This window comes from Hafnia alvei (genome assembly GCF_900095695.1).
In the GTDB taxonomy this organism is placed as follows: domain Bacteria; phylum Pseudomonadota; class Gammaproteobacteria; order Enterobacterales; family Enterobacteriaceae; genus Hafnia; species Hafnia alvei_B.
In genome coordinates this window covers 1-113,424 of record NZ_FMIQ01000014.1, presented here as the reverse complement: position 1 = coordinate 113,424, position 113,424 = coordinate 1, and the positions used below count along the sequence as shown (strand labels likewise).

Sequence of the window (113,424 nt, the reverse complement as noted above, 5' to 3'; positions counted from 1 at the left end):
CTTGTTCGATTTTACCTAATTGGCTGATTGCGCCGTCGGCAGGTAAAACCAGTCCGTCGGCGTGATCGGCAACCGGACGCACACCGCTGCGCAGTGGACGAACAAAGAATTCATTAAACGTTTTGTAGTGCTCAGGGTTTGGATAGAGCGCTTCTTTCATATTTACTTTGTAATAGCCAACGAAAGCTTTGATAACCGCTTGGGTCAGCCAGCCAGCCTTTTTGTTCGCGCCCCAACCAGCAAGACGAGTCAGGCCTTGTTTAGGCAGTAAATATTGAAGTTTAATTTTAATGCTATCGAGCACGTTAGCCTCTTCCAATGGGTCAGTTTCCGAGGGACGCTGGAATAAAAATTTGCGCCGTCGGAATAAATTCTCAATAAATTGGTCTGCTTTTTAACACTTCGCATGCTGATTTTCCACCATCCAAGGAGTGGTGAATAACACGCCACTAAAGCAAAACCGTGATGCTTTTGCGGTGACCTAGGTCACATTGAGGCCGCACCAGATAGGCACGCCCGTTTATATTCTTAATATTTGAGGCCGCATCACGAGAGACACGCTAACGTGATGCGGACACAATTATTCTATAACTCAATCAATAATCAGAAAATTCTAATCTTCGTTAAAGAAGTTTTTACGCGTTTTTACCTGCGACATACTTTCTAAAATGCGGTGATAGTTATCATAGCGCTCTTCGGCAATCTCGCCGTTTTCTGCGGCTTCACGCAGCGCGCAACCGGGATCGTTGTCGTGCTTACAGTCGCGGAATTTGCAGCTACCGAGGTATTTGCGGAATTCAATGAAGCCCAACGTAACCTGTTCTGGATCGAGATGCCATAGGCCAAACTCGCGGATCCCTGGGGAGTCGATAATATCCCCGCCCTGTGGGAAGTGGTAAAGACGCGCCGCCGTGGTGGTGTGCTGGCCTAAACCTGAGTTATCAGAAACGGCGCCCACCAAGATAGGGTTGAGTTCTGGCAGTAAGGCATTCAGCAGGCTGGATTTCCCCACGCCGGACTGGCCCGCAAAAATGCTGATGCGATCGGTGAGGGCATTCTGTAGTTCAGAGATACCTTCCTGCGTGTGGCTTGATACCATGAGTACGCGATAGCCAATATGGCGATAGATATCCATCGCTTCTTCGACAAATTTACGCCCTTCGTCATCAAGCAAATCGATTTTATTGAGCACAATCAATGGCTCAATTTCTAAGGTTTCACAGGCGACCAGATAACGATCGATAATATTCAGCGACAGTTCGGGCAAGATGGCCGACACAATAACGATTTGGTCGATGTTGGCGGCAATCGGTTTTAGACCGTCGTAGAAATCGGGACGAGTTAGCATTGAGGTGCGTTCATGCACGGCTTCCACAATGCCTTTTACGCCCGGCTGTGCGCCAGAACGCCACACCACGCGATCGCCGGTAACCAGTGAACGAATGGTTCGACGGATATTACAGCGGTGCTGAGTGCCATCGGCGGCTTCAACGTCGGCATGTTTGCCGAAACGGCTGACAACAATCCCTTCTTGTGGCTCGCCAAACAGGGAGTCATCCAGTTCTGGTCTATTATCAGTTTTGGTCAGGCGACGCTGATGGTTTGCCTGCACACGGCGTTGTTGGCCTTTCGATAGTTTGATCTTACTCACTGCGCCTCACTCATTTGTTTGAACGAACTCGACGTTAGTTTGATGCAGCGCCACGTTCGGCGGGCATGCAAACCCATATCAAAAACGAATCTGAAATTGACGACCATCGCTCGTTGTCGCCAAAAAGACTATGATACACGCTATTGATGAAGAAGAAGAGCCGAGGCCGCAATGAGTGAAAGTGAAACAAATTTAATCTGGATCGATTTAGAAATGACGGGGCTTGATCCCGAAGTCGATCGCATCATTGAGATTGCGACGTTGGTGACCGATGCCAATTTGAATATTCTGGCAGAAGGGCCGGTGATTGCGGTACATCAATCGGATGAACAGTTGGCGCTGATGGATGAGTGGAACGTGCGCACGCATACCGGTAGTGGCTTGGTTGATCGCGTTAAAGCCAGCACTATTGATGACGCAACCGCCGCACAGAAAACCATTGAGTTTCTACAGCAGTGGGTGCCTGCGGGCGTTTCTCCTATCTGTGGTAACAGCGTAGGGCAAGATCGCCGTTTCCTGTTCCGTTATATGCCTGAGTTGGAAAAGTATTTCCACTATCGCTATCTGGACGTGAGTACGCTGAAAGAATTGGCACGTCGCTGGAAGCCCGAGATTTTGCCAGGTTTCAAAAAGCAGGGGACGCATCAAGCGTTGGATGACATCCGCGAATCTGTGGCAGAGCTCGCCTATTACCGTGAAAACTTTATCAAGCTTTAAACGCTAGCACTTTGAAGCGCTAACGCGCCGCGATGAAGATTTTTAGCGGATATTCATCGCGGTATTTACGCTGCGAACCACCGATATTTAACGCAATAGTTGTTTTTTATCCGGATGTTGTCGATAATTCGCGCTTGTTGCCGTTTTTATCGGCAAACGAACGAAATTTAAAAAATTTTCTTGTTAGGGGCTTGCAGGGGAAAGAAATTCTCGTATAATGCGCTCCCCGTACCGACACGGAATTACGAGTTCTTCGGATATCGTTTTAATCAGTGTTTGATACGAAATTGCACGACAATGCGGGAATAGCTCAGTTGGTAGAGCACGACCTTGCCAAGGTCGGGGTCGCGAGTTCGAGTCTCGTTTCCCGCTCCAATTTCTAACGCCGTTATTACTGACCCAGTAGTAAGGTGTCGATGCTAAAGCGTCAAATGCGGGAATAGCTCAGTTGGTAGAGCACGACCTTGCCAAGGTCGGGGTCGCGAGTTCGAGTCTCGTTTCCCGCTCCAATTTTCTTCTTAAAATTCTTCTAAATTTAGTGATGCCTCATGTGGGCAGTTTCTCTATTTGTCATAATCAGTATGATTTTCATGAACAGAGTTATCCACAGGCTAGCCAGCATATCTTTCTCATACCTTCCTAGAACCAGCACAAGACCATTAAATTAACTATTTGATTTAACTTAATTAATTTAATGTTAAAAATGGCATATGGATCACTTGCACTTTGTCTTGCTGTTGAATCACAAACTAAATTTATTTTTATGCACAGGCAAAGGGCAACAAAATTTAACGCTGATAAACATGATATTCCCAGTGGGTCATGCGTCTCTCGGCAGGCCTTTCTCAATGGCTCTAATAAGCCGCTTCTGTTGACTGGTCTGAATTTCTATTGCGTTTTCACTGCGTTTTTCTTGCTGTTGTTTAACCGCCCATTCGATATGTTCATCTAAAACTTCAGACAATCCCATTCTTGATTGCAGCAGAGGAATAATCTGTGCGTCGTAGGGAGCATTACCCAAAGCGACGCTAATATTGCGCAGCCAGCGCAGATGTCCAATGCGACGAATGGCTGAACCCTCGGTGATTTTTAGGAAGGTCTTTTCATCCCACTGAAACAGCGCGATCAACTCTGGCGTGTGCAGATTTTGGCGCGGGCTAAAATCGCCTTCTTCCGTTAGCTGAGAAAAGCGATTCCACGGACAGATCATCTGGCAATCATCACATCCATAGATTCTATTACCCATCAGCGGCCGGTACTCTTCCGGTATGGCGCTTTCTAGCTCGATGGTGAGATAGGAAATGCAGCGGCGGGCATCCACGACATAAGGCTCAACAATTGCGCCGGTTGGGCACGTGGTGATGCAGGCCACGCAGCGGCCACATTGCTCTTCTTGAGGCTTATCAACTGGGAGTGGGAGATCGAGTAATAGCTCACCTAAAAAGAACCAGGACCCCGCCTCTTTGTTCAAAATTAGTGAGTGTTTACCAACCCAGCCAATTCCGGCTTTAGCGGCTAAAGGACGTTCCAAAATAGGGGCGGAATCCACGAATGGGCGAGAGTTAACGTCGATACCAATGCAATACTCTTGGATCATATCGCCTAAACGTTTAAGCCGATTACGTAGCAGCTTGTGATAATCCCGCCCAAGGGCGTAGCGGCTCACATAGCCTAGTTGTGGATTTTTGAGTGTTTTAGCGAAAGACGCGTTGGCTGGAAGATAGTTCATACGCACGCTGATAACCCGCAACGTGCCGAGATGTAATTCGTGCGGTCTGGCTCGCATCATGCCGTGGCGCGCCATCCACGCCATCTCACCGTGATACTGCTTATCGAGCCATGCCTGCAGGCGCGGCTCTTCAACCGATAGGTCGGTATCACATATTCCAACCTGCTGGAATCCTAGCGATTGCCCCCATTGCTTGATATGTTGGGCTAACTGATTGAGATCGAGGGGGTGTGTCATGACGGGCCATTATCAGAAACATTTCAACTCCAGTTTACCATATTCTGTTTATCCTGCGGATAACGTGCGTGAGCTTGAGCAGCGAGCGGTATCTGAGCTGGGGTTATCTTTGTATCAGCTAATGGAACGTGCAGGACAGGCTGCTTTTCATCGCGCGCGACAATTTTATCCCACCACTCGCCGCTGGTTGGTGTTGTGCGGTCATGGCAATAACGGCGGTGATGGCTATGTCGTGGCGCGTTTAGCGCGGCAATTAGGCATTCTGGTCACGTTGGTTGCGGTTGAGCATAATGGGCCGTTACCGCCGGAGGCGCAGCAGGCTCAGGATGCTTGGATCCGCGCCGGTGGCGAGATTCAGGGCGTTAGCACGGAATTTGCTGGTGATATTGAACTGATTATTGATGGGCTGTTCGGCATTGGTTTACGTGCGGCACCGCGTGAGCCGTATGCGTCATTGATTCAAGCGGCAAATCAGCATCCTGCCCCGATACTCTCTCTTGATATTCCCTCTGGTCTGAATGCCGATACCGGCCATGCAGATGGCGCTGTTATTCAGGCTCAGCACACTCAAACGTTTATTGCCTGCAAACCTGGGCAACTCACCGGATATGCCCGCGATGTGGTCGGCACATTACATTGTGACGAGCTGGGCTTATCTCACTGGCTCAAAAAGCAGAATGCGCCGATTGCGCGGCTTGATGCCAGCCTGCTGAATACGTGGCTGCATCCTCGACGTCCGTGTTCGCATAAAGGCGATAATGGTCGTCTCGTGCTGATCGGTGGCGATCACGGTATGGCTGGCGCTATTCGCATGGCGGGTGAGGCCGCGCTGCGTAGCGGTGCTGGATTAGTGCGAGTACTTACTCACATTGAGCATATTTCGCCATTGCTAACGTCTTGCCCTGAGATGATGGTGCAGGCGTTAACCAAAGCTTCGCTTGAAGCCGCGCTTGATTGGGCTGACGTGATTGTGATTGGCCCCGGTTTAGGTCAAACAGAGTGGGCTCGCCAAGCCGTGCAGCAACTTCAACGTTTCGAAAAACCGATGCTGTGGGACGCCGATGCGCTGAATTTATTGGCACAGTCACCGAGTGTGAATCAGCAACGTATTTTGACACCGCATCCTGGTGAGGCTGCAAGGCTACTAAATTGCAGTGTGGCTGACATTGAACTAGATAGAATGAAGGCGGTAAAAAAACTTCAGCAAAAATATGGCGGCGTGGTGGTGCTAAAAGGTGCTGGAACGCTAATTGCCAGCGAAAAAAACGTGTCCGTTGCGGATGTGGGAAACCCTGGGATGGGAACCGGCGGGATGGGGGACGTTTTGTCTGGTATTATCGGCGGTTTGCTGGCACAAAAGCTTCCGCTGTATGATGCTGCCTGTTCTGGATGCGTGGTACACGGTGCGGCGGCCGATGAAATTGCTGAAAAGTTTGGTGAGCGCGGCATGTTAGCGACAGATCTTTTTGCCGCTATTCGCCATTATGTGAACCCTAAGACGGCTTAAGAGTCTGACGTATTGCCATAGCAAACTGTTATCGAACACGCTGATCCTAAAGAAAAACCTTAATAAAGAACCAGTAAGAAATAACTATTATGAAAAACATCGTACTTTCTTTGCCGGATGAAACGGCAACCATCGCATTGGGTACTTCACTGGCGAACGCCTGTGATAGTGCGACCGTTATTTACTTATATGGTGACTTAGGTGCGGGCAAAACCACCTTTAGCCGTGGTTTTTTACAGGCGTTAGGCCACAAGGGAAACGTTAAGAGTCCAACCTATACCTTGGTTGAACCCTATGCGTTAACGCCTATGAACGTTTATCACTTCGATTTATATCGTTTGGCCGATCCTGAAGAACTCGAGTTTATGGGGATCCGCGACTATTTTGATGAGAATGCCATCTGTTTGGTGGAGTGGCCGCAGCAGGGCGAAGGCTTTTTACCAAATCCAGATCTGAGCCTGCATATGGCTTATCAGGGCGAGGGCCGAGAAGCGTCGATTGACGCTCATACGCCACATGGCCAGTCGATTTTGGCACGATTGAACGGGCAACAAGGGTAGTCGATGATGCGCATGTGGAAGCGAATCTGTACGGTAACGTGGTTAGGATTGTTAGGACTGCTGTTCTCTGGCGCGATTAGTGCGGCGCAGCTGACCAATATTCAGGTTTCAAACGGCAAAAACGAAGCGCGCGTGACGCTGAGTTTCAACGGAGCACCCACCTATACTTTTTCTTCCCAGCCGAGTTCAAATCGGGTGCTGGTTAATATTTCTGAAACTAAAAAAATCACCAGTGGCCTGCCGATGACGTTCAGCGGCGAGAATATGCTGAGCCGAATTCGGGCGGGTAGTATTGCGGGCGATAATAACGTTCAACTGATTTTTGATGTGACGCGCAAAGCCAAGGTGAGTGCCTCTAATCAAGGGCAGATGGTTGTTTTTACGTTGAAATATGACGCCCCTGTGGCCGCGCCAAAACCGGTGTTTAATCAACCGCGTACGACTTCTCATGGTTCGGCGCGCAGCGTAGCGCCAGCCACTGCGCCATCAAACGGCGGAAATCCATTTAATCCAACCAAGCCAACGGTTGTCACCACCACTGAAACACCTGCTGTTCCCGTTTCGCGCCGTAGCTCGCGATCTGATGGTTCGCAGGTGGTCGTTGCTATCGATGCCGGACACGGTGGGCAAGATCCCGGCGCGATTGGCGGCAATGGCCTGCGTGAGAAGAACGTAACGTTAGCGATTGCCAAGCGTTTACAGAATTTGATGGATGACGACCCGATGTTTAAGCCGGTATTAACCCGCACCGGTGACTACTTTATTTCTGTCATGGGGCGTTCCGATGTGGCGCGTAAGCAACAGGCCAATCTGTTGATTTCAATTCATGCGGATGCGGCACCAAATCGCAGTGCGACCGGTTCGTCTGTATGGGTGTTGTCAAACCGTCGTGCTAACAGTGAGATGGCGGGATGGCTGGAACAACACGAGAAACAGTCAGAATTGCTGGGTGGCGCGGGTGATGTATTAGCCAATAGCGGAGACGATAAGTACCTTAGCCAAGCGGTTCTCGATTTGCAGTTCGGCCATTCCCAGCGCGTTGGCTATGACGTCGCGGTGCAGGTGATTCGTCAAATGCAGTCCATTGGCAATCTGCATAAACGTCGCCCTGAACACGCAAGCTTAGGCGTTCTACGCTCGCCGGATATTCCGTCTCTGCTGGTAGAAACGGGCTTTATTAGTAATGCTGGCGAAGAACGCTTGTTGGGCAGCGCTGCCTATCAAGAGAAAATCGCGCAGGCTATTTATAAGGGGGTGCGGAGCTATTTCCTTTCGCATCCGTTGCAAAATGGCCCAAAGGTCGAAAACCGGCCGCAGAGCTTAGTGTCGGCCGGTAGCTCTAGCAAAACACCAACTGCAAGCCGTATTGTGAGTGAGAGCACGAGCAGCGTGAGTTCTGGTGCAACGCAGATTCACGTTGTGAAGCGCGGTGAAACCTTGCTGGGCATCGCCAATCGCTACGGCACGACCATGACCAAGCTGATGCAGCAAAATAGCCTGAAGAAAGAAGGCGTTTGGGTTGGGCAAAGGCTGAAAGTTCCTGCTGGGAATCGCGTAGCGGCTGCTGCGGTATCTGCAACTGCTAGCAAAACAGCCGCGAGCAAAACCGTAAGCACCAAAGCCAAGCGTGTGACTCATACGGTAAAACGTGGTGATACGTTGACAAAAATCGCCGCCAGCTATGGTGTGAGCATGAGCAAAATTCAGCAGGCTAATAAGATGAAATCAGGTGAAGTCCAGATTGGACAAACGCTGGTGATCCCACAGGCTTAATTTTTGATTCCACTCTTTGTTATTTAAGGTTCTCTAACCAAGGAAAACATATGCCGATTCAGGTTTTACCTCCGCAGCTTGCCAACCAAATCGCCGCGGGCGAAGTGGTGGAGCGCCCTGCATCGGTGGTTAAAGAGCTGGTGGAGAACAGTTTAGATGCTGGAGCCACGCGGATCGATATCGAGATCGAGCGCGGCGGTGCCAAGCTGATCCGTATTCGAGATAACGGCTGCGGGATTAACAAAGACGAATTGGCCTTGGCGTTAGCGCGCCATGCCACCAGCAAAATCACGTCACTTGACGATCTTGAGGCCATCATGAGCCTCGGGTTTCGTGGAGAAGCGCTGGCGAGCGTCAGTTCGGTCTCGCGCTTAACCATGACGTCGCGTACTGCCGAGCAAAGCGAAGCATGGCAGGCCTACGCGGAAGGGCGTGACATGGCGGTAACCGTGAAGCCTGCCGCTCACCCGATAGGCACAACCGTTGAAGTCTTGGATTTGTTCTACAACACGCCAGCTCGGCGCAAATTCATGCGTACCGAGAAGACGGAGTTTGGCCATATTGATGAAGTGGTGCGGCGCATTGCTTTGGCTCGATTTGACGTGACGATCCAACTGCATCACAACGGTAAAATGATGCGCCAATACCGTGCAGTCAAAGAGGACGGGCAAAAAGAGCGCCGTTTAGGATCGATCTGCGGTACCGCATTTATTCAGCATGCGCTGGAAATAAAATGGGAGCACGGGGATTTAGCCATTCATGGCTGGGTTGCCGATCCGGTAGGCTCACGTCAGTTGACCGAAATGCAGTACAGCTATGTCAATGGCCGTATGATGCGCGATAAATTGATTACCCATGCTATCCGCCAAGCCTACCAAGATCAGCTGAAAGACGACCAGCAGCCAGCCTACGTTCTCTATTTGACCGTTGATCCGCATCAGGTTGATGTCAACGTGCATCCGGCCAAGCATGAGGTGCGTTTTCATCAGGCGCGTTTAGTGCATGATTTTATCTATCAGGCGGTGATTTCGGTCCTGCAACAGGCTGTACAGCCTTCGTTGCCCGAGGTGGTGGCTGAAACAGAAGAAGCGCCACGTTGGGAGCCGGAAAACCGCATCGCGGCAGGCGTTAACCAGTTCAGTAAAACCCCGATGCGTGAACCCTCACCGGCATACGGTAAATCAACTTCGCACGGTTCTGCTTCCGAGAAACGGGCGCCAAGTGAAAACCGTCATTTTTCCGCAGGTGACGGCTATCAAAAACAGGAAGGGCAGCTATACCAGCGTTTGATGCAGGTTCCCGAAAAACGGATGCCTCAGCCGCAGGTGGTGCAACATCAAGACGCTCTTTCTGCGGAAAATAGCCGTAAGACAGAGATGTTCCCGCAGCCTGCTTCAGCGCCGTTGCAACACGGTGAGAATAGTTTTGGACGCGTTCTGACGATCTGTGAGCGCCATTACGTGCTGCTAGAACGCCAGCACGGCGTAGCCTTATTAAATTTAGACGTCGCTGAAATCGAACTGCGTCAGGTGCAGTTATTACCCGGCGCAGAAGGTTTACGCCCACAGCCGCTGTTGATTCCGGTTAAGCTCACGCTGAATGCAGAAGAAATCAAAGGTGCGCAAAGCGGAGCGGAAACGCTAAAGAATCTAGGCATTGATCTTATCTTGGAGCGCCAGCGAGCCACGCTACGGGCCGTGCCGCTGCCGTTACGCCATCAGAACCTACCGCAGCTTATCCCTGCGTTGCTTGCCTTCTTAGCGGCAACGCCAGAAGCGGAATCGGGGGTGATAAGCAAATGGTTAGCCAGTCAATTAGCGACCGAGCGTGAGCAGTGGAGCGTTTCCCAAGCCATCCAATTGTTAGCCGAGGTTGAACGGCTTTGCCCTGTGCTGGTAAAGTCGCCGCCTTCTGCACTGTTGCACCCCGTAGATTTAACGCCAGCGCTGGTTTCGTTACAGTCCCATTGATTAAGAGCTGAATAAAATATTTTATGATTAACGCCAATAATTCTCTTCCTCCCGCCATTTTTATTATGGGGCCGACGGCGTCTGGGAAAACGGCCCTAGCTATGTCGCTGCGTGAGCGCTTTCCCGTTGAACTTATTAGCGTTGATTCTGCTCTAATCTACCGTGGAATGGATATTGGCACCGCAAAGCCAACGGCTGAGGAGCTTGCCCAAGCACCACATCGCCTGATTGATATCCGTGATCCTGCGGAAAGTTACTCTGCTGCGGATTTTCGTGCCGATGCATTGCGTGAAATGGCGAGCATTACCGCTGAAGGGAAAATTCCCGTCCTAGTCGGTGGAACCATGCTTTACTTTAAAGCATTGCTAGAAGGGCTTTCACCGTTACCAGCCGCGGATCAAGAGGTTAGAGCCCAGATCGAGAAACAGGCACAAGAACTGGGTTGGGAGGCGTTACATCATCAGTTACAGCAGGTTGATCCTGTCTCTGCGGCTAGGATTCATCCAAATGATCCACAGAGACTGAGTCGCGCACTGGAAGTTTTTCTTATTTCGGGTAAAACTTTAACTGAACTGACTAAAATTTCAGGCGAAACGCTACCCTACAATGTGCAACAGTTTGCGATTGCACCTGCAACGCGTGAGCAGTTACACCAGCGAATTGCCCTGCGTTTTGAGCAGATGATGGCCGCTGGCTTTGAAGCTGAAGCCCGAGCCTTGTTCGAACGTGGTGATTTGCACACAGACTTACCTTCTGTGCGCTGCGTGGGCTACCGCCAGATGTGGTCATATCTGGCGGGAGAAATAGACTACGATGAAATGGTTTACCGTGGAATTTGTGCAACACGCCAGTTGGCAAAACGTCAGATGACTTGGTTGCGCGGTTGGGAGTCTGTGCATTGGTTAGATAGTGATGAACCGTTGCAGGCTCTGGAAAGTGTGGCACAGGTTGTTCGTGCATCGCTTGATTGATTGTGTACAATTGAGGTGATTGGGCCGTAATTAGGCCGATGGGTACTTGAATCAGGGAGATTCATGCACCATATACTCATTATGTTTCACGTTGCAGGCGCGTTGTCGGTGTTTGTTCCTCGCAATCACATAGTTACCTATCTATCACAGGGGTATCTATGTTTCTGGGGACTCACGAATTTACGGCCTGTAGTGGGGATTATTGTGAGTTAAGTACTCAGTGCGCAAATTTTTACGCAGTTTATTTTGATTGGAGTCGTTGGACTCTTAGTAACATACAACAAACAACTAGCAAATAAGGAAAAGATAGAATGGCTAAGGGGCAATCTTTACAAGACCCGTTCCTGAACGCACTGCGTCGCGAACGAGTCCCAGTTTCGATCTATTTGGTGAATGGTATTAAGCTGCAAGGCCAGATTGAGTCTTTCGATCAGTTTGTCATTTTGTTGAAAAACACAGTTAGCCAGATGGTTTATAAGCACGCAATTTCTACCGTTGTTCCGTCTCGTCCGGTTTCTCATCATAGCAATAATCCGGGAACTGGTGGCAGCAGCAACTACCACGGTAGCAATCAGGCGTCTTCACCGTCGTCTCAGGACAGCGATGACGCTGAATAAGCCGCATCGTTCGTTATCTCAGTCGGAGGGTGTTAATGATCGTTTGTCATTGATGCTCTCCGTTCTCATCGGTCCTATCCGCTTGAGAGGTTTCACGTTTGTTTGACCGTTACGAAGCCGGCGAGCAGGCCGTATTGGTTCACGTCTATTTCTCCCAAGAAAGAGATATTGAAGATCTCAGAGAGTTTGAGTCCTTAGTCTCCTCAGCGGGCGTAGAAGCATTACGCGTTGTTACCGGCAGCCGCAAGGCCCCGCATCCAAAGTATTTTGTTGGCGAAGGTAAAGCCGAAGAAATCGCTCAGGCGGTTCAAGAAACCGGTGCCTCCGTCGTTCTTTTTGATCACGCATTATCCGCAGCTCAAGAACGCAATCTGGAAAAGTTATGCCAGTGCCGCGTGATTGATCGTACGGGTCTGATCCTCGACATTTTTGCGCAACGTGCACGTACCCATGAAGGTAAGTTGCAGGTTGAACTTGCTCAGCTACGCCATTTGGCTACGCGCTTGGTGCGTGGCTGGACTCACCTTGAGCGCCAAAAAGGTGGGATAGGTTTACGTGGTCCGGGCGAAACCCAGCTTGAAACAGACCGTCGTTTGCTGCGCGATCGCATCAGCCTGATTTTGTCTCGTCTTGAGCGCGTTGAAAAACAGCGCGACCAAGGTCGCCGTGCGCGTAGCCGTGCGGATGTTCCAACGGTGTCACTGGTGGGTTATACCAACGCCGGAAAATCAACGCTGTTTAACCATATAACCAAAGCAGATGTGTATGCTGCTGATCAACTGTTTGCTACGCTTGATCCGACGCTCCGTCGTATTGACGTCGTTGATGTTGGCACCACCGTTCTCGCCGATACGGTTGGGTTTATTCGCCATTTGCCCCACGATTTGGTGGCTGCGTTTAAGGCAACGCTGCAAGAAACCCGTCAGGCATCACTTTTATTGCACATAATTGATGCATCTGATGCCCGTGTTGATGAGAATATTGATGCAGTGAATACTGTATTAGCAGAAATTGAAGCAGATGAAATTCCTGTACTGCTTGTAATGAACAAAATTGATATGCTGGATGAGTTCGAACCGCGTATCGATAGGAACGATGAGAATTTACCTATTCGGGTTTGGGTTTCTGCGCAAACCGGAGTGGGAATTGATTTATTGTTCCAAGCGTTAACTGAGCGCTTGAGCGGAGAAATTGCAAGCTACGAGTTGCGATTGCCGCCTGAGGCAGGACGTTTACGTAGCCGTTTTTACCAGCTTCAGGCAATAGAGAAAGAGTGGACTGAAGAAGATGGCAGTATCGGGTTACAGATCCGGCTCCCAATTGTGGAGTGGCATCGACTTTGTAAACGTGAACAAGAATTACTAAAGTATATTATTTAGTAACACTTGGTTAATATCACCTACTCAAATGAGTCTGAAGAACACCAATCATTGAAGAATGGAGCGAAACATGGCGTGGAATCAGCCCGGTAATAACGGACAGGACCGCGACCCGTGGGGAGGCAGCAAGAATGATGGCGGCAACTCCGGCGGAAACAACAATAATGGTAACAACAATAATAGAGGTGGTCGCGATCAGGGACCTCCGGATCTGGATGATATCTTCCGTAAACTGAGCAAAAAGCTGGGTGGACTGGGCGGTAAAGGCACGGGTTCTAGCAATTCAGGCAATCCACGCGCACCTATGGGTGGCAAAGTGGTGGGTCTTGCCGTTGCAGCTGTGGTTGTCATCTGGGCAGCAAGTGGTTTCTATACCATTAAAGAAGCTGAACGTGGCGTCGTGACACGTTTTGGCAAATTCAGTCATCTGGTACAGCCAGGTTTGAACTGGAAACCGACTTTTGTTGATGAAGTGACTCCGGTGAACGTGGAATCTGTGCGTGAACTGGCAGCGTCCGGCGTGATGCTGACTTCGGATGAGAACGTGGTACGCGTTGAGATGAACGTACAGTACCGTGTAACCAATCCAGAAGAGTACTTGTTCAACGTGACCAATGCGGATGATAGTCTGCGTCAGGCGACTGACAGCGCGCTGCGTGCGGTTATTGGTAAATACTCAATGGATAAAATCCTCACCGAAGGCCGTACCATTATTCGTACGGATACTCAGAAAGTGCTGGAAGAAACCATTAAGCCTTACAAAATGGGGATTACCTTGCTGGACGTAAACTTCCAGACAGCGCGTCCGCCAGAAGAAGTTAAAGCGGCATTTGATGATGCGATTGCTGCACGTGAAAACGAACAGCAATACATTCGTGAAGCTGAAGCTTACGCCAACGAAGTTCAGCCTCGTGCGAACGGTCAGGCACAGCGTATTCTTGAAGATGCACGTGCTTACAAAGATCGTACCGTTTTGGAAGCTCAGGGTGAAGTCGGCCGTTTCGCTCGCTTGTTGCCTGAATACAAAGCGTCTCCGCAAATTACGCGTGAACGTATGTATCTGGAAACCATGGAACGCGTATTGGGTAGCACCCGTAAAGTGTTGGTTGATGATAAGAGCAATAACCTGATGGTTCTGCCTTTGGATCAGCTGATGCGCGGTGGCAAAACTGACGCGGCGGCGAAATCTGGCAGTCAGGATACCAGCCTGATTCGTTTAGACCCAACGCCTGCGGCGACCAAGTCATCTAGTAATGCAGATTCAAGTAGCAGCAGCGTGATGGACCAGCGTCGAGCTAATGCTCAGCGTAACGATACCAATCGTCAGGGAGAGAATAACTAATGCGTAAGTCTCTATTACTCGTTCTCATTGTTATCCTGGTGGTATTGTACGCATCACTGTTTGTGGTGACTGAAGGCCAGCGTGGCATCGTACTGCGTTTTGGTAAGGTTTTGCGTGATGATGAGAATAAGCCTTTGGTGTACGCACCAGGCCTGCATCTCAAAATACCGTTTATCGAATCTGTCAAAATGCTGGATGCACGTATCCAAACTATGGATAACCAAGCTGACCGTTTCGTCACCAAAGAGAAGAAAGACCTGATTGTTGACTCTTATATCAAGTGGCGCATCAGCGATTTCAGTCGTTACTACTTGGCAACCGGCGGTGGCGATGTTTCTCAAGCAGAAGTGCTGTTGAAACGTAAATTCAGTGACCGTCTGCGTTCTGAAATCGGTCGTCTGGATATCAAAGATATCGTAACGGATTCCCGCGGTAAGCTGATGGAAGACGTGCGTGATGCATTGAACACCGGTACGGTAGACGATGCCGCCGCAAGCGATGCAGATGATGCCATTGCCAGCGCAGCAGCACGTGTTGAGCGTGAAACTAGCGGTAAACAACCAGCGGTAAACCCGAACAGTATGGCTGCTCTGGGTATCGAAGTTGTTGACGTTCGTATCAAGCAAATCAACCTGCCAGCCGAAGTGTCTGACGCTATCTACAAGCGTATGCGTGCAGAGCGTGAAGCCGTAGCTCGTCGTCACCGTTCACAGGGTCAGGAAGAAGCTGAGAAGCTGCGTGCGACCGCGGACTATGAAGTGACACGTACACTGGCTGAAGCTGAGCGTCAGGGACGTATTACTCGCGGTGAAGGTGATGCGGTAACTGCTAAGCTGTTTGCCGATGCATTTAGCCAAGATCCTGACTTCTTCGCCTTCATTCGTAGCCTGAAAGCGTACGAAAATAGCTTCAAAGATGGCCAAGATGTGATGGTTCTGCGTCCAGACAGTGATTTCTTCAAATACATGAAATCACCAAACGGTAATGCAGCAGCTAAATAATCTTTGCTAGAGAAAACGTTCTGAATAAAGCGCGTTTTTGACACTCGATTAGAAAAGGCCCGTTTAGTCGCGGGCCTTTTTTTGTTTGTTTTTTGATTTTGTCGACAGCCAGAGGGAAATATGAACTCTACAATTTGGATGGCATTAGGGTTGGTTTTGATCGTCGAAGGACTCGGACCAATGCTTTTTCCACGAGTTTGGCGGCGCATGATTGCAACGATGGCTCAATTACCTGACGGAGTTTTACGTCGTTATGGCGGCGGTCTAGTGGTTGCTGGGTTAGTTATCTACTACATGTTGCGTAGCCGTATGGGGGGCTAAACATCTTCGGATTTTTTGCGCAATCGTGTGCTGAAAAGTGCTGAAAGCTCCGAAATGTGATGGTAGAATCCATTTTTAACAACGTGGTGATAGTGAAATGGGTAAGAATGTCGTCGTACTAGGCACCCAATGGGGTGACGAAGGTAAGGGCAAGGTCGTAGACCTATTAACCGAAAGGGCCAAGTATGTTGTGCGCTACCAGGGCGGTCACAATGCAGGTCATACACTAGTCATTAACGGTGAAAAAACCGTTCTTCATTTGATTCCGTCAGGAATTCTGCGCGAAAACGTAACCAGCATTATTGCAAACGGTGTGGTATTAGCACCTGACGCTCTGATGCGTGAAATGACCGAACTGGAAGCCCGTGGCATTCCTGTTCGCGAACGTCTGTTACTCTCCGAAGCTTGTCCTCTGATCCTGCCATATCACGTGGCATTGGATAACGCGCGCGAAAAAGCACGCGGTGCGAAGGCTATCGGTACAACAGGCCGTGGTATCGGTCCTGCGTATGAAGATAAAGTCGCTCGTCGCGGTCTGCGCGTTGGCGATCTGTTCAATAAAGAAACCTTTGCAGTTAAGCTGAAAGAAATTATGGAATACCATAATTTCCAACTGGTTAATTACTACAAAGTTGAAGCAGTTGACTACCAAACCGTGCTGGATGAAGTGATGGCTGTTGCCGATATCATCACTGCAATGGTGGTTGACGTTGCCGATCTGCTGAACAAAGCTCACAAGAAAGGCGAGTTTGTGATGTTTGAAGGCGCACAGGGTACGTTGCTGGACATTGACCACGGCACCTATCCGTATGTGACTTCTTCTAACACCACTGCAGGTGGCGTTGCGACCGGTTCTGGCGTGGGTCCACGCTGTGTAGACTACGTTCTGGGTATTGTGAAAGCTTACTCTACTCGCGTAGGTGCAGGTCCATTCCCAACTGAGCTGTTTGATGACGTGGGTGAGTTCCTGTGTACTAAAGGCAACGAATTCGGTGCAACTACCGGTCGTCGTCGTCGTACTGGCTGGTTGGACGCTGTTGCCGTTCGCCGCGCCGTAGAGCTGAACTCTCTGTCTGGCTTCTGCATGACCAAACTGGACGTGCTGGATGGCTTAGACGAAGTGAAGATCTGTGTAGGTTATCGTATGCCGGATGGTCGTGAAATTGACACCACTCCGCTGGCCGCAGAAGGCTGGGAAGGCATTGAGCCAATCTACGAAGTTATGCCAGGTTGGAAAGAAACCACCTTCGGCGTTAAAGATCACAGCAAATTGCCACAGGCTGCACTGAACTACATCAAGCGTGTAGAAGAAGTGACAGGTGTTCCAGTTGATATCATTTCTACTGGCCCTGACCGTGAAGAGACTATGATCCTGCGCGACCCGTTTGACGCGTAATAGTTTGCATTATGTTGTCTCTTGATGAACCGGGCTCTGCCCGGTTTATTACTTTAGGGCGCTACCTTCGCGCTTGAAATCCACGAGCATAAACACCAAATATCCCCGATAAACGTACTCTTCTTGCTAAATAGCTAGTGGCTTTTGCCGTGGCTGGTTTATTATCCAAATAGATAGATCTATTTTTGGGATGAATTCCCAGTATTGATATCTCGTTTTATATTCTATTTTTATACTCAGTTATCGCGAGATAACGCCAAGCTAGACTTAGAGGTAGCCGTGCAGTTAACAAGTTTTACTGATTTTGGGTTACGGGCGCTGATTTACATGGCATCCCTGCCTGCCGATCAGATGACCAATATCACGCAGGTAACTGATGTCTATGGCGTCTCTCGTAACCACATGGTTAAAATTATTAATCAGTTGAGCCGTGCTGGCTTTGTCACTGCTGTTCGAGGTAAGAACGGCGGCATTCGCTTGGGACGACCAGCGAAAGATATTCGTATTGGTGACGTGGTAAGAGAGCTTGAGCCTTTGACGCTAGTTAACTGCTCTCACGAGTTTTGCCATATCACGACAGCCTGCCGCTTGAAGCAAGTTTTGCAAAGAGCCACGCAGGCTTTTCTGGCCGAGTTGGATCAATGCACTTTGGCCGATTTAATTGAAGAAAACTCACCGCTTTATAAGTTGTTGCTGGTTGAATAATCAATCCAGCGGCAATTGCTGATGACTACGGAGGAACCGCAATGTCACAAGATCCTTTCCAGGAACGCGAAGCAGAGAAATACGCCTCACCGATCCCAAGCCGCGAGTTTATCCTGACGCATCTGTCGCAGCACACCACGCCCGTTAGCCGTGAGGAGATCGCGCGTGAACTAAATCTGACGAGTGAAGAAGATTTAGAAGCGCTGCGACGCCGCCTGAGAGCGATGGAACGCGACGGACAGCTCATCTTCACCCGACGCCAATGCTATGCGCTGCCAGAGCGTCTCGATTTGAAGAAGGGAACCGTGATTGGCCATCGTGACGGCTACGGTTTCATTCGCATTGAAGGGAGTAAAGACCGCGACGATCTTTACCTCTCTTCGGAACAGATGAAGCTGTGTATTCACGGCGACGTGGTGCTGGCTCAGGTTGTTGGCACCGATCGTAAAGGGCGTCGTGAAGCGCGCATCGTTCGTGTTCTTGAACCTAAACAGAGCCAAATCGTGGGCCGCTACTTTACCGACGCAGGCGTTGGTTTTGTGGTGCCAGACGACAGCCGTTTAAGTTTTGATATTTTGATCCCACCAGAATCTATTGCCGGTGCCCGTATGGGATACGTGGTTGTGGTTGAGTTAACTCAACGTCCAACGCGTCGCACCAAGGCCGTGGGGAAAATTGTCGAAGTCTTGGGTGATAACATGGGCACCAGCATGGCGGTGGATATCGCTCTGCGTACGCATGAAATCCCGCATACTTGGCCTGAGCAGGTTGAAAAGCAGGTTGCTGATTTAAGCGAGCAAGTGCCAGAAGCGGCTAAAAAAGGTCGTGTTGACCTGCGTGATTTGCCGCTGGTTACCATTGATGGCGAAGACGCACGTGACTTTGATGATGCGGTCTATTGTGAGAAAAAACGCGGCGGTGGCTGGCGTTTGTGGGTGGCAATTGCCGACGTAAGTTACTACGTTCGCCCAAATACTGCGCTGGATCACGAAGCGCGTAGCCGTGGTAACTCGGTGTACTTCCCATCACAGGTCGTTCCTATGCTGCCGGAAGTGCTCTCTAACGGGCTTTGTTCGCTGAACCCACAGGTTGATCGCCTGTGTATGGTGTGCGAAATGACCGTTTCTGCAACGGGTCGCCTGACATCCTTCAAATTCTACGAAGCGGTGATGAGCTCCCACGCACGTTTAACCTACACCAAAGTAGCCCATATTTTGGCCGGTGACGAAGAGCTGCGTGAACACTATCGTCCGTTGGTTAAGCCTTTGGAAGAGCTGCATAGCCTCTACAAAGTGTTGGATCATGCGCGTGAAGTGCGTGGCGGTATTGCATTTGAGACCGAAGAAGCCAAATTCATCTTCAACGCTGAGCGCCGTATCGAACGCATTGAGCCAACGGTTCGTAACGATGCGCACAAGCTGATCGAAGAATGTATGATTCTGGCCAACATCGCGGCAGCGCGTTTTGTTGAGAAGAATGAAGAGCCTGCGCTGTACCGAATTCATGATCGTCCAAGCGATGACCACCTGACCTCCCTGCGCAGCGTGCTGGGTGAATTAGGTTTAACGCTGGGCGGCGGTATGAAACCTGAACCGAAAGATTACGCCGATCTCATGGATGAAATCGCGGATCGTCCTGATCATGAAATGCTGCAAACGATGCTGCTGCGCTCCATGAAACAGGCGGTCTACGATCCAGAAAATCGCGGTCACTTCGGTTTGGCGTTATCAGCCTATGCACACTTTACGTCTCCGATTCGCCGTTACCCTGACCTGAGCCTGCATCGTGCGATCAAGTACCTGCTGGCGAAAGAGCACGGCGGCGACCATGCGGGTTGGACGAAAACCGGTGGTTGGCACTATAACGAAGAGCAGATGTTGCAGCTGGGCGAGCATTGCTCCATGACCGAGCGCCGCGCAGATGAAGCCACGCGCAACGTTGCAGACTGGCTGAAATGCGACTTTATGCAGGATCACGTGGGTGAAACCTTTACCGGGATTATCTCTAGCGTGACCGGCTTTGGTTTCTTCGTGCGCTTAGACGATCTGTTTATTGACGGCTTGGTGCATGTTTCTGCGTTGGACAACGATTATTACCGCTTCGATAACGTGGGTCAGCGTCTGATTGGTGAGTCTTCCGGCCAAACTTATCGCTTAGGCGACAAAGTTGAGATCCGCGTAGACGCGGTGCATATGGACGAGCGCAAGATTGATTTTGTTCTTCTTTCTAGCACTCGTACCCCGCGTGGCGCAGGCAAAACTGAGAAAGAGCGCACTAAGCGTACCCTCAGAGAAGATAAAGCACCTTCTCGTGGGCAGCGTCGTGGTGGTAAGATGCCGGCCAATTTCGAACCGGATAGTGCATTCCGTAAAGATAAAAATGGCAAGCCAGTGCGAGCGGGCAAAGCCGGTGCAGGTAAAAAAGAGAAATCAGTGAAAATTGATAAATCTGGCAAGCCTGTAAAACCAGCTAAAAATGCCAAAGATCACGATCAGACAAGCGTTAAGCCAAAAGCTAAAAAAGTTTCGGCGAAGACTAAGAAAATCGCTACGGCCACCAAGGCCAAACGTGCCGGTAAAAAAGCCGCCGAGTGATAGTCTAAGATTGTTCACTTAAGCGTGATTTTAGGGGAAGTACACCGATGGGGTCGTAGCAGCTTTAGCTGCCGGAGCGCCCCGCGGTGTGCTAGCCCCGTGTATCTCGATCGTTTAAACGAACGGCATTACAAAGTTATAGTCTGATTTAAATAACAGGCAGCGCGAGCATCAGCTGCCTTTGATTTCATTCCCGCCTGGGCCTGTGCGAAAGCGAAGACTCAGGCGGCTGACGTTATAGCGTTATAAAAATATGAGCGAAATGATTTACGGTATTCACGCGGTTCAGGCATTGCTTGAACGCGATCCACAGCGTTTTCTTGAAGTCTTCGTGATGAAAGGTCGTGAAGACCGTCGTCTGATGCCGCTGATTGCTGAACTTGAGCAGATGGGCATTGTGATTCAAGTCGCAAATCGTCAGTGGCTGGATGAGAAGGTTGAAGGCGCGGTGCATCAGGGGATTATTGCCCGCGTGCGCGAAGGACGTCAGTATCAGGAAAATGATTTGCCTGCGCTGCTGGAAAATCTGGAACAGCCTCCTTTCCTATTGATTCTCGACGGCGTAACCGATCCGCACAACCTTGGTGCTTGCTTACGTAGCGCCGATGCGGCTGGTGTTCATGCCGTAATCGTCCCGCGCGATCGTTCTGCTCAGTTGAATGCCACGGCGAAAAAAGTGGCCTGTGGCGCAGCGGAAACTGTACCGTTGATCCGCGTTACAAATCTTGCGCGTACCATGCGTTTCCTGCAAGAGCAAAATGTATGGATCGTCGGTACGGCGGGCGAAGCTGACCACAATCTTTATCAAAGCAAAATGACTGGCCCGATGGCGCTGGTGATGGGCGCAGAAGGCGACGGTATGCGTCGTTTGACCCGCGAACATTGCGATGAGCTGATCAGCATTCCGATGGCGGGCAGCGTTTCTTCTCTGAACGTTTCCGTTGCGACCGGTATTTGCCTGTTCGAGGCTGTGCGCCAGCGTTCATAGGCCTGCGTAATATTGCCTAACTGAACATACAGCGTTACAAAGGGTGGCTCAGGCCGCCCTTTCTCTTTTGTGAACTGCCCTCCAGCAAAATCAGCCTAAACGATCATACTTAGTGACTTAACCCGGTTAACGGGGGCCGCAAGGGACACTGGATATGACGTGGCAAACACATACGGTTTTTAATCAACCGCACCCCCTAAGTAACAGCAATCTCTACCTTTCTGATATTCCGCTCCAAGAGGCCGTTGAACGAGAGCTGGCAGGCTGGGATTCTGCATTGCTAAGCGCAGTCGGCTTACAGCTAGGTTCGGCAGAATCGCTTGAACTTGGCCGAATGGCAAACGCCAATCCTCCTGAGCTGTTGCGCTACGATGCGGCTGGACGGCGTATCGACGATGTACGGTTTCATCCCGCTTGGCACATGTTGATGCAGGGATTAACTGAAAATCGGGTGCATAATTTGCCGTGGCAAACAGATGCACCGGCAGGAGCGTTCGCGGCACGCGCCGCTCGTTTTCTGCTGCATAGCCAAGTTGAGGGCGGTACACTTTGCCCAATCACCATGACCCTTGGCGCGATTCCGGTACTGCAAAAAACGTTGCCTACCACAATGAGCGGATGGCTAACGAGGTTGCTGTCTGACCGCTATGATCCGCACGCGCTGCCCATAGAACAGAAAAAAGGGCTGCTCATCGGCATGGGAATGACGGAAAAACAGGGCGGCTCGGATGTGCTTACCAATACGACGCAGGCAACGCCGTTAGAAGGCAGTGGCAATGGTCAGCCTTACCGGCTGGTGGGACACAAATGGTTTTTCTCGGTTCCACAAAGCGATGCGCACCTGATTTTGGCGCAGGCCAGCGGCGGACTCTCCTGCTTTTTTGTTCCTCGTATTCTGCCGGATAGCACGCGCAACGCGATTCGCATCGAAAGGCTGAAAGAGAAACTGGGTAATCGTTCAAATGCGAGCGCAGAAGTTGAGTTTCAGGATGCGACGGGATGGCTGCTCGGTGATGAAGGAGAGGGAGTTCGCCTGATATTGCAGATGGGAAGCTCAACTCGCTTTGATTGCGCATTGGGCAGCCATGGGTTGATGAGAAGGGCGTTCACCGTGGCGTTTTATCATGCGTTGCAGAGACAGGCATTTGGTAAACCTCTAGCCGAGCAGCCGCTGATGCGTCAGGTACTCGCCAAAATGGCGCTGCGGCTTGAAGGACAAACGTCGTTGCTGTTTCGTCTTTGTCGATCTTGGGAAATGCCGCATGTGCAGGGTGAGAAACTGTTTGGTCGCCTAATGACGCCGGTAGCTAAGTATTCAATTTGTAAACAGGGTATTCCCTTTATCGCTGAGGCTATGGAAGCGTTAGGAGGAATTGGCTATTGCGAAGAGAGCGAACTGCCGCGTTTATATCGAGAAGCACCGGTAAACAGTATCTGGGAAGGCTCTGGCAATATCATGTGTTTAGACGTATTGCGGGTATGGCGCCAAAATCCGCATATGGAAGAGATGCTTAATCTAGAGCTAGCTGACGTGAAAGGGCAAAGTGCGTTATTTGATAAGGCGTGGCGGAATTTGTCGAAACGTTTACAGAAACCCAATGAGGCTGAAGCGAGGATCATTTGCGACGAGTTGTTTAATCTGAGTGCCGCGGCTCAGCTTTTACGTTTTGCTCCGGCTGATATTGCTCAAGCGTGGTGCCAACAATATTTTTCCTATGACGGGGTTAGTGTCATCAATAACGAAACTCAGGAGATCCTGTTACAGCGGGCGATGGGGTTAGCGAGCTAGCTCAGCTATACAACGCCGCAGTAACGTGCCACGTGTGCTGCGGCGTGTTTTCATCCATGGTCAGAATTCGGTAGTAGCTAGCACCTTGCTCATCGGCCTTTAGCGCAATAATGCGTTCTACATCGTGGGGCTCTCCCACAATATCGTGTACTGAAATAATACCGACCTGATTAAGTCCAGTGGTGAGATCGGCATTAACGTTTTCTGCTGATTGGGCGGATGCGCTAATTAAACCAATTGAAAGCAACAATGTGTTGAGCACAGGGGATCTGTTCATCGGCGAACTCCTTACGCATATTTCATCGTCCAGACGAAATTGTTGAGTTGTATTAACGTATTCATAACAGCGTGATAATAAAAAAAAGTCCACGAGCTTTGCCTGATAATGAGACAGAGCGCGTAGACTTTTACCGGGCGTATAGGATTTGTTAAATAAAGCCCACAAACCTACTTATATAAAATGGCCTGAGCATACCACTGGCCCGGTACACCGGTTTCATCGACCATAATGACGTAGTAGTAGGTTGCACCTGCCTCATCAGCTTGTTTCTGAATAACTTCCTGAGCATTCATCGGGCTACCATAAACCTGTGCGCTGATGGTTCTCATACGATCTAATCCGCTTGTTTGGTCGCGGCGAACCTCTTGAGCATGTGCTCCCGGTGCAGGTGGTGGCACTGGCTTGCTGTTCATGACGCCGCAGGCGGTCAAAAACAGCGTCATTGCGAGTACAAAAGAAAGCTTTATATTTTTCATGGGATGGCCTGTTAAGGGGAGGCAAGTTGTTTAATTGTATCCTGCATGGTGCGGAATTGACCAGCAGGTGGAACGTAATTCCTTACTGCGTCATAAGATAGAACCAGAAGTGATTGTTTCTCTTTGAGCGACGACTCATTATTTACCCTCGATGCGTAGCCTGAGGAGTGATAAGAAAATGGTTGAGATGTTTGATGAAGTGATTGGGGGGATCCCCGTGTTACATGCGGCTCCGGCAGGAAAGCAGGGGCAGCCGTTACCCACAATCTTTTTCTATCATGGCTTTACCTCATCGAAAGAGGTTTATTCCTACTTTGGTTATGCGTTTGCTAAAGCGGGTTTTCGTACCATCTCGCCTGAGGCTAATTTGCATGGCGCGCGTTTTAACGGCGATAGCGCGTACCGTTTAACCCATTTCTGGGATATTTTAAAATCTAATATCGATGAGCTTCCGGTTATTTATCAGCATTATCAACAAGAAGGCCTGATTTCAGACAATCGTGTTGGCGTGTGTGGTGCATCATTGGGGGGAATGACTACGCTGGGAGCTAAGGTGCGCTATCCGTGGATCCAAGCAGCCGCGTCGTTTATGGGCTCGGGCTATTATCTTTCTCTTGCACCAACGCTTTTCCCTCCTTTTGATGCTCAAACCCCAGAGGCTCGCCAGCAACTGACTGCGGATTTAGCTTTCTTGGCAGAATATCAAGTCGTCGACCGGCTGGAGAAACTGGCCGATAAGCCGTTGCTGATTTGGCATGGATTGGCTGATGATTTAGTTCCTGCCGAAGAGAGTCGGCGTTTAATTCGTGATTTGGGTGAGCAGAATTTGCTGGCGCAGGTTCGTTTCGAAACTGAGCCGGCGATTGGTCATAAAATCACGGTGTCGGCATTAGATGTGGGTGTTCAGTTCTTTTCTCGCCATCTTTAAGCGAAAAAAAGCCCCGTATGATGGGTGTCATACAGGGCAACGTAGCGATATATCTCTTTGTTATTGTTTGGTCTTTGGCAGGATTGTCTCAACCTTTTATTGAACTATCTTAGGTTGTTGCGTTGCTCTCTGGTGTTGCATCGGTTTTTAGTGGAACAGGGCTGCACTAACGTGCATTTGTCCATTGCTTTCAGGTTCATGCATCACAATCACCTGATAATATTTTGCACCTTGTGCCGCAGCTTCTTGTTGCAGCTGGGGCAAGGCTTCCTGCACGTTCTGGACGTCATGGTTTACGCTAATCACTGCATATTCATTGGCGATCAGGCTATTGGCCTGACGACCGGTGATTTCAGTGGCTGCGAGTGCATTGGTGGCGGCAAACAGGGTTAATGTCGTCACGAGGGCGATGATTGATTTCATCGGATTCTCCTCAATGTTGTTGATTTAGGTTGAATAACTTCTAGATTGGCGATTTATTGGGTAAACAGCATTATCCGTTGCCGATATGAATAGTTTAGTCCTCATTCATTCAATTGATAGCTACATTTTTTGCTGTTTAGAGTCAAAAAAACTGAATGTCTTTGACAATAAATGCTTACGCCTTGCTGGCGGCCTTCGAGAGGCAAACAACGGCATTATTCTCTTACCGATCTTCCCCCCGATAATAATTTCGCCAATTACCTTGAGTTTCCTACCCTGCGCAAGTATGATTACGCGTCATTTTTCAGCCGCACACAAACACGTTCCTTGCCTCCATGGGCCGCGGCTGACCCTATCAGGAGGCTGAATAATCCGTAAGGAGCAATTCGATGCGTCATTACGAAATCGTTTTTATGGTCCATCCTGACCAGAGCGAACAGGTTCCGGGCATGATCGAGCGTTACAGTGCAACCATCACTAACGCTGCTGGTCAGATTCACCGTCTGGAAGACTGGGGCCGCCGTCAGCTGGCTTACCCGATCAACAAACTGCACAAAGCCCACTACGTTCTGCTGAACGTTGAAGCTCCGCAGGAAGCGATCGATGAGCTGGAAACTAACTTCCGCTTCAACGACGCCGTTATCCGTAGCATGGTTATGCGTACTAAAAACGCGGTAACTGAAGCTTCACCAATGGTTAAAGCGAAAGACGAACGTCGTGGCGATCGCCGCGAAGACTTCGCTAACGAAACCGCTGATGATGCTGATGCTGGGGATTCTGAAGAGTAATTGCTGCAATGACCTCAAATCGTCTGGTTCTGACTGGCACAGTGTGCAAAGTTCCCATTCGAAAGGTCAGTCCTTCTGGAATCCCGCACTGTCAGTTTGTGCTTGAGCACAGATCGATACAGCAGGAAGCCGGACTTAGCAGACAAGCATGGTGCAGAATGCCCGTGATTGTCAGCGGACAAGCATTTCAAGCAACTACCCACAGATTAACGGTCGGCAGTATGCTAACGGTTCAAGGTTTCATTAGTAGCCATCAAGGCCGCAATGGTTTGACCAAGTTAGTGTTACATGCCGAGCAGATTGAATTGATAGATTCTGGAGACTAGCCATATGGCACGTTATTTCCGTCGTCGCAAGTTCTGCCGTTTCACCGCGGAAGGCGTTCAAGAGATTGACTATAAAGACATCGCTACGCTGAAAAACTACATCACCGAAAGCGGTAAGATTGTACCTAGCCGTATCACCGGTACCCGTGCGAAGTACCAGCGTCAGCTGGCTCGTGCTATCAAGCGCGCACGTTACCTTTCTCTGCTGCCATATACTGATCGTCATCAGTAATCGGCTGCTGTCCATTAACGACTTTAAGAGGATAAGGTAATGCAAGTTATTCTGCTTGATAAAGTAGCAAACCTGGGTAGCCTGGGTGATCAGGTTAACGTTAAAGCAGGTTACGCACGTAACTTCTTGGTTCCACAGGGCAAAGCTGTTCCTGCAACTAAGAAAAACATCGAGTTCTTCGAAGCACGCCGTGCTGAACTGGAAGCCAAACTGGCTGACGTTCTGGCAGTTGCTGAAGCTCGTGCTGCTAAGATCAACGAACTGGGTGCTGTAACTCTCGCTTCTAAAGCGGGTGACGAAGGCAAACTGTTTGGTTCAATCGGTACTCGCGACATCGCTGATGCAGTTACTGCAGCCGGTGTTCAGGTAGCGAAAAGCGAAGTTCGCCTGCCGAATGGCGTTCTGCGTACTGTGGGTGATCACGAAGTTCACTTCCAGGTACACAGCGACGTATTCGCACAGCTGAATGTCGTTGTAGTTGCTGAGTAATAGCTGAAAAGCTATTAACGATGTAACTCGTCAAAGCGCCGGCCTTGTGCCGGCGTTTTGCATTCTATTCTCGCCAAAATCTCGGGTTATCGTGAAATACGGCGTAAACTAGCATAAGTTTTGTCGAGGAGACTCTTATGCCTGCTACTATCCACATCGCCCGCGTTTACGACGTCCATGCCCCGTTTCCTGCTAGTACTTTCCTCACCGACCGCCTATGGCCGCGTGGTATCTCCAAAGTCCGCCTAGAAGGCGTGCAGTGGCTTAAGGCCGTTGCGCCAAGCAATGAGCTACGCCATGCTTTTCATGAGCAACGCGTGTCTTGGCAAGAGTTTGGCGAGCTTTACCGTGCAGAACTGCATGCTAACCAAGCCTGTGAAGAATTAGTTGGGCTGTTAAAGCGCGATGAGCCATTGATGCTGCTCTATGGCAGCCGAGATGAGCAGCACAATCAGGCGATTGTACTGCGTGAATATCTGTTAGAGCAGGTTAGCGGTTAGCGAACTCGGCGAAAGCTGCCGTCAGATTCGCGGCGGAATTCAATTTGTTCGTTCGTGATGGTTTCAATTTTGAGTGCAATAACCTGACCCTGCGCGTTGTGTTGGATCTCAACTTCTTGCCCAGCTTTCAGATTACTGAGGGGCTTATCGTTGCCCTCAACCTGTGCCATGGCAAAGACATCGTTCACATCCAGTTGGTTATCGCGAAATAACTGCGCTAGGGTTTGGCCCGCTTGAATATGGTATTCCTGCCAGCCATTTGCGGCGGTTTGATTCGTCGGCGCTACGCGCGGCGGCGGTGGGGCATCGTTGTTTTGCATTCCGGCCTGTAAGGGCGCTTCGTTTTCCTGAGTTTGTTCAGGCGTATAGCGAGCATCTTGTGGGTCAGAGTAAGGCCAGAGAAGAGACAGCAAAAGTACCACTGTAGCGACAATCACCCAGCGGCGGTGGAAAGCAGGTAGCGGCTCCATCCAATCGAAACGATCGGGCATATGCCACACATTGTAGAGGTGCTGTTTAACCACTTTCAGCTTATCCAGCAGCTTGGCAGACGTACTAGCAGACATAGGATGCTCCGTTTCCTGATCCTGCGGCTCCGGTGAGATCCGCTGACGTAGGTTGAGCCATGTACGCAAAACGGGCTGATATACCCGCCTGCTTCTTCTTCTCCTGGGCGTGATTCTGCCCATGATGACCTCTCTTGATGGTGCCTTAGTCGTAAGCGTAGAGAAAATCGACGCTAGATGACAGGTTAATACTCTGAAAAATGGTATCTATTACCTAGGAGCAATAACCTATCTTTATCTTACCAAGTAAATGAAGTGTTATTGTTTCTTTTTCCTAGATAAAAGTCATCCTTCTGGACGCAAGATTTTACCCTAGGCTCCTGCGCTGCTATGCTTCGTCTTCTACATTTTAAAGATTAAAGGAAACACCATGTCGACCCCTTCTTTTGACAGTATAGAAGCGCAAGCAAGTTATGGTATTGGTCTGCAAGTTGGCCAGCAGCTGAATGAGTCTGGTCTGGAAGGTTTGCAGCCTGAAGCGCTGTTGGCAGGCCTGCGCGATGCGATGGAAGGGAATGCTCCGGCGGTTCCTGTAGAAGCCGTTCATCGTGCGCTGCGTGAAATTCACGAACGTGCAGATGCCGTGCGTCGCGAACAGCAAAAAGGCTTGGCTGAAGCGGGTCAGAAATTCTTGGAAGAAAACGCTAAGAATGATGATGTGACCGTAACCGAATCTGGCCTGCAGTTCAAAGTGCTGGAAAAAGGTGAAGGGACTATTCCAGCTCGTCAGGATCAGGTTCGCGTCCACTATACCGGCCGTCTGGTTGATGGCACCGTATTTGATAGCTCCGTTGAACGTGGTCAGCCAGCAGAATTCCCAGTGAACGGCGTGATCCCAGGTTGGATCGAAGCATTGACCATGATGCCAGTTGGCTCGAAATGGCAGCTGTATATTCCTCATAACTTAGCTTATGGCGAACGTGGCGCGGGTGCTTCTATCCCTCCATACAGCGCATTGGTATTTGACGTTGAACTGCTAGAAATCCTGTAATTTGGGTTAGCGTTAACGTTAATCAATGCGAAAGCCGGCGTTTGCCGGCTTTTTTGCGTTCTAGAGTGACAGATTTCTTATTCACCGCGCAGCGCGCGTGGGAAGAGTAAGTTATTTTCTAAACTGATGTGATCCATCAAGTCATTGATGAATTCGTTGATTCCAGCATACAGAGCTTGCCAAGTATTACAGGCACCTTCAGGTGGAACGACGTTGTTGGTCAAGAACTTGATGACTTCAAGCTGTTCACCGGCGTCGTCATGCTCGCTTTCCATCACTGAAATCGGACCGCCAGCCTGTGCGCCCATCCCTTGTTCAATCAGCGGGAACAGAATACGTTCTTCTTTCATCATGTGCTGGCTGAGGTCTTGATAGATTAAGTTCAGCTGCTTACCCAGACCTTTTGGGCAGGTTGGTTTGTCGCCGTGTACGCGCTCTACTTTTTCCGCCATGAGGATCAGCTCAGGCAATTGTTCACGATGGCGATCGTGATAGCGTTTAACAATAAACGGCGTGATCTCAGCCAGCGGCGTTGTGCGCCAGTCATGCGCGGTGGCGTTGTTTGGTTCGCTTTTGAGGGCTTCCAATTGCGCTTCTAGCTCATCAACATTCAGATTTTTTTTGGTGGCTACGCGCAATAAAGTTTGTTTGCCCCCACAGCAGAAGTCCATATCATGCTGACGGAAAAGACGCGTTGCACGTGGGATAGTGATTGCCAGCTCACCTAATGATAGATCGCGTAATGCCATAGTTATGTTCCTCAGGATACCTATATTTTATAAAGTGCATTTTAAATGCAATTTATAACTTAAGCCATAACTCTTTGGGGGTTGTTTATTCATTTGCGATAATTAAACAAATAAAAAGCGAGGAAAGATGATGTTTTCCGACTGGTTAACGCGGTGGAATTTACAGGCCGATGGGGCAGTGATAGAGACTCATAGCAGCCAGCTATTGCCAGTTTTATGCGATGGCATTCCATTAATGCTGAAACTTGCTCTGGTTGAAGAGGAGCGCTGTGGTGCCGATTTAATGCAATGGTGGAATGGGAATGGTGCTGCGAAGGTTGTTGCTCATCATAACGAAGCCTTGCTGATGGAGCGCGCGTGCGGAGCCAAAAATTTGCTGCATATGGCTAAACATAGCCAAGACGATGAAGCGAGCCAGATTATGTGCCGTGTCGTTACTCAGTTGCATGCTTGCCGTGAAGAAACGGCACCTCCGTTGGAGGCACTGCATCAGCGTTTTACGGCATTACGGAAGGCTGCATCGTTGCCTCACGATCCGCTGCTATCAGTGTGTTGTAGGGTTGCCGAAACGCTGTTGTCTAGTCCACAAGACGAAGTGGTATTACACGGTGATATACACCATGGAAATATTTTAGATTTTGGCGAACGTGGATGGTTGGCAATTGACCCCAAAGGCTTATTCGGTGAGCGTGGTTATGATTATGCCAACTTATTTTGTAATCCAGAGCTTGTAACGTGCACGCAGCGCGAGCGTTTTTTGCGCCAACTCACCGTGGTTACGCAGGCCGCAAACTTAGATAGGCAGAGATTGCTGATGTGGATTATGGCCTATGCGGGTTTATCGGCGGCTTGGTTTCTAGAAGATAATGAGTTGGATTATGTCGTGAGCCGAATGAGCATCGCGAGATTTGCCGCTGACGCATTGGGGATCTGACCGGTCTATACCGAGCATCCCCCCACTGCGAATCAGCGGGGGGATTAGTATTACTTTTGTAGATCAATCTGATACAGCGCAAAACCTAAATTATCTTGGCCTTTGCTGATCAGCGGATACTGAGCATGTTCAGAAATGAATTTGCTGGCTTTTTCACTTGGTGAAGTTTCAAAGCGAATATCCAGCGGCGTTTTGCTGTGAATTGGCGCGAGTCGCCAGTTGTTATCCACCTGCGGAGTGACTGCGCCATGCTTTTTGGTCTCGGTGCGAATGTAGTCGGCAAGTACGGCACGGTTTTCATCAGGCGAAGCAAACGCAATATGCTTATCGCCGGTTCCTGCAAACTTGCCGCCGTAGGCGCGGTAGTTGTTGGTCGCAATCAGGAATTGGGCTTTAGGATCAATCGGCTTACCGTTGAATGTTAGACCCTTAATGCGTTCGGATTTAGGGTTTATCAGGGTACATTCGCCGTCGTAGCGCGCTGGCTGGCTAACATCAACCTGATAATTGACGCCGTCAATGATGTCAAAATTGTAGGTACGGAAGCCATCCCAGTTAATCAATTCCTGAGGCTTGCTGCTGTTTACATCAATTTGGTTGTACTGCCCAGCAGAGCACTCCAGCCACTCTTTCACATCGGCGCCGCTGGCTTTGACCACCACCAACGTATTTGGATACAGGTAAAGATCGGCGGCGTTGCGGAAGGTGAGCTGGCCTTTTTCGACTTCCACATAGCTGGCCGGATCGTTTTTACGCCCGCCAACTTTAAACGGCGCTGCGGCAGAGAGCACGGGAATATCGGCCAGATCCGGATCGCCTTGAATATAGTGTTCAACGTAGGCGCGCTGGGCGTTATTCACGATCTGTACCGTTGGATCGTCTTGGATTAGCGCCAGATAGCTGTACATATTATCGTTGGATTTGCCGATCGGCTGGCTGACGAAATCGCGGGTACCTTTGTGATCGTCTTTCAGCACGTTAACTAAAGCCGCGTCTTCTGCCGCCAATGATTTTTTATTAGCGAGATCGTAAATTGGACGCGCCTGCGCAGTAGCCTCTTCGACTTTCCAACGGCCTTGGTCGTTGTTTATCACCAGATCGACCAGACCTAAATGATCTCCCCATTGCCCAGGCATTACGGCAGGGATACCGTTCAACGTGCCTTTATCAATATTAACGCCTTTGATATCGGCAAAATCTTTGCTCGGGAAAACCGCGTGTGAATGACCGAACATAATGGCGTTGATATCGGGCACTTGGCTCAGATAGTAAACCGAGTTTTCAGCCATCACCTGATAAGGAAGGCTGGATAGGCCAGAGTGTGGGATGGCAACAATCAGATCGGCGCCTTCTTTTTTCATCTGCGGTACATATCGACGGGCCGTTTCAGTGATGTCATTCACCTTCACTTTGCCAGCCAAATTGGATTTATCCCATGTCATGATTTGTGGTGGCACAAAACCAATGTAGCCGATGCGCAGCGTATGCATTTTTCCATCTCGGTCTTTGACCTGCTTTTCGGCGATTAGGTAAGGCTTCCAAATCGGCTCGCCGGTTTTGGCATCGACCACGTTGGCATTGATATAAGGGAATTTCGCGCCAGCCTGCGCTTTCTTCAGATAATCCAATCCATAGTTAAACTCATGGTTACCGATGTTGCCTACCGTGTAATCCAGCGTGTTCATCGCTTTATAAACTGGATGTATTTCGCCGTCTTTCAATCCCTTAGCTGCCATGTAATCGCCCAATGGACTACCTTGGATCAGATCGCCGTTATCGACTAAAACGCTGTTGGTAGCTTCATGGCGAGCATCGTTGATGAGGCTTGCGGTGCGCACTAGGCCAAATTTTTCAGTGGGTTTATCTTTGTAATAGTCGAAATCCATCATATTGCTGTGCAGGTCGCTGGTTTCAAGTATGCGTAAATCGACGGTTGCAGCCTGCGCAGAACCGGCAATGAGCAGGGCCAACAGAGAGTAAGAAAGGGGGCGAGCGGACATGGTGATCTCCATGAGTGTATTTATGACAAGCATCGCAATTAAACGTGTAACTACGATGAAGGTATTTCCAGAAGTGTGAACACTGCCAGATAAAGGCGCAGGTGTCCGTGGGGGAGTTCACAGATGGGGGAGGGGGGCTCAACCGTCACCGAGTATTTGCGATCCTCATGTTAGCCCGATGAAGGGTTTCGTCCGCCCGTGAGCAACTGCGTTTCTGTGAGGCTGCTGGCGTAGGCGTTTGAGTAAGGCGGTTCAAACGCTGCCTTGCATCTAGAATATTTTATGCTGGAACGGTGAAAGATTTCGTACGCCTGTGAGCAACTGCGTTTCTATGAAGCCGTTGGCGTAGGCGTCCGACGAAAGGTTGCCAGCGCGCAACCTCTCGACTCTCGCGCTTTTTACCGAGCCGTTTGTCCGACCGGTCTCGGAGCGTACATCCTGTACGCCCTCAACCTGCCACCAGCATCCCTGCTGGCGGCTCTAAAATGCATTCTTTCAACATGAAAAGATAAAAGGCAAAAGGCAAAAGGCATTTTTGTCTTTTTAACTGTTTAAGTTTTGGTAGAGAGAGCCACCGGTACAGGGATGTACCGGTGGAGTTTGGGGCGCCCGGGATGGGCGATACCAAACCGGAGCGGAGATGGCGTCTCGGATAAAGGCGCGCGGGTGTTGGGTGCGCGCGCTGGCGCACCCGACTCGGACGCCTTCACTTAGTTTGTATGTGAATACCGTTGCTGAAAGGCGGTCGAAACCTTACACCATTACCCCATAAAAGATAGGCGAACGAAACACGCCGTTATGCCCACCAAAAGATGGCTATTCAACCCAAAAAAAACTAGTCTTCTAAACGACATCATTGTTTAAAGAGGTAGGTATGTTAGAACAAATTTCCCGACTGGCGCGTGAAGCCGGAGAGGCAATAATGGTCGTCTATCAAGACGATAAACCTCTTAACGTAGAGCATAAATCTGACGACTCGCCGGTCACTGCGGCAGATCTGGCGGCGCATGAAGTGATCCGCGACGGCTTGGCGAAACTGACGCCTGAGATCCCTTTGCTGTCTGAAGAAGATCCGCCATCGTGGGCGATCCGCCAACATTGGCAACGCTATTGGTTGGTGGATCCTTTAGATGGCACCAAGGAGTTTATTAGCCGCAATGGTGAGTTCACGGTAAATATCGCCCTGATCGAAAACGGTGTCCCTGTGATGGGCGTGGTTTATGCGCCGGTTAACGATGTTTTGTATTGCGCGGAGCGCGGCAAGGCTTGGAAAGAAGAGCAAGGCGTGCGTGAGCAAATCCACGTCAGCAATGCTAATCCACCCTTGGTGGTGGTGAGTCGTTCCCATGCTGATGAAGAGTTAAGAGATTATTTGGCTCAGTTGGGTGAGCATCAAACGGTTGCCGTAGGCTCTTCGCTGAAATTCTGTTTAGTGGCAGAGGGGAAAGCTCAACTTTATCCGCGCTTCGGGCCAACTAACGTTTGGGATACGGCAGCGGGGCATGCGGTTGCACTTGCTGCGGGGGCGCAGATCCACGATTGGCAGGGGAAAACGCTGGATTATACCCCGGCAGAATCCTTCCTGAATCCGGGGTTCCGTGTTTCTCTCTTTTAGGCTTTTAAGAACCTAACAGCTGATGCAGCAGGCCGATAACCTGCTGTACTTCCTGTGGCGTCAGCGCACCATCTTTCGCAAATTTTACGTTGCCTTGTTTATCCAGAACGACGATCGCCGATCCTTTTGGCTGTAAGTCCCATGCTTTTTTTGCCGCCCCCGTATCATCGACGATAAATTGCGACCACGGGAACTCCTTCTTGCTGCTTTCAATACTGCTACGTACGAATGGCCCTGTACCAATAATCGCGTCATCGGTATTGACGATGGTGGTGGTTTGGTATTTGTCGTGCGGTAAACTGGCTTTCTTGATAGCTTCAATCAGCGGATCGTTCATGTCTTTGGCAGATGTACGCCCAGCAATATGCTGAATCACTCGCACTTTTCCTCCCAACTGGGCACTGTTCCAGTTTTTATAGCTAAACTCATTATTCTGATAGTTCAGTTCCCCACGGTCGCTGATGCCCACGGGCGCGACGCGCTGCTCTTGCTGAAAATTGTGTGCTGAAACTGACATCGATAGCAGCAGCAACGGAAGTAGGTAGTGTTTTTGTAGTTTCATGCAGGCTCCCTAAATAAACAGTCAGAACGATCGTGTCAAAAGCATAGATTGTGATCGGAGGTCTGTCCTGTTTTGAAGTGTGATAGAAAGTTTTATTCTGTAAGGCTAAAACCCCATTTTTTGCGCGATTATTTCATGTTCGGTATGACTTTTTGCATACCATTCTGTCAGCTGAGGTAAATATAGTGAAAAATGCCGCTTTATGGGAACCCAAAGTTGTGAAAGCAGTCTATTTTATACTCCATTACGCGGATAGGGGCCGTGCAGCCGTTTTGGCTGATTGAATTTTTATACCCTGCCGCATGTCATTACCGGGAGGTAAACACAACAATGAAAATCTTCCAACGCTACAATCCGCTTCTTGTTGCCAAGTATGTAAAAACCCTGTTTCGTGGACGGTTATATATCAAGGATGTCGGCGCTTTCGAGTTCGACATGGGGAAGGTTCTTCCCCCGAAAGTGCGAGACAAACGCCACCTCAGCGCCATGTCTGAGATTAACCGTCAAGTCACACGACTGCAGGCCGAAATGGCATAGGCAGATTGGGAAGAGCTCCCTGCTGTGTTGTTAATAAGCTAGAGCTAATAGGCTAGAAAGTAGGAAAATGATAACGGCCCTTGCGGGCCGTTTGTGTTTCTATAATGCATGCGGTTTAAAGCGCTGAACTTAGGTATTTGCTTCTTTCGCTTTTTCTAAATCACCAGCCGCATCGGGAATGATCGGCGCAGGGCGTTCGGCCAAGCGAGTCACCAGCAACTGGTCGATTTTGTAGCTGTCGATATCAACAACTTCAAACTTATAGCCCGCATATTTGACGTAGTCGGTGCGTTTTGGAATTTTACGCAGCATATACATCATGAAGCCGCCGATGGTTTCATAATTGCTGTTCTGCGGAAACTCTTCGATATCCAACACGCGCATCACATCATCAATTGGCGTAACGCCTTCAACCAGCCACGAGTTTTCATCGCGAGCGATGATCTGTTCTTCTTGGCCTTGGCCAACCAGGTCGCCCATCAGCGTGGTCATCACGTCGTTAAGCGTGATGATACCCACCACTAACGCATATTCGTTCAGAATAATGGCGAAGTCTTCACCAGCGGTTTTAAAACTCTCTAATCCTTCAGACAACGTCAGCGTGTCGGGAATGATTAACACGTTACGAATTTGCACGCCGCTGCTCAGCACGAGGCTTTGATTGCCCAATACGCGGTTGAGCAAATCTTTGGAGTCAACGTAGCCCACCACGTGATCGATTGCCCCATCACAAACTAAAAACTTAGAGTGCGGATGAGTAGAGACTTTTTCTTTGATGCTTTCTTCGCTTTCGCTCAAATCGAAGTAGATGATGCTTTCACGCGGCGTCATAGAAGAAGGAACCGTACGAGATTCCAACTCAAAGACGTTCTCGATGATTTCGTGCTCTTGCTTACGCAGTACGCCCGCTAATGCACCCGCTTCAACGACGGCGTAGATATCATCAGAAGTAATATCGTCTTTACGTACCATTGGCAGCTTAAATAAGCGGAAGATCATGTTGGCAAGGCCGTTAAAGAACCATACCAAAGGTCTGAATACCAACAGGCAGAAGCGCATCGGGTTGACGATCCGAACGGCGACCGTTTCAGGGGCGATCATACCGATGCGTTTCGGTGTGAGGTCGGCAAACAAAATAAAGCAGCTGGTGACCAACACGAAGGAACAGATAAAGCTGACCTGCTCGGAGATTTCTGGTGCCATAAAGCGGTCAAACAGAATCCGGAAGGTTGGGGAGAATGCAGCATCACCGACGATACCACCGAGGATAGCGACGGCATTTAGCCCAATTTGTACCACGGTAAAGAAGTAACCAGGCTGTTCTTGGAGCGCAATGACACGAGAAGCGTTGATATCGCCTTCATCTGCCATTGTTTTCAATTTCATTTTGCGAGAGGCAGCCAGTGAAATTTCCGAGATGGAAAAAAAGGCGCTTATCGCGATTAATACTAGGATCAGTAAAATACTGTTTAACATAATTTATCCGCTTCGACCGGAGTGTTCCGGGGAATAGTGAAGGGCAGTGATTAATGGGAGTTTAACAAAAAACGGCTAGTTTTTGCGCGCTATGCCGTGTACTAACTACTATTAACGAGGCCTCATTTCTGTGACCCGCGTCTAGTATAGCAGTAGCCATGAGAAACCAGCTAGCGATTAAAAGGTGCTCACTTCCTCATAACCTATTGCTATTAGCCAATTTTAATCGCGAAGCGGGTTCTCGACAATCTTAAAGCTGTGGTGGCAGACAGACCCCAATACCACCCAGACCGCAGTAGCCATGCGGGTTTTTATACAGATATTGCTGGTGCTCATCTTCTGCATAGTAGAACGGTTTGGCCGCGCTAATTTCGGTGGTGATTTCACGCAAGTCGTTGGCCTCCTTCATTGCTTTCTGAAAGCGAGCTTCGCTGGTCAGTGCCTCAGCCTGCTGCTGTGGGGTAAGCACGTAGATCGCAGAACGGTATTGGCTGCCAATGTCATTTCCCTGACGATCGCCCTGAGCGGGATCGTGATTTTCCCAAAACAGCTCAAGCAGTTTTGCATAGCTGATGATTTTTGGATCAAACACAATGCGAACGGCTTCTGCCTGGCCGGTTTGGCCAGAACACACTTCGCGGTAGGTTGGATTGGGGGTGAACCCGCCGCTGTATCCCGCCGCCGTACTGTAAATTCCCGGCTGTTGCCAGAACAGACGTTCTACGCCCCAGAAGCATCCCATAGCAAAAATGGCGGTTTCCATGCCTTCTGGAACATTGGTCATAGAATTTCCGCTCACCGCATGTATTTTAGCAATAGGCATCGGGGTGTTGCGGCCAGGAAGGGCGTGCTCTGCCGTAAGTGGTTGAATGTCATGATTTGCGTTAGCCACAGGAGGCTCCTGTCTTAGATTTATGTATCACTCAGCTACTATATACATAACTTTAGTGATTACTTTATTTAGATCAATTCGGTCATTAGTTGTATCTCATACTTACTTTGCGCACAATATGCCTAATTATTGCAACCATGTTACTAATGGCATTGCAAACTGGTGCACATGCACATTTTTGAATTCCGTCGGATAGCAGTTCCCCCTGACAGGCGGAATGTTTTACAGGTAGGGTAAACTTCAGGAGTTCGCGTGCCACGATTTCGTCTCTTTGGCTTTATATGCCTCTTTTTGGCATCCCCCTTGGCCAATGCAGCGCAAGTTCGCTTAAAAGTTGAAGGTTTAAGCGGGTCGCTCGAACAGAACGTACGAGCCAGTCTTTCCACCATCGAAAATGATGAAGTCAGCAACGATGGCCGTTTTCGCGCCCGAGTTGATGAATCCATTCGACGGGGGCTGAAAGCGCTCGGCTATTATCAGCCAACTATTGAATTTGATTATCAAGATAAAAAACCGCCTGAAAGACCTTTGCTGATTGCGAAAGTGAAGGCCGGTGAACCCGTGCTGATTGCGGGCGTGGACGTGAAGATTTTAGGGCAGGCTAAAGATGACTCTGCCTATAAAGAACTGCTGAAAACCGGTGAGCCCAAAATTGGCACCGTGCTCAATCATGGCACGTACGATAGTTTCAAGAATTCCCTGACTTCTATTGCGGTGCGTAGAGGCTACTTCGATGCCACGATGCCGGTGCATCAACTTGGCGTTATCGAGGATGAGCGCAAAGCATTTTGGGATATCGATTTCGATAGCGGCAAACGCTATCGCTTTGGCGACGTTTCTTTTGAAGGTTCGCAGATCCGAGAAGAGTATTTGCAGCACTTGGTTCCTTTCGAAAAGGGTGAATATTACACCTCTGAGCAATTGGCCGAGTTTAGCCGCCGTTTGTCTGCCACCAACTGGTTCAACTCGGTGGTGGTATCGCCTGATTTTAAACAGGCAACCGCAGATAAAGAGCTGCCATTAGACGCGGTGGTTTCTCCTAAAGTGCGTAATACCGTTGAGCTCGGCGGCGGCTATGCCACCGACGTGGGGCCGCGCGTGCAGGCTACCTGGAAGCGCCCTTGGGTTAACTCGTACGGGCATAGTTTCGAAACCTCGCTCAACCTTTCAGCGCCAGAACAAACTGCAGATTTCAGCTATAAAATTCCGCTGCTAAAGAACCCGATTGAGCAATATTACCTATTGCAGGGCGGTTTCAAGCGTACCGATCTCAATGATACCGAAGAAGATACCACCACGCTGAACGTGGCGAGATATTGGGATCTGTCGAGTGGCTGGCAGCGTTCAGTTAACCTGCGTTGGAGCCTTAACCACTTTACGCAGGGCGAAGTGTCGAACGATACCATGCTGTTGTATCCGGGAATTATGCTAAACCGCACCCGCTCTCGCGGGGGGCTAATGCCGGTATGGGGCGACAGCCAGCGCTATTCATTTGATGTATCCGACACTACATGGGGCTCTGACGTCGACTTTGCTGTCGTGCAGGCGCAGCAGGTGTGGATCCGCACGTTAGCCGAAAAACATCGCTTTGTGGTACGCGGTAACGTGGGGTGGATTGAAACGAATGACTTCGAAAAAGTGCCGCCAAACCTGCGCTTCTTCGCCGGTGGTGACCGCAGTATTCGTGGATATAAATACAAATCTATTTCACCGGAAGATAGCTCAGGTAAGTTAACCGGTGCTTCCAAGCTCGCTACGGGATCATTGGAATATCAATATAACGTCACTGGAAAATGGTGGGGTGCCACCTTTGTTGACTCTGGTGAAGCGGTGAACGATATCAAACGCAGTAATTTTTATACCGGCGCGGGTGTTGGCGTGCGCTGGGAATCACCGGTTGGGCCAATCAAGCTCGATTTTGCGGTGCCGGTTGGTGATAAAGATAACCATGATTTGCAGTTTTACATCGGATTGGGGCCTGAACTATGAGACGCGTAATCAAATTCAGCCTGATCTTTTTGCTGGTGCTCGTATTGCTGGTGGTTGGCCTGATTGGCACCGTGATCAGCACGCCGGGTCTTCATTTTGTTATCAACAGCGCGGCGCGCTGGGTGCCGGGGCTAGATATCGCAGGTGTGACCGGCGGGTGGCGTAATCTAACGTTAACCGGCGTTTCCTACCAAATGCCCGGCGTGAAAGTGAAAGCCGGTGAGTTTCATCTGGCGGTTGATATCGGCTGCTTGAAAAAAAGCGAGCTGTGCCTGAATGCCTTAACGGCAAATCAGATTGATGTTGCTATCAATACGCAAGAGTTAGCACCTTCCGAGCCTGCGCCAGAGACCACCAGTGAACCGCTAAGCGAACTGAAAGCGCCTTATCCCGTAGCGATCCGTTTGCTGCGCATCAATAACGTTCACGTCACGGTTGATGACACCGCCATTTCTTTGGACGAGTTTCGCACCGGCGCCGAATGGCGAGATCGCGGTTTAACGCTGTTGCCAACCAACATTAAGTCTCTGCTGGTGGCATTGCCGAAAACGCCTGCAACGCCGGTTCAGGATCAGGTGGTTGCGGTTGCGGTTAAAGATAAGCCGGTGACTCAGGCTGCCATGGATGCCGCCGCCGATAGCGCCAAACAGGCCGCCTCTGATGCCGCAGAGCATGTTGTTAAACATGTTGCCAAGCCTGAACAGGCAAAGGCCGAAGCTCAGAAAGACGCACAGGCTGAGGCGGAAAAAACAGCCGTTGAGAAGCCACTGGGTGAAGTGCTGGCTGAGCTGTTTGCTAAACCATTACTGCCTGATTTGCCAGAACTGCGTTTGCCGTTGGATCTGACCGTGAAGCGGATTTCTGGTGAGCAATTACGTATCACCGGTGATAGCGATATCGTGGTGAATTCTTTGCTGGTGAGAGCGGTTACCAAAGATAGCGCGCTGCGTTTGCATACGCTGGAGGTTCGCTCGCCGCAGGGTAATGTGTCCATGCATGGTCAGGCGACATTGGGCGATCGGTGGCCGATGGATTTCCGCTTAAACGCAGATTTGAATGTCGATCCGGTTAAAGGCGAAAAACTGAAGCTGGGTATTAAAGGCGATCTGCGTGATGTATTAACGCTGGATGCTAATTTATCTGGCCCGTTAAAAGCCACGCTAGCGGCAGAAACGCAGTTAGCCACGGCGGGCTTACCGTTGGCTGTGACGCTGGAGAGTCCTGGTGTGCAGTGGCCTTTGGTGGGGACGCCAGAGTATCAGGCGAAAAATATTCGCTTGCGTTTAAACGGCAGTGGTAAAGCCTATGCGCTGTCTTTGCGAACCGATGTTAGTGGTAATGAAATTCCAGCGGCCAAAATTACCCTTGATGGTAAAGGGACCGATCAGCAATTTAATTTAAGTCGTCTGCGTGTCGCTGCTTTGCAGGGGAATACCGATCTTTCAGCCTTGGTAGATTGGAGCAAAGCCATCAGTTGGAAGAGTAAGCTGACGCTTGATGGTATCAATACGGCGAAACAGTGGCCTGAATGGCCGGCTAAACTGAACGGTAATATTGAAACGCAGGGCAGTTTATACGGTGGAAACTGGCAGCTACGCGTTCCAGTGCTTCAGCTTGACGGTAACGTGAAGCAAAACCAGGTCGATGTTCGTGGGAATTTGACCGGAAATCAGGCTGGCCAGTGGAAAATTCCTCAGATGCACATTGGCCTAGGCCGCAACAAGATTGATATCACCGGCGAGCTGTCTGATAAGTGGGCACTGGATGCTGTTATTGATGCTCCTCGCCTCGATGGTAATTTGCCGGGTTTAGCGGGCACGGCGAAAGGTACGCTGAAACTGCGTGGTAATCTCAAAGCGCCGCAGGTGCTGGCCGATCTCACCGCGTCTGGTTTGCAGTGGCAGACATTAACCATCAATCGAGTGAAGCTAGACGGTGATATTCGTTCCGGCGAACAGATTGAAGGCAATTTAAATGCGCGCGTTGAGCAACTGAAACAGGATGATTTTCTGATTAGCCTGTTAACGCTAGATGCCAAAGGCAGTGAGAAACAGCATCAGCTACAGTTGAAAATCAATGGCGATCCACTTTCTGGTCAGTTGGCACTGAAAGGCAGTTTTGATCGAACCACTGAGCGCTGGCAGGGAACCTTAAACGATACACGCTTTGATACTCCGGTTGGCGAGTGGCGCTTAACGCGGCCAATTGCGCTCGATTATCTTAACCAGCAGCAGAAGATTAGCGTTGGTCCACATTGCTGGTTAAACCCGAATGCTGAGGTTTGTGTTCCTAAAACGATTGAAGCTGGCGCGAGCGGTAATGCTAGCGTGGTATTGAACCGTTTCGATTTAGCTATGATTAAACCGTTCTTAGGACCAGATACCGCACTGAATGGGGTATTTACCGGTCGAGCGGATGTGAGCTGGAAGGAAGGTCAGGCTCTGCCAGAGGCGAAAGTTTCGCTTATTGGTAAAGGCGTTAAGGTGCAACAGGCCGTTCAGGGAAACCAACTGCCTATTGCCTTTGACACGTTGAACCTGAACGCGGCGCTTAATCATGGCCGTGCTCAGCTTGATTGGTTGATACGAATTGCGGGTAATGGTCAGCTTGATGGAAACGTTCAGATTGCCGATCCTCAAGGTCGTAGAAATCTGTCGGGTAACGTGAATATCAAAAGCATCTCGCTGGCGATGTTGAACCCTGCGCTGATGTCTGGAGAAAAAGCGCAAGGGATGCTGAACGCGGCATTACGCTTAGGTGGTAACGCCCAGCAGCCACAGATCTTCGGGCGTATGGCGTTGGATAAAGTCGATATCGATGGGCAGTTTATGCCGTTTGATATCACGGAAGGCAATCTGGCGGTTAACTTTGCAGGGATGAGTTCGGCGCTGCAAGGAGTGATCAAAACCTCGCGCGGGCAGCTTAACCTGACGGGTAATGCGGATTGGCGTGTGATTGATGCATGGCGTGCGCAGATTGCAGTGAAAGGAGATCGCGTTCGCGTAACTGTTCCGCCGATGGTGCGTTTGGATGTGTCACCGGATATTGTGTTTGAAGCGACGCCGAAGATGTTTGCTTTAAACGGTTCTGTGGGTATTCCTTGGGCGCGAATTACGGTTCAGGAGCTGCCTGAAAGCGCGGTGTCGGTATCGTCGGATGAGGTGATGCTGAATAATCAACGCCAGCCGATAGCGCCAGCGTCGGCGTCGATTCCGATTAACAGCAATTTGAATATTCATATTGGCCCCAATGTTCGCTTAGATGCTTTCGGTCTGAAAGCGAAATTGCAGGGCGATCTGAAGATGGTTCAGGATGAACATGGTCTTGGCTTGAATGGTCAGGTGAATATTCCAGAAGGCCGTTTTGCCGCATATGGACAAGATTTACTGATCCGTAAAGGTGAACTGATCTTCTCTGGACCACCAGAGCAGCCATTGCTGAATATTGAAGCAATTCGTAACCCCGATGCAACGGAAGACGATGTTACTGCCGGGGTACGTGTAACAGGACTTGCTGATCAGCCGAAACTAGAAGTATTCTCGGATCCTGCCATGTCACAGCAGATGGCGCTGTCTTATTTGCTGCGTGGGCAGGGATTAGAAAGTTCGGGAACGGACAGCAATGCCATGACATCGATGCTGATCGGCATGGGGGTAGCGCAAAGTGGTAAGCTGGTGGGTAAAATCGGTGAGACATTTGGCGTGAGCAATTTATCTCTAGACGCTCAAGGCGTTGGAGACAGCTCGCAGGTAGTTGTGAGTGGTTATGTACTACCAGGATTACAGGTAAAATATGGTGTTGGGATATTTGATTCGTTGGCGACGCTGACGTTACGTTATCGCCTGATGCCAAAATTATATCTGGAAGCGGTGTCTGGACTCGATCAGGCACTCGATTTGCTCTATCAGTTTGAGTTTGAGTGATGCGAATTATTGTATATGGAAGTCTACGTCGTAAGCAGGGTAATAGTCATTGGATGACTAACGCCATGTTGCTGGGTGAATGTGAGCTCGAAGGGTACGAGATGTACGATCTCGGCCATTTTCCGGCGGTAGTTCCGGGCGAGGGAAAGGTATTTTGCGAAGTCTATCGCATTAACTCTTCCATTTTAGCCGAGCTGGATGAGCTGAAAAGCAACAGCAAGGATTATCGTAGAGAGCTGATTCAAACGCCATTCGGCAGTGCGTGGATATATATCTATCTGTACTCGGTAGACAGTTTGCCACGTATCAAATGTGGTGACTGGTTGAAACGCGATCAGGAATGTAGCGAATAACACGCTGCTTATCTGACAGTAAAACATAAAAAAACACCGCCAATGGCGGTGTTTTTTTTCGTGCACGTGAAAACAATTATTTGTTTTTAGCGCGCTCGAAAGAGGCAACGATTTCAGCTTTAGCGGCTTCAGCGTTATCCCAACCTTCAACTTTAACCCATTTGCCTTTTTCCAGATCTTTGTAGTGTTCAAAGAAGTGGGAGATTTGGGCACGCAGCAGTTCAGGCAGATCGTTCACATCTTTGATGTGATCGTATTCTTTGGTCATTTTGCTGTGTGGAACAGCTACCAGCTTCGCATCTTCACCGGCTTCGTCAGTCATTTTCAGCACGCCAACTGGGCGGCAACGAATGACTGAGCCTGGCTGCAGTGGATATGGAGTTGGGACCAGAACGTCAACCGGATCGCCGTCCAGAGACAGAGTGTGGTTGATGTAACCATAGTTGCATGGGTAGAACATTGCGGTAGACATGAAACGGTCTACAAACAGGCAACCTGTTTCTTTGTCTACTTCATATTTGATTGGATCAGCGTTAGCTGGAATTTCGATAACTACGTAGATGTCTTCTGGCATATCTTTGCCAGCAGGGACGTTAATCAAGCTCATGTCGGTTTCCTTTAATCAAACCAGAAATGGAGTGACGGCTATTATAGCGGTCACTCCACAAATGAACAGTCTACCCGACATCTTTCAAGCGTTCGGCTTATGGCGTCGCGCTTGAAGTTTACCGGGGGCAGGATTATGCGTCGGGGAAATCGCTCATGAAGCGTTCAGCGTCTTCTACCATAGAACTGGTGCCGACGAAGAACGGTGCTCGCTGGTGCAGTTTTTCCGGTGCGATATCCAGAATACGACGGAAGCCGTCGGTGGCTTTACCGCCTGCTTGCTCCGCTAAGAATGCCATAGGGTTGCATTCATACAGCAAACGCAGCTTGCCAGAAGGATGGCTTGCGGTGCTTGGGTAGATGTAGATACCACCCTTGAGCAGGTTACGATGGAAATCGGCAACCAAAGAACCAATATAGCGTGAGGTATAAGGGCGATGAGTTGCTTCGTCTTGCTCTTGGCAATACTTAATGTATTTCTTCACGCCGAGAGGGAATTTGATGTAGTTCCCTTCGTTGATAGAGTACATGTTGCCTTTTTCAGGGAAACGTACGCGTTCATGTGACAGGCAGAATACGCCCAGCGATGGGTCATAGGTAAAGGCGTGAACCCCGTTGCCAGTGGTGTATACCAGCATGGTTGAAGAGCCATAAACGACATAACCAGCGGCAACCTGACAATTTCCCGGCTGCAGGAAGTCTTCTTCGGTAACCGGCTGCCCAATTGGCGTAATGCGGCGATAGATAGAGAAAATCGTACCGACTGACACGTTAACGTCGATGTTGGAAGAACCGTCTAATGGATCCATCAAAACGACATATTTACCGTTGTTGGCGCGATCGCCCTCAAAGATAACAATATCGTCTTCTTCTTCCGATGCGATACCCGCCACCTCTCCACGCGCTTTTAAGGCGGCTTTGAGTTTTTCATTGGCATAGAGATCCAGTTTCATCTGAACCTCACCCTGCACGTTTTCCGCACCACTTGCGCCGAGAATATCCACCAGACCCGCTTTGTTGATATCGCGGTGGATAATTTTGGCACCCAGTTTAATTGCGGAGAGGAGAGCGGTTAGTTCGCCAGTAGCGTGTGGAAAATCTTGCTGCTTTTCGACGATAAACTCGCCTAAAGTTTTCATGACACATTCCCTGATTCTGCGAAGGAGTAGCGATTTTTTTACAAACCGCCAACGTTTTCGCAGCTATTCTAGCCAATGTATAAAGTGATTCCTAGGTAATTCCATTTCGCCTAAGCCGCTCACAGCGTTAGAATGTGAGCTGACTCGATGTAATCAACTGGAAACGATATGCGCATTCATATTCTTGGAATCTGCGGCACATTTATGGGCGGCCTTGCTTTGCTGGCTCGGACGTTAGGACATGAAGTGACGGGTTCTGATGCCAATGTTTATCCGCCGATGAGCACGCTGCTTGAAAAAGAAGGGATCACATTGATGGAGGGTTATGATCCTTCCCATCTAGATCCTGCACCTGATTTGGTGATCATTGGTAACGCAATGACGCGTGGCAACCCTTGCGTGGAAGTTATTCTGGAGCAGGGGATCCCATACGTTTCTGGTCCACAGTGGTTGCATGATGAAGTTCTGCGCCATCGTTGGGTGATTGCGGTTGCAGGTACCCACGGCAAAACCACAACGGCAGGAATGGTCACCTGGATCTTGGAAGAGTGCGGCTATGAGCCGGGCTTTGTGATTGGTGGCGTTCCTGGGAACTTTGATGTTTCCGCCCGTATGGGCAACAGCCCATTCTTTGTGATCGAAGCCGATGAGTACGATTGTGCCTTCTTTGATAAACGATCCAAGTTTGTGCACTACTGTCCGCGTACGTTGATCCTCAATAATCTTGAGTTTGATCATGCGGATATTTTCGACGATCTAAAAGCGATCCAGAAACAGTTCCATCATCTAGTGCGTTTGGTTCCGGGCAAAGGCCGAATTATTTTGCCGGGTAACGATGCCAATCTGAAACAGGTTATGGGGATGGGCTGCTGGAGCGAGCAAGAGCTTAGCGGTGAAGAGGGAACGTGGAACGCGCGTAAACTCAATCCAGATGCCAGCCATTATGAAGTCCTACTGGATGGCGAAGTCGTGGGAGAGGTTAACTGGGGCTTAGTCGGTGAACACAATATGCATAACGGCTTGATGGCGATTGCCGCTGCTCGTCATGTTGGCGTATTGCCTGCCGATGCGTGCCGTGCCTTGGGTAGCTTTATCAATGCCCGTCGTCGTTTAGAGCTTCGTGGCGAAGCCTTCGGCGTGAAGGTTTATGATGACTTTGCTCATCATCCTACGGCTATTTTGGCAACGCTGGCGGCTTTACGCAGCAAAGTTGGTGGAACCGCTCGCATTCTTGCTGTGTTAGAACCGCGCTCTAATACCATGAAAATGGGCGTATCTAAGAATGATCTAGCCCCTGCGCTTGGCCGAGCAGATGAAGTTTTCTTATTCCAGCCACATCACATTCCGTGGTTGGTCACTGAAGTGGCAGAGGCCTGTGTTCAACCGGCCCACTGGAGCGCAGATGTTGATGTTCTGGTGGATATGATCGCTAAAACGGCCCAACCGGGCGATTATATTTTGGTGATGAGCAACGGTGGCTTTGAAGGGATCCACAGCAAGCTGTTGAAAGCGCTTGAGCATAAGCAAGAGATTACTGAGCAGCAGTAAGTTGCTGGATTAATGAATCAGCCGTGGCTTAGTCCACGGCTTTTTTATACCTGACATTTGATAAAAAAAGCCTCCGCAAGCGGAGGCAATGGGGTTCGTCGGGTTAGACGAGAGTGTTAGCTGGCTGAATCGGGTTAGACACAGGAAGCGCCAGCCTTATGATGAAACGTTTTACAATTAACGGTAAATCTCAGCGGTGGCGTGGTAGTTGCCATCCAAATGAGCTTCAACGATATGGAATGCGGTAGCGCCTTTGGCATCAGCTTTATCGGACAGCTGTGCTTTGATATCTGAAGGCGAACCATCGATACCGCTGATGGTTATGGTACCAATGGATTTCATTGATGATGCTTGCTGTGCGCTGATGGACTGTGCAGCAAAAGCGCCGAAAGAAACCATAGAGAGAAGACTTAAAGCAGCAACGGTAGTTTTGATTTTCATGATTATTTTCCTATTTTTCATTCTGCCGCAGTACTTCGATCTTAGATTCAATGACGATATTCTTTCGGTCACTGCGGTTTAACTTTAGCGATTCATTCACGGAGTTTGTGCTCCGTTGAGCAGGTGAATCCGTATTTTATTTATAGATTTCAGCAGTTGCGTGGAATGAGCCTTCGTTACGGGCTTCTACTACGCGGTATGCTGTTGCGCCTTGTGCATCGGCTTTAGCAGACAGAGCTGCTCTGATATCAGAAGGGGCTGCGCTTACGCCGCTAACGCTAATGGTGCCAACTGGCTGCATTTTTGATGCCTGTGCATTGTCAACCAACTGAGCTGCGAACGCGCCGAAAGAAAGAGAAGAGAGAACGGCTAGAGTTGCAATAGTAGTTTTAATTTTCATGATGTATCCCTCAGATATTGTTTTATTTAGTTTTGAACTGTGATTTAAATCACGAAAACAAGTGTACACCTAGTAACTCGAAAAATTAATAGCGAGCTAATGGTTTGTTGGGTTTATTTGTTTGGTATTGTTTTGATGAATAGATCGAAATGGAATAAAAACAGCGCAAAAAATACACTTTTAAGACTAAATTTTAATTAAATCAATAAAGTAACATCATGTTGCAAAATGTGCGGTCTATAGTGTTTGTGACCGATAGAAGTAAGGATGTAGGGTTGATAGACCGTTAATGCTATTTGAAGTAGCGAATCATGCTGTGTGAGTTGTGTAATTAAGCGGAAAAGAGTACGGCGAATTTAAGATGAGAGCAGAGAAAAAATCATAGGCCTGATGGATATCAGGCCCGAGAACAGGATTACAGCTCTTGATCAAATAGCGACAAAATAGCGTCGTGCAGTTGCTCAACAGAGAACCCTTTCGCTGGCGTGGTGAAAATCGTGTCGTCACCTGCAATAGTTCCCAGAATCCCTTCTGACTTACCTAATGAGTCCAATAGGCGTGCAATCAATTGTGCTGCGCCTGGACTGGTATGGATTACCACAACGGATTCGTTGTAATCAACATCTAAAACCAGATTCTTCAATGGGCTGCTAGTGGTTGGGACGCCAAGTTCTGCTGGCAGACAATACACCATCTCCATTTTGGCATTTCGTGTGCGGACGGCACCAAATTTGGTCAGCATACGAGATACTTTGGATTGGTTGATATTCTCAAAGCCTTCATCTTGCAGAGCCTGCACGATCTCACCCTGAGAACTGAATTTCTCTTCTTTGAGCAGCGCCTTGAATGCCTTGATCAAGTCTTCTTGTTTTGTTGGAGTTCGCATTCTTCACCGTAGGAATAGAAATAGAGAACATTATTATGCGTAATAATGAATTTTTATGCAATTTAAGTGCAAGAAACGTTAAGTCGGTCACTATAGCGTTCAAACCGGCAAGGGGATGATTTTACCACCTTGCCCATAAAATGAATATGTTAGCGGGGACTTTGGCTATGTCATCGGTATTCGTAAATGGAATGTTATTAAAATGATGTTGTTGTGATGTAAAATAAGGGTGTAATGTAATGGCCGGGTAATGAGCTGTGATAAGCGCGCAACGAATTCCTACTCTGTGGCCCTATATCTTTCATGCATAAGCTATTTTTTATTATAAACCTTGCAGTAGGACATGGAATTAGTGCTTCATATCCCAATCTTTGTGTTAACAGATTGTTTTTTAAGACATGATGGACTAAGGTGCGCGGTAATGCATTCACGGCACTCTTAAATTAAAGATAAATCAAGGAGTATAGAATGAAAGTTGCAGTTCTCGGCGCAGCCGGCGGTATTGGTCAGGCTTTAGCCCTTCTTCTCAAAACTCAGCTTCCTTCCGGTTCAGAACTCTCCCTTTATGACATTGCGCCGGTCACCCCAGGTGTCGCCGTCGATCTCAGCCACATCCCAACAGCCGTTAAAATCAAAGGTTTCAGCGGTGAAGATGCGCGTCCAGCTTTGGAAGGTGCGGATATCGTATTGATTTCTGCGGGTGTTGCTCGTAAACCTGGAATGGATCGCTCCGACCTGTTTAATGTGAACGCCGGTATCGTACGTAATCTGATTGAGCAGGTTGCTAGCACCTGTCCTAAAGCTTGTGTAGGTATTATTACTAACCCAGTGAACACCACTGTAGCTATCGCGGCAGAAGTGTTGAAGAAAGCTGGCGTTTATAACAAAGATAAACTGTTCGGTATTTCTACGCTGGACGTTATCCGTTCAAATACTTTTGTTGGTGAATTGAAAGGTAAAAACCCGGCAGAAGTTGAAGTGCCTGTTATTGGTGGCCACTCTGGCGTAACTATTTTGCCACTGCTGTCTCAGATCCCAGGTGTGAGCTTCACCGAGCAGGAAGTTGCCGATCTGACCAAACGTATCCAAAACGCGGGTACAGAGGTCGTTGAAGCTAAAGCCGGTGGCGGGTCAGCAACGCTGTCTATGGGCCAAGCTGCTGCACGCTTCGGTTTGTCTCTGGTTCGCGCTATGCAAGGCGAAAGCAACGTTGTGGAATGTGCATACGTTGAAGGTGATGGCAAATATGCTCGCTTCTTCGCACAGCCATTGCTGCTGGGTAAAGAAGGGATTGTTGAACGTAAATCTATTGGTACTTTGAGCGCTTTTGAACAAAAAGCGCTGGAAGGTATGTTAGATGTTCTGCATAAAGATATCGAACTGGGCGAAACCTTCGTTAACAAATAATTGTTGATGAAATACGGGTGGTCAATACACCCGTTTGCCTGTTCTATCTGAATTTAACCGCCGGGCTTTATTGCTGGCGGTTTTATTTTTTTTGGCTTTCGTTGACGCATGAGTTGTTGTCTATCAATAAGCTGATGCGTTCTGATATCAAAATAGCGACTCGGCCATATTTCAGAAGGGTGTATCCCTAAGGCGTGAGCAATAATTAATTCGCCTTTTGGCCAAGGGCGAGTCAATGCGTTCGATAACGTAGTACTTGAGAGCCCTGAGGCTCTTGATAACCCACTGAGCGTAATATTTCTTTTATGTAATGCAGCAATAATATCTGCATGATGCCAATCTTCTAGGCATTGACTCTCTGCCATAATTCATTCCTTTGCAATGACACATAAACAGGGGGAGAGAAATAAGGTTTGCGTGTATTGCTACTATCTAAAAACACTCTATAAATTTCAATTAATTTCCAATTATTTCAATAATAAGAAACTCGTTATATTTATTCTATTTTTATGTTTTATAAGGTTTTTCAATAAAAAAAAAGAGCCTTTCGGCTCTTCTTTTGTTTCTAAAAAAAGAAAATTAGAATTTTCGATCTACTGCCATATTAGCGAGCCCAATCAGCGCATTCTTGTAGCTTGATTCTGGTAATGCTTGTAGCGCTAAGATCGCTTTATCAGCTTCTTCTTCGGCACGTTGGCGGGTATAGGTGAGTGAACCCACTTCATGCATTGTTTCAAGCACTGGCTCAAGCAAATGGCGCCCATTGCCTTCTTCGATGGCTTTACGGATCATCGCAGAACGCTCAGGTGAGCCATGCTTCATCGCATGCAGCAGAGGCAATGTTGGCTTTCCTTCGTTGAGGTCATCACCGGTATTTTTACCCAGTGTTTTCCCATCTGCATCGTAATCCAAGAGATCGTCGATCAATTGGAATGCGGTGCCAAGATAGCGACCATAGTCTTGTAAGGCGATTTCCTGCTCGTGCGTGGCTCCAGCAAGGATCGCCGAAGATTGCGCTGCTGCTTCAAACAAACGAGCCGTTTTGCTGTAGATAACGCGCATGTAGTTTTCTTCAGTGATGTTCGGATCGTTAACGTTCATCAACTGTAAAACTTCACCTTCAGCAATAACGTTAGTTGCTTCGGACATCAGCTCCAAAACGCGCAAAGACTGTAGGCTTGTCATCATCTGGAACGAACGGGTATAGATAAAATCACCGACCAAAACGCTGGCGGCGTTGCCGAAAGCCGCATTTGCCGTGGCTTTGCCACGTCGCATATCGGATTCATCGACCACATCGTCGTGCAGCAGCGTTGCGGTATGAATAAATTCAATTAACGCCGCGACGGTGATGTGTTTATCCCCTTCGTAATTTAATGCTCTAGCCGACAATACTGCGATCATCGGGCGAATCCGTTTACCTCCACCGCTGATAATGTAGTAGCCTAACTGGTTGATTAGACTAACTTCAGAGTTTAGTTGCTGAAGAATTGTTGCGTTTACATCCGCCATGTCCTGCGCGGTTAACTCAGTAATTTGTTCTAGGTTCATTGTATTAATTCAACTGTGTTTCCATTTTCCGCCAGGCGAAAGCCCGCATGTAGGCTGTCACAAGCCACCAACTATAGTATGATTGTACTTGAAAAACGTATTAGATAAACGGCGCGAAGAGAACTGTGTTTTTTTTCTTCTTTTCTCCTGATTCTACCCTTGTCTTCTGAATGATTTTTGCGTAGAATTCGCGCCCTATTGTGAATATTTATAGCGCGTATTGGGCAACGAACCATGCGTGCGGAAATGCGGAGTTTATATGTACGCGGTTTTCCAAAGTGGTGGTAAACAACACCGAGTAAGCGAAGGTCAGACTATTCGCCTGGAAAAGCTGGACATCGCAACTGGTGAAACTGTTGAGTTTGACCAGATCCTGATGGTCGCCAATGGCGAAGACATCAAGATTGGCGTTCCATTTGTTTCTGGTGGCAAAGTTAAGGCTGAAATCGTTGCTCACGGTCGTGGCGAGAAAGTAACTATCGTTAAGTTCCGTCGTCGTAAGCATCATCGTAAGCAGCAGGGTCACCGTCAGTGGTTCACTGATGTTAAGATCACTGGTATCAGCGCTTAATTCTAGGAGAGCAGATTAATGGCACATAAAAAGGCTGGCGGCTCGACTCGTAACGGTCGCGATTCAGAAGCTAAACGTCTGGGCGTAAAACGCTTTGGCGGCGAAGCAGTATTGGCAGGTAGCATCATCGTTCGTCAACGTGGTACTAAATTCCACGCTGGTAACAACGTAGGTTGCGGCCGTGACCACACTCTGTTTGCTTTGGCTGACGGTAAAGTCAAGTTCGAAGTTAAAGGCCCGAAAAACCGTAAGTTCATCAGCATCGTTGCTGAATAAGTTTTTCGCGTCTAAATAGATGTAAGGCCCCGCAATAATCTTGCGGGGCTTTTTTACGTTTAGGGCCACATCAGGCCAAGGATGCTGAGTATGGAAAGCAATCAGAACGTCAAGGTGGGCATATGTCTTGCTCTCACTACGGCGGTTTTCTGGGGCGCATTGCCAATCGCGATGAAGCAGGTTTTACAGGTGATGGAGCCTTACACCATTGTCTGGTATCGCTTTTTGATTGCTTCAGTTGGATTGTTTTTCATTCTTTACTCACGTAAGCAACTGCCGCCGATGCGTGTTTTTAAGCATCGACGCTGGCTGGTTCTGCTCATTATTGCGACCTGCGGCTTACTGGGTAACTTCGTTCTGTTCAGCAGTTCGTTGCAGTATTTAAGTCCTACGGCATCTCAGGTCATAGGTCAGCTATCTCCCGTTGGGATGATGTTTGCCAGTGTTCTGATTTTGAAAGAGAAGATGCGCATCACGCAGGTGATCGGCGCATGTATGTTGATTAGCGGGCTGCTGTTGTTTTTTAACGTCAGCTTGAAAGAAATCTTTACCCAACTCACGGCTTATACGCTTGGCGTTATTCTCGGCGTCGGTGCTGCGATCGTTTGGGTAAGCTATGGTGTCGCTCAGAAAGTGCTGTTACGGCGATTAGCTTCACAACAGATCATTTGGCTGTTGTACACTTTATGTGCGATATGTTTATTTCCGTTGGCGAAGCCAGCGGTTATTTTTCAGCTGGATGGCTGGCAGTTAGCCTGCCTCATATTTTGTGGTGCCAACACGTTGATTGGTTATGGCGCGCTAGCAGAAGCTATGGCGCGCTGGCAGGCAGCTCAGGTCAGTGCGGTGGTGACGTTAACCCCGCTGTTTACCCTGATGTTCTCTGACTTGTTAGCTTTGGTATGGCCAGATATGTTCCTTCCTCCTTTGTTAAATACGGTGGGGTACATCGGAGCATTTGTGGTGGTAGCCGGAGCAATGTTTTCCGCGGTGGGTCACCGTTGGTGGCCGCGTCGGGCCGAACAAAACTAGCTAACAGCTTACACAGCTAGGTTGCTCAGCTTAAGCAGCCCGGTAAATGATTTACGGAGACAGTAAATGAAATTTGTAGATGAAGCAGCGATTCACATCGAAGCCGGTGATGGCGGCAATGGCTGCGTCAGCTTCCGTCGTGAAAAATATATTCCGCGTGGCGGCCCAGACGGCGGCGATGGCGGTGACGGCGGCGATGTTTATCTGCTGGCCGATGAAAACCTGAATACCCTGATTGACTATCGTTTTGAGAAGTCTTTCCGTGCAGAACGCGGTCAGAACGGCCAAAGCCGTGACTGTACCGGTAAGCGCGGTAATGATATTACCGTTAAAGTTCCAGTCGGAACGCGCGTTGTCGATTTAGATACCGGCGAAGTTCTGGGCGATATGACTCGTCACGGCCAGAAGTTGATGGTCGGTAAAGGCGGCTGGCATGGATTGGGTAACACCCGTTTCAAATCATCCGTAAACCGCGCACCCCGTCAAAAGACGATGGGGACCAAAGGTGACAAGCGCGATCTGAAATTAGAACTGCTGTTGTTGGCCGATGTGGGCATGCTGGGTCTGCCGAATGCGGGTAAATCCACGTTCATTCGCGCCGTTTCTGCTGCAAAACCAAAAGTCGCTGACTATCCATTTACCACGCTGGTGCCAAGCCTTGGCGTTGTGCGTATGGACCACGAAAAAAGTTTTGTGGTTGCGGATATCCCAGGTCTGATTGAAGGGGCCTCTGAAGGCGCTGGTTTGGGGATCCGATTCCTCAAGCATTTGGAGCGTTGCCGCGTGCTGTTGCACCTGATTGACTTAGCGCCTATTGATGAAAGCGATCCTATCGAGAACGCGAAAGTGATCATCAACGAGCTGGGCCAATACAGCGAAAAACTGTCTCAGAAGCCACGCTGGTTAGTTTTCAACAAGATCGACATCCTTGATCCTGAAGAAGCTAAACAACGCGCACAGGCGATTGCAGACGCTCTGGGCTGGGAAGACAAGCACTATCTGATTTCTGCGGCTAACCGCGAAGGCGTTAACGCGCTGTGCTGGGACGTTATGCACTTCCTAGACACACAGCCACGCGACGCTGAAGTGGAAGAAGAGAAAGAAAAAGCCAAGAAAGCAGAATTCATGTGGGATGACTATCATCGCGAACAGTTGGAACAGGCTGAAGCCGAGGCCGACGAAGACTGGGATGATGATTGGGATGAAGATGACGACGAAGGCGTCGAAATCATTTATCAGAAGTAATCCTGCTTCGTCTGCTTGTTAAGCAAAAGGCTGCCAATGGCAGCCTTTTTCATGTATTAAACCTAAATACTAGCGGGCAAGAATGTCATGAGGTAGCCAGCAGTTAGCGATAAGCCCTGTGCCGGTTTCAACATTTTTGAGCGTCAGTTTCCCTTGATGCAACTGAACGATTCTAATCACAATGTTTAAGCCTAACCCACTGCCGCCGTAGCGTTGATCCATACGACGAAATGCCTGTGTCAGTTCGCCAGCTTTAGATTCATCAATCCCACATCCCTGATCGATAACCTTGAGTTCAACGCCTTTCTCATTGCTGACCGTTTTGATTCGAATCGTTGAATGTTCAGGGCTATAGCGATGGGCGTTCTCAACGAGGTTGCGTAGCATCAATCGTATTAGAACCGCATCGCCAAGAACCTGTGCAGGCTCTGGCGCGTCGATTTCTAAGGTCTGATGCCTCAATGCCAGCATTTCGGTGATTTCGCTCTTGAGCGGTGGAATCACATCCTGTGTTAGATCTATGGTTTGATAATGACCGCTAGCAAAATTTTGCCCCGCGCGCGACAGCATCAGTAACTGCTCAACGGTGTGTATTAGCTGGTCAATGCGAGTCACTAAAGCGCGTGCTTCAGGCACACCGCCTTGCTCTAGCAGCTCTAAGTGCAAACGAATACCGGCTAAAGGCGTGCGTAGTTCATGCGCCGCATCAGCGGTAAATAACCGCTCTTGCTGAATAGTGTGACTAAGACGGGCAAATAACTGATTCAACGTGCCGGTAACCGCGGCAATCTCTTGCATATTACTATCAATAATAATCGGTGTGAGATTGTCTGCGGAGCGTTTGTCGAGCCTCCGTTGCAGCTTATTGAGGGGGCGAATTATCCAACTGATGGCAATAGCAGATAGAATTAACGTGAAAGACATCATGACCAGTGAGGGAACCAGCAGCGAAGCGATTGCTTCTCTGATCTCTTTTTCTACATGTGCATCACGTGCTTTTGCACTTAGCGTTTCATTGACCAGAAAACCGATTTGCTCGCGGCTTTCGTGCCAAAGCCAGAGTGCGCTTGCGAGCTGGGTTACCAGTAAAATCAGCGCCAGCATAATTAACAGACTGCGCCGCATGCTAATCATAATTGACTTTCCAGCCGATAGCCTACGCTGCGAACTGTTTTAATCCGTTCTTTACCCAGTTTACGGCGAAGATTATGGATATGGACTTCTAGCGTGTTTGAACTTAAATCGTCCTGCCAAGAATAAAGATCCTGCTGTAAGATCTCACGGTTCACCGTTTGGCCTGCACGCATCATGAGGCGTGATAACAGGGCGAACTCTTTAGGTGTGAGCTCAATTTGCTGACCTTCGAAAGTTACCTGCTGTGTTGAGAGGTTAAGAATAATGTTCTCAACCTGCAGTAGGTTATCGCTATGTCCTTGAAAGCGACGAATTAATGCGCGGACGCGGGCTTGAAGCTCCACTAGAGCGAAAGGTTTTACCAGATAGTCATCAGCTCCGGCGTCTAATCCGTCAACACGATCTTCAATAGCATCGCGTGCGGTGAGTATCAGAACCGGTACGTCTACACCGCTGCGTCGCCATTGGCGGAGCAGGGATGCACCGTCTTGATCGGGCAATCCAAGATCAAGAATGATTAAGCTATATTGTCCAACTTGCACCAGGCTTTTTGCTTGAGCCGCCGTAGCGGCACAATCACAGGCGTAACTTTCGTTAGCGAGGGCTTTTGCAAGCCCCTGCTGGATGAGTTCGTCATCTTCAACAATCAGTATTTTCATAGCACTTAGCTTCAAATAGCCTGTTATTTAGATTTCACTAATTGTTTTGGTATATATCTCGATAAAGCCGACTTTCAAAGCGAACCAGCGGTGCGCGGCGGATTTTTTGATCCTGTGGTGGAACAGCATAACCCGAAAGATATTGTACAAATGCCATTCGCTGACCGCTTGCCGTAGTAATAAAGCCGGCTAAATTATATACCCCTTGCAGAGAGCCTGTTTTCGCTGAGACTTTCCCATCGACCCCTGCCTCATGAAGACCGCCACGGTATTGTAAGGTTCCGTCATGACCAGCCAAAGGCAGCATTGAGATAATGTTTAGTTGCTGATCGTTTTGCGCAATGTATTGCAGAACTTGCATCATGGTCGCAGGTGAAATCAGATTGTGGCGAGACAAACCAGAGCCATCGACCAAAATCGTGTTGCCTAAATTGATCCCCGCTTTTTGGCGCAGGATCTGCCGTACGGAGTCGGCGCCTGCACGCCATGTGCCTGGAACCCCTAAGCGTTCATGGCCTATAGTGCGGAATACGGTATCGGCAATCATGTTGTCAGACTTTTTCAGCATCGTATGCAGCAAGCTGCTCAGCGGGGCCGATTGAGTCTGAGCCAAAATAGTCGCAGCAGCGTTAGGCGTTGTTTGGCGGCGCAGGTTGCCATCAATTTGGATTTCAGACTGACGGAGCTCATCTTTCACAATAGCACCGGCGTAGCTTGCGCCATCTTGGACCGCAAATGCCAGCGGTAGGGGCTCAGAACGCTGAGTCAGGCAGCCGGTAACGGTAAAGCGGTTTAGCTCTCCCGGCACAACGTCTAACTCGCAGTATTGCGCGTCAGGTGAGCCCTTGGCTAAGGTGCGTACTTCGCTAAACATATGGACCGGATAATACGACGCGACTCGGATAAATGCGGTATCGCCTGCCTTCGGCGCACTATAAAGTGAAATCGAGAAACAGTTGCGATCGACAATGGCCGCCGCAGGCGGTGCGCTAAAGCACTGGGTCATATCATTCCATGGCCATCCGGGGGCTTTGTCATGGCTGGCGAATACGGAGGTATCGATCAAAATATCTCCCGTAATTTCATTGATGCCCTGCTTTTTCAGCGCTGTCACCATATTGCGAATATGCTGGCGTCGCAGCGTTGGATCGCCACCAAAACGGACGATCAAATCGCCTTTCAGTTTCCCGTCGCTAATTGAACCACGGGTTTCCATGGTGGTTGAAAAACGATAGTCAGGCCCGAGCTGAAGCATTGCAGCCAGCGCCGTGATCACTTTTTGCGTACTAGCAGGCAGCGCCATTTGCTGCCCATGAAAATCAATGGCAGGGGTCGGAGAACCTATTTTTTGCACTAAAAGGGCTAAGTTGGCCCCGTCTGGCAAATATTGGGTGTAATCTTGGACGGACGCAGCTTGAGTACTAAAAGCTAAGGCACAAGCCAATCCACTGATAATTCGTGAAAATTGCATAATCCCGGGATAACTACAGAGTAACGTGCCTGTCATACTACGGTGCATCTAGGGTTAAAGTAAACGATGATACTTGCTGAACTCTACGTTAAAATAGCCGTCAAAATGCAAAATCGATTTTAACTTGGGTTTTTTGGCCCCGAGTTAATATTTTTTTATTCAACGCCAAGGTCTGAGGGGACATTTTCGAACCTTCAGCCGATCGCTTCCGGCCATCCATCGATGGCGTCAGGATGAGGGCGACTTAAGCAGAATAGATTTTAAGGTGACTAAATTATGAACCAGATTCCTATGACGTTGCGTGGCGCAGAGAAGCTGCGTGAAGAGCTAGAGTATTTGAAAGGTACTCGCCGTCCGCAAATCATTGCCGACATCGCCGATGCGCGCGAGCATGGCGACTTGAAAGAGAATGCCGAATACCACGCAGCTCGTGAACAGCAGGGTTTCTGTGAGGGCCGTATTCAGGAAATCGAAGCGAAGCTTTCAAACGCTAACGTGATTGATGTTACCAAAATCCCAAACACTGGCCGCGTGATTTTTGGTTGTACGGTAAGCGTTGAGAATCTCGACACCGAAGATAAGGTGGCTTATTCGATTGTTGGCGATGATGAGGCTGATTTTAAACATAACCGCATCTCTGTGAACTCACCGATTGCACGTGGCCTCATCGGTAAAGAGCAAGGCGATATTGTGGTGATCAAAACTCCTGGCGGCGAAGTTGAATTCGAAATTTTGAAAGTCGAATACATCTGATTTTTTTGAATATTGCTGAGAGTTTGTACAATCGGCAATAAGTTTTGTAAAGATAAGAAAAAGGCCGCAATGCGGCCTTTCTATTAGGGTGAGAAAGCATCTCAGTTTGTGCTATATCTTTTCTTTATACGAAAAGGTATTAACGCGGTAAACTGATCTTGCGTTCTTGGCTTGGGCGGTAAATGACTAATACGTTACCGATCAGCTGCACTTGACACGCACCAGTTTCTCGGACGATGGCGTCAGCAATCAAGGTTTTGGTATCGCGCTCTTCAGCGGCAATTTTCACCTTGATGAGTTCATGATGCGTTAGCGCCTGTTCAATTTCAGCGAGAACACCTTCAGTCAAACCATTGTTGCCTAATTGCACAACAGGTTTGAGCGGATGGGCCAAGCTTTTTAGGTGCTGTTTTTGCTTGTTATTCAGATTCATCGTCTTTTTTGCTTAGGTTGGGATTGAAAACGGTACATTCTACCGCCATCTCCAGTGTATCACCAAATCGGTCTTACATGGTCATGGACACTCCGAAGCAACTGAGTGGATGAAACTGTTGTTTAGAGAGTTAATATCAGATGGGTAAAAAACGTTCCGCCAGCTCAAACCGCTGGATGCACGAACACTTTAGTGACAAATACGTAATTCAGGCACAGAAAAAGGGACTTCGCTCTCGTGCTTGGTTTAAACTTGATGAAATACAAAGCACTGACAAACTATTTAAACCAGGGATGACCGTTGTCGACTTGGGTGCCGCGCCGGGAGGGTGGTCACAGTATGTGGTCACACAAATCGGAAACAGCGGGCGAGTGATTGCCTGCGATATTCTGCCTATGGATCCTATCGTTGGTGTCGATTTCCTTCAGGGCGATTTTCGTGATGAATTAGTTCTCAAAGCGCTGACCGAACGCGTGGGTGAGGATAAAGTACAGGTTGTGATGTCAGATATGGCTCCCAACATGAGTGGTACGCCGTCGGTAGATATTCCGCGTTCAATGTATCTGGTTGAATTAGCGCTGGAAATGGCCAAGGATGTTTTAGCTCCTGGCGGTAGTTTTTTGGTGAAAGTGTTCCAGGGAGAGGGCTTTGATGAGTACCTTACGCAGATCCGCTCCCTGTTTACGAAGGTTAAGATTCGTAAGCCTGATGCATCCCGAGCACGTTCGCGGGAAGTATACATCGTAGCGACAGGGCGGAAACTATAGTACCCTGATGCTTATTGTTAACACAGTTGTAATATGAGGTTAATCCCTTGAGTGACATGGCGAAAAACCTAATCCTCTGGCTGGTCATCGCAGTAGTGCTGATGTCTGTGTTCCAGAGCTTTGGGCCCAGCGAATCGAACAGCCGTAGGGTGGATTACTCTACGTTCCTAACTGAGGTTAATCAGGATCAGGTACGTGAGGTCCGTATTAATGGACGTGAAATTAACGTAATCAAGAAAGACAGCGGTAAATACACCACCTACATTCCTGTTAACGATCCTAAGCTGCTGGATTCTCTGTTAACGAAGAATGTAAAAGTGGTTGGTGAACCGCCGGAAGAGCCAAGCTTGCTGGCTTCTATCTTTATCTCTTGGTTCCCAATGCTATTGCTTATTGGGGTTTGGATCTTCTTTATGCGTCAGATGCAGGGCGGCGGTGGCAAAGGTGCCATGTCGTTTGGTAAGAGCAAGGCTCGCATGCTGACCGAAGATCAGATCAAAACCACTTTTGCAGACGTCGCCGGTTGTGACGAAGCAAAAGAAGAAGTTGCCGAATTAGTGGAATACCTGCGTGACCCAAGCCGCTTCCAGAAACTGGGCGGTAAGATCCCGAAAGGTATCTTGATGGTTGGTCCCCCAGGTACCGGTAAAACCTTGCTGGCTAAAGCCATCGCGGGTGAAGCTAAGGTTCCGTTCTTTACTATTTCCGGTTCTGACTTTGTTGAAATGTTTGTCGGTGTGGGTGCATCCCGTGTCCGTGACATGTTTGAACAGGCGAAGAAAGCAGCCCCATGTATCATCTTCATCGATGAAATTGACGCCGTAGGCCGTCAACGTGGTGCGGGTTTGGGCGGTGGTCACGATGAACGTGAACAAACCCTGAACCAGATGCTGGTTGAGATGGATGGTTTTGAAGGTAACGAAGGTATCATCGTTATTGCCGCAACTAACCGCCCAGACGTACTGGACCCAGCGTTACTGCGTCCAGGTCGTTTCGACCGTCAGGTTGTGGTTGGTTTGCCAGACGTACGTGGCCGTGAGCAGATCCTGAAAGTTCATATGCGTCGTGTGCCACTGTCAACAGACATTGATGCATCCGTTATTGCACGTGGTACCCCGGGCTTCTCCGGTGCTGATTTGGCTAACTTAGTCAACGAAGCTGCCTTGTTTGCTGCCCGTACTAACAAACGTGTTGTATCGATGGTTGAGTTTGAAAAAGCCAAAGATAAGATCATGATGGGCGCAGAGCGCCGTTCTATGGTCATGACCGAAGAGCAGAAAGAATCTACCGCGTATCATGAAGCAGGCCATGCGATCATCGGTCGTCTGGTTCCTGAACATGACCCGGTACACAAAGTCACTATTATTCCGCGCGGTCGTGCGTTAGGTGTGACCTTCTTCCTGCCACAGGGCGATGCCATCAGCTACAGTCGTCAGAAGCTGGAAAGTATGATTTCCGTTGCCTACGGTGGTCGTTTGGCTGAAGAACTGATTTACGGCGTTGAAAATGTTTCTACTGGCGCATCACAGGACATCAAACAGGCGACCACAATCGCTCGTAACATGGTGACCCAATGGGGCTTCTCAGAAAAACTGGGTCCATTGCTGTATGCGGAAGAAGAAGGTGAAGTGTTCTTGGGTCGTTCGGTTTCTAAGACAAAACACATGTCTGACGAAACTGCACGCATCATCGACCAAGAAGTGAAAGCATTGATTGAACGTAACTACGCACGTACGCGCCAGTTGCTGGAAGACAATATGGATATCATGCACGCGATGAAAGATGCATTGATGAAATATGAAACTATTGATGCTCCACAGGTTGATGATTTGATGGCTCGCCGCGAAGTTCGTCCACCGGCTGGTTGGGAAGAAGAGCAAAATAACCGTTCAGACAACGGTGGCGCTCCCCAAGCTCCAGTGAACAAGCCTGCGGAAGAGCAGCTGAATACGCCATCTTCTGATGACAACATCACAACTGGCAACACCGGCGAGAAGTAATCGCGCTGGCTGATGTGGCCAATATGGTGTGCTGACAGACAAACCCCGACTTGCTCGGGGTTTTTTTTTGCGTTCAAATACCCACCTCAAAAATAAAAATGAAATATGGAGACTGCATGCAGCTGAAAGCGCAAGGGTTAACTCTGGACCTGACTTACCCTCAAGTGATGGGGATTCTGAATGTCACGCCAGATTCTTTTTCCGACGGCGGTAAACATAATGGATTGGATGCCGCTTTACGCCATGCGGAAGCGATGATCAGCGCAGGCGCAACCATCATTGACGTTGGTGGTGAATCGACTCGCCCGGGTGCCGCAGAAGTGAGCACCGAAGAAGAACTTGAACGTGTGGTGCCTATCGTTGAACTGATTGCTCGCTATTTCGATGTATGGATTTCAGTAGATACGTCAAAAGCCGACGTGATTACCGCCAGCGCACAGGCGGGAGCTACATTGATTAATGACATCCGCTCTCTGAGTGAGCCCGGTGCGCTGGAGGCGGCAGCGCAATCTGGTTTACCGGTGTGTCTGATGCATATGCAGGGCGATCCAAAAACCATGCAGCACAAACCTGTCTATACCGATGTGGTTGCCGAGGTAGATAGCTATCTCACTTCACAAATTGAGCGCTGCACCGTGGCAGGCATTGATAAAAGCCGCTTATTGATTGATCCCGGTTTTGGTTTTGGCAAGAATCTGGAGCATAATTACCAACTTCTGGCTCACCTAGCGCATTTCCATCATTTTGGCTTACCGCTTCTTGTTGGTATGTCTCGTAAATCAATGATTGGTCAGCTTCTTAAAGTTGGTCCGACACAACGCGTGACGGGAAGTGTGGCATGTGCAGTGATTGCCGCAATGCAAGGAGCCCATATTATTCGGGTTCATGATGTTAAAGAGACAGTTGAGGCGATGCGTGTCGTCGAAGCTACACTTTCAGCGAAGGGATAAAGATTTATGAGCGAGCGCAAATATTTTGGTACGGACGGGATTCGCGGAAAAGTGGGTGACTGCCCGATTACTCCTGATTTTGTGTTAAAGCTCGGCTGGGCTGCGGGTAAGGTTTTGGCGCGTCACGGTTCGCGTAAAATTATCATCGGTAAAGATACCCGTATTTCTGGCTATATGCTGGAGTCTGCTTTAGAAGCAGGTCTGGCAGCGGCGGGCCTATCGGCTTCTTTCACGGGGCCAATGCCAACGCCTGCTGTTGCTTATCTCACGCGTACTTTCCGTGCCGAAGCGGGCATTGTTATTTCTGCGTCACATAACCCTTATTACGATAACGGGATTAAGTTTTTCTCAATCGACGGCACTAAATTGCCAGATGAAGTCGAAGAAGCGATTGAAGCCGAAATGGACAAGCCACTGACCTGCGTGGAATCGGCTGAGCTGGGCAAAGCAAACCGTATTGTTGACGCTGCTGGTCGCTATATCGAATTCTGTAAAAGTACTTTCCCAACTGAATTAAGCCTTAGCGGGCTTAAAATTGTTGTCGACTGTGCTAACGGTGCGACTTATCACATTGCGCCTAGCGTGCTACGTGAGCTCGGTGCAACGGTAATTGCGATCGGTTGCGATCCTGATGGCATGAATATCAACAAAGAGTGTGGCGCAACTGACGTACGCCAACTGCAGGCGCGTGTTTTAGCCGAGAAAGCAGATGTCGGTTTGGCATTTGATGGCGATGGTGACCGCGTCATGATGGTTGACCATTTAGGCCATAAAGTTGACGGTGACCAGATCCTTTATCTTACCGCCCGTGAAAACCTGCGTCAGGGTAACCTGCGTGGCGGTGCGGTAGGAACGCTGATGAGCAATATGGGCTTAGAACTGGCACTGAAACAGCTGGGTATTCCATTTGCCCGCGCGAAAGTCGGCGACCGTTACGTGCTGGAAATGATGGCCGCTAAAGGCTGGCGTTTAGGTGCGGAAAACTCCGGCCATGTGATTATTCTCGACAAAACAACTACCGGTGACGGTATTGTGGCCGGTCTGCAAGTATTGGCTGCGATCGTACGTAACCACATGACCTTGCACGATCTGTGCAGCGGCATGAAGTTATTGCCACAGGTTCTGGTCAACGTGCGCTTTGCAGGGAACCATGATCCACTGCAAACGGATAGCGTAAAAGCCGTGACGGCAGAAGTCGAAGCACAGCTTAACGGCCGTGGCCGCGTGCTGTTACGTAAATCAGGTACCGAGCCACTGATCCGTGTGATGGTGGAAGGCGAAGATGATGCGCAAGTAACAGAAATGGCTAACCGCATCGCTGACGCCGTGAAAGCAGCAGGTTAACTAACTGCCGAGCAATTTTGTCAGCATGTTGGTCAGTGTAGTTATGGGTAGTTATGTGATGAAAAACCAGTGAATCTTGATGTTTTGCTGGTTTTTTCTGCAATCGCGCGACACATCATAAATTGCTCTTGCACGGCTTGGCGGCATTGGGTAGTATTCACACCCGCTTCAGTAGACTTATTTTCGTCTGCTTTAATGGTTGAAGCTTTTGGCTGCGGAAATCCCGCAAGGAAACAGGTACGACTATGTATGAAGCTCTTTTAGTAATTTTCCTGCTGGTATCAATTGGCTTAGTTGCCATGGTTATGCTGCAGCAAGGTAAAGGTGCTGATATGGGCGCTTCATTCGGCGCTGGCGCATCTGCAACTTTGTTCGGTTCCAACGGCTCTGGTAACTTCATGACCCGTACAACAGCTGTCCTCGCGACGTTGTTCTTCGTACTGAGTCTGGTTCTGGGTAACCTGAGCGGTCAGCAAGGCAAGAAAGGCAGTGAGTGGGAAAATCTGGGTGCGCCAGTGAAAACTGAGCAACCTGCTGCACCAGCAGCTCCGGTAACCCCAAGTAGCGATATTCCTCACTAATCGCACTAGCTTGAAGCCAGCAGTAACCAAGAAGTACTGAATTTAGCAGTAAAGTTTTTAAAAGCTACCTTTTAGAGACTGAAGTAAAAGGTGATAAGTTTTGAATACGGCTTATCACTTTCGTAATGCCGAGGTGGTGGAATTGGTAGACACGCTACCTTGAGGTGGTAGTGCCCAATAGGGCTTACGGGTTCAAGTCCCGTCCTCGGTACCAATCCTTGATAACTTGTTTTTTCAACGTTATTAGAGTAGTATTCGCCACGATTCGGACGCGGGGTGGAGCAGCCTGGTAGCTCGTCGGGCTCATAACCCGAAGGTCGTCGGTTCAAATCCGGCCCCCGCAACCACTTTCCTAAAGTATCTTTTTTCAAATATACTGTTTACGTTCAGCCAACGACTCAAACGGGTGTTTTGAAAAAAATATTGTCAGAAAGCGGCACTGAATTCGTTCGGCAGTATATAGGGTCCAGTTGCATAAAGCCCCGATTTTTCGGGGTTTTTTGTTATCTGACAACAGAATCACTGGGCTATTTAGCCCTTTTTTTATGTCTTGGGGGTGGGCTTGTCCACATTAGAGCAAAAATTGACAGAGATGATTTCGGCGCCGGTTGAGGCATTAGGCTTCGAATTGGTTGGTATTGAGTTTATCCGCAGTCACCATTCAACGCTACGCATCTATATTGATAGTGACGAAGGGATCAATGTTGATGATTGTGCTGATGTCAGCCACCAGGTCAGTGCCGTTCTTGACGTCGAAGATCCAATTACGGTTGCATATAACCTGGAAGTTTCGTCTCCTGGCCTTGATCGTCCGATGTTTACCGCTGAACACTACGTCCGTTTTATGGGCGAAGAAGTTTCTTTGGTATTGCGTATGGCGGTGCAGAATCGTCGCAAATGGCAGGGTATTATTAAAGCTGTCGAAGGCGAGATGATCACGGTTACTGTAGATGGAAAAGACGAAGTGTTCGCGCTGAGCAACATCCAGAAAGCGAACCTGGTACCCCACTTTTAAAGTTTGGATGAGGCCACTAGGATGAACAAAGAAATTCTGGCTGTTGTTGAGGCAGTTTCCAACGAAAAATCGCTTCCTCGCGAAAAAATTTTTGAAGCACTGGAAACTGCACTGGCGACTGCCACCAAGAAAAAATACGAACAAGAAATCGACGTTCGTGTTTGCATCGATCGCAAAACTGGCGATTTCGATACTTTCCGTCGCTGGGTTATCGTTGATGAAGTTACTCAACCAACCCGCGAAATTACTCTTGATGCGGCTCAGTTTGAAGATCCAGCACTACAGCTGGGTGAGTATGTAGAAGACCAGATTGAATCTGTAACCTTCGACCGTATTACGACTCAAACCGCAAAACAGGTTATCGTACAAAAAGTACGTGAAGCTGAACGCGCGATGGTGGTTGATGCATTCCGTCAGCACCAAGGTGAGATCGTCACCGGCGTGGTTAAAAAAGTAAATCGCGACAACATCTCATTAGATCTGGGCAGCAATGCCGAAGCCGTTATTGGCCGTGAAGACATGCTTCCGCGTGAAAACTTCCGTCCAGGCGACCGTATCCGCGGTGTGCTGTATGACGTGCGTCCAGAAGCACGTGGCGCTCAGCTGTTTGTGAGCCGTTCACGTCCAGAAATGCTGATCGAGCTGTTCCGCATTGAAGTGCCGGAAATCGGCGAAGAAGTCATCGAAATTAAAGCCGCAGCCCGCGATCCGGGTTCTCGTGCGAAAATTGCGGTGAAAACCAACGATAAACGTATTGACCCGGTAGGGGCGTGTGTGGGTATGCGCGGTGCGCGTGTTCAGGCCGTTTCTAGCGAACTGGGTGGCGAACGTATCGACATCGTATTGTGGGATGACAATCCAGCACAGTTCGTTATCAATGCTATGGCGCCAGCCGACGTGGCTTCTATTGTTGTGGATGAAGATAAACACACAATGGACATCGCGGTTGAAGCAAGCAATCTGGCTCAGGCAATTGGGCGTAATGGCCAAAACGTTCGTCTGGCAGCTCAACTGAGCGGCTGGGAACTGAACGTAATGACCGTTGATGATCTTCAGGCCAAACATCAGGCCGAAGCTCACGCAGCTATCGATACATTCACCAAATATCTCGATATTGATGAAGACTTCGCAACCCTGCTGGTTGAAGAAGGCTTCTCTACTCTGGAAGAACTGGCTTACGTTCCTGAACAGGAACTGTTGGCCATTGACGGTCTGGATGAAGATACGGTAGACGCTTTGCGCGAGCGCGCAAAAAATGCGTTAACCACTCTGGCTTTGGCTCAGGAAGAAAGCCTGGGTGATCAAAAGCCAGCCGACGACCTGTTGGGTCTGGAAGGTTTAGACCGTGGTATCGCCTTTAAAATGGCCGCTCGTGGGGTTTGTACGCTGGAAGATCTTGCCGAGCAGGGCATCGACGATCTAGCCGATATTGAAGGCCTGAATAGTGAAAAGGCTGGCGAGCTGATTATGGCTGCGCGCAATATTTGCTGGTTTGGCGATAGTGAATAATGAACTGTAGCGGGAAGGAACAGCATGACAGAAGTAACCGTAAAATCACTGGCAGCAGAGATACAGACTTCCGTTGATCGCCTGGTACAGCAGTTAGCTGATGCAGGGATTAAGAAGTCAGAAAATGATTCTGTGAGCCCACAGGAAAGAGAAACATTATTAGCTCATTTAAATCGTGAGCATGGCAGCGCATCAGGTAAACTGACGCTGCAGCGTAAAACACGCAGCACATTGAATGTTCCAAGCACCGGCGGAAAAAGCAAAGCCGTGCAAATTGAGGTCCGCAAAAAGCGCACTTATGTAAAAGGCGATGCTGCAGCTGAACAGGCTGAAGCAGAAGCACAGGCACAGCGTGAAGCGGAAGAGCAGGCTCGTCGTGAGACTGAAGAGAAAGCAAAACGTGAAGCAGAAGAAAAAGCGAAGCGTATTGCTGAAGATCAGGCGAAACGTAACCTGGAAGAGCAAGCCAAACGTGAGGCCGCTGATAAAGCTAAGCGTGGCGCAGCGGAAAGTGAAAAAGTGACGAATCAAAATACCGACGAAAAAACCAAAGCTGCGCATGCTGAGAAAGCGCGCCGTGAAGCCGAAGCTGCTGTACTGAAACGCAAAGCTGAAGAAGAAGCACTGCGTAAGCTTGAAGAAGACGCTAAGCGTGTTTCTGAAGAAGCTCGCAAAATGGCTGAAGCTAACGAAGGCAAAGCGCCAGAAGCAGAGACCGCAGAAGATACTTCTGACTACCACGTAACCACTTCTCATCATGCTCGTGAAGCAGAAGATGAAAATGACCGTCAGGTTGAAGCTGGTCGCGCTCGTGCACGTACCGCAACCAAAGCGACTAAGCAGAAGAAAGGCAATAAACTGTCTGAATCTAAAGCCGATCGTGAAGAAGCGCGTGCTCAGACTCGTGGTGGTAAAGGCAAACGTAAACCAAGCACTCTGCAGCAAGGCTTCAACAAGCCTGCTCAAGCGGTTAACCGTGACGTCATCATTGGCGAAACCATTACCGTTGCAGAACTGGCTAACAAAATGGCTGTTAAAGGCTCCCAAGTCATCAAAGCAATGATGAAGATGGGCGCTATGGCTACCATCAATCAGGTCATCGATCAGGAAACTGCTCAGATGGTTGCTGAAGAAATGGGCCATAAAGTTATCCTGCGTCGTGAAAACGAGCTGGAAGAAGCAGTAATGAGCGACCGTGATACCGGTGCAGCCGCTGAGCCACGTGCTCCAGTTGTAACCATCATGGGCCACGTTGACCACGGTAAAACTTCCCTGCTGGACTACATCCGCTCCACGAAAGTGGCATCGGGCGAAGCAGGTGGTATTACTCAGCACATCGGTGCTTACCACGTAGAAACCGACAATGGTATGATCACCTTCCTGGATACCCCAGGTCACGCCGCATTTACTTCTATGCGTGCTCGTGGTGCTCAGGCTACAGACATCGTTGTTCTGGTTGTTGCTGCCGACGATGGCGTAATGCCACAGACTATCGAAGCAATCCAGCATGCTAAAGCGGCAAAAGTGCCGGTTGTTGTTGCTGTGAACAAAATCGATAAGCCTGAAGCGGATATGGATCGCGTTAAAAACGAACTGTCCCAGTACGGCGTAATGCCAGAAGAGTGGGGCGGCGAGTCTCAGTTCATCCCAGTATCGGCTAAAGCGGGTACCGGTATTGATGATCTGCTGGATGCTATCCTGCTGCAGGCAGAAGTTCTGGAATTGAAAGCAGTTCGCAGCGGTATGGCGAGCGGCGTTGTTATCGAATCCTTCCTGGATAAAGGTCGCGGTCCGGTTGCAACTGTTCTGGTTCAAGAAGGTACGCTGAACAAAGGCGATATCGTTCTGTGTGGCTTCGAGTATGGCCGTGTGCGTGCGATGCGCGACGAAATGGGCCGCGAAGTGACCTCTGCGGGTCCTTCTATCCCTGTAGAAATTCTGGGTCTGTCCAGCGTTCCTGCTGCCGGTGACGAAGCGACCGTTGTTCGTGACGAGAAAAAAGCCCGTGAAGTTGCTCTGTATCGTCAGGGTAAATTCCGCGAAGTTAAACTGGCTCGTCAGCAGAAATCTAAACTGGAAAACATGTTTGCGAACATGAGCGAAGGTGAAGTTTCTGAACTGAACATCGTACTGAAATCTGACGTACAGGGTTCTTGCGAAGCGATTTCCGATGCATTGTTAGGTCTGTCTACCGATGAAGTGAAAGTGAAAATTGTTGGCTCCGGCGTGGGCGGCATCACTGAAACTGACGCGACTCTGGCCGCTGCATCTAACGCTATCATCCTTGGCTTCAACGTTCGTGCCGACGCTTCTGCGCGCCGCGTGATTGAAACTGAAAGCCTGGATCTGCGTTACTACTCCGTCATCTATAACCTGATTGACGAAGTTAAGCAGGCGATGAGCGGTATGTTAGCGCCTGAATATCGTCAAGAAATCATCGGCTTGGCCGAAGTTCGTGACGTATTCAAATCACCTAAGTTTGGTGCTATCGCAGGCTGTATGGTTACTGAAGGCGTCGTTAAACGTCACAACCCAATCCGCGTTCTGCGTGACAACGTGGTTATCTATGAAGGCGAGCTGGAATCTCTGCGCCGCTTCAAAGATGACGTTAACGAAGTCCGTAACGGTATGGAATGTGGTATCGGTGTTAAGAACTACAACGACGTTCGCACTGGCGATATGATCGAAGTATTCGAAATCATCGAAGTTAAGCGTACCATTGAGTAATTAGGTAAGCGCTCAGCTTATAATATCTTTGGGGGGCTTAATGCCCCCCGATTCGTCTGGGAGGAATCCATAATGGCAAAAGAATTCAGCCGTACTCAGCGTGTATCTCAAGAGATGCAGAAAGAGATTGCGATCATTTTGCAACGTGAAGTTAAAGATCCCCGCATCGGCATGGTGACGGTATCTGGCGTTGAAGTATCCCGCGATTTGGCTTATGCCAAAGTGTTTGTCACTTTCTTGAATGATAGCGATCCAAACGCTGTTCGAGTCGGCCTTAAAGCGCTGCATGAAGCCTCTGGCTTTATCCGCATGCTGATTGGTAAAGCAATGCGTCTGCGTGTTGTACCTGAGCTGACTTTCGCATACGACAACTCTTTAGTTGAAGGTATGCGTATGTCTAACTTGGTGACTAGCGTTGTGAAAAATGACGAAGAGCGTCGCTCTGCGTCAGGTGATACTTCAGGTAACGCTGAGGAGGAATAATGTCACGACCTCGCCGTCGCGGCCGTGATATTAACGGCGTTCTGTTATTAGACAAACACCAAGGTCTATCCTCAAATGACGTTTTGCAGAAAGTAAAACGCATCTATAACGCCAATAAAGCAGGCCATACCGGTGCACTAGATCCTTTAGCAACCGGTATGCTGCCTATTTGTTTAGGCGAATCGACCAAATTTTCTCAGTTCTTGCTGGATGCCGATAAACGCTACCGCGTGATTGCGCGTTTAGGGCAAAGAACGAATACCTCGGATGCTGATGGCGAAGTGGTTCAGGAACGTCCTGTGGAGTTTACTCAGGAACAACTGGATGCGGCGCTGGAGCAGTTCCGTGGTGATAGCCAACAAATTCCATCGATGTACTCTGCGCTTAAACACCAAGGTAAGCCGCTGTATGAGTATGCGCGTCAGGGCATTGATGTCCCACGTGAAGCTCGCGACATTACGGTGTATGAGTTGCAGTTTATCCGCTGGGAAGGCGATGAGTTAGAGTTAGAAATCCACTGCTCGAAAGGTACTTATATCCGAACCATCATTGATGATTTGGGTGAGGTTTTAGGTTGTGGTGCACACGTCATCTATTTGCGTCGTGTACAGGTTTCTAATTATCCGTCGGAGCGCATGGTTTCTCTGGAGCAATTGCAGCAAATGGTCGCCGCTGCCGAAGAGGCTGGCATTGAACCTAGAACGGTTCTCGATCCGCTGCTGTTGCCGATGGATACCGCTGCGTCTCATTTGCCGGAAATTAATCTAACCGATGTGGTTGCCGCCTATGTTCTTCAAGGACAGCCAGTGCAGGTGCAAGGTTTGCCTGCTGAAGGTATGGTGCGCATCAATGTGGGTGAGAAACGTCGATTTATCGGCGTTGGCGAAGTGGATGACCAAGGACGCTTGGCACCACGTCGCCTAGTAGTAGAAGAACGCGTTCCTGAAGAGTAAGGTGCTCTGAAGACGATAAGGTGCTTTGTTGCGATCTTATTGCGCTCAGAGTAGAATAGCGCGGCTTATGTATTGGGCAGCTGAATTAGAGATCGGCGCCCGCCTTTTTAATCGTTTTATGAATTTGGAGTTCTATAATGTCTCTAAGTGTTGAAGCTAAAGCTCAAATCGTTGCTGACTTCGGTCGTGACGCTAACGACAGCGGTTCCACCGAAGTTCAGGTTGCTCTGTTAACTGCACAGATCAACCACCTGCAAGGTCACTTCGCTGAACACAAAAAAGATCACCACAGCCGTCGTGGTCTGCTGCGTATGGTTTCTCAGCGTCGTAAGCTGCTGGATTACCTCAAGCGTAAAGATGTAGCTCGCTACACCAGCCTGATCGAACGTCTGGGTCTGCGTCGCTAGTCCAAACGATTTTCTGAAGTAAAGGGGCCTAGATTGGCCCCTTTCTTCTAGGAAGCAATTGCGAATCAGGTTAATGTATTGTAGTTAACTCAAATTCGGTTGTTAAAATCGTTGCTGTTAAAGAAATAAGCGTTAAAACTTGAGTCGGTTAGACTGTTGCTGATAACGCATGCCGAGTGACGATCCTTTTTGCAGATGTTCGCGCGGCTAATGCAAGTCTCTGGATGACCAGTGATTTCCATTAGTCGCGAGAATGCAACAAAGTGATCGAAGGCAAAAGCGTGATGGTGCTTTGATGGCGCCATTAAACTTATAAAGATAAGGAAAATACTTTGCTGAATCCTATCGTTCGCAAATTCCAATACGGTCAGAATACCGTAACGCTGGAAACTGGCATGATGGCTCGCCAAGCCACTGCTGCTGTAATGGTTACCATGGATGATACCGCGGTATTCGTTACCGTTGTTGGTGCTAAAAAAGCTAAAGAAGGCCAGAGCTTCTTCCCTCTGACCGTTAACTATCAGGAGCGTACTTACGCTGCTGGTCGTTTTCCGGGTGGTTTCTTCCGTCGTGAAGGCCGTCCTGGTGAAGGCGAAACTCTGATTGCGCGTCTGATTGACCGCCCAGTTCGCCCACTGTTCCCAGAAGGCTTCCTGAACGAAGTTCAGGTAGTTGCTACCGTTGTTTCTGTAAACCCGCAGGTTAGCCCAGACATCGTTGCGATGATCGGTGCTTCTGCTGCCCTGAGCCTGTCTGGTATTCCATTCAATGGCCCAATCGGTGCAGCCCGCGTTGGTTACATCAACGACCAGTATGTGCTGAACCCAACAACAGATGAGCTGCAAGAAAGCAAGCTGGATCTGGTTGTTGCAGGTACCGAAGGCGCAGTGCTGATGGTTGAATCTGAAGCTCAACTGCTGAGCGAAGACCAGATGCTGGGTGCCGTTGTATTCGGTCACGATCAGCAGCAGGTTGTTATTGAAAACATCAAGGCGTTGGTTGCTGAAGCTGGCAAGCCACGTTGGGAATGGGCTGCTCCAGCTGTTAACGAAGCGCTGCACGCGCGCGTTGTTGCTCTGGCTGAAACCCGTATCGGCGATGCATACCACATCACTGAAAAACAGGCTCGTTACGCTCAGGTTGATCAGATCAAAGCTGACGTTATCGCTGCTCTGCAGGCTGAAGACGAATCTCTGAGCGCTGGCGAAATTGCTGATGTTCTGGGTTCACTGGAGAAAAATGTCGTACGTAGCCGTGTGCTGCGTGGCGAGCCACGTATCGATGGCCGTGAAAAAGACATGATCCGTGGTTTGGACGTTCGCACTGGCGTACTGCCTCGCACCCATGGTTCTGCACTGTTCACTCGTGGTGAAACTCAGGCTCTGGTTACCGCAACTCTGGGTACAGAACGTGATGCTCAGAACATTGATGGCCTGACCGGCGAGCAGACTGACCGCTTCCTGCTACACTATAACTTCCCTCCGTACTCCGTAGGGGAAACTGGCATGATGGGCTCACCTAAGCGTCGTGAAATTGGTCACGGTCGTTTGGCGAAGCGCGGCGTGCTCGCAGTAATGCCTAAGCAAGACGAATTCCCGTACACCGTTCGTGTGGTTTCAGAAATCACCGAATCTAACGGTTCTTCTTCTATGGCCTCTGTTTGTGGTGCTTCACTGGCACTGATGGACGCAGGCGTACCGATCAAAGCGGCCGTTGCTGGTATCGCTATGGGTCTGGTTAAAGAAGACGAAAACTTCGTTGTTCTGTCTGATATTCTGGGTGACGAAGATCATCTGGGCGACATGGACTTCAAAGTTGCAGGTAGCCGCGAAGGTATCACTGCACTGCAGATGGATATTAAAATCGAAGGCATCACCCGCGAAATCATGCAGGTGGCTCTGAATCAGGCTAAAGGTGCACGTCTGCACATTCTGGGTGTAATGGAACAGGCGATTAATGCGCCGCGTGGCGATATTTCTGAATTCGCTCCACGTATCCATACCATCAAGATCAATCCTGAGAAGATCAAAGATGTCATCGGTAAAGGTGGTTCTGTGATTCGTGCACTGACTGACGAAACTGGAACAACTATCGAAATCGAAGATGATGGTACGATTAAAATTGCAGCAACCGACAACGAAAAAGCGAAACATGCTATTCGTCGCATCGAAGAAATTACTGCTGAAATCGAAGTTGGCCGCATCTATCAGGGTAAAGTAACCCGTATCGTTGATTTCGGTGCATTTGTTGCTATCGGTGGCGGTAAAGAAGGTCTGGTTCATATTTCTCAGATCGCTGACAAGCGTGTTGAGAAAGTGACTGACTATCTGCAGATGGGTCAAGATGTTCCGGTTAAGGTATTGGAAGTTGACCGTCAGGGTCGCGTCCGCCTGAGCATCAAAGAAGCAAGCGCGCCAGAACAGGCTGCTGCTCCAGCTGCTGAATAACAAGCCGTTCAGTATTACGGCTTCCTACATAGGTGGGAAGCCGTTTGTTACGCAAATACAGGATGTATTTGCTTATATGGATGATAGGAAATCAATCCGATGTTGGTCTTCGGGAGTTGGGAAATGAAGCCTATCTTGCGCTGGTGTTACGTTGCGACAGCAATTCTGCTGGCAGGATGCAGCAACCTTGATTGGCGTAAAGACGAAGTACTAGCAATTCCGTTACAGCCTTCGCTGCAACAGGAAGTCATGCTGGCGCGCATGGAACAAATCCTTGCCAGCCGTGCATTGACAGATGATGAACGCGCACAGCTTTTATATGAGCGCGGAGTACTGTATGATAGTCTCGGACTGAGGGCTTTAGCGCGTAACGATTTTTCGCAAGCGCTGGCTATTCGTCCTGATATGCCAGAAGTTTTTAACTATCTGGGGATTTACTTAACGCAGGCTGGCAATTTTGATGCCGCCTATGAAGCGTTTGATTCTGTACTAGAGCTTGATCCAACTTATAACTACGCGCGTTTAAACCGAGGCATCGCACTGTATTATGGTGGTCGATACCCGTTAGCGCAGGATGATCTGCAGGCGTTTTATCAAGACGATCCCAATGATCCATTCCGTTCGTTATGGCTTTACCTTGTGGAACGTGAAATCGATCCAAAGAAAGCCACTGCCTCGCTGGAACAGCGATATAACAAGGCGAACAGGAATCAATGGGGATGGAATATTGTCGAATTCTACCTGGGCACCATCAATCAGAAAACATTGATGACACGCTTACAGGAAGATGCAACGGATAACACTTCGCTCGCTGAGCATCTCAGTGAAACTGACTTCTATTTAGGTAAATATTACCTGAGTCTGGGGGACAAGAGCAGTGCCTCTGCGCTGTTCAAACTGACGGTTGCCAACAACGTACATAACTTTGTTGAGCACCGCTATGCACTGTTGGAATTGGCGCTTTTGGGCCAAGAGCAAGACGACCTATCAGAATCGGACCAGCAATAGCTGACGAACAACTACGCCTATACTTTTTAATTGCTTTATCACCTCCTTGAGGTGAGGGCTTTTTGTTCGTTATTTAATCTAATTTGAGCCGGTTCACACTTTTCAATGAAAATCATTGTCCATTTTCTAGACGAGTTATGTAGACTGGCCGCCATCAATGAGGCACGTGTACATGGCTGAGTTCGAAACTTCTTTTGCTGACCTAGGGTTAGCTGCACCAATTATCCAAGCCCTGACAGATCTGGGCTACGAAAAACCGTCTCCTATCCAGGCGGAATGTATTCCTCACCTTTTAAATGGCCGTGACGTTCTGGGTATGGCTCAGACTGGTTCCGGTAAAACAGCGGCGTTCTCTTTACCGCTGCTGCACAATATTGATCCAAGCTTGAAAGCACCACAGGTGCTGGTTCTGGCTCCAACTCGTGAGCTGGCAGTTCAGGTTTCTGAAGCGATGGCTGACTTCGCTAAACACATGAACGGCGTAAACGTTGTTGCTCTGTACGGTGGCCAACGCTACGACGTACAGCTGCGCGCTCTGCGTCAGGGACCACAAATTGTTGTGGGTACTCCTGGTCGTCTGCTTGACCACCTGAAACGTGGCACCCTGAACCTGTCTAACCTGAGCGGTTTGGTTCTGGATGAAGCTGATGAAATGCTGCGTATGGGCTTCATCGAAGACGTTGAAACCATCATGGCGCAGATCCCAGCACAGCACCAAACGGCGCTGTTCTCGGCAACCATGCCAGAAGCTATTCGTCGTATTACCCGTCGCTTCATGAAAGAGCCACAGGAAGTACGCATTCAGTCAAGCATCACTACACGTCCAGACATCAGCCAGAGCTACTGGACTGTGTTCGGTATGCGTAAAAACGAAGCGCTGGTTCGCTTCCTTGAAGCTGAAGATTTTGATGCTGCAATCATCTTCGTACGTACCAAAAATGCCACTCTGGAAGTTGCAGAAGCGTTGGAACGTAGCGGTTACAGCAGCGCTGCATTGAACGGCGATATGAATCAGGCTCTGCGTGAGCAGACTCTGGAGCGTCTGAAAGACGGTCGTTTGGATATCCTGATTGCAACTGACGTTGCTGCACGTGGTCTGGATGTTGACCGTATCAGTCTGGTTGTTAACTATGACATCCCGATGGACTCAGAGTCTTACGTTCACCGTATCGGCCGTACCGGTCGTGCTGGCCGTGCTGGTCGCGCATTGCTGTTCGTTGAGAACCGCGAACGTCGTCTGCTGCGCAACATTGAACGCATCATGAAGCTGACTATTCCAGAAGTTGAAATCCCGAATGCTGAATTGCTGGGTCAACGTCGTCTGGCTAAGTTTGCCGCTAAAGTTCAGCAGCAGCTGGAAAGCAGCGATCTGGACAAATACCGCGATCTGCTGACTAAACTGCAGCCGGAAGATGAGCTGGATATGGAAACTCTGGCCGCAGCATTGCTGAAAATGGCACAGGGCGAACGTCCACTGATCCTGCCACCAGATCCAGTTATGGAACGTCGTCCACGTCGCGAATTCCGTGACCGTGACGATCGCAACGAACGCGGCGGTGATCGTTTCGCTCGTCGTGGCGACCGTGAGCCACGTGAACCACGTGAAGCCCGCGAAGGCGCAGCCCCACGTCGTGAACGTCGTGAAGCTGGTGATATGGAACTGTACCGTATTGAAGTTGGCCGTGATGATGGTGTTGAAGTTCGTCATATCGTTGGCGCTATCGCTAACGAAGGTGATATCAGCAGCCGTTACATTGGTAACATCAAGCTGTTTGCTTCCCACTCAACTATCGAGCTGCCTAAAGGTATGCCTGGTGATCTGCTGTCTCATTTCACCCGTACCCGTATCCTCAACAAGCCGCTGAACATGCAGCTGATGGGTGATGCTCCGGCACGCGAACCACGTCGTGAGCGCCCTGCAGGCGATCGCGGTGGCCGCAACTTCGGTGGTGGTCGTGAAGGTGGTGAGCGTCGTAACTTCGGCGGACGTGATGGTGCACCTCGTCGTGATGACCGTCGCGGTAGCAGCGATCGTAGCGCAGCACCACGCGGCCCACGTCGTGATGATGCAGCACAGCCGCCACGCCGTCGTACTCCTAGCAACGACGCGTAATCGCGCTGTTCTAAACTAGAACATATCAAGCCAACCCTCGGGTTGGCTTTTTTTTTGCTTTTTACTTATCGGCTTTTCTCTATCTGGCTGCTTTCTGTGTAGTTATTCCCATAAGTTTATTTCTTGCCTTTGAAATACGTTTTATCGGCGTATCATGCTTGGCGATTGAGGGTGACAACCTCAAGACAGTTCCCCGGTCGGGGGCTGCTATAACAAGGGGATACTTCATGTCTTGGCTAAACTTCAAACAGCAATACCTCATAAAATTTTGGGCACCGCTCCCTGCGGTTATTGCCGCAGGCGTTTTATCGACTTACTACTTTGGTATCACCGGTACGTTCTGGGCTGTGACGGGGGAGTTTACCCGCTGGGGCGGTCACGTATTACAGCTATTCGGTGCTCATCCCGAGCAATGGGGCTATTTTAAAGTGATTGGGCTTGATGGCTCACCGCTGGATCGCATTGATGGCATGATGGTTATCGGCATGTTCGGTGGCTGTTTCGCAGCCGCGCTGTGGGCTAATAACGTGAAACTACGTATGCCGCAGCATCGCATCCGTATCTTTCAGGCCGTACTCGGTGGAATGATTGCCGGTTTTGGCGCTCGTTTGGCAATGGGCTGTAACCTTGCGGCGTTCTTTACTGGAATTCCTCAGTTCTCTCTTCATGCATGGTTCTTTGCATTAGCAACGGCGGTGGGTTCCTATTTCGGTGCTCGTTTCACTTTGCTGCCGATGTTCCGTATTCCGGTTAAGCTGCAGAAAGTCAGTGCGGCGTCTCCGTTAACACAGAAACCAGCTCAGGCTAAGCGTCGTTTTCGTTTGGGCATGATCATTTTCTTTGCTGTGATCCTATGGGGCGGTTTAACCGCAATGAATGCGCCTAAGCTAGGTTTAGCCATGCTATTTGGCGTAGGCTTTGGCTTGTTGATTGAGCGTGCCCAAATCTGTTTTACCTCAGCATTCCGTGACTTGTGGATCACTGGCCGCACTCACATGGCCAAGGCCATCATCATTGGTATGGCGGTGAGCGCTATCGGTATTTTTAGCTATGTACAAATGGGTCTACCACCAAAAATTATGTGGGCAGGGCCAAATGCGGTACTGGGTGGCCTGCTGTTTGGCTTCGGTATTGTACTGGCTGGCGGCTGCGAAACCGGCTGGATGTATCGCGCCGTTGAAGGGCAAGTCCATTTCTGGTGGGTTGGTTTTGGTAACATTCTGGGCGCGACCATTTTGGCTTATTACTGGGACGATTTGGCGCCATCTTTAGCAACGTCATACGACAAAGTAAATCTGCTGCAAACCTTTGGCCCGCTGGGTGGATTGCTGGTGACTTACCTTATGCTGCTGGCGGCATTTTTGTTGGTTGTAGCGTGGGAAAAACGTTTCTTCCGCACTAAAACTCAGGTGAACAGCGTTGTTAAGGAGATCGCATGAAACACGCAGAGATTATTCCAGACTACCGTTTAGATATGGTCGGTGAACCGTGCCCGTACCCTGCGGTCGCTACATTGGAAGCGATGCCCAATCTTAAACCGGGCGAGATTTTAGAAGTGGTGAGCGATTGCCCTCAGTCTATTAATAATATCCCGCTGGATGCCAAGAATCACGGTTACACCGTGCTCGACATCCAACAAGATGGTCCAACTATTCGCTATCTCATTCAGCGATAAACCTGCGCTGGCTAAGGCGCACTAGGTGCCTTAGCAAATCAGTTCAGGAATGCTCAGATGAGGTTTTATGTCGGCAACAATCTCAAAAGATCTCAGCCGCGCCTGATGATCAAAAATCTGCCCGTTAACCATAATTTCATCCGCCTGAGTTTCTCTTAGTAACGCTTCCAAACCGCTCTTCACTTGGGCGGGGTCGCCCACCACAGACATTCTAAGCGCCTGTTCAACGCCGTATTGTTCGCCGCCGCTCCAATAGTCGGAAATGTTTAGTACTGGGGCTGGTAAAGGCCCCGGTTTGCCACGACGAAGATTAATAAACTGCTGCTGCATTGAGGTAAACAGGAAGCGTGCGTCGCGTTCGCTATCGGCGGCGACCACGTTGATGCAAACAATCGCGTATGGCTTAGCCAAAGCCGCCGATGGTTGGAACTGGCTACGGTAAAGCGCCAGTGCCTGATGCAGCATATCGGGAGCGAAATGTGATGCAAAGGCAAAAGGTAATCCGAGCTTAGCGGCGAGCTGTGCACTGTAAAGGCTTGAGCCCAATAGCCAGATAGGGATATGCAAACCTTGCCCAGGCACGGCTTGTACATGCTGATCCTCGGTGACTTCGGCAAAGTAGCGCTGTAGTTCGAGCACGTCTTGAGGGAAATCGTCAATTTCTCCGTGTAGGCTACGACGTAGAGCCATCATGGTTCTCTGGTCGGAACCGGGCGCACGGCCTAGCCCCAAATCAATGCGTCCCGGATAGAGTGACTCAAGCGTGCCAAACTGTTCGGCAATCACCAATGGGGCATGGTTGGGTAGCATCACGCCCCCAGAGCCGACGCGAATAGTTTTGGTTCCACCAGCGATGTACCCAATCAGCACCGACGTGGCGGCGCTCGCTATGCCGGTCATGTTGTGATGTTCAGCCAACCAGTAGCGATGAAAACCCCAATTCTCAGCATGCTGGGCCAGACTCAGCGAGCGATGAAATGCATCACGGGCCGTTGCTCCCGTGGGGATTGGAGACAGGTCGAGAACTGAAAAAGGTACGGAACGAGAAGTCATAACATTATTCCTATAAATAGACCAATCGGTCTGGTTTTAGGTTGATGTTAATCATATGTAATAATTAATCAATAGCTGGCTGTGGATTAGCGTACTATTCCAATGGATGAGTTTGAGCCAAAATCGAAGCCTGAACCGCTTATGCAGAAAATCTAGTTTAATATTCCAACTGTTTTCATTTATTCAACAAACTACAGAGTAAATGGCTGATGCGAGAGTTCTTATCGTTTATTGTGTGATACCCATCATGTTAGTAAGGCTTTGTTCTTTGATTTTCTACTCACATCAACTTGCTGCATATCACAAAAATTTCCTATGCCGTTAAGACGTTACATCTTGAGTTAAGACGCATAAAATAAAATTTCATTATTATTCATATGATTAGGGGTTTTCGTATTTGCACTTAGGTCAGTGCTTGTATAAAACTGGATTTTTAGAGTTAAATTTTTAGTTTTATTCTCTTTTTGGAGAATGTTTTTCTCATGAATCGCCATTATGAGGGACATAGTTGAAAAAATATTCTCCATTTACCGGCGTATCATTTCTGCATAATAAAAAGCCTGCATATTACGTCTGTACATTAAAAAGAAAATAAAACCTACACATAAAAATACCCAAAATAATTAGAACTGCGTTGAGACTGCAGTGAACTACCGCACTTAGCAGTAATGCAGTTTGAAGTATGGCGGGAATATGGCGAGCGAGAATTATTATGGAAACAGCATCAGAGAATAGCAGTATCGTTGTGAACGATCTTTCTGCCAATAGTCGTGGAGGCATGTCCGAAAGCGAATGGCGTGAGGCTATTAAGTTTGATAGTACGGATGCCGGCTGGATCATTATGAGTATCGGCATGGCAATTGGTGCCGGCATTGTCTTTTTACCGGTTCAGGTTGGGCTAATGGGGCTATGGGTTTTCTTACTCTCTTCCATTATCGGTTACCCTGCGATGTATTTATTCCAGCGTCTATTTATTAATACGCTGGCTGAATCTCCAGAGTGTAAAGATTATCCGAGTGTAATCAGCGGATACTTGGGTAAAAACTGGGGTATTTTGTTAGGTGCATTATATTTCGTTATGTTAGTTATTTGGATGTTCGTTTATTCAACGGCGATTACTAATGATAGTGCATCCTATTTACATACTTTTGGCGTAACGGACGGGCTTCTTTCTGAGAATCCGTTTTATGGTTTGGTGCTGATTTGTATTTTGGTTGCCATTTCATCTCGTGGTGAAAAACTATTATTTAAGCTCTCCAGCTTTATGGTTCTTACAAAGCTTTTAGTAGTAGCCGCATTAGGCGTCTCGATGGTGGGTATGTGGCATCTGCACAATTCAGGGGCGCTACCGCCGATGGGGCTGCTGATTAAAAATGCCATCATTACGTTGCCGTTTACTCTAACGTCTATTCTGTTTATTCAAACTCTTAGCCCGATGGTGATTTCTTACCGCTCTAAAGAAAAATCACGCGAGGTTGCTCGCCATAAAGCGCTGCGAGCAATGAACATTGCCTTTGGCGTTTTATTCGTCACGGTATTCTTCTATGCGGTCTCTTTCACCTTGGCGATGGGGCACGATGAAGCGGTTAAAGCCTACGAGCAAAATATCTCGGCTCTCGCTATTGCTGCGCAATTCTTCCCTGGCAGCTGGGCAACGGTAGTCAGCGTTATCCTGAATATCTTTGCGGTAATGACCGCCTTCTTTGGCGTTTATTTAGGCTTCCGTGAGGCAACGCAGGGTATTGTGATGAACATTCTACGTCGTCGTATGCCTGCGGAGAAGATCAATGAAAAATGGGTTCAGAACGGAATTATGCTGTTCGCCATTCTACTGGCTTGGAGTGCCATCATTCTTAACGCACCAGTTTTAAGCTTTACCTCCATCTGTAGCCCGATATTTGGGATGGTTGGCTGCTTAATTCCCGCTTATTTGGTCTACAAGGTGCCTGCATTGCATAAATATAAAGGAACTTCGTTGACCATTATTATCATTACCGGGTTGCTGTTATGTGTTTCTCCATTCCTAGCCTTCTCCTAATAAATTAAAAACTGAATATTTTTTGTAGTCTTGTTATTAAGGTCTGAATTATGAGCAAGTATGAAAGCGAAAATCTGTTGTGTACCGAATCACGTGATGAATTGTGGAGTGAGTTTATCCGTGCGGTACAGCAAGAAGTTAAGCCCGCAGTAGGCTGCACAGAGCCAGTTTCTTTGGCGTTGGCTGCTGCCGTTGCCGCTTCATATCTTCCAGAATCCGTTGAACGTATCGAAGCACGTGTTTCGCCTAACCTAATGAAAAATGGTATGGGAGTCACCGTGCCCGGTACGGGGATGGTTGGGTTGCCGATCGCCGCGGCCGTGGGGGCGATGGGTGGCGATGCCAGCGCAGGGTTGGAAGTGCTCAAGCATGCAACGCCAGAGTCGATAGCGGCAGGGAAGTCGCTTCTGGCGAGTGGGGCCGTCACCGTGGGTATCCAACAACCGTGTGAGCACATTTTATTCTCTCAAGTTACTGTGTTTGGCCCAACGGAGTCAGTCTGTGTCACGATTGCCGATGGTCATACCAACGTCATCAAAATCGTCAAAAACGGTGATGTACTGTTTGATGCTTGCCATAACGCAGATAACAGCGGCGAAGAGACTTGCCAAGAAGGTTATTGCCTGAAAAAAGCGTCGCTAAAACAGGTATTTGATTTTGCGGTTAACGTGCCGTTGGCGCGGATCCATTTTATTCTAGAAGCCGCCACGTTGAACAAGGCGCTGTCGTTAGAAGGTCTCAGCCACCAATATGGTTTGCATATCGGTGCGACGCTTCAGCGCCAGCGCGAACGTGGGTTATTGGCGCGTGATTTACTCACCGATATCATGATCCGCACTTCTTCAGCCTCTGATGCACGTATGGGCGGCGCGGTAATGCCGGCTATGAGTAATTCAGGCTCGGGGAATCAGGGCATTGCAGCTACCATGCCAGTGGTGGTGGTGGCTGAGTACCTCGGTGCCAGCGAAGAGCAGCTAACCCGTGCGTTAATGTTGTCACATCTCACGGCAATCTATATCCATAGCCAGCTGCCAACGCTTTCGGCGCTCTGTGCCGCGACAACGGCGTCAATGGGGGCGGCGGCAGGGATCGCATGGTTGATTGAAGGGCGCTATGAAACGGTAGCCATGGCAATCAGCAGCATGATTGGTGATGTGAGCGGTATGATTTGCGATGGCGCATCGAATAGCTGTGCGATGAAAGTATCAACCAGCGTGTCAGCCGCCTATAAAGCCGTGCTGATGGCGCTGGACAATAGCTGTGTAACGGGTAACGAAGGCATTGTGACCGACGATGTCGATCGCTCGATCGCTAATCTCTGCGCGTTAGCCTGCCACTCGATGCAGCAAACGGATACGCAGATTATTGAGATTATGGCTAAGAAAGCATCGTAATAACGAGTGAGAATGGCCAGTATGAAAATGGGAGCCTTGGCTCCCATTTTTTTATAAACAGAGGGTTACTGAACTAATTCGAGCCCGGCAACGCGCTGCCAATAGCCGTTGCAGTCGGCGCGATTTTCCAAGGTTAATGGCTGAGCACCTTGTTCATTAGCGCGGAACTGACTCAGCACGCTGAGCGTATCCATACTTTCTGGCGATAGACGAACGATGTCGACTAATCCCTGCATTTCCAGTTGGTTATTGCCAAGGTTATAGCAATATCCACTCTGCGTCTGAATACCATTCAGCACGAATACCTGCTGATTTTCCTGCGATAACACGCGGCGACCTTGAGGGTATTTGATACAGCAAGTTTCGCACTGATCTTTAGGCAAATCTTCCGAACGTGCGGTAAAGCAGCGGGCAGAATAGGCCAGAGGGAGATGACCATAGCTCAGCACTTCCACTTCAAACTTATTGCGGATACCCAGATCTTCGCACTGCGTCATCACGTTTTTAAGCCAGTCATGAGAAAGCTCAACCGGCATACACCAACGCATCATGCCCTGTTTGTGCAACAAGCGCAGCGTGACGGCGTTGTAGCAGTTCAACGCATGCCCTGCCACAAACGGTAATTTGCGCTCGGCGGCCATGTTTACCGTGCCCAAATCGTTGGCCTCAATCAGGAAATCACCGTTTTCAACATAGCGCTTTAGCTCATTAAGCTCGGAGGGCGCCTGCAGCAGTGCAAGCGTAGAGATAACAACCTGTTTGCCCGACTGTGCCACCTGTTTGGCAACGTCCAGCCAATCTGCCACTTTCATTTCACGGCGCTTAGAACAAACGGTTTCACCGAGGTAGATAATATCGGCTTCGCTTTGCGTCGCGGCTTGGTAAAAACGTTCAATTTCGGCTTTTGGCCAGTAATAGAGCACGGCTCCTAGAGAATATTTCATGCTTTCAGCTCCTTACTGCCATTTCCGGTGATAGGCACCCAACGTGGTTTGAGTTCCTTCTGCCATTGCGCCAAGGCTATCCATCCAGCTTTGTTCTGCTTTATAGCCTTCCGGATCTTTTTGGCAGCGATCGATAGCCTGACGCCATACTTTCGCCACTTGGCTCACATAGGCAGGGCTACGTTGGCGGCCTTCAATTTTCACCGAGGCGATATTTGCCCCGAGCAAATCAGGCAGAAGCTCAAGGGTATTTAGGCTGGTAGGTTCTTCAAGCGCATGATATTTCTCGCCGTCCACCATATAGCGACCCTTACACAGCGTTGGATAACCGGCGTTCTCGCCATCTTCATAGCGATCGATAAGCACGTCATTCAGGCGTGATTCCATGCCTTGAGGAGTTTGCTGCCAGCGAACATAGCGAGCCGGAGAGCAGGCCCCAACGGTGTTTGGTGACTCACCTGTGAGGTAAGAGGACAGATAACAGCGCCCTTCAGCCATAATGCACAGGCTGCCAAACGCAAAGACTTCCAGTGGAACTTCGCTGGTGCGGGCCAGCTGTTTCACCTGATGAATCGACAGCACGCGCGGTAGCACCACACGAGCTACGTCAAAGTGCTGTTTATAGAAACGGATAGCTTCGTCATTGGTTGCCGATGCCTGAACGGACACGTGACGTTCCACGTGGGGATAGCGCTCGGCGGCATATTCGAGCATGGCAAGATCGGCTAAAATGAGCGCGTCGGCTCCCAGCTGCGCCGCCATATCGACAGCACGCTCCCAGCGGGCATAGCCGTCAGGATGGGCAAAAGTATTAATCGCGATGTGCAATTTGCGGTTGTGGCGGTGCACATAGCTAACAGCTTCCTGAAGTTTTTTCTCGGTGAAGTTCAAGCCAGCGAAATGCCGTGCATTGGTATCATCTTTTAAACCGATATAAACGGCGTCTGCGCCGTTATCGATCGCTGCCTTCAGGGCAGGTAAGTTTCCGGCGGGGCAAAGCAACTCCATATATCATTCCTGAACAAGCCACGTTAGCGATGAGTGGCAATTAATGACAACAGGTGATCGATTGAACCCTGAGTGATAATTTTAATGGCGATCATTCTAGATAACCCATTCATCAGCCGTTTTGATTTGAGGCAGTTTCTCGCGTGTTGACAGCAGCAACATGGCGGTTATTCTTTACCCAAATTATTTTCGCTCTCTATGTGTGCCAAACTAATAAGGGTTCGTTTTGTTGATATAGCGCGCTGTCTTACGCTGTTAATGTGGCAAAATACCCGCACCCCGTGTCAAAAGGAGTCACTCCAGTGTTGGAAAAATTACGAGCACGTTTAGTGCGTCAAGGCCCGGCGTTTTTAAGCGTCCCGTTAAAATTCACGCCGTTTGCTTTGCAACGACAAGTGCTGGAACAACTGCTGGGCTGGCAATTTCGTCAGGCGCTTGAGGATGATGAGCTTGAGTTTCTGGAAGATCGTTGGCTGAAGGTTGAGGTACGCGATCTTGGCTTAAAGTGGTTTGTCACCGTTAACCAAGGCAAATTGCAGGTCAGCCAGCATCAAGAGGCCGACGTAAGCTTCAGCGCGGATGCCAACGATTTGATTCTGATTGCAGCCCGCAAAGAAGATCCTGATACGCTGTTTTTCCAACGCCGCTTACGTATTGAAGGTGATACTGAGCTTGGCTTATATGTCAAAAATTTGATGGATGCGATAGATTTAGATGCTATGCCTAAGCCGCTGCGTTTTGGTCTGTTACAGTTGGCTGAATTCGTTGATGCAGGCATGAAAGAAGCATCACCGCCCGCTACCCAAGAGGTTTCACCATGCTAATTCGCGTTGAAATTCCTGTTGATGCTGCTGGTATCGATCAGCTGCTACGCAACGCGTTCCCAACCAGTGAAGAAGCGGAGCTTGTACAGCGTCTGCGTGAGGATGGCCTGTTAACGCTAGGCGTTGTTGCCACCGATGAAGAGGGCGGCGTGGTTGGATACGCGGCTTTCAGCCCGGTTTATGTTGATGGTGAAGACCGCCAATGCGTAGGTCTGGCGCCGGTGGTGGTGGATGAAGCCCACCGCCGTCAGGGGCTGGCAGAAAAAATCATTTATGAAGGTTTAGACTCCCTGAATGAATTTGGTTATTCCGCCGTTGTTGTGCTCGGTGAACCGGCCTATTTCAGTCTTTTTGGTTTTCAGAATGCCGCAGAACATGGCCTGCGTAGCCGTCTTCCGGGCACAGAAGCGTCGTTTCAGGTTTACCCATTAGCCGATGGTGAAATGGAAAACTGCAAAGGGGTAGTTGAGTATTCTGCCCCGTTTGGACGCGGCTGAGTTTGAAACCTATGGATACTCCCCATTTTCAGGGAGTATCCAGAGTTTATGAGGCAAAACTAGGCGGTTTCTGTCTCAACAGGCTTTTGATTGCGATTGACGGCGATTTTAAACAGCCAATATATCAAGCTGGCGGCAAGCAACGAATTGATCGTTGGAATGCCCCATTCGGTGACCAGCCCGACAATACTCCCGACAATGCTGGCGATAATGGCAGCCCAACCAATAACCGGTGTTTGGGTGTCATCTGGCAGTTTTCCCTCTGCGCGAGTCTTATCCAAAATGTTACGATGCGAGCGCAGGATAAAATAATCCACCAGCATAATGCCGATAATCGGTGGGAAAACTACGCCCAGCACGGTCAGAAAATCCACAAACCGATCCAAAATACCCAGCACCGAAAGCGTGGTCCCCAATACGCCAATCACCAGCGTGGTAGAGATGTATTTCAGCCTCTTGCCGGTGAGCCCTTCGACCGCATTCACGATACCGAGTGAAGACGAATAGAGGTTGAGATCGTTAACTCTTAGCGTTGAGAACACGACGACCAGCAAACCTGCACCACCGGCAGCTTGAGCCATGATCGTCACGACGTCCGCGGTGCCTAAGGTCTTGGCTATCAGAATCGCCAAACCATTGATAATAAACTCCCCGGCCACGATGGTGGCGATAGTGACGCCCAACACATGTTTTTTGTTTTTAGAGTAACGCGTTAAATCAGGCGTCATCAGACTGGCAACAATCGCGCCACCAACGACGATCGTAATACCGGCGCTGATAGATAGCGGTTCGCCATGCGGAGCCAATTGCATAATTTCAGGCAAATTATGGCCAGATAAAACATTAATGGAAATATAGGCGACCAGCAGAATAAACATCGGTACGGCGATTCTGGCTGCAATGCGCAATGCCTTGAAACCAAATGCGACCAAGATGGTGAGGAAACTGCCGGATAAGGCCGCAGCCCAGCCAAAGCCCAGCTTGTGGCCGAGTGCAAAGTCCAAGGATTTAGCAAAAATGGCGTTTTGGATCCCAAACCAGCCGAGCAAACTGACGGCGACCACCACGCCGATCAGCACCGAACCCAAACGGCCAAAACCACACCAGCGCGCCAGCAGGCTGCCGGATATTCCTTCGCGCATCCCCGCCAAGCCGAGACCGTAGGTGACAACGCCAAATATGACGCTGCCGATCAGGATTGCCGTAAATGCATCAGTTAGCGACATGGAATTACCCAATACCGCGCCAAGCATGAACTGATCTAGCGCGGTCAACATACCCATATGAACCATAGCAACGCTTAAAAATGAAACCCTTTTATCCTGAGGCACTCTGCTCAATGGATAATCTTCAATTTTGATCACGATAAGGTATACCCTTGTTATTTAGATAAACTGAATCCCTTTTGCCACTAGCCGGTCGGGAATATAATTATCCAAATGCGCAACTTTGCAAAATTCCTCAAATTGTTGCTGCGTATGGACATCAGATTTTTGGTAAATGGTATATATTCTGTTTTCTATTGTTTTGGTACTAATGTTATATATTTTTGCGATTTCTTTAACCGAGCGCCGTTGCAACATTAAAAATATGACGTCTAATTCAGAACGAGTGAACGTCGTATTAATAATTTCAGTGGTGAGAACACTGGGCTTCTGCTGATTTATATATTTGAAAGGAGACAAGCTATTAAGCGGTTTGGCATTCCACATCACGCCAATTAGTTCTTTTTTTTCATTGAAAATAGGCAGCTTTTCACTGATATAAGGCATGAGGAATTCTTTCCCGTACCAGTAATGTGTTTCTATTACTGTGACGCGATCCTGAGATTCTTCAGTTCTTTTATCGTGCTCTATAAATTCAGGAGAGAGCTCGGCCCAATGGGCGGGGAATTCATCGTCCCTTTTACCTTCGATATCGAAATCAAGGGGGGTATTGGTATAGAGATAAGCTGCCTGATTCATATAGACATGGCGGGAGTGCAGATCTTTGATGCCCCACGGTTCACTCAAGTGTTCCATCATGGCAATCAGGCCCTTGAAATAAATTTCATTATTTTTATCGGGCAAATCCATGACCACCTCTTCGCTCAAGAATGTATCAGATTTCTTTCGCCAGATAGTGCCGAGTAAATCTATGGGCATATCCGCCTAAATCACCATATACACGATAGCCTAATTTCTCATAGAAACCTCTGGCCTGAAAATCGAAGGTATCGACATAAGCCATATGGCAGCCGCGCTTCAGCGCTTCTTTTTCAGCATTTTCCATCAGTTGGCGGCCATACCCACTTTTACGGTATTCGTCGCTGACCCACAGATATTGAACCTCGAGACCTCCCCACCAAGTTCTTGCAACCAAACCCGCAACGATTTTTCCCTTGTCGTCAGTAACGGTCAAAAATAACGGATGAATATCGACGGCTTCGGTTTTGCTATTGTGGGCCCAGAGACTGTCAATGACAAACTCTTCATCCTGTGGGTTTGGCTCATCCGTAATATTGATGTTCATTGTGAAAGATACCTTTGCATGTAAATAATTAGGGGTGTAATTAAAGAAATTGGGCTAAACCACTTTTAGTATCACTTTTATTAAAGTGTTACAAGGGTGGTTTTCACCCGTTCCCGGACTGATGCGTAATGTTTATATTGAACGTGACAGAGCTAAACAAATAACAACGTGCCTCGTAAACATTCGCTGTTTGTTGCGCTCTGTCTGAAGATGCTGATTTCGCCTCACCAGGGCACTATATAGAAAAACCAGCCGTTCTTTACGGCTCCACCGATAGAGCAACAATAAATTGCCAAAGGGGAGCCGCATATTTTTTCAACATTAATAAACTTCGTTGTTCAATTACACTTTTTCAAACCATTCCTCTAGCATTTCTGGGTTTTCCGTCACCAATTTCTCTTTCTGTGCTTTATTTAGCTGCTTGATACGATACTCCAACCGCAAAGCTTGCCCTCTCTCGCCCACGATGCACGAAAATGCCAGCTGTAATGGCCCCTTACCGCGCAATGCCTTCGCACCTGTTCCGCGCTGATGCTGCTGGTAGCGGCGTTCTACATCGGTAGTTACACCGGTATAAAGTGCGCCTGATGCGGTGCGTATGAGGTAAAGATGCCAGTGAGTTTCATGAGGTTCGGTGGTCATTAGGATTTAATCAGTTAGCCGTTTCATGACATTATACCCTCATCTACCATGGCCTGTGAGACCAACCCATGACGACTGATAAAGAGCATATTTGCCGCTTTCTGCGCGCCCAGCATGTGTTAACACTCGGAACCTGTTGGGAAGGGGAAATGTGGTGCGCCAACTGTTTCTATGTCTTTGATGAAGATCGTATGGCGCTCAATTTCATGACGGAAACGCGTACCCGCCACGGTGGGATGCTGCTCAAAAATCCTCAGGTCGCAGGAACAATAGCGCATCAAACCAAAACCATTGCGCTGATCCGTGGGCTGCAATTTTCTGGCGAGGCCATGATATTAGAAGGTGAAAACGATCGTCTGGCGCGTAGCCGCTATTATCAACACTTCCCCGCGGCTCGTTTAATGTCAGCGCCTATCTGGCAGCTTGTGCTCAACCAGATAAAAATGACGGACAATAAATTAGGCTTTGCGAAGAAAATTCGCTGGGAGCGAACTTCTGAGCAGGAATAACGGCAACATGATCATGACTACAATAGAGAAGTTAGATATATATCACTGAAACTAATTGCTTGAAGTCCTTACCTGTCGCTTTTCTCGCGTTATACTCAAAACAGGGAGGAAAACGGATGAAAATTTTATTGTTAGGCGCGACGGGTTTAGTTGGAAGTGAATTACTCAAACTTCTAGAACAGGATCCGGGCATCAGCAAAATCTATGCCCCAACGCGTAAGCCCTTACCGCCGTCAGAAAAACTGGTGAATCCGGTCGCAGACGATCTGTGCGCGACGATGGCAACATGGACGACCCCTATTGATATCGCATTTTGTTGCTTGGGTACCACGCGCAAAGATGCCGGCAGCGATGCCGCATTTCGCTATGTAGACTACACGCTGGTGGTTGAGTGTGGGTCGGTGGCGCTAAAAAATGGCTGCCAGCACTATTCAGTGGTGAGTGCGCTTGGCGCGAATCCACAGTCTTCATTCCTCTACAGCCGGACCAAAGGGGAAATGGAGAAAGCGTTAGAGCTGCAAGCATGGCCGCATCTCACAATAGTGCGGCCATCAATGCTACAAGGCGACCGGCCAAAACCACGATTGCTAGAGCAAATTTCAGAACCTATCTTTAAGCTGCTGCCTGAGAAATGGAAAGCCGTCGAAGCTTCAGCTGTGGCGATGGCGATGCTGAAATCTGCACGTCACCCAGCACCGTATCGTTTGCAGATCATCGAATCAGAACAGATTCAAAAATATTCTCAATAGAGCTTAAGCCCGATTTTAGGGGGAGCATGCCGATGGGGTCGTAGCGGCGTAAGCCGCCGACAACTTTGCCTGGAGCAAAGTTGAACAACGCTTCAGCGTTGCCCTTTAGGGAGGAACACATGGATGTGTTCCGTAACCGCCCCGCGGTATGCTAGACCCGTGTATCTCGGTCTTCTAAACGATCGACATTACAATCATAGTCACTCTCATCTGCGGTCAGCGTTAATCCATCTCTGGCCGCTTCAATACCTTCGGGGAGTGAATTCTCTCGCATCCACAGGTCAAACTGATGGCTAATGTGGGTCAGCCAAATTTTCTCGCAGCCTATCCGCTGTTTTAACGCTATCACCGTATTGAGATCGCTGTGGTTTTTCGGCGTGCTTGGGCGTGGCTCATGGCTACAGTCGATAATCATGATTTCAGGCGGCTGCTGGCACAAAAAATCTGCGGTAGCTTCTGGCAAACCTGCGGTATCCGTCAGATAGGCGATTCGATGATGGGGCGTTGTGAATAGATAGCCAAAAGTGAGTTTCGAATGATTAAGCGGAAGCGGTGTGATGCTCAGTCCTTGCAGCCAGATGGTTTCAAACGCCGTGAGCGTATGGTTGAAATCGAGTATGCCGGGGTGCTTAAACAGATCGTCACAGCCCATTTCATCCGGCGGCCCATAGACGGGAATGGACTCACCCACGCCCCAGCGCAGCGGAAATAATCCCTGAACGTGGTCCATATGGTAATGCGTCAGCAGAAACTGGCTAATTTGCTCAGGTGTAAACTGTTCGGTTAGGTCGTGCAAACCTGCGTCAATCAGCGTTCGGCTGCCGTGATATTCCAGCATGGCGCTACAGGGTTTTCGCCGATACTGCGGCTGTTCTCTGGCTCGCTGGCAAACAACACACTGGCAGCCAAAAGCGGGCACCTGCTGTGCTCCGCCGGTGCCTAAAAATGTGAAAGTAAGCGTAGACATCATTACTGATCCGACAGTGGCTTGACGAAGCGAAAATGCGTGTGAAGATAGCCTTCACGCTGATAAAAACGATGTGCGTCATAACGCGTTGCACGCGTGGACAGCTCGGTCTGCTCCGCCCCTAATTCACGCGCCGTATCTTCCGCCCAACGCAACAGCCGCTTACCCACGCCAGCCCCACGTGCCTGCGGCGTAATAATCAGCTCCTGAATTTCGGCAATCCAGTTGACGTGATGCAGATGATATTGCAGATGAAGGCTAATAAATCCCAGCACCTCGGCGTCTTGGGTGGCTAACGCATAGTGCATATTCGGATTGGCCAAATTGAGCGCATAGCCTTTGGCGAAAGCGAGGCGGTCGAACTTACATTGCTCAAGCTCACACATCAGGTGATACACCGTGCCTTCATCCAGCGCGGTGGCGGGGCGTAATAGGATATTGGGAGAAGTTGTCTCTGGCATACAGAACCTCTGTGCGATGGCTAAACAAAAAAACGAAAATTAAACGGAAACAGCAATAGTGCGCTCTACGAGGCGCAAAAACTCCCGCAGCGTATGCTGCAACTCATCATTATTATTCAGATAATCACAGCGCACGCTTTCCGGTAATTGGTACTCCTGCGCACGTTGTAAACGTTGCTCTATTTGCAGCGGTGTTTCGCGTCCACGCGCCAATAATCGCTGGCGTAAGGCGGCTTGAGAAACCTGTAAACACACAGCCTGCATTCGATCGCCGTAGCGCTCGCGGGCGGTGGGCAGATGGGCGCGAGAACCGTTGACCACCACGTTTATCCCCTGAGCCAACCACTGATCTATTTCTATACCTAACCCATAATGATGCTGATTAGCCTGCCAGTGCAGCGCAAAAAGTCCTTGGCTGCGCCGCTGCATAAATTCGTTCTCACTGAGCTCGATGTGATTTTCCGAGCCTGCATGACAGGCCCGAGTAATATAGCGATGGGCGACGAGCAGCGGAGCGGTTTGCTGTTCGCGTAACGCCTGAAGCAAGCTGTCTTTACCTGAGCCCGACGCACCAACCAGATAAATTAATTTTGCCATTAGAACACCCGCATCCCTTCACGCCAGACGTGATTCACATGAATATGTTCGCCGTGGCGTTGAGCTAATACCAAATCCGCTCTTTTGCCTTCCGCAAGCACGCCGCGATCGGACAGCCCCAGCGCTTTTGCCGGATTGCGCGTCACTAATGACATCGCCTGAGGCAGCGTAAACGTATTGTTCTCGCTGGCGGCGACGCAAAACGCGGCGTCCAGCAGGCTAGCGGGATAATAGTCGGATGACAGAATGTCCAATACGCCAAGTGACGCCAATTCATGAGCCGCAACGTTACCGGAATGCGAGCCGCCCCGCACAATATTGGGTGCGCCCATCATGACCTGCAGGCCGCGTTGATGTGACGCGTGCGCCGCCTCTACCGTGGTGGGGAATTCGGCAATCACGCTGCCCAACTGATGTGATTCATCGGCATGTGCTTCGGTGGCATCGTCATGGCTGGCGAGCGCAATACCGCGCGTGCGGCAGAGTTCAGCGATGGCATGGCGATTGGGCTGTGACCAGCGTTCGGCATTCTCCAACTGTTCACGTTCATAGGCATCCATCTGCTCATCGCTGAGATGGTATTTTCCCTGAAAGTATTCGCGATATTTCTGCGGGTTGACGAACTGGCGCTGCCCAGGTGAATGATCCATCAATGAAACCAGAGACACGCCGCGTTTCTCCACCAGCTGTTGAAACAGCGGAAGCGTGCTGTGATGGGGCAATTCACAGCGTAGGTGCAGACGATGCTCGGCACGATTCACGCCGCGCTGCTGGCTGTCGATCACCGCATTAATCATTTTTTCCAAGTTATCCAAGCGATCGCCGCCGTCGCGCACGTCACCCAACGCTACGGCATCAAGCACCGTGGTGATCCCACTGGCAATCATCAGCGCATCGTGGCTGCTCATGGCTGAATGGGCAGGCCAACTAACCTTGGGACGCGGAGTGAAAAACTTGTCCAAATTATCGGTGTGTAGCTCAATCAAACCGGGCAGTAGCCAGCCGCCGTTGCCATCTATGGCTTCTGGTAAGCGGCTCTCGCTGTCGGCAAAGGCGCGGATCACGCCGTCTTGAACTTCAAGCGAACCTGCCACCACTTCATTTTCCAGCACCAGTTTTACATTGTTCACGATCATGGTTTTGCTCCGCTATTCAGTCATCACATGCAGACGATCTGCAACATGGTCGCGTACGGCTTCATCATGGAAGATCCCGACGATAGCGGCACCACGTGCTTTGGCTTGATCGATTAAACTCACTACCGCAGCGCTGTTGGCGGTATCGAGCGACGCCGTAGGTTCATCGAGCAACAAAATCGGATAGTCGACCACGAATCCACGAGCGATATTTACGCGCTGCTGCTCGCCGCCGGAAAAGGTGGAAGGTGCCAAATGCCAGAGACGTTCGGGAACGTTGAGATGGGTTAATAACGCCGCCGCTTTTTGTTCGCAGGCCTGACGTTCGTAGCCCAGCTCAAGCATCGGCTGCATTACCACGTCTAATGCGCTAATGCGTGGGATCACGCGCAGAAACTGACTGACCCAGCCAATAGTTCTGCGGCGTACCGCGAGGATCTGCCTTGCGGGAGCCTGCACCATATCCAGCCATTCACCCTGATGCTGTACCCAGATACTGCCTTCATCGGGCAGATAGTTAGCATAAAGCGACCGCAACAGCGTTGATTTCCCGCTGCCCGAGTGACCGTGTAAAACCACGCATTCACCGGCGCTAACCTCCAATGACGCGCCTGAAAGTACCGGCAGATGAATACTGTTTTGATGATGCAGCACAAAGGTTTTGCTCAGATTCTCTACGCGTAAGCGTGTTGTTATGGTCATGATTTTCACTCAGTTTTGTAAAACAGAAGAAACCAGCAACTGGGTATACGGATGATGAGGATCGTCCAATACGCGATCCGTCAGCCCGCTTTCAACCACTTTGCCTTGCTTCATCACCAGCAAACGATGCGCCAGCAGGCGAGCAACGCCGAGATCGTGAGTCACGATCACCACGGCTAATTGAAGCTCGACCACCAGCGTACGCAGTAGATCGAGCAGGCGCGCCTGCACTGAAACATCGAGCCCGCCGGTGGGTTCATCCATAAACACGACGCGTGGATGAGTCACCAGATTGCGGGCGATTTGCAGTCGCTGCTGCATGCCGCCTGAAAACGTGGTGGGTAGATCGTCGATGCGCGTCGCTGGGATCTCCACGTCCTCCAGCCAACGCATGGCTTCGGCGCGAATATTGCCGTAATGACGCTGGCCTATGGCCATTAAGCGCTCGCCGATATTGCCACCGGCCGAAACGTGCGGGCGCAGCCCGTCGAGCGGATGCTGATGCACCACGCCCCATTCGGTGCGCAGCAGGCGGCGGCGGTCGCTTTCGCTCATGGCGTATAAATCCTGAATGCCTTGGGCGCTTAAATAGCGAATTTCTCCCTGCTGCGGGGTGAGGCGCGCAGAGATGGATTTCAGCAACGTTGTTTTACCGGATCCCGACTCACCAACGATCCCCAACACTTCTCCTGGATAGAGATCGAAAGAGACATTGCTAAAGCCTTTGCCCGGCGCATACAGGTGGGTCAGATTGTTCACGGAAAGCAGCGGCAGATCGGCGGCTGGCGCTGAGAAGATCGAGTCTGTGGCGTTCATTGCGCGTTGGCCTCGCTATGCTGGCGGCAAAAGTCAGTGTCGGAGCAGACGAACATTCTGGAGCCTTGATCGTCGAGTACCACTTCATCCAAATAGCTGTGCGGCGATCCGCAAATCGCGCAGGGCTGATCCCATTGCTGCACGCTGAACGGATGATCGTCAAAGTCGAGGCTTTCCACTTTGGTGAACGGGGGCACGGCGTAGATCCTTTTTTCGCGTCCGGCACCAAACAGCTGTAGCGCGGGCATCATGTTCATCTTGGGATTATCAAATTTTGGGATGGGGGAGGGAGCCATCACATAGCGATGATTCACCTTCACGGGGTAATCATAGGTGGTCGCGATGTGGCCAAAACGCGCGATGTCCTCATACAGTTTTACCTGCATAACGCCATACTCCTCCAGCGCATGCATTTTTCGCGTTTCGGTTTCACGTGGTTCTATAAAACGCAGCGGCTCAGGCATCGGAACCTGATAGATGATGATTTGATCTTGGCGCAGCGGCGTTTCAGGTATGCGGTGGCGAGTTTGAATCAGCGTGGCGTCGGCGGTCACTTCTGTGGTGTTAACACCGGTAACTCGCTGGAAGAAACGGCGAATCGATACCGCATTGGTGGTGTCGTCTGCGCCCTGATCGATCACTTTTAAGGTATCTGCTTCACCAATCACACTGGCGGTGAGCTGAATTCCGCCGGTTCCCCAGCCATAGGGCATCGGCATTTCGCGTCCGCCAAAGGGCACTTGGTAACCGGGGATTGCCACGGCTTTGAGGATCGCTCGGCGGATCATACGTTTGGTCTGCTCATCGAGATAGCCGTAGTTATAGCCCGCTAAGCTGTAACCGGTTAGCACGTTAGTCATGTGCATTCTCCTGACGGTCATTGAATTCCTGTTGTAAACGGTGGAGTAATTCCAGCTCGGCTTGAAAATCAACGTAGTGCGGTAATTTAAGGTGGGAGACAAAACCAGCGGCTTCTACGCTATCGGCATGCGCCAGCACGAACTCTTCGTCCTGAGCGGGGCCGTTGATCTGCTCTTGGTAATCGGGTGCCTGAAGGGCGCGATCGACCAGCGCCATCGCCATCGCTTTACGTTCGCTCATGCCAAACACTAAGCCGTAGCCGCGAGTGAAATGCGGGGCATCATCTGGCTGGGCAACAAACCCGTTGACCATTTCGCATTCGGTCAGCAGCAGCTCGCCAATATCAACGGAAAAGCCCAGCTCTTCAGGCGTAATGCTCAGGCTGACATAGCCGCTGCGAATTTCTCCCGCAAACGGATGGTTACGCCCATAGCCGCGCTGGGTGGAGTAGCCCAGCGCCAGCAGATAGCCCTCATCGCCACGCACCAACTGCTGTAAACGCGCAGAGCGAGAGCAGGGATAAACCGGCGGCGTGCGGGTGATATCGTCTGGCTCGGCGCCGCTGTCGTGTTCCGCGCGTGCCAAGCCTTGCTGCGCCAACATGCTGAAGACGTGTGGGCTATGCGATTCGTTCATAGCCTCATCGCGGTTGATTTCTGGCGTTTCGCCGTTGGCTAACAGCGTGAAATCTAACAGCCGATGGGTGTAGTCGTAGGTGGGGCCGAGCACTTGGCCACCGGGCAGGTCTTTATACACCGCCGAAATGCGGCGCTCTAAACGCATATCCTGCGTGTTCAAGGCATCGCTGACGGCCAGGCGCGGTAATGTGGTGCGATAAGCGCGCAGTAAAAAGATGGCTTCAACCAGATCGCCGCTGGCCTGTTTGATCGCCAGCGCGGCAAGCTGCCTATCGTAGATCCCGCCTTCGGTCATCACGCGATCGACGGCTAACGCGAGCTGCTGATCGATTTGATCAACGCTGAGTTCATTGAACTGAGGCGATCCGCGACGCTTCTGTTCTTGCAAACGGTGGGCGGCGGCAATGGCTTTTTCGCCTCCTTTAACGGCTACGTACATCGAACACCTCCACGAGCGTGGTGCGCGGTATGGCAAGCAGACGTTCGCCGCAGGTAAAGACGAAATCGCAGCCCAGCGGGAAGCTGTGCGAACGTTCGGTTAAAGCGTTGAGCACGACGTCTGAAATTTGGGGCGCAATCATGCGCTCTTCTAAAATACCGGGGCCGGTGAGGCGCAACATATGGCCACCGCTGAGGCTTTTTACCTGCACAATCACCGTGGCGCTGGTTTCCGGTGAGACATCTTCACCTTGTGCAAAATCAATCAGCTGTTCAGCGGTAATCTGTTCATTCACGACCGCAAAGGCTGCCCGTGAAGGTTCGATGGCCAGTGGCGCGCCGGTATGAAAGCGCAGATTTTGCTGCGCGGTTTCCGAGCTTAGCTCGGGCGTGAGCCATACTGGCGTATCTTGGTCACTCAGGGTTAACAGCACGCTGGTGGTGGCGCTGTTGAGCGGTAGCCAGCCTTCTGGCGTGTTATTCAAATTCACGATCACGCCGGGTTCGCTCATGGCTTTCAGCAGGCGGCGAAAATGGTTTTGTGCATCATGCACGGGCAATGTAAAAGCGGTCATTAACGTCATTAGTTATCTCCGCGAACCAGAGTGAAGAAGTCCACTCGGCTAGCTGCAATTTCTTGGGCGCGCTGCTGGTGTCGTTCTTGTTGCAGCGCGGCGAGTGGGTTAATCAGGTTTTCCAGCAAAGTCATGTTGTGCTCGCGTTCTTGCAGCAGGGCATCGATTAACGCGCAGCGCTCGGCGTGAGATTTGTCGCGGCCAAGCTGATAGCTGTAGCCATAGGTGCCGCTGCTGAGCTGAACGACTGCGCGGGTGAGCGTGGCGTCGCCGAGGAAAAAGCGCTGGCCGCTTCCGCCGGTACGCGCCTGTATTTGGGTGAGGCCGGTTTCTGCTGGGCGGATGTTTTTCCACTCCAGCACGTTGAGATGTAGGGCATTCCACAGCGGATTAAGGTCGTCGGGCTGGCTGTGCGCCAGCGTTGCCATCCAGCGCTGGCGCTCAGCGATTGAAAAATGTGAGTGAGACGGTATGGCGTCCATTTAGTGCTCCATGGTCAGTTCGATCATGTCGGCACGCGTCAGGCTAACGGAATACTCCGCAGGCTGTGGCTGGCCTTCACAGTGATTTAAGGTACGAACACACATCAGCGGTGCATGAGTGGCGATTTCTAACAGTCGGCTCTCTTTGGCCTGTGCGCGGCGTGCGCTGATGCGGGTTTGAGTGCGGCTGAGCTCACGGCCAAGATGCTGCTGGATATAGCCGTGCAGCGAACCGCTGGTGAAGTTTTGCAACGTGCCCCACCAGCTGAGATCCGGTAGGAAATGGTCGATAACGCATACCGGAACGCCGTTTACACGGCGCAGAGTGCGCAGATGAATAACCTGCTGGCCTTCTTCCATTCCTAGCGCATCGGCAATATGGCTAACGGTAGGGCGAAGCACCGAGATCAACCGCTCGCTGGTGGGATGGCTGCCCTGTTCCAATAGATTCTGGCTAAAGCGAGCCTGTGAGTGCAGCGGATAATCAAACGGACGCATCAACACTAAAACGCCCACACCTTGACGACGTTGTACCCAGCCTCGAACCACTAATTCATCAATGGCGCGGCGCAGAGTGTGGCGATTTACCTCATAACGTTCAGCGAGCTGATGCTCTGCGGGAAGATAGTCCCCGCACTGATAATGCTGACGAAGGTCTTGTTCCAATAACGCCGCAATTTCTTGATAGCGGGTTGGAAAACTGGTCGGATGTCTAGATAAGTGCATAACAAACAAAGCCTCTTTAATCAGATGAAGTGCTTGCGTAGACGCTGAGACATGAAATCCAGCAGGCTGACCGTGACGATGATGAACACCATCAGTGCACAGGTTTGCTGGAACTGAAATCCGCGGATGGCTTCCCACAGGGTGACGCCGATACCACCGGCACCCACCATGCCCACCACGGTGGCGGAGCGAACGTTGGATTCAAAACGGTAGAGTGAATAAGAGATCCACAGCGGCATAACCTGAGGAAGAACGCCGTAGATGATCTCTTCCAGTTTGTTGGCACCAGTGGCTTTAACGCCTTCAATTGGGCCCGGCTCGATGGCTTCGACGGCTTCAGAAAACAGCTTCGCCAAAACGCCGGTGGTGTGAATAAATAACGCCAGCACGCCAGCAAAGGGGCCAAGACCGACAGCCACCACAAACAGCATGGCGAATACCATTTCGTTAATCGCGCGGCAGGCGTCCATCAGTCGGCGAGTCGGTTGGTAGATCCACCAAGGCACAAGGTTTTCAGCGCTCATTAGCCCCAGAGGAATGGAAAGCACGATAGAAAGCGCGGTTCCCCAAACGGCTATCTGGAGCGTTACCAGCATTTCGCCAAGATATTGCTGCCATTGGCTAAAATCGGGCGGGAAGAAATCAGCGGCAAAGGTCGCCATATTGCCAGCATCACGAAACAGCGTGAGCGGGGCCATTTCCGCGCCGTGCCAAGACCAAGCGAGAACCGCAAGTAGAATGGCGCCGGTGAAAAGGCTAAACCAGCTACGCTTTTGCTCGGGCACTAAGGCTGCGGTGGATTGAGTGGTTTGCATCTGTATCTCCAATTTGGCGTCGCTTTTCTCCTAGCTCAGCTTTTCTGTATGCAGAGCTAGGAGGCGACGGCCAAATTACTGAGTGGCTGTTTTCAAACTGTTCATGGCGTTTAGCGCCGAGCTCAGACGATCGATATCGTCCATTTGAGCCTGTAGCGCCGCGGTTTTTGTGGCTTTGTCGGTTGGGCTTAAGCCTTCGTTGGCTTTGATCGTCTGAGTTTGTTTAAACAGGGAGAGCTGGCGGATAGGGACTAGTTGAAGATCGCTGGATGGGCGGAACGGTGCCCAGCTCAAGCCTTTGAGTACCTGTTGTTCTTCCGGCGTTTTGCCGTAATTCATAAAGAAGCCGTAGATCTTTTGTTTGGCATCTTCTGACAGGTTTTTACGCCACACGATCGGGTCGCCAGGGATCAACGGTGATTTCCAGATCACTTTCAGATCTTTGAATTTCTCCGGTGCCGTGATCTTCAGACGATCGAGGTTTTCGGTATTGTTGGTCGCCACATCCACCTGCTTGTTCGCTACGGCGAGCGCATTGGTTTCGTGGTTGGCGTTAACGGTGCGTTTAAAGTCGCTGGCGGCGGTATTGTTCTTGGCAAAAACGTAATAACCAGGGACTAAATAACCGGAGGTAGAGTTGGGATCGCCGTTGCCGAAGGTAAGATCTTTCTTCTTGGCCAGCATGTCTTGAACGTTATTGATCGGGCTGTCTTTATTCACGATCAGTACGCTCCAGTAGCCTGGTGAACCATCTGCGGCCACGGTTTGTGCAAAGACTTGCCCGTTGGCACGATCGACGGCTTCCATTGCTGAGAGGTTGCCGTACCACGCGATATCGACTTTGTTAAAGCGCATTCCTTGGATGATGCCCGCATAGTCTGGGGCGAAGAAGGCATTCACCTTCATGCCCAGTTTTTTCTCCATATCCTTGAGGAATGGGTCCCACTGCGGTTTTAGGTTTTGTTGGGATTCCGTCGAAATAATGCCGAAGTTGAGCGCCGGAGCCTGTTCTTCAGCGTGTGCTGTGCCAAGCAGGGTACAGACGCTGAACATGCTGGTGAAAGCCAGCGCGGCTACCGTTTTGTAAGTCATGTGATGACTCCCTATGAGCATGTTGAAGGTTCGAATTAAGCCGCAACGGCTTCGGTTTCAGGGCTAGAAACATTGACGCGGTTTACGCCGCGATAGAGATGTTCAATTTGCTCGCGTGCTAAGTGCGCGCTTTCACCGTCGTAGAAAACATGCCCCTGACGCAGCGCGATGACGCGCTGGCAATAGCGCAGGGCGTAATCCACCTGATGCAGAGTGACCACCACGGTGATGCCGTCCTTTTGATTAATATCGAGCAGGGTTTCCATCACGATGCGGGCGGATTCAGGATCCAGTGACGCAATGGGTTCATCGGCGAGAATCACTTTGGCTTTTTGCATCAGCGCACGCGCAATGGCAACGCGCTGCTGCTGGCCACCGGAAAGCGTGGATACCCGCTGGTGGGCGAAGGAGGCCATGCTCACGCGAGTGAGAGCCTGCATGGCCTGCTGTTTTTGTTCTTGAGTGAACCAACCGCAACAGGTGCGCCAAAATGGCGTTGCGCCTAGCGCGCCAATCAGCACGTTTTCGAGAACCGTCAGGCGATTGACTAAATTGAACTGCTGAAAGATATAGCCAATATCGCTGCGGCTACGGCGAATATCTGCCGCGAGACGCCCCTGCTTTTGAATGGTGCGGCCTAATAATTCGATGTGGGAATCATTATGACGGTCGCCGGTGATAAGCCCGCTTAGATGGCGAAGCAGCGTAGATTTGCCTGAGCCAGAAGGGCCGAGCAAAGCCACCATCTGCCCTTGTTGAATCTCCATGCCAACGCTGTGCAGCGCCTGCTGACCGGCGAATGTTTTACTGAGGTTCTTAACTCGAATAATCGACATGGCGTAACCCTCTTTAGTGAGGTGGTCAAAATTAAGTTGCGCTCATGGTGCCGATTGAAAATGACAAAATGGTTATTTATATGTTGCAGAAATATGAATAGTTGAAGGCGTTAGGATGACAGCCGTAAAAAGGAGGGATGCGAAGCAGATTGCACAAAGCGTGTAATTGAGCCGTGTCCTACAGCGCATTCTGGACAGCGTAATACAGTTTTGGCAACGCATTGAAAACTCATGAAGACATGCGTTGAGCATTTTTATATAACACGATGCGTGGTTGTTATTTGCACGATAGGATTGTCGACTGTGGGTCATAGGTCTATATTAAGCATAGACGTATGGCTAAGTGGCAGGAGGCAAGTATGCGTATGTTCACACCAACTCAGCAGCGGGATGAAAGCACACTTTGGCGCGTAGTGAGTTTTCCACCAGAAGGTAGTATTCAGTTGCTTGAGTTGCTTAAACAGGGATTACCTACTGACGTGATTGAAAATATTCACCAATGGACGGGGATTAATAAGGCCGATATCGTCCAGATCGCGGGGATCAGCGGTCGTCAGGTTTCTCGTAGAAAGAATGGGCCTAAAACGTTATCGCCCGAGCAGAGTGAAAGCATTGCTCGTTTGGTGCGGGTGATGAACGCGGCGATTGCACTTTTTGAGGATGATAAAGAGCAGGCAATCCACTGGCTAACACATCCTGTGCGTGCTTTGGGGCAGACTGCCCCCGCGAGTCTTATCAGCACGGAGAGTGGAGCTATTGCGGTATTGAACCTGATTGGGCGCTTGGAGCACGGTGTATTCTCATGATGGGCTATCGCATTGTTAAAACCAAATTTGCCAACAGCGCATTTACGGGGCAGGGCGCAAAACAGTTTGGCGGGCGCTGGAACCGCATGGGTAGCCCAATGGTGTATCTGGCCAGTTCTATCTCGCTTGCAATGCTGGAATGTTTGGTTCACCTCGAAAGCGCGCGGCTAACCGAGTTTTACTCGCTTTTTTCGATAGAAATTGATGACCGCGATATTAGCTCGCTGGACGTCAGCGTATTGCCTGCTCACTGGCGTCAGGATGAGATCTCGCCGGTAACCGCCGATATGGGTTCACAGTGGATAGCATCGAAGGTATCCGTAGGACTACGGGTGCCTTCGGTGATTGTGCCACAGGAAAATAATCTGCTGTTGAATCCGCAGCATCCAAAATTTGAACGCTATCTAAGCGCGGTGGCTGAAGTCCCGCATGCTTTTGATGAGCGGCTGAAATGACGCGATCAGCGCAGCTTGTGAATAACCTGATTCGCACTGCCGCGCCAGATGAGCATCGGATCCTTGAGGTCTTGTACAAATTTTCCGTCGATGAGTACGTTGATCAAATCCACCACTTGACGCTGTGCATCAGTGAGTTCGTCTAGCTTATAGCCTGTCCAAACCCAGATATCTTTGCCTTCACATTCCGCACGCACGCGTTGCACTAGCTTTAGAATAAACGGCACATTTTGCGGATGCAGCGGATCGCCACCGGAAAGGGATAAACCCTGACGCGGAATGCGTGTGTCATTCAGATCGGCAATAATCTGATCTTCCATTTCTTGCGTAAACGGCATGCCTGAATTGAGTCGCCATGTGCTTTTGTTATAGCAACCGGGGCATTCATGCACACAACCGGCAACGAATAACGTGCAGCGTGTACCCGGCCCGTTGACGACGTCTACGGGGTAATATTGATGGAAATTCATTGAAAGCTTGCCCATTAGGCTATTTTACTTGCCACTTTGGATACGGGCAGTGCTCAGAATCCTCACGTACTACGTGTACGCTCCGGTTCTTCCGCGCTGGCCGTATCCAAATTGGCTGCGACAATAACGCCTACTGAACAAGCTTAAAGTGCAACCTGTTCAGTAAGTTAACGATATTAACCAATCTGCCCGTTGTTCAAATGCTTAACGCGGCGTTTCACTTCTTCTTGCTTACCGGCGTTGAACGGACGTGCATCAGGGCTACCCAGATAGCCACATACGCGGCGGATTACGGAGACCTTAGCCGAATCGTGATTACCACATTTCGGGCAGGTAAAGCCTTTACTCGTACACTCAAACTCACCGGTGAAGCCGCACTCGTAACACTCATCAATCGGCGTATTGGTTCCGTAGTATGGGACACGGCTATAGCTATAATCCCAGACGTCTTCGAGCGCTTTCAAGTTGTGCTGTAGGTTTGGATATTCGCCGTAGCAAATAAAGCCACCGCTCGCCAATGGTGGGTATGGCGCTTCAAAATCCAGCTTGTCGTACGGGTTAACTTTTTTCTCAACGTCCAAGTGGAAACTGTTGGTGTAATAACCTTTATCGGTTACGCCCGGTACAACGCCAAATTCAGCGGTATCCAAACGGCAGAAACGGTCACACAGGTTTTCACTTGGTGTACTGTACAGGCTGAAGCCGTAGCCGGTTTCTTCTTTCCAGCTGTCGGTTGCCTGCTGTAAACGTGCAACAATCGCCACGGCTTTCGCACGCAGGGTTTCATCGTCGAAGACGTGAGTTTGGTTGCCGAACAGCGCATTCATCGTTTCATGAATACCGATGTAGCCCAGTGAAATTGACGCACGTCCATTTTTGAAAATATCAGCAATATTGTCGTCGGCTTTCAAGCGAACACCACAGGCACCTTCCATATAGAGGATTGGTGCAACGCGTGCTTTGATGCCTTCCAGACGAGCAATACGTGTCATCAGCGCTTTCTTAGAAAGCTCTAAACGTTCATCCAGCAATTTCCAAAATGCGGCTTCGTCACCTTTGGCTTCTAAAGCGATACGCGGCAGGTTTAGGCTAATGACGCCGAGGTTGTTACGCCCTTCATGGATCATCTCGCCATTTTCTTCATACACACCCAAGAAGCTGCGGCAGCCCATTGGTGTTTTGAACGAGCCGGTAACCTTAACCACTTGATCATAGTTCAGAATATCTGGGTACATACGCTTGCTGGCACACTCTAGCGCCAACTGTTTGATATCGTAGTTAGCGTCGCCGAATTTGTGGTTTAAACCATCGCGAATGGCGAAGACCAGTTTAGGGAATACGGCGGTTTTACGGTTTTTGCCCAAGCCTGCGATGCGGTTTTTCAGGATAGATTGCTGGATAAGACGGGATTCCCAGCTGGTTCCTAAGCCAAAACCAAAGGTTACAAACGGGGTTTGACCGTTAGCGGTATGCAGCGTGTTGACTTCATATTCCAAAGATTGGAATGCGTCGTAGCACTCTTTTTCGGTGCGGGTTTTTGCGTAGCCTTCTGCGTCTGGAATGTTCCATTCGTCAGCGGTCTTACGATGTTTTTCGAAGCTTGAGGTAACAAACGGCGCCAGAACTTCATCTATACGGTTAATCGTGGTGCCGCCATAAATATGGCTAGCAACCTGAGCGATAATTTGTGCGGTTACGGCTGTTGCGGTCGAGATGGATTTAGGACGCTCTATTTCTGCGTTACCCATCTTGAAGCCGTTAGTCAGCATGCCTTTAAGGTCGATCAGCATGCAGTTAAACATTGGGAAGAACGGAGAGTAATCCAGATCGTGGTAGTGAATTTCACCACGTTCGTGCGCTAGCACCACGTCACGCGGCAGAATGTGCTGTGTCGCGTAGTGTTTTGCCACGATACCCGCCAACAGATCGCGCTGGGTTGGGATGACTTTACTGTCTTTGTTAGCGTTTTCGTTCAGCAAAGCGGCATTGCTTTGCTCAACCAGGCCACGGATTTCCTGATTAAGACGGCCACGTTGTTCACGAGATACGTCACGGTCGTGACGATACTCAATGTATGCACGCGCAAGCTGCTTATAGTTGCCTGCCATCAGCTGGTTTTCTACTGCGTTTTGAATCAAATGGATATCAACACGCTCGAGATCGGCCATCTGCATAGCGACTACGCGGGCTACGGTTGCACAATAATCAGTATCATCAACGCCTGCCGCTCGGGCAGCACGCACCACAGCTTCCTTGATTCGCTGTTCGTCAAATGGTACCTGACAACCGTCCCGTTTAATCACTATTGGTTTCACCGCGTCGCTCCTTTTCCCCTTTTGCATGTTATCCACAGCCACAATCCGCGTGCCATAAGGCTTGACGCAGTCTTGTGGATGTTTTGTGGATAACTACTACATATGGGTATGTTCTAAAGTGGGACACACTATATATGGTATTTGATTTAAGTTAAAGCGCAGTAGTTTGACATAGCGCAAAGATTTTTATTTTCGGTAGAAACGTTATACAAACCGAGAGCGAGGTCATTTTTCTTAATGCAACAAGCGTTGTTTGCAGGCGGTAAGAGGATGGTTAATGGAGTGTAGTCAGGGAGGAGAATGCTTGATCAATCTCTACATAAATGGCACTCGCAGTGCGGAAACTGTAGTGGTTATTTGAAAATAAATTGGTAATCAACAATATAACTGCCCACGTGATTAACTCGCGCCGTGACCCACACGGCATCCATGCCTTGTTGTCGTTTATTACCGATTTTCAGTTCTTCTTTTGAAGTACAAAGTTCAATCCAGCGTGAAGTATGAATGTCTTTCAACCGCAGACCAGCCTCGCAACGATACCTCCCCCGGTAAGGACCGGGAATAGAAACATCATACTCGCTGATATAATAAATTGTTTTATCTGGAAATAGATAAACGTAAGCATCAAACGCATTCAGCGATAAGGTTAGCCCGACCAACCCGCCAGCGATAAACATACTTGAGATAAAAATACAGTCATTTCTGGTACGAGGTGCAGACGTCAGTCTTGCGGCGCCGATTGTTGCTGCTGTAGCCATAATGCCGATGACAATTAAAGACAGTTTAGCTTCAGAATCTGATTTTATAAGAATGGTATTGTTTGAAATTCTGGATGCCCACGATATATAAAAAATAAATAAAATGAAGAAAGTAATTAAAATAATAATTTCGTAGTCTTTCTTGATGTGTCTGTTTTTATTTGTTTTTATCTTATTCATATCAGTGTCCTTTTGATAAACTGTTTCCATTGTTCAATATTAGATATTAGCAATAAGTGTTGGCATATTATTCAGATAACCATCGGAATAACCAGAGACTGTAATAACATGAATTATTAAGTTTCCTTAACTGCTCATTATATTGATTTGTACTTAATACATCAGCGACGATGAGATACTCATTGATGGAGCAGCAGAATTAATATGCATTTTTTTAGACTGCTAGAACAATTTGATGCGGCGCAAATGTTCTGTTACTAAATGAGCTAACTTAGTTGCTTTCTATTTAATTTATTATTAAGTGGAATGTGCCTTGATTTTTAGTGAATATTGGTTTTTCTGTTTGGAGCTGCGTATGGCATTCGAGGATAAATTTCGTTATGAATATAGCTATCTAAAAGAACTAGGTCGCTTGATTGCAAAAAATAGACCAGCCCTTGAGCCATTTCTTTCAGAAAATGCTATTGATCAAGATGTTGAAAAGTTGCTGGAAGGTGCGGCTTTTTTGTTTGCTGGTCTAGAGTCTAAGATTAGTGACTCCTTTCCCGAAATGACACGTGATCTACTCGATAGTGTTTGGCCAGAATCGTTATACCCATTCCCTTCTACAACACTTATTCAATTTTCAGCACCAAAAGGCCTTGAAGGCATTTCAATTCCGGCTGATGTGGAGGTCTATGGTGATATAAATGGTGAAGAATGTACATTTAGAACGCTATCACCACTGGTATTGACTCCACTTACGTTGGAACAAGTAGGCCAGAGTGATGAGCAAGAGGGGTCTGTGCTAGCGCTTAAGTTTAATTGGAGTGGTAATGTAAAAAAGAAAAACCTCCATTTATCTAGATTACCTGTGTTTATAGATGAATCTATTGCATGTTGTGATCAATTACGTTTTTATCTGGAACAGCATGTCAAACGTATTGAGTTAATTACCTCAGAGTATGACAGTATAAAAATACTCCCTTTAAATTGTGTTACAACTGGAGCTAATACTGCTACAGTTTGTGCTACTGGAAGTTCATCTAAAGAGCCTCTTCAGCAGGCTATAGAATATTTTACTTTAACTAAAATAAATAATTTCTTTTTTCTGAATGAAATAGATATTACCGTAGGTAAAGATATTTTTTTCAATATAAACATTATATTTGATTCTATACTTCCTGTGAAGTTACAATCAAAAAGTTTGCTTCTTCATTGCTCTCCAGCAGTAAATATTTTTTACAGAACGAACGAGCCTATATTATGTGAGGTTGGAAAGAAATATTATATAAATTCTGAGGGTAAAAACAATGTGATACATTCAGTACTTGGAATAACATCAAAACTATCTCCATCTAAGATAGAAGGTAAAGTTAAATCTCAGTATATAAAATATAACAATATAAAATCAAAATATAATTATTCTGTTGTAGATAGAACAGTAAGAACTATTTTTTGGAAAATAGAAGTTGAACATCATAGTTTTGCAATGAAAAATCACCAGGTAATATTTTATAATTCATTTGGTGAAAAGGTGTGTATTTGGGGCGATAAGTATTTTCAGCTTCATTTGAAGTGCATGAATACCAAAGAAATATTAGATAGTGTCGATATCGGATGCCTTGTTTATAAAAGTGAACATATACCCGGTGAAGTGGTATGCCGAAATGTAGTACTGCCATCACCATCTTATTACCCACTAGAAAATGACAGCTTATATTTAGAGCTTATATCTCTACTCTCATTTTCTTTTTTTCATTTGAAATCAAATGATGAATTTAAAAAAATATTAAAAATACTCTCTTTTTACTCAAGTAATGATTTTAATTTGCGCTCTGATGCTCTGAGGAAAATATCTGGGATAACTAAAATAGAAACTTATAGCTCAGATCGTTTGTATCTAGGACATTCTCGACGTGGATCTTGTGCAAAAATAACCTTAGATAACAGTTTGTATCTCTCAATGGGTGAAATGTATATTTTTTCATTAATGATTAATAGGTTAATTTCATACAGTGTAACCGCCGCAAGTTTTACACAGTTAGATATTTATATAACAGGTAATGATTCTTGCTTATGGTCATTTCCGATAAGCATTGGTTGTCACGAAGAATTTTAATGAATAATGGATGTTCATATGATTAAAAATGGGATGTTCTTTACTTTTAATATTCAAGGATTGGCATCAGACTCACTGAGGGTTGTTGATTTTACTTTCGATGAGGCCGTCTCTGAACTATTTGATTTGCAAATACAGCTTGTTTCATTTGAGCAAAACATAGATCTGAATTCACAATTATTAAGATCGGCAACGTTAAAAATCTGGAATAGTGGTGTTTTACAGAGAAAGATAACGGGTATCATCATTCATTTTGAACGAGGTCAAACAGGTGTTAGGCGAACTTATTGGCGCGCACGCATTAAACCTGAAGCATGGGTGCTGACTCTTACCCAAGATAGCCGTATTTTTCATCAGCTGTCGTTTGTGCAAATTCTATCTATTTTATTAAAACAAGATAATGTTCGCAGTCAGCTACAGTTTTTTACATCCCACCCAACTCATGAATATGTCACACAGAAACGAGAAACTAACTGGGAATTCTTCAACCGATTAGCCTCTCAGGAAGGTATTATTTATTGGTTTGATGAGAACGAATCGTCTGGAGCAAGCCTTGTATGTGCTGATAGCTATCAAGCCTGCCTGCAAGGTCCTGATTTAGTTTATAACCCTGAGCCTATTTTTCCGTACAAAGAAAGTGTCATTAGCGATATATCTATAAGAGCAATGAGTACCTCAAGCAAAGTTATACAGAAAGATCGTAATTGGCTAAATCCTGAATATCGCTTACGGCATGAAGACTCACAATCTGGCGCAGGGAAAAGATCCGGATTTAATATTTTTGAAAGCTATGGTCGTTTTCAATACGATGCTTCTGGAACAGAAAACACTCGTTATCGTATGCAAGCCATTCAATCTAATAGTTTGATTGGTCAGGCAGTTTCCAACTGCATTAATGTGATGCCGGGGAAAATATTTACCGTAAACTCTCATCCTATAGAGAGCATGAATACAGGTTGGCAGGTTATTTCTGTGAGGCATCGTGGGTCTATGCCTCAGTCGGCAGAGGAAGAAAGTGACGGTGGCGCTAATACGCTGAGTAATGAGATCAGCTTTGTTGAGCAAGATTGTGAATGGAAAAAGGCGTTTTTCTATAAACCTCTTTCAGATGGCCCTGAAGTTGCTACGGTAGTCGGTCCAAAAGGTGAAGAGATTTATACTAACGAATATGGTTGCGTTAAAGTTGCCTTTCATTGGAACCGATATGACCCCGCCGATGACCGTGCCAGTTGCTGGATAAGAGTAGCTCAGGGGTGGAATGGTGGGGGATTTGGGTTTATGGCAATCCCCCGTATTGGGCATGAAGTTATTGTCACTTATTTAGACGGGGATATAGACCGACCTCTCATTACTGGTTGTGTATATAACCCGCGAAGCCGCCCTCCGCTAAATTTACCTGCTGATAAAACACGAACTACATTTAAAACGAAAACGCATAAAGGTGATGGATTTAATGAATTACGTTTTGATGACAATTTAGGGAAAGAGGAAATATATATCCATGCTCAGTATGATATGAAGAGTGAGGTTCTCAATAGAGATATACTTTGGGTTGGTAAAGATAAAATATCGCATGTGCTTGGGCAACATCATTTGCGAGTAGAAGATGAAAAGCGCGATCTTATAAAAAAAGACTATTCATTAAATGTTGAACAAACTATGCATTTAAAAACAGGAGAAAATCTGCTTATCGTTAATGGCGATGAATTTCATCTTAAGACTGGGAGTAAAATATTTTTAGATGCTGGGGCTGAAATAACGTTGAAGGCTGGTGGTAACTTTATTTGTTTAGACCCTAGTGGGATCCGAACCAGCGAAATTGTATTTATGGGAGAAGGGAGTCCGGGAAAAGGGACTGATTGGGATGGTAAGCTGCCTGAGGATTTACAGCCGGGAAAAAATAAGGCCGAGTTCCAACCGCCTATGGTTGAAGCTCGGCCTGAGTTAGAGAATAGTCTTTGTATTGAATGTCTACTAAATGCCATTAAATCAGATGCTAGTGTGGTACAAGGAGAGTCAGTATGAGTGCTATAAGAAAAATACTCTCTGAGTGTCAGACACATCAACACTATGGCTTATCATGGTTTGTACTATTCGAAAGTGGAAATTTGCCCTTAAGGGTATTTAGACAAATTAATGAGATGAGTTCAGCATCATTAAGAACGTTATATTCTCATCCAGAGCTTTATTCTTTGATTCCTTATGGACCATGGTTGCTAAAAATTGAGTCAAATAACGATCCTTCGCTAGACGTTTTAATTCAACATGATGGAGTTCTTGGTTTGTTGCTTTCGCCGTTGACTCTTACGGAGCTAGCTGATCAGCTATCTTATGGATGCGTAGTAAAGCAGCCGAATAATAAAGGAACTGTGCTTCGTTTTTATAACCCATCTGCTTTACCAAAACTAGCTCGGCGTTCTGATTTACCGTGGCATTATCCTCTATTCTCCGGAATTAAGCAGTGGTGGTTTCCTCATCGTGGAGCTGAATGGCAGCAGCTATCTTTTACTCCAGTGTCTGCTAAATATGCCACTCTGGTAAAAATAGTTCATTTGGATGAGGCGCTATTCTCTGAATTGACGGGTGATACAGAAGTTACCGTGGTACTAAAAATGTGGCAGAAATTTCCTCAAAGTCACTCTTGTCCTCGCTGTGTGCGACGCGATCGCGTGTTTCATGCCCTTGAATTGGCAACCCAGAATTTTCTCCAAACATCTTCTGATCGGCGAATTTTTGCACTGTGCTATCTCCTGTACGGAAAAAAAGGCCTTGAGTCCGAGCAGATGAATAATGCTTTACAGCGTGTTCATCAAGATAAAGTGGCTCTTTCTCAGGCACTCAAATATGGAGAAGAATAATGGGACTCTTCACCCGGCTTGAAAAATTTGATGCGGCCTTAACGCGGAGCTACCAAATATGGGGGCGCTGGTTTTGGCGTTCCTTAATCGCCTTGGCTGTGGGCTACGTGGGGTATACGGCGTGGCAGGTGACCTATGGCCCACCAACGGGCGGCGTTTCGCTGGTTATTCACAGCGAACTGGATAGGCCGATTTTAGGCTTTAGCGTTAACGGAGTCGCGGGGGCGAACGCCTTTGCTCACGGCGGCGGTAGTGTGACGTGCTGTGGCGACGTTTCAGGCGATACGGCGGAGGTGGTGTGGACGCTTGACGTTAAGCAATCCCAATATGAGCAAGGTATGCGAGTTGAACAAAGGCATAAAA

112 protein-coding genes and 4 tRNA genes (1 of these 116 only partly in view) are annotated in these 113,424 nt (G+C 49.1%); 69 read left to right on the top strand and 47 right to left on the bottom strand.

What is annotated here, in order from left to right; translation table 11 throughout:
* A protein-coding gene (gene asd, locus BN1044_RS05250; RefSeq protein ID WP_072307900.1) for an archaetidylserine decarboxylase crosses the window boundary here: on the bottom strand, positions 1-304 show its beginning. Its footprint begins 632 nt before the window's first position; 304 of the gene's 936 nt are visible here — the first part of the coding sequence; its start codon is at positions 302-304; the stop codon falls past the left edge of the window.
* A 309-nt stretch (positions 305-613) separates the two neighbouring features.
* Entirely contained in the window at positions 614-1,651 is a 1,038-nt protein-coding gene (gene rsgA / locus BN1044_RS05245) for a small ribosomal subunit biogenesis GTPase RsgA (RefSeq protein ID WP_072307831.1), read from the bottom strand.
* A 171-nt stretch (positions 1,652-1,822) separates the two neighbouring features.
* On the opposite strand from rsgA, the gene orn reads away from it, so the two are divergent.
* The 3 genes from orn to BN1044_RS05230 all read left to right on the top strand — a co-directional run bounded on the left by orn (position 1,823) and on the right by BN1044_RS05230 (position 2,877).
* Positions 1,823-2,368 carry an oligoribonuclease gene (gene orn / locus BN1044_RS05240; RefSeq protein WP_072307830.1) on the top strand — a complete coding sequence of 182 codons (546 nt, stop codon included), beginning with the start codon at positions 1,823-1,825 and terminating at the stop codon, positions 2,366-2,368.
* Positions 2,369-2,667: 299 nt separating this feature from the next.
* A tRNA-Gly gene (locus BN1044_RS05235) sits at positions 2,668-2,743 on the top strand.
* Between the two features lie 58 nt (positions 2,744-2,801).
* Positions 2,802-2,877 (top strand) — tRNA-Gly (locus tag BN1044_RS05230).
* Positions 2,878-3,188: 311 nt separating this feature from the next.
* On the opposite strand, the gene queG is transcribed toward BN1044_RS05230, so the two are convergent.
* Positions 3,189-4,334, bottom strand: a complete 1,146-nt coding sequence (gene queG, locus BN1044_RS05225; RefSeq protein WP_072307829.1) for a tRNA epoxyqueuosine(34) reductase QueG — start codon at positions 4,332-4,334, stop codon at positions 3,189-3,191.
* On the opposite strand from queG, the gene nnr reads away from it, so the two are divergent.
* The 15 genes from nnr (at position 4,333) to BN1044_RS05150 (ending at position 23,247) form a co-directional block, all read left to right on the top strand.
* On the top strand, positions 4,333-5,841 hold the full coding sequence (gene nnr, locus BN1044_RS05220) for a bifunctional ADP-dependent NAD(P)H-hydrate dehydratase/NAD(P)H-hydrate epimerase (protein WP_072307828.1): 1,509 nt from the start codon (positions 4,333-4,335) through the stop codon (positions 5,839-5,841). The genes queG and nnr overlap by 2 nt on opposite strands.
* Before the next feature lie 89 nt (positions 5,842-5,930).
* The gene (gene tsaE / locus BN1044_RS05215) at positions 5,931-6,401 is read left to right on the top strand and encodes a tRNA (adenosine(37)-N6)-threonylcarbamoyltransferase complex ATPase subunit type 1 TsaE (RefSeq protein WP_025798750.1); all 471 of its coding nucleotides are present in this window, start codon (positions 5,931-5,933) and stop codon (positions 6,399-6,401) included.
* A 3-nt stretch (positions 6,402-6,404) separates the two neighbouring features.
* A complete protein-coding gene (gene amiB, locus BN1044_RS05210; RefSeq protein WP_072307827.1) occupies positions 6,405-8,174 on the top strand; it encodes an N-acetylmuramoyl-L-alanine amidase AmiB in 1,770 nt (589 codons plus the stop codon).
* Between the two features lie 50 nt (positions 8,175-8,224).
* Positions 8,225-10,144, top strand: a complete 1,920-nt coding sequence (gene mutL, locus BN1044_RS05205; RefSeq protein WP_072307826.1) for a DNA mismatch repair endonuclease MutL — start codon at positions 8,225-8,227, stop codon at positions 10,142-10,144.
* A 23-nt stretch (positions 10,145-10,167) separates the two neighbouring features.
* Positions 10,168-11,115 carry a tRNA (adenosine(37)-N6)-dimethylallyltransferase MiaA gene (miaA, locus tag BN1044_RS05200; protein ID WP_072307825.1) on the top strand — a complete coding sequence of 316 codons (948 nt, stop codon included), beginning with the start codon at positions 10,168-10,170 and terminating at the stop codon, positions 11,113-11,115.
* A gap of 311 nt (positions 11,116-11,426) precedes the next feature.
* Positions 11,427-11,732, top strand: coding sequence for an RNA chaperone Hfq (gene hfq, locus BN1044_RS05195; protein ID WP_025798759.1), 306 nt, complete (start codon positions 11,427-11,429; stop codon positions 11,730-11,732).
* A gap of 98 nt (positions 11,733-11,830) precedes the next feature.
* On the top strand, positions 11,831-13,111 hold the full coding sequence (gene hflX / locus BN1044_RS05190; RefSeq protein ID WP_072307824.1) for a ribosome rescue GTPase HflX: 1,281 nt from the start codon (positions 11,831-11,833) through the stop codon (positions 13,109-13,111).
* Positions 13,112-13,181: 70 nt separating this feature from the next.
* Positions 13,182-14,453, top strand: a complete 1,272-nt coding sequence (gene hflK, locus BN1044_RS05185; RefSeq protein ID WP_072307823.1) for an FtsH protease activity modulator HflK — start codon at positions 13,182-13,184, stop codon at positions 14,451-14,453.
* Positions 14,453-15,454 carry a protease modulator HflC gene (gene hflC / locus BN1044_RS05180; RefSeq protein ID WP_040046320.1) on the top strand — a complete coding sequence of 334 codons (1,002 nt, stop codon included), beginning with the start codon at positions 14,453-14,455 and terminating at the stop codon, positions 15,452-15,454. Before hflK ends, hflC begins: the two co-directional genes overlap by 1 nt.
* A gap of 120 nt (positions 15,455-15,574) precedes the next feature.
* Complete coding sequence (locus BN1044_RS05175) at positions 15,575-15,775, top strand: DUF2065 domain-containing protein (protein ID WP_025798767.1); 201 nt, start codon at positions 15,575-15,577, stop codon at positions 15,773-15,775.
* 97 nt (positions 15,776-15,872) lie between these two features.
* Positions 15,873-17,171 (top strand): adenylosuccinate synthase, encoded by a 1,299-nt coding sequence (locus BN1044_RS05170; RefSeq protein ID WP_072307822.1) that lies wholly within the window; start codon positions 15,873-15,875, stop codon positions 17,169-17,171.
* Positions 17,172-17,450: 279 nt separating this feature from the next.
* A complete protein-coding gene (gene nsrR / locus BN1044_RS05165) occupies positions 17,451-17,876 on the top strand; it encodes a nitric oxide-sensing transcriptional repressor NsrR (protein ID WP_025798770.1) in 426 nt (141 codons plus the stop codon).
* Between the two features lie 41 nt (positions 17,877-17,917).
* A complete protein-coding gene (rnr, locus tag BN1044_RS05160) occupies positions 17,918-20,470 on the top strand; it encodes a ribonuclease R (RefSeq protein ID WP_072307821.1) in 2,553 nt (850 codons plus the stop codon).
* A 253-nt stretch (positions 20,471-20,723) separates the two neighbouring features.
* The gene (gene rlmB, locus BN1044_RS05155; protein ID WP_040046316.1) at positions 20,724-21,458 is read left to right on the top strand and encodes a 23S rRNA (guanosine(2251)-2'-O)-methyltransferase RlmB; all 735 of its coding nucleotides are present in this window, start codon (positions 20,724-20,726) and stop codon (positions 21,456-21,458) included.
* 154 nt (positions 21,459-21,612) lie between these two features.
* Positions 21,613-23,247 carry an isovaleryl-CoA dehydrogenase gene (locus tag BN1044_RS05150; protein WP_072307820.1) on the top strand — a complete coding sequence of 545 codons (1,635 nt, stop codon included), beginning with the start codon at positions 21,613-21,615 and terminating at the stop codon, positions 23,245-23,247.
* Between the two features lies 1 nt (position 23,248).
* Here BN1044_RS05150 and BN1044_RS05145 read toward each other — a convergent pair whose 3' ends face one another.
* Positions 23,249-23,524: a YdgH/BhsA/McbA family protein gene (locus tag BN1044_RS05145; protein WP_072307819.1), complete on the bottom strand. Its 276-nt coding sequence runs from the start codon at positions 23,522-23,524 to the stop codon at positions 23,249-23,251.
* A gap of 170 nt (positions 23,525-23,694) precedes the next feature.
* A complete protein-coding gene (gene bsmA, locus BN1044_RS05140) occupies positions 23,695-24,003 on the bottom strand; it encodes a biofilm peroxide resistance protein BsmA (RefSeq protein ID WP_072307818.1) in 309 nt (102 codons plus the stop codon).
* Positions 24,004-24,181: 178 nt separating this feature from the next.
* Between bsmA and yjfP the strand changes: the two genes are divergently transcribed.
* Entirely contained in the window at positions 24,182-24,931 is a 750-nt protein-coding gene (yjfP, locus tag BN1044_RS05135) for an esterase (RefSeq protein ID WP_072307817.1), read from the top strand.
* A gap of 147 nt (positions 24,932-25,078) precedes the next feature.
* On the opposite strand, the gene BN1044_RS05130 is transcribed toward yjfP, so the two are convergent.
* The gene (locus tag BN1044_RS05130) at positions 25,079-25,354 is read right to left on the bottom strand and encodes a YdgH/BhsA/McbA family protein (protein WP_072307816.1); all 276 of its coding nucleotides are present in this window, start codon (positions 25,352-25,354) and stop codon (positions 25,079-25,081) included.
* A gap of 389 nt (positions 25,355-25,743) precedes the next feature.
* Between BN1044_RS05130 and rpsF the strand changes: the two genes are divergently transcribed.
* The 5 genes from rpsF (at position 25,744) to BN1044_RS05100 (ending at position 27,689) form a co-directional block, all read left to right on the top strand.
* Positions 25,744-26,142: a 30S ribosomal protein S6 gene (rpsF, locus tag BN1044_RS05120; protein ID WP_025798785.1), complete on the top strand. Its 399-nt coding sequence runs from the start codon at positions 25,744-25,746 to the stop codon at positions 26,140-26,142.
* An 8-nt stretch (positions 26,143-26,150) separates the two neighbouring features.
* A complete protein-coding gene (gene priB, locus BN1044_RS05115; RefSeq protein ID WP_038501926.1) occupies positions 26,151-26,468 on the top strand; it encodes a primosomal replication protein N in 318 nt (105 codons plus the stop codon).
* A gap of 4 nt (positions 26,469-26,472) precedes the next feature.
* Positions 26,473-26,700 carry a 30S ribosomal protein S18 gene (rpsR, locus tag BN1044_RS05110; protein ID WP_000135199.1) on the top strand — a complete coding sequence of 76 codons (228 nt, stop codon included), beginning with the start codon at positions 26,473-26,475 and terminating at the stop codon, positions 26,698-26,700.
* Positions 26,701-26,739: 39 nt separating this feature from the next.
* Positions 26,740-27,189, top strand: coding sequence for a 50S ribosomal protein L9 (gene rplI / locus BN1044_RS05105; RefSeq protein ID WP_072307814.1), 450 nt, complete (start codon positions 26,740-26,742; stop codon positions 27,187-27,189).
* A 137-nt stretch (positions 27,190-27,326) separates the two neighbouring features.
* Entirely contained in the window at positions 27,327-27,689 is a 363-nt protein-coding gene (locus tag BN1044_RS05100; protein WP_072307813.1) for a DUF488 domain-containing protein, read from the top strand.
* Here BN1044_RS05100 and BN1044_RS05095 read toward each other — a convergent pair.
* Positions 27,686-28,378 (bottom strand): OapA family protein, encoded by a 693-nt coding sequence (locus BN1044_RS05095; RefSeq protein ID WP_072307812.1) that lies wholly within the window; start codon positions 28,376-28,378, stop codon positions 27,686-27,688. The two genes, BN1044_RS05100 and BN1044_RS05095, sit on opposite strands and share 4 nt — an antisense overlap.
* Positions 28,379-28,625: 247 nt before the next feature.
* On the opposite strand from BN1044_RS05095, the gene BN1044_RS05090 reads away from it, so the two are divergent.
* Complete coding sequence (locus tag BN1044_RS05090) at positions 28,626-29,246, top strand: BamJ family beta-barrel-assembly machinery protein (RefSeq protein WP_025798793.1); 621 nt, start codon at positions 28,626-28,628, stop codon at positions 29,244-29,246.
* A gap of 77 nt (positions 29,247-29,323) precedes the next feature.
* Here the strand turns inward: BN1044_RS05090 and ytfE are convergent, their stop codons facing one another.
* The gene (ytfE, locus tag BN1044_RS05085; RefSeq protein ID WP_072307811.1) at positions 29,324-29,995 is read right to left on the bottom strand and encodes an iron-sulfur cluster repair protein YtfE; all 672 of its coding nucleotides are present in this window, start codon (positions 29,993-29,995) and stop codon (positions 29,324-29,326) included.
* A 130-nt stretch (positions 29,996-30,125) separates the two neighbouring features.
* On the opposite strand from ytfE, the gene BN1044_RS05080 reads away from it, so the two are divergent.
* A complete protein-coding gene (locus tag BN1044_RS05080; protein WP_072307810.1) occupies positions 30,126-30,929 on the top strand; it encodes an aminoglycoside phosphotransferase family protein in 804 nt (267 codons plus the stop codon).
* A gap of 50 nt (positions 30,930-30,979) precedes the next feature.
* On the opposite strand, the gene BN1044_RS05075 is transcribed toward BN1044_RS05080, so the two are convergent.
* Entirely contained in the window at positions 30,980-32,929 is a 1,950-nt protein-coding gene (locus BN1044_RS05075) for a bifunctional 2',3'-cyclic-nucleotide 2'-phosphodiesterase/3'-nucleotidase (RefSeq protein ID WP_072307809.1), read from the bottom strand.
* Positions 32,930-33,803: 874 nt separating this feature from the next.
* Between BN1044_RS05075 and cysQ the strand changes: the two genes are divergently transcribed.
* The gene (cysQ, locus tag BN1044_RS05070) at positions 33,804-34,544 is read left to right on the top strand and encodes a 3'(2'),5'-bisphosphate nucleotidase CysQ (protein ID WP_040046307.1); all 741 of its coding nucleotides are present in this window, start codon (positions 33,804-33,806) and stop codon (positions 34,542-34,544) included.
* 4 nt (positions 34,545-34,548) lie between these two features.
* On the opposite strand, the gene BN1044_RS05065 is transcribed toward cysQ, so the two are convergent.
* Positions 34,549-35,106, bottom strand: a complete 558-nt coding sequence (locus tag BN1044_RS05065; protein WP_072307808.1) for a YtfJ family protein — start codon at positions 35,104-35,106, stop codon at positions 34,549-34,551.
* Positions 35,107-35,436: 330 nt separating this feature from the next.
* Here BN1044_RS05065 and BN1044_RS05060 point away from each other — a divergent pair, with 330 nt between their 5' ends.
* The gene (locus BN1044_RS05060; protein WP_004093669.1) at positions 35,437-35,643 is read left to right on the top strand and encodes a DUF1107 domain-containing protein; all 207 of its coding nucleotides are present in this window, start codon (positions 35,437-35,439) and stop codon (positions 35,641-35,643) included.
* 129 nt (positions 35,644-35,772) lie between these two features.
* On the opposite strand, the gene BN1044_RS05055 is transcribed toward BN1044_RS05060, so the two are convergent.
* Both BN1044_RS05055 and msrA read right to left on the bottom strand, forming a co-directional pair.
* Entirely contained in the window at positions 35,773-37,119 is a 1,347-nt protein-coding gene (locus tag BN1044_RS05055; protein ID WP_072307807.1) for a polyamine export protein PaeA, read from the bottom strand.
* A gap of 250 nt (positions 37,120-37,369) precedes the next feature.
* Positions 37,370-37,990 (bottom strand): peptide-methionine (S)-S-oxide reductase MsrA, encoded by a 621-nt coding sequence (gene msrA, locus BN1044_RS05050; RefSeq protein ID WP_168780274.1) that lies wholly within the window; start codon positions 37,988-37,990, stop codon positions 37,370-37,372.
* Positions 37,991-38,263: 273 nt separating this feature from the next.
* Here msrA and tamA point away from each other — a divergent pair, with 273 nt between their 5' ends.
* From tamA to BN1044_RS05035, 3 genes are read left to right on the top strand one after another with little or no spacing between them, the layout of a single operon-like run.
* The gene (gene tamA / locus BN1044_RS05045) at positions 38,264-40,000 is read left to right on the top strand and encodes an autotransporter assembly complex protein TamA (RefSeq protein WP_072307805.1); all 1,737 of its coding nucleotides are present in this window, start codon (positions 38,264-38,266) and stop codon (positions 39,998-40,000) included.
* Positions 39,997-43,923, top strand: coding sequence for an autotransporter assembly complex protein TamB (gene tamB, locus BN1044_RS05040; protein WP_072307804.1), 3,927 nt, complete (start codon positions 39,997-39,999; stop codon positions 43,921-43,923). Before tamA ends, tamB begins: the two co-directional genes overlap by 4 nt.
* Positions 43,923-44,276: a gamma-glutamylcyclotransferase family protein gene (locus tag BN1044_RS05035; protein WP_025798810.1), complete on the top strand. Its 354-nt coding sequence runs from the start codon at positions 43,923-43,925 to the stop codon at positions 44,274-44,276. The genes tamB and BN1044_RS05035 overlap by 1 nt, the downstream gene beginning before the upstream one ends.
* Positions 44,277-44,352: 76 nt before the next feature.
* Here the strand turns inward: BN1044_RS05035 and ppa are convergent, their stop codons facing one another.
* Positions 44,353-44,883 (bottom strand): inorganic diphosphatase, encoded by a 531-nt coding sequence (gene ppa, locus BN1044_RS05030; protein WP_063585913.1) that lies wholly within the window; start codon positions 44,881-44,883, stop codon positions 44,353-44,355.
* 133 nt (positions 44,884-45,016) lie between these two features.
* Positions 45,017-46,021: a class 1 fructose-bisphosphatase gene (gene fbp, locus BN1044_RS05025; protein WP_025798814.1), complete on the bottom strand. Its 1,005-nt coding sequence runs from the start codon at positions 46,019-46,021 to the stop codon at positions 45,017-45,019.
* Positions 46,022-46,189: 168 nt separating this feature from the next.
* On the opposite strand from fbp, the gene mpl reads away from it, so the two are divergent.
* On the top strand, positions 46,190-47,569 hold the full coding sequence (mpl, locus tag BN1044_RS05020; protein ID WP_072307803.1) for a UDP-N-acetylmuramate:L-alanyl-gamma-D-glutamyl-meso-diaminopimelate ligase: 1,380 nt from the start codon (positions 46,190-46,192) through the stop codon (positions 47,567-47,569).
* Positions 47,570-47,746: 177 nt separating this feature from the next.
* Here mpl and yhcN (BN1044_RS05015) read toward each other — a convergent pair whose 3' ends face one another.
* The 3 genes from yhcN (BN1044_RS05015) to argR all read right to left on the bottom strand — a co-directional run bounded on the left by yhcN (BN1044_RS05015) (position 47,747) and on the right by argR (position 49,296).
* Positions 47,747-48,010, bottom strand: coding sequence for a peroxide/acid stress response protein YhcN (yhcN, locus tag BN1044_RS05015; protein ID WP_072307802.1), 264 nt, complete (start codon positions 48,008-48,010; stop codon positions 47,747-47,749).
* 136 nt (positions 48,011-48,146) lie between these two features.
* Positions 48,147-48,410, bottom strand: a complete 264-nt coding sequence (gene yhcN / locus BN1044_RS05010; protein ID WP_025798820.1) for a peroxide/acid stress response protein YhcN — start codon at positions 48,408-48,410, stop codon at positions 48,147-48,149.
* A 415-nt stretch (positions 48,411-48,825) separates the two neighbouring features.
* Positions 48,826-49,296: a transcriptional regulator ArgR gene (gene argR, locus BN1044_RS05005; protein WP_004093684.1), complete on the bottom strand. Its 471-nt coding sequence runs from the start codon at positions 49,294-49,296 to the stop codon at positions 48,826-48,828.
* Positions 49,297-49,764: 468 nt separating this feature from the next.
* Between argR and mdh the strand changes: the two genes are divergently transcribed.
* On the top strand, positions 49,765-50,703 hold the full coding sequence (gene mdh, locus BN1044_RS05000; protein ID WP_025798823.1) for a malate dehydrogenase: 939 nt from the start codon (positions 49,765-49,767) through the stop codon (positions 50,701-50,703).
* Positions 50,704-50,756: 53 nt separating this feature from the next.
* Here mdh and BN1044_RS04995 read toward each other — a convergent pair whose 3' ends face one another.
* Together BN1044_RS04995 and ispB are read right to left on the bottom strand one after the other, a co-directional pair.
* Positions 50,757-51,068, bottom strand: coding sequence for a helix-turn-helix domain-containing protein (locus BN1044_RS04995; RefSeq protein ID WP_072307801.1), 312 nt, complete (start codon positions 51,066-51,068; stop codon positions 50,757-50,759).
* A gap of 214 nt (positions 51,069-51,282) precedes the next feature.
* Positions 51,283-52,254 (bottom strand): octaprenyl diphosphate synthase, encoded by a 972-nt coding sequence (ispB, locus tag BN1044_RS04990; protein WP_072307800.1) that lies wholly within the window; start codon positions 52,252-52,254, stop codon positions 51,283-51,285.
* A 259-nt stretch (positions 52,255-52,513) separates the two neighbouring features.
* Between ispB and rplU the strand changes: the two genes are divergently transcribed.
* From rplU to cgtA, 4 genes are all read left to right on the top strand, one after another.
* A complete protein-coding gene (gene rplU / locus BN1044_RS04985; RefSeq protein WP_004093692.1) occupies positions 52,514-52,825 on the top strand; it encodes a 50S ribosomal protein L21 in 312 nt (103 codons plus the stop codon).
* Positions 52,826-52,843: 18 nt separating this feature from the next.
* Positions 52,844-53,101: a 50S ribosomal protein L27 gene (gene rpmA, locus BN1044_RS04980; RefSeq protein WP_004093693.1), complete on the top strand. Its 258-nt coding sequence runs from the start codon at positions 52,844-52,846 to the stop codon at positions 53,099-53,101.
* A 90-nt stretch (positions 53,102-53,191) separates the two neighbouring features.
* On the top strand, positions 53,192-54,133 hold the full coding sequence (locus BN1044_RS04975; protein WP_139130889.1) for a DMT family transporter: 942 nt from the start codon (positions 53,192-53,194) through the stop codon (positions 54,131-54,133).
* A 66-nt stretch (positions 54,134-54,199) separates the two neighbouring features.
* Positions 54,200-55,378 (top strand): Obg family GTPase CgtA, encoded by a 1,179-nt coding sequence (gene cgtA, locus BN1044_RS04970; protein ID WP_025798833.1) that lies wholly within the window; start codon positions 54,200-54,202, stop codon positions 55,376-55,378.
* Between the two features lie 69 nt (positions 55,379-55,447).
* On the opposite strand, the gene pmrB is transcribed toward cgtA, so the two are convergent.
* From pmrB to dacB, 3 genes are read right to left on the bottom strand one after another with little or no spacing between them, the layout of a single operon-like run.
* Positions 55,448-56,512: a two-component system sensor histidine kinase PmrB gene (gene pmrB / locus BN1044_RS04965; RefSeq protein ID WP_072307799.1), complete on the bottom strand. Its 1,065-nt coding sequence runs from the start codon at positions 56,510-56,512 to the stop codon at positions 55,448-55,450.
* Positions 56,509-57,171: a two-component system response regulator PmrA gene (gene pmrA / locus BN1044_RS04960; protein ID WP_072307798.1), complete on the bottom strand. Its 663-nt coding sequence runs from the start codon at positions 57,169-57,171 to the stop codon at positions 56,509-56,511. The genes pmrB and pmrA overlap by 4 nt, the downstream gene beginning before the upstream one ends.
* A 37-nt stretch (positions 57,172-57,208) precedes the next feature.
* Positions 57,209-58,642, bottom strand: a complete 1,434-nt coding sequence (dacB, locus tag BN1044_RS04955) for a serine-type D-Ala-D-Ala carboxypeptidase (RefSeq protein ID WP_072307797.1) — start codon at positions 58,640-58,642, stop codon at positions 57,209-57,211.
* 276 nt (positions 58,643-58,918) lie between these two features.
* On the opposite strand from dacB, the gene greA reads away from it, so the two are divergent.
* On the top strand, positions 58,919-59,395 hold the full coding sequence (gene greA, locus BN1044_RS04950) for a transcription elongation factor GreA (RefSeq protein ID WP_072307796.1): 477 nt from the start codon (positions 58,919-58,921) through the stop codon (positions 59,393-59,395).
* A gap of 139 nt (positions 59,396-59,534) precedes the next feature.
* Here the strand turns inward: greA and yhbY are convergent, their stop codons facing one another.
* The gene (gene yhbY / locus BN1044_RS04945) at positions 59,535-59,828 is read right to left on the bottom strand and encodes a ribosome assembly RNA-binding protein YhbY (protein ID WP_040046298.1); all 294 of its coding nucleotides are present in this window, start codon (positions 59,826-59,828) and stop codon (positions 59,535-59,537) included.
* A gap of 140 nt (positions 59,829-59,968) precedes the next feature.
* Here yhbY and rlmE point away from each other — a divergent pair, with 140 nt between their 5' ends.
* The 19 genes from rlmE (at position 59,969) to yedF (ending at position 79,807) form a co-directional block, all read left to right on the top strand.
* Positions 59,969-60,595, top strand: coding sequence for a 23S rRNA (uridine(2552)-2'-O)-methyltransferase RlmE (rlmE, locus tag BN1044_RS04940; protein WP_025798842.1), 627 nt, complete (start codon positions 59,969-59,971; stop codon positions 60,593-60,595).
* 56 nt (positions 60,596-60,651) lie between these two features.
* The gene (ftsH, locus tag BN1044_RS04935) at positions 60,652-62,595 is read left to right on the top strand and encodes an ATP-dependent zinc metalloprotease FtsH (RefSeq protein ID WP_072307795.1); all 1,944 of its coding nucleotides are present in this window, start codon (positions 60,652-60,654) and stop codon (positions 62,593-62,595) included.
* 116 nt (positions 62,596-62,711) lie between these two features.
* Positions 62,712-63,545, top strand: a complete 834-nt coding sequence (gene folP, locus BN1044_RS04930) for a dihydropteroate synthase (protein ID WP_072307794.1) — start codon at positions 62,712-62,714, stop codon at positions 63,543-63,545.
* A 6-nt stretch (positions 63,546-63,551) separates the two neighbouring features.
* Positions 63,552-64,889: a phosphoglucosamine mutase gene (glmM, locus tag BN1044_RS04925; protein ID WP_072307793.1), complete on the top strand. Its 1,338-nt coding sequence runs from the start codon at positions 63,552-63,554 to the stop codon at positions 64,887-64,889.
* A 245-nt stretch (positions 64,890-65,134) separates the two neighbouring features.
* The gene (gene secG / locus BN1044_RS04920; RefSeq protein ID WP_025798849.1) at positions 65,135-65,470 is read left to right on the top strand and encodes a preprotein translocase subunit SecG; all 336 of its coding nucleotides are present in this window, start codon (positions 65,135-65,137) and stop codon (positions 65,468-65,470) included.
* A 127-nt stretch (positions 65,471-65,597) separates the two neighbouring features.
* Positions 65,598-65,684: transfer RNA gene (locus BN1044_RS04915), tRNA-Leu, on the top strand.
* Between the two features lie 56 nt (positions 65,685-65,740).
* Positions 65,741-65,817: transfer RNA gene (locus tag BN1044_RS04910), tRNA-Met, on the top strand.
* Between the two features lie 215 nt (positions 65,818-66,032).
* On the top strand, positions 66,033-66,485 hold the full coding sequence (gene rimP, locus BN1044_RS04905; protein WP_025798851.1) for a ribosome maturation factor RimP: 453 nt from the start codon (positions 66,033-66,035) through the stop codon (positions 66,483-66,485).
* 21 nt (positions 66,486-66,506) lie between these two features.
* The gene (gene nusA, locus BN1044_RS04900; protein WP_025798853.1) at positions 66,507-67,994 is read left to right on the top strand and encodes a transcription termination factor NusA; all 1,488 of its coding nucleotides are present in this window, start codon (positions 66,507-66,509) and stop codon (positions 67,992-67,994) included.
* 24 nt (positions 67,995-68,018) lie between these two features.
* The gene (infB, locus tag BN1044_RS04895) at positions 68,019-70,721 is read left to right on the top strand and encodes a translation initiation factor IF-2 (protein ID WP_040046295.1); all 2,703 of its coding nucleotides are present in this window, start codon (positions 68,019-68,021) and stop codon (positions 70,719-70,721) included.
* Between the two features lie 72 nt (positions 70,722-70,793).
* Complete coding sequence (gene rbfA, locus BN1044_RS04890; RefSeq protein ID WP_072307791.1) at positions 70,794-71,204, top strand: 30S ribosome-binding factor RbfA; 411 nt, start codon at positions 70,794-70,796, stop codon at positions 71,202-71,204.
* Positions 71,204-72,157: a tRNA pseudouridine(55) synthase TruB gene (gene truB, locus BN1044_RS04885; protein WP_072307790.1), complete on the top strand. Its 954-nt coding sequence runs from the start codon at positions 71,204-71,206 to the stop codon at positions 72,155-72,157. Before rbfA ends, truB begins: the two co-directional genes overlap by 1 nt.
* Before the next feature lie 137 nt (positions 72,158-72,294).
* Entirely contained in the window at positions 72,295-72,564 is a 270-nt protein-coding gene (rpsO, locus tag BN1044_RS04880) for a 30S ribosomal protein S15 (RefSeq protein WP_004093717.1), read from the top strand.
* Positions 72,565-72,896: 332 nt separating this feature from the next.
* A complete protein-coding gene (pnp, locus tag BN1044_RS04875) occupies positions 72,897-75,011 on the top strand; it encodes a polyribonucleotide nucleotidyltransferase (protein WP_072307789.1) in 2,115 nt (704 codons plus the stop codon).
* A 123-nt stretch (positions 75,012-75,134) separates the two neighbouring features.
* On the top strand, positions 75,135-76,019 hold the full coding sequence (nlpI, locus tag BN1044_RS04870; RefSeq protein WP_025798864.1) for a lipoprotein NlpI: 885 nt from the start codon (positions 75,135-75,137) through the stop codon (positions 76,017-76,019).
* A gap of 105 nt (positions 76,020-76,124) precedes the next feature.
* Positions 76,125-76,199, top strand: coding sequence for a protein YrbN (gene yrbN, locus BN1044_RS24175; RefSeq protein WP_102961607.1), 75 nt, complete (start codon positions 76,125-76,127; stop codon positions 76,197-76,199).
* Positions 76,192-78,132, top strand: a complete 1,941-nt coding sequence (locus tag BN1044_RS04865; RefSeq protein ID WP_072307788.1) for a DEAD/DEAH family ATP-dependent RNA helicase — start codon at positions 76,192-76,194, stop codon at positions 78,130-78,132. Before yrbN ends, BN1044_RS04865 begins: the two co-directional genes overlap by 8 nt.
* A gap of 227 nt (positions 78,133-78,359) precedes the next feature.
* Positions 78,360-79,571, top strand: coding sequence for a selenium metabolism membrane protein YedE/FdhT (yedE, locus tag BN1044_RS04860; protein WP_072307787.1), 1,212 nt, complete (start codon positions 78,360-78,362; stop codon positions 79,569-79,571).
* Complete coding sequence (gene yedF, locus BN1044_RS04855; RefSeq protein WP_025798870.1) at positions 79,568-79,807, top strand: sulfurtransferase-like selenium metabolism protein YedF; 240 nt, start codon at positions 79,568-79,570, stop codon at positions 79,805-79,807. Before yedE ends, yedF begins: the two co-directional genes overlap by 4 nt.
* 30 nt (positions 79,808-79,837) lie before the next feature.
* Here yedF and BN1044_RS04850 read toward each other — a convergent pair whose 3' ends face one another.
* The gene (locus BN1044_RS04850) at positions 79,838-80,860 is read right to left on the bottom strand and encodes a luciferase-like monooxygenase (protein ID WP_072307786.1); all 1,023 of its coding nucleotides are present in this window, start codon (positions 80,858-80,860) and stop codon (positions 79,838-79,840) included.
* Positions 80,861-81,572: 712 nt separating this feature from the next.
* Between BN1044_RS04850 and BN1044_RS04840 the strand changes: the two genes are divergently transcribed.
* Together BN1044_RS04840 and BN1044_RS04835 are read left to right on the top strand one after the other, a co-directional pair.
* Entirely contained in the window at positions 81,573-82,898 is a 1,326-nt protein-coding gene (locus tag BN1044_RS04840; protein ID WP_072307784.1) for an SLC5/6 family protein, read from the top strand.
* A 77-nt stretch (positions 82,899-82,975) separates the two neighbouring features.
* Positions 82,976-84,292: an L-cysteine desulfidase family protein gene (locus tag BN1044_RS04835; RefSeq protein ID WP_247650318.1), complete on the top strand. Its 1,317-nt coding sequence runs from the start codon at positions 82,976-82,978 to the stop codon at positions 84,290-84,292.
* Between the two features lie 65 nt (positions 84,293-84,357).
* On the opposite strand, the gene BN1044_RS04830 is transcribed toward BN1044_RS04835, so the two are convergent.
* Together BN1044_RS04830 and ubiU are read right to left on the bottom strand one after the other, a co-directional pair.
* Positions 84,358-85,236: a U32 family peptidase gene (locus tag BN1044_RS04830; protein ID WP_072307782.1), complete on the bottom strand. Its 879-nt coding sequence runs from the start codon at positions 85,234-85,236 to the stop codon at positions 84,358-84,360.
* 12 nt (positions 85,237-85,248) lie between these two features.
* A complete protein-coding gene (ubiU, locus tag BN1044_RS04825; protein WP_072307781.1) occupies positions 85,249-86,244 on the bottom strand; it encodes a ubiquinone anaerobic biosynthesis protein UbiU in 996 nt (331 codons plus the stop codon).
* Positions 86,245-86,546: 302 nt separating this feature from the next.
* Here ubiU and ubiT point away from each other — a divergent pair, with 302 nt between their 5' ends.
* Positions 86,547-87,068, top strand: coding sequence for a ubiquinone anaerobic biosynthesis accessory factor UbiT (gene ubiT, locus BN1044_RS04820; RefSeq protein WP_025798883.1), 522 nt, complete (start codon positions 86,547-86,549; stop codon positions 87,066-87,068).
* On the top strand, positions 87,062-87,565 hold the full coding sequence (locus BN1044_RS04815) for a GNAT family N-acetyltransferase (RefSeq protein WP_072307780.1): 504 nt from the start codon (positions 87,062-87,064) through the stop codon (positions 87,563-87,565). Before ubiT ends, BN1044_RS04815 begins: the two co-directional genes overlap by 7 nt.
* Positions 87,566-87,624: 59 nt before the next feature.
* Here BN1044_RS04815 and BN1044_RS04810 read toward each other — a convergent pair whose 3' ends face one another.
* The 4 genes from BN1044_RS04810 to BN1044_RS04795 all read right to left on the bottom strand — a co-directional run bounded on the left by BN1044_RS04810 (position 87,625) and on the right by BN1044_RS04795 (position 90,718).
* Positions 87,625-88,929, bottom strand: a complete 1,305-nt coding sequence (locus BN1044_RS04810; protein ID WP_072307779.1) for a cytosine permease — start codon at positions 88,927-88,929, stop codon at positions 87,625-87,627.
* 21 nt (positions 88,930-88,950) lie between these two features.
* Positions 88,951-89,640: a helix-turn-helix transcriptional regulator gene (locus tag BN1044_RS04805; RefSeq protein ID WP_072307778.1), complete on the bottom strand. Its 690-nt coding sequence runs from the start codon at positions 89,638-89,640 to the stop codon at positions 88,951-88,953.
* Between the two features lie 25 nt (positions 89,641-89,665).
* Complete coding sequence (locus BN1044_RS04800) at positions 89,666-90,076, bottom strand: GNAT family N-acetyltransferase (RefSeq protein WP_072307777.1); 411 nt, start codon at positions 90,074-90,076, stop codon at positions 89,666-89,668.
* Between the two features lie 342 nt (positions 90,077-90,418).
* Positions 90,419-90,718, bottom strand: coding sequence for a GIY-YIG nuclease family protein (locus tag BN1044_RS04795; protein ID WP_072307776.1), 300 nt, complete (start codon positions 90,716-90,718; stop codon positions 90,419-90,421).
* A gap of 68 nt (positions 90,719-90,786) precedes the next feature.
* Here BN1044_RS04795 and BN1044_RS04790 point away from each other — a divergent pair, with 68 nt between their 5' ends.
* Positions 90,787-91,227, top strand: a complete 441-nt coding sequence (locus BN1044_RS04790; RefSeq protein ID WP_072307775.1) for a YhbP family protein — start codon at positions 90,787-90,789, stop codon at positions 91,225-91,227.
* 116 nt (positions 91,228-91,343) lie between these two features.
* The gene (locus tag BN1044_RS04785; RefSeq protein WP_072307774.1) at positions 91,344-91,976 is read left to right on the top strand and encodes an NAD(P)H-binding protein; all 633 of its coding nucleotides are present in this window, start codon (positions 91,344-91,346) and stop codon (positions 91,974-91,976) included.
* 151 nt (positions 91,977-92,127) lie between these two features.
* Here BN1044_RS04785 and phnP read toward each other — a convergent pair whose 3' ends face one another.
* The 14 genes from phnP to phnC form a co-directional block, all read right to left on the bottom strand.
* Positions 92,128-92,943, bottom strand: coding sequence for a phosphonate metabolism protein PhnP (gene phnP, locus BN1044_RS04780; protein ID WP_072307899.1), 816 nt, complete (start codon positions 92,941-92,943; stop codon positions 92,128-92,130).
* A 2-nt stretch (positions 92,944-92,945) separates the two neighbouring features.
* Positions 92,946-93,404, bottom strand: a complete 459-nt coding sequence (gene phnO / locus BN1044_RS04775) for an aminoalkylphosphonate N-acetyltransferase (protein WP_072307773.1) — start codon at positions 93,402-93,404, stop codon at positions 92,946-92,948.
* A 39-nt stretch (positions 93,405-93,443) separates the two neighbouring features.
* Complete coding sequence (gene phnN / locus BN1044_RS04770) at positions 93,444-94,001, bottom strand: ribose 1,5-bisphosphokinase (protein ID WP_072307772.1); 558 nt, start codon at positions 93,999-94,001, stop codon at positions 93,444-93,446.
* Complete coding sequence (gene phnM, locus BN1044_RS04765) at positions 94,001-95,137, bottom strand: alpha-D-ribose 1-methylphosphonate 5-triphosphate diphosphatase (protein WP_072307771.1); 1,137 nt, start codon at positions 95,135-95,137, stop codon at positions 94,001-94,003. The genes phnN and phnM overlap by 1 nt, the downstream gene beginning before the upstream one ends.
* 12 nt (positions 95,138-95,149) lie before the next feature.
* A complete protein-coding gene (phnL, locus tag BN1044_RS04760; protein WP_072307770.1) occupies positions 95,150-95,839 on the bottom strand; it encodes a phosphonate C-P lyase system protein PhnL in 690 nt (229 codons plus the stop codon).
* A 9-nt stretch (positions 95,840-95,848) separates the two neighbouring features.
* Positions 95,849-96,655 (bottom strand): phosphonate C-P lyase system protein PhnK, encoded by an 807-nt coding sequence (gene phnK, locus BN1044_RS04755; protein WP_072307769.1) that lies wholly within the window; start codon positions 96,653-96,655, stop codon positions 95,849-95,851.
* Entirely contained in the window at positions 96,652-97,515 is an 864-nt protein-coding gene (locus BN1044_RS04750) for an alpha-D-ribose 1-methylphosphonate 5-phosphate C-P-lyase PhnJ (RefSeq protein WP_072307768.1), read from the bottom strand. The genes phnK and BN1044_RS04750 overlap by 4 nt, the downstream gene beginning before the upstream one ends.
* Positions 97,508-98,593: a carbon-phosphorus lyase complex subunit gene (locus tag BN1044_RS04745; protein ID WP_072307767.1), complete on the bottom strand. Its 1,086-nt coding sequence runs from the start codon at positions 98,591-98,593 to the stop codon at positions 97,508-97,510. Before BN1044_RS04745 ends, BN1044_RS04750 begins: the two co-directional genes overlap by 8 nt.
* A complete protein-coding gene (gene phnH / locus BN1044_RS04740; RefSeq protein ID WP_072307766.1) occupies positions 98,577-99,176 on the bottom strand; it encodes a phosphonate C-P lyase system protein PhnH in 600 nt (199 codons plus the stop codon). The genes BN1044_RS04745 and phnH overlap by 17 nt, the downstream gene beginning before the upstream one ends.
* On the bottom strand, positions 99,176-99,649 hold the full coding sequence (phnG, locus tag BN1044_RS04735) for a phosphonate C-P lyase system protein PhnG (protein ID WP_072307765.1): 474 nt from the start codon (positions 99,647-99,649) through the stop codon (positions 99,176-99,178). Before phnG ends, phnH begins: the two co-directional genes overlap by 1 nt.
* Complete coding sequence (gene phnF / locus BN1044_RS04730; protein WP_072307764.1) at positions 99,650-100,375, bottom strand: phosphonate metabolism transcriptional regulator PhnF; 726 nt, start codon at positions 100,373-100,375, stop codon at positions 99,650-99,652.
* Between the two features lie 20 nt (positions 100,376-100,395).
* On the bottom strand, positions 100,396-101,190 hold the full coding sequence (gene phnE / locus BN1044_RS04725) for a phosphonate ABC transporter, permease protein PhnE (protein WP_025798923.1): 795 nt from the start codon (positions 101,188-101,190) through the stop codon (positions 100,396-100,398).
* Positions 101,191-101,265: 75 nt separating this feature from the next.
* Positions 101,266-102,282 carry a phosphonate ABC transporter substrate-binding protein gene (gene phnD, locus BN1044_RS04720; RefSeq protein WP_072307763.1) on the bottom strand — a complete coding sequence of 339 codons (1,017 nt, stop codon included), beginning with the start codon at positions 102,280-102,282 and terminating at the stop codon, positions 101,266-101,268.
* 35 nt (positions 102,283-102,317) lie between these two features.
* Complete coding sequence (phnC, locus tag BN1044_RS04715; protein WP_072307762.1) at positions 102,318-103,118, bottom strand: phosphonate ABC transporter ATP-binding protein; 801 nt, start codon at positions 103,116-103,118, stop codon at positions 102,318-102,320.
* A gap of 359 nt (positions 103,119-103,477) precedes the next feature.
* Here phnC and parS point away from each other — a divergent pair, with 359 nt between their 5' ends.
* Positions 103,478-103,924, top strand: coding sequence for a type II RES/Xre toxin-antitoxin system antitoxin (gene parS / locus BN1044_RS04710; RefSeq protein ID WP_040046271.1), 447 nt, complete (start codon positions 103,478-103,480; stop codon positions 103,922-103,924).
* Entirely contained in the window at positions 103,921-104,379 is a 459-nt protein-coding gene (locus BN1044_RS04705) for an RES family NAD+ phosphorylase (RefSeq protein ID WP_072307761.1), read from the top strand. Before parS ends, BN1044_RS04705 begins: the two co-directional genes overlap by 4 nt.
* A gap of 5 nt (positions 104,380-104,384) precedes the next feature.
* Here the strand turns inward: BN1044_RS04705 and nrdG are convergent, their stop codons facing one another.
* The 3 genes from nrdG to BN1044_RS04685 all read right to left on the bottom strand — a co-directional run bounded on the left by nrdG (position 104,385) and on the right by BN1044_RS04685 (position 108,102).
* On the bottom strand, positions 104,385-104,849 hold the full coding sequence (nrdG, locus tag BN1044_RS04700) for an anaerobic ribonucleoside-triphosphate reductase-activating protein (RefSeq protein ID WP_072307898.1): 465 nt from the start codon (positions 104,847-104,849) through the stop codon (positions 104,385-104,387).
* Between the two features lie 176 nt (positions 104,850-105,025).
* Complete coding sequence (nrdD, locus tag BN1044_RS04690) at positions 105,026-107,164, bottom strand: anaerobic ribonucleoside-triphosphate reductase (RefSeq protein WP_072307759.1); 2,139 nt, start codon at positions 107,162-107,164, stop codon at positions 105,026-105,028.
* Between the two features lie 353 nt (positions 107,165-107,517).
* The gene (locus BN1044_RS04685) at positions 107,518-108,102 is read right to left on the bottom strand and encodes a hypothetical protein (RefSeq protein WP_072307758.1); all 585 of its coding nucleotides are present in this window, start codon (positions 108,100-108,102) and stop codon (positions 107,518-107,520) included.
* 355 nt (positions 108,103-108,457) lie between these two features.
* Between BN1044_RS04685 and BN1044_RS04680 the strand changes: the two genes are divergently transcribed.
* The 4 genes from BN1044_RS04680 to BN1044_RS04665 all read left to right on the top strand — a co-directional run.
* Entirely contained in the window at positions 108,458-110,203 is a 1,746-nt protein-coding gene (locus tag BN1044_RS04680) for a type VI secretion system baseplate subunit TssF (protein ID WP_072307757.1), read from the top strand.
* A gap of 18 nt (positions 110,204-110,221) precedes the next feature.
* Positions 110,222-112,228: a type VI secretion system tip protein TssI/VgrG gene (gene tssI, locus BN1044_RS04675; protein ID WP_168780272.1), complete on the top strand. Its 2,007-nt coding sequence runs from the start codon at positions 110,222-110,224 to the stop codon at positions 112,226-112,228.
* The gene (locus BN1044_RS04670; RefSeq protein WP_081329538.1) at positions 112,225-113,061 is read left to right on the top strand and encodes a DUF4123 domain-containing protein; all 837 of its coding nucleotides are present in this window, start codon (positions 112,225-112,227) and stop codon (positions 113,059-113,061) included. The genes tssI and BN1044_RS04670 overlap by 4 nt, the downstream gene beginning before the upstream one ends.
* Positions 113,061-113,424: hypothetical protein (locus tag BN1044_RS04665; protein WP_072307755.1), on the top strand; the 364-nt coding region annotated here is incomplete at its 3' end. The genes BN1044_RS04670 and BN1044_RS04665, both read left to right, overlap by 1 nt.

What these genes read in the sequence shown, in the direction of transcription:
- nrdG (WP_072307898.1), bottom strand. Translation starts at nt 104,849, where the DNA reads ATGAATTTCCATCAATATTACCCCGTAGACGTCGTCAACGGGCCGGGT.
- priB (WP_038501926.1), top strand. Translation starts at nt 26,151, where the DNA reads ATGACCTCAAATCGTCTGGTTCTGACTGGCACAGTGTGCAAAGTTCCC.
- queG (WP_072307829.1), bottom strand. Translation starts at nt 4,334, where the DNA reads ATGACACACCCCCTCGATCTCAATCAGTTAGCCCAACATATCAAGCAA.
- yedF (WP_025798870.1), top strand. Translation starts at nt 79,568, where the DNA reads ATGAAACACGCAGAGATTATTCCAGACTACCGTTTAGATATGGTCGGT.
- BN1044_RS04850 (WP_072307786.1), bottom strand. Translation starts at nt 80,860, where the DNA reads ATGACTTCTCGTTCCGTACCTTTTTCAGTTCTCGACCTGTCTCCAATC.
- tamB (WP_072307804.1), top strand. Translation starts at nt 39,997, where the DNA reads ATGAGACGCGTAATCAAATTCAGCCTGATCTTTTTGCTGGTGCTCGTA.
- pmrA (WP_072307798.1), bottom strand. Translation starts at nt 57,171, where the DNA reads ATGAAAATACTGATTGTTGAAGATGACGAACTCATCCAGCAGGGGCTT.
- yhcN (WP_072307802.1), bottom strand. Translation starts at nt 48,010, where the DNA reads ATGAAAATCAAAACTACCGTTGCTGCTTTAAGTCTTCTCTCTATGGTT.
- argR (WP_004093684.1), bottom strand. Translation starts at nt 49,296, where the DNA reads ATGCGAACTCCAACAAAACAAGAAGACTTGATCAAGGCATTCAAGGCG.
- phnL (WP_072307770.1), bottom strand. Translation starts at nt 95,839, where the DNA reads ATGACCATAACAACACGCTTACGCGTAGAGAATCTGAGCAAAACCTTT.
- bsmA (WP_072307818.1), bottom strand. Translation starts at nt 24,003, where the DNA reads ATGAAAAATATAAAGCTTTCTTTTGTACTCGCAATGACGCTGTTTTTG.
- ppa (WP_063585913.1), bottom strand. Translation starts at nt 44,883, where the DNA reads ATGAGCTTGATTAACGTCCCTGCTGGCAAAGATATGCCAGAAGACATC.
- nusA (WP_025798853.1), top strand. Translation starts at nt 66,507, where the DNA reads ATGAACAAAGAAATTCTGGCTGTTGTTGAGGCAGTTTCCAACGAAAAA.
- rnr (WP_072307821.1), top strand. Translation starts at nt 17,918, where the DNA reads ATGTCACAAGATCCTTTCCAGGAACGCGAAGCAGAGAAATACGCCTCA.
- BN1044_RS04815 (WP_072307780.1), top strand. Translation starts at nt 87,062, where the DNA reads ATGCTAATTCGCGTTGAAATTCCTGTTGATGCTGCTGGTATCGATCAG.
- phnO (WP_072307773.1), bottom strand. Translation starts at nt 93,404, where the DNA reads ATGCCAGAGACAACTTCTCCCAATATCCTATTACGCCCCGCCACCGCG.
- phnK (WP_072307769.1), bottom strand. Translation starts at nt 96,655, where the DNA reads ATGAACGCCACAGACTCGATCTTCTCAGCGCCAGCCGCCGATCTGCCG.
- amiB (WP_072307827.1), top strand. Translation starts at nt 6,405, where the DNA reads ATGATGCGCATGTGGAAGCGAATCTGTACGGTAACGTGGTTAGGATTG.
- BN1044_RS04785 (WP_072307774.1), top strand. Translation starts at nt 91,344, where the DNA reads ATGAAAATTTTATTGTTAGGCGCGACGGGTTTAGTTGGAAGTGAATTA.
- infB (WP_040046295.1), top strand. Translation starts at nt 68,019, where the DNA reads ATGACAGAAGTAACCGTAAAATCACTGGCAGCAGAGATACAGACTTCC.
- cysQ (WP_040046307.1), top strand. Translation starts at nt 33,804, where the DNA reads ATGTTAGAACAAATTTCCCGACTGGCGCGTGAAGCCGGAGAGGCAATA.
- ispB (WP_072307800.1), bottom strand. Translation starts at nt 52,254, where the DNA reads ATGAACCTAGAACAAATTACTGAGTTAACCGCGCAGGACATGGCGGAT.
- BN1044_RS04800 (WP_072307777.1), bottom strand. Translation starts at nt 90,076, where the DNA reads ATGAACATCAATATTACGGATGAGCCAAACCCACAGGATGAAGAGTTT.
- BN1044_RS05090 (WP_025798793.1), top strand. Translation starts at nt 28,626, where the DNA reads ATGTCGACCCCTTCTTTTGACAGTATAGAAGCGCAAGCAAGTTATGGT.
- truB (WP_072307790.1), top strand. Translation starts at nt 71,204, where the DNA reads ATGTCACGACCTCGCCGTCGCGGCCGTGATATTAACGGCGTTCTGTTA.
- phnN (WP_072307772.1), bottom strand. Translation starts at nt 94,001, where the DNA reads ATGGCAAAATTAATTTATCTGGTTGGTGCGTCGGGCTCAGGTAAAGAC.
- ftsH (WP_072307795.1), top strand. Translation starts at nt 60,652, where the DNA reads ATGGCGAAAAACCTAATCCTCTGGCTGGTCATCGCAGTAGTGCTGATG.
- glmM (WP_072307793.1), top strand. Translation starts at nt 63,552, where the DNA reads ATGAGCGAGCGCAAATATTTTGGTACGGACGGGATTCGCGGAAAAGTG.
- hflK (WP_072307823.1), top strand. Translation starts at nt 13,182, where the DNA reads ATGGCGTGGAATCAGCCCGGTAATAACGGACAGGACCGCGACCCGTGG.
- yhbY (WP_040046298.1), bottom strand. Translation starts at nt 59,828, where the DNA reads ATGAATCTGAATAACAAGCAAAAACAGCACCTAAAAAGCTTGGCCCAT.
- rpmA (WP_004093693.1), top strand. Translation starts at nt 52,844, where the DNA reads ATGGCACATAAAAAGGCTGGCGGCTCGACTCGTAACGGTCGCGATTCA.
- ubiU (WP_072307781.1), bottom strand. Translation starts at nt 86,244, where the DNA reads ATGGAGTTGCTTTGCCCCGCCGGAAACTTACCTGCCCTGAAGGCAGCG.
- tsaE (WP_025798750.1), top strand. Translation starts at nt 5,931, where the DNA reads ATGAAAAACATCGTACTTTCTTTGCCGGATGAAACGGCAACCATCGCA.
- BN1044_RS05170 (WP_072307822.1), top strand. Translation starts at nt 15,873, where the DNA reads ATGGGTAAGAATGTCGTCGTACTAGGCACCCAATGGGGTGACGAAGGT.
- tssI (WP_168780272.1), top strand. Translation starts at nt 110,222, where the DNA reads ATGATTAAAAATGGGATGTTCTTTACTTTTAATATTCAAGGATTGGCA.
- yhcN (WP_025798820.1), bottom strand. Translation starts at nt 48,410, where the DNA reads ATGAAAATTAAAACTACTATTGCAACTCTAGCCGTTCTCTCTTCTCTT.
- BN1044_RS05175 (WP_025798767.1), top strand. Translation starts at nt 15,575, where the DNA reads ATGAACTCTACAATTTGGATGGCATTAGGGTTGGTTTTGATCGTCGAA.
- rplU (WP_004093692.1), top strand. Translation starts at nt 52,514, where the DNA reads ATGTACGCGGTTTTCCAAAGTGGTGGTAAACAACACCGAGTAAGCGAA.
- BN1044_RS05095 (WP_072307812.1), bottom strand. Translation starts at nt 28,378, where the DNA reads ATGGGCAGAATCACGCCCAGGAGAAGAAGAAGCAGGCGGGTATATCAG.
- yedE (WP_072307787.1), top strand. Translation starts at nt 78,360, where the DNA reads ATGTCTTGGCTAAACTTCAAACAGCAATACCTCATAAAATTTTGGGCA.
- BN1044_RS05035 (WP_025798810.1), top strand. Translation starts at nt 43,923, where the DNA reads ATGCGAATTATTGTATATGGAAGTCTACGTCGTAAGCAGGGTAATAGT.
- phnM (WP_072307771.1), bottom strand. Translation starts at nt 95,137, where the DNA reads ATGATCGTGAACAATGTAAAACTGGTGCTGGAAAATGAAGTGGTGGCA.
- rplI (WP_072307814.1), top strand. Translation starts at nt 26,740, where the DNA reads ATGCAAGTTATTCTGCTTGATAAAGTAGCAAACCTGGGTAGCCTGGGT.
- cgtA (WP_025798833.1), top strand. Translation starts at nt 54,200, where the DNA reads ATGAAATTTGTAGATGAAGCAGCGATTCACATCGAAGCCGGTGATGGC.
- BN1044_RS05060 (WP_004093669.1), top strand. Translation starts at nt 35,437, where the DNA reads ATGAAAATCTTCCAACGCTACAATCCGCTTCTTGTTGCCAAGTATGTA.
- mutL (WP_072307826.1), top strand. Translation starts at nt 8,225, where the DNA reads ATGCCGATTCAGGTTTTACCTCCGCAGCTTGCCAACCAAATCGCCGCG.
- nlpI (WP_025798864.1), top strand. Translation starts at nt 75,135, where the DNA reads ATGAAGCCTATCTTGCGCTGGTGTTACGTTGCGACAGCAATTCTGCTG.
- orn (WP_072307830.1), top strand. Translation starts at nt 1,823, where the DNA reads ATGAGTGAAAGTGAAACAAATTTAATCTGGATCGATTTAGAAATGACG.
- fbp (WP_025798814.1), bottom strand. Translation starts at nt 46,021, where the DNA reads ATGAAAACTTTAGGCGAGTTTATCGTCGAAAAGCAGCAAGATTTTCCA.
- BN1044_RS05145 (WP_072307819.1), bottom strand. Translation starts at nt 23,524, where the DNA reads ATGAACAGATCCCCTGTGCTCAACACATTGTTGCTTTCAATTGGTTTA.
- rpsO (WP_004093717.1), top strand. Translation starts at nt 72,295, where the DNA reads ATGTCTCTAAGTGTTGAAGCTAAAGCTCAAATCGTTGCTGACTTCGGT.
- phnP (WP_072307899.1), bottom strand. Translation starts at nt 92,943, where the DNA reads ATGTCTACGCTTACTTTCACATTTTTAGGCACCGGCGGAGCACAGCAG.
- greA (WP_072307796.1), top strand. Translation starts at nt 58,919, where the DNA reads ATGAACCAGATTCCTATGACGTTGCGTGGCGCAGAGAAGCTGCGTGAA.
- yjfP (WP_072307817.1), top strand. Translation starts at nt 24,182, where the DNA reads ATGGTTGAGATGTTTGATGAAGTGATTGGGGGGATCCCCGTGTTACAT.
- pmrB (WP_072307799.1), bottom strand. Translation starts at nt 56,512, where the DNA reads ATGATTAGCATGCGGCGCAGTCTGTTAATTATGCTGGCGCTGATTTTA.
- BN1044_RS05075 (WP_072307809.1), bottom strand. Translation starts at nt 32,929, where the DNA reads ATGTCCGCTCGCCCCCTTTCTTACTCTCTGTTGGCCCTGCTCATTGCC.
- BN1044_RS05065 (WP_072307808.1), bottom strand. Translation starts at nt 35,106, where the DNA reads ATGAAACTACAAAAACACTACCTACTTCCGTTGCTGCTGCTATCGATG.
- miaA (WP_072307825.1), top strand. Translation starts at nt 10,168, where the DNA reads ATGATTAACGCCAATAATTCTCTTCCTCCCGCCATTTTTATTATGGGG.
- BN1044_RS05150 (WP_072307820.1), top strand. Translation starts at nt 21,613, where the DNA reads ATGACGTGGCAAACACATACGGTTTTTAATCAACCGCACCCCCTAAGT.
- BN1044_RS05080 (WP_072307810.1), top strand. Translation starts at nt 30,126, where the DNA reads ATGTTTTCCGACTGGTTAACGCGGTGGAATTTACAGGCCGATGGGGCA.
- BN1044_RS04750 (WP_072307768.1), bottom strand. Translation starts at nt 97,515, where the DNA reads ATGACTAACGTGCTAACCGGTTACAGCTTAGCGGGCTATAACTACGGC.
- BN1044_RS05100 (WP_072307813.1), top strand. Translation starts at nt 27,327, where the DNA reads ATGCCTGCTACTATCCACATCGCCCGCGTTTACGACGTCCATGCCCCG.
- BN1044_RS04745 (WP_072307767.1), bottom strand. Translation starts at nt 98,593, where the DNA reads ATGTACGTAGCCGTTAAAGGAGGCGAAAAAGCCATTGCCGCCGCCCAC.
- BN1044_RS04670 (WP_081329538.1), top strand. Translation starts at nt 112,225, where the DNA reads ATGAGTGCTATAAGAAAAATACTCTCTGAGTGTCAGACACATCAACAC.
- BN1044_RS04705 (WP_072307761.1), top strand. Translation starts at nt 103,921, where the DNA reads ATGATGGGCTATCGCATTGTTAAAACCAAATTTGCCAACAGCGCATTT.
- rlmE (WP_025798842.1), top strand. Translation starts at nt 59,969, where the DNA reads ATGGGTAAAAAACGTTCCGCCAGCTCAAACCGCTGGATGCACGAACAC.
- BN1044_RS05130 (WP_072307816.1), bottom strand. Translation starts at nt 25,354, where the DNA reads ATGAAATCAATCATCGCCCTCGTGACGACATTAACCCTGTTTGCCGCC.
- folP (WP_072307794.1), top strand. Translation starts at nt 62,712, where the DNA reads ATGCAGCTGAAAGCGCAAGGGTTAACTCTGGACCTGACTTACCCTCAA.
- mdh (WP_025798823.1), top strand. Translation starts at nt 49,765, where the DNA reads ATGAAAGTTGCAGTTCTCGGCGCAGCCGGCGGTATTGGTCAGGCTTTA.
- dacB (WP_072307797.1), bottom strand. Translation starts at nt 58,642, where the DNA reads ATGCAATTTTCACGAATTATCAGTGGATTGGCTTGTGCCTTAGCTTTT.
- hflC (WP_040046320.1), top strand. Translation starts at nt 14,453, where the DNA reads ATGCGTAAGTCTCTATTACTCGTTCTCATTGTTATCCTGGTGGTATTG.
- nnr (WP_072307828.1), top strand. Translation starts at nt 4,333, where the DNA reads ATGACGGGCCATTATCAGAAACATTTCAACTCCAGTTTACCATATTCT.
- rpsR (WP_000135199.1), top strand. Translation starts at nt 26,473, where the DNA reads ATGGCACGTTATTTCCGTCGTCGCAAGTTCTGCCGTTTCACCGCGGAA.
- BN1044_RS05055 (WP_072307807.1), bottom strand. Translation starts at nt 37,119, where the DNA reads ATGTTAAACAGTATTTTACTGATCCTAGTATTAATCGCGATAAGCGCC.
- hfq (WP_025798759.1), top strand. Translation starts at nt 11,427, where the DNA reads ATGGCTAAGGGGCAATCTTTACAAGACCCGTTCCTGAACGCACTGCGT.
- BN1044_RS04795 (WP_072307776.1), bottom strand. Translation starts at nt 90,718, where the DNA reads ATGACCACCGAACCTCATGAAACTCACTGGCATCTTTACCTCATACGC.
- parS (WP_040046271.1), top strand. Translation starts at nt 103,478, where the DNA reads ATGCGTATGTTCACACCAACTCAGCAGCGGGATGAAAGCACACTTTGG.
- BN1044_RS04995 (WP_072307801.1), bottom strand. Translation starts at nt 51,068, where the DNA reads ATGGCAGAGAGTCAATGCCTAGAAGATTGGCATCATGCAGATATTATT.
- BN1044_RS04685 (WP_072307758.1), bottom strand. Translation starts at nt 108,102, where the DNA reads ATGAATAAGATAAAAACAAATAAAAACAGACACATCAAGAAAGACTAC.
- BN1044_RS04790 (WP_072307775.1), top strand. Translation starts at nt 90,787, where the DNA reads ATGACGACTGATAAAGAGCATATTTGCCGCTTTCTGCGCGCCCAGCAT.
- BN1044_RS04805 (WP_072307778.1), bottom strand. Translation starts at nt 89,640, where the DNA reads ATGGATTTGCCCGATAAAAATAATGAAATTTATTTCAAGGGCCTGATT.
- BN1044_RS04680 (WP_072307757.1), top strand. Translation starts at nt 108,458, where the DNA reads ATGGCATTCGAGGATAAATTTCGTTATGAATATAGCTATCTAAAAGAA.
- BN1044_RS04830 (WP_072307782.1), bottom strand. Translation starts at nt 85,236, where the DNA reads ATGAAATATTCTCTAGGAGCCGTGCTCTATTACTGGCCAAAAGCCGAA.
- phnE (WP_025798923.1), bottom strand. Translation starts at nt 101,190, where the DNA reads ATGCAAACCACTCAATCCACCGCAGCCTTAGTGCCCGAGCAAAAGCGT.
- phnF (WP_072307764.1), bottom strand. Translation starts at nt 100,375, where the DNA reads ATGCACTTATCTAGACATCCGACCAGTTTTCCAACCCGCTATCAAGAA.
- phnG (WP_072307765.1), bottom strand. Translation starts at nt 99,649, where the DNA reads ATGGACGCCATACCGTCTCACTCACATTTTTCAATCGCTGAGCGCCAG.
- rpsF (WP_025798785.1), top strand. Translation starts at nt 25,744, where the DNA reads ATGCGTCATTACGAAATCGTTTTTATGGTCCATCCTGACCAGAGCGAA.
- rlmB (WP_040046316.1), top strand. Translation starts at nt 20,724, where the DNA reads ATGAGCGAAATGATTTACGGTATTCACGCGGTTCAGGCATTGCTTGAA.
- phnD (WP_072307763.1), bottom strand. Translation starts at nt 102,282, where the DNA reads ATGACTTACAAAACGGTAGCCGCGCTGGCTTTCACCAGCATGTTCAGC.
- mpl (WP_072307803.1), top strand. Translation starts at nt 46,190, where the DNA reads ATGCGCATTCATATTCTTGGAATCTGCGGCACATTTATGGGCGGCCTT.
- phnH (WP_072307766.1), bottom strand. Translation starts at nt 99,176, where the DNA reads ATGACGTTAATGACCGCTTTTACATTGCCCGTGCATGATGCACAAAAC.
- BN1044_RS04865 (WP_072307788.1), top strand. Translation starts at nt 76,192, where the DNA reads ATGGCTGAGTTCGAAACTTCTTTTGCTGACCTAGGGTTAGCTGCACCA.
- ytfE (WP_072307811.1), bottom strand. Translation starts at nt 29,995, where the DNA reads ATGGCATTACGCGATCTATCATTAGGTGAGCTGGCAATCACTATCCCA.
- BN1044_RS04840 (WP_072307784.1), top strand. Translation starts at nt 81,573, where the DNA reads ATGGAAACAGCATCAGAGAATAGCAGTATCGTTGTGAACGATCTTTCT.
- phnC (WP_072307762.1), bottom strand. Translation starts at nt 103,118, where the DNA reads ATGTCGATTATTCGAGTTAAGAACCTCAGTAAAACATTCGCCGGTCAG.
- secG (WP_025798849.1), top strand. Translation starts at nt 65,135, where the DNA reads ATGTATGAAGCTCTTTTAGTAATTTTCCTGCTGGTATCAATTGGCTTA.
- rbfA (WP_072307791.1), top strand. Translation starts at nt 70,794, where the DNA reads ATGGCAAAAGAATTCAGCCGTACTCAGCGTGTATCTCAAGAGATGCAG.
- BN1044_RS04975 (WP_139130889.1), top strand. Translation starts at nt 53,192, where the DNA reads ATGGAAAGCAATCAGAACGTCAAGGTGGGCATATGTCTTGCTCTCACT.